The sequence below is a fragment of the Thiopseudomonas alkaliphila genome, from assembly GCF_001267175.1.
GTDB lineage: Bacteria > Pseudomonadota > Gammaproteobacteria > Pseudomonadales > Pseudomonadaceae > Oblitimonas > Oblitimonas alkaliphila.
Window position 1 is genome coordinate 1,820,001 of record NZ_CP012358.1, and the last position, 114,538, is coordinate 1,934,538.

A 114,538-nucleotide genomic window follows, 5' to 3' on the forward strand; every position below is an offset into this window, starting at 1 on the left:
ACAGCATGGCGTGCCCGTTGAATGCCCACTGCTCCAAAATAGACAGCCAACACATAAAACGTAGTTTCAGTACTACCTTGAATAGTGGCTGCCGCTAATGCAGCAAAACTATCCACTCCCTGAGCTTGCATCGTTTCAATCAGCATGGCTCTGGCGGCACTGCCAGAAAAAGGCTTCACTAAAGCAGTTGGTAGTGCGTCAACAAAGCGACTATCCCAATTAAACCATTCAACTAACCAACGAATACCTTCTAAACCAAACTCTAAAGCGCCTGATGCTCGCAGCACACCAACAGCACAGAGCATGGCTAATAAGTAAGGCAAAAGATTTTTAGCAACATCAAAACCCTCTTTCGCCCCTTCTATAAAAGCTTCGTAAACTGGCAGGCGTTTAATCGCCCCTAAAATTAAAAAACTGAGGATAATGCCAAATAGCGTGAGGTTTCCTAAGAGCGATGACAAGCTGGCCAAAGCTACCGCGCTCAATCCAGATAAGATGGCAATAAAGCCCCCTAACCCTAGTGCAGCAGGAATAAAGTAGGCAAGCACTACTGGATCCCAGACCCGCAAACGCTGCATAAAAGCAACTGATAATAAACCCACTAGTGAAGAGGCGCTGGTTGCTAACAAGATAGGCAGAAAAACTAGCGTTGGATCTGCAGCCCCCTGTTGCGCGCGATACATAAAAATTGAGACCGGCAACAAGGTCAAAGAGGAGGCATTTAGGACTAAAAATAAAATTTGTGCGTTACTGGCAGTGGTTTTTGAGGGGTTAAGCTCTTGCAAAGCACGCATCGCCTTTAAGCCAATCGGGGTTGCGGCATTATCTAAACCAAGACCATTGGCAGCAAAGTTTAACGTAATTAACCCAAGCGCGGGATGTCCTTTGGGAACCTCGGGCATCAAGCGGGCAAATAAAGGGCCTAATAACTTCGCCAGTAATTCAACTAAACCCGCTTTTTCGGCAATTTTAAGCAATCCAAGCCACAAGGTCAGGGTGCCAAACAATAAAATCATCACATCGACTGACAGTTTGGCCATACTAAATAAGCTTTCAACCATGGCGGCCCACACCTCGGGCTCACCACCTAGCCAACGTACTAAACCAGCTACCGCAGCAACCAGAAAAAAACTTAACCACAATCCATTTAACATGAGTTAGCCTTTATGCTGATTCAGTACATAAAGCAGTGCTGCCGTCTGCGCATCTGGCTGACCATCAAAGTTTTGTGGACGATATTTCATTTGAAACGCCGCAAGTACTTGATGTGTCTCTTGATCCCACTCACCATGCTGCTCAACCTGATAGCCTACTTTAGCTAGCTGCTGCTGAAACCAAAGTGCGCTGGGCTGTTGATAAAATCTAGGAATGAGCGCATTTACTTGCTGCGTATCTGGCCAGCTGATTAAACCCTCATCGGCTAAACGCTTCCAAGGAAATAAAGGACCGGGATCAAATTTACGTAAAGGCGCTATGTCGCTATGGGCAATGATGCTGTCTTTACCTAGCTGATGGCGCTGCATAATATCTTTGAGTAATACAATTAACTGATCAATTTGCTGATCATTCCAGGAATACCAGGTCTTGTTACCTGCAGCATCTTCAGTAAAGCCCTTATTCACCATCTCAATCCCAATTGAATTAGCATTTAAAAAGGTTTTACCTTGCCAAGCACTCACTCCGGCATGCCATGCCCGACGATTTTCATCAACTAACTGATAAATTTTAGCCGTCCGATCATCAATTAAATAATGACTACTCACTTGCTCTTGAGTTAGTAAATACAGTGAGCGATCAAAATCAGTCGCGGTATAGTGCAAAACGATGTACTGCACTCGACTATCCTGCCCTTTGGCCTGATAACTTCGATCAATGTTTAAGCCCGAACAGGCGCTTAACAATAAAAAACTAAAAATTATTAAGTATTTCTGCATTTTCGCCCTCTAATCCAGACTCAACTGACTTACGATTAAATTGTCCTAGGTAAAATATCAGACTTCTCGCTACAGATTCATACCTAGCAAATAAATAAGGTTAATTTTTATGACGTACGTACATCCTACCCATAGCCCTATTATTGGTTACGCCCTGTGGATTTTTGGCTTTCTAGGCGCCCACCGCTTTTATTACGGTAAACCCATTACTGGAACCCTATGGTTTTTCACCTTAGGTTTATTAGGGATTGGCTGGATTATTGACTTATTGTTAATACCCGCAATGAATCGTGAAGCCGAGTCGCGTTTTACCTCTGGACGCTTTGACTACAATGCCGCTTGGTTATTACTGACCTTTTTAGGGCTATTTGGCCTGCATCGCTTTTATCAGCATAAATGGATTACTGGGATTTTGTATCTGTGCACTGGCGGCTTATTTTTATTAGGTATTTTATATGACTTCTGGACCCTAAATACCCAGATCTCAGAAAAGAACCGCTTACGCTTTGATTAATAGCAGTAAATAACCCAGCCAGTGTTCAGTACTGACTGGGTTGTATTTGGCTACTTGTTCTTCGTTGGACGTGGCCAGTTTTCACGAATCCGCTGATCGGCACGCTCTACAATTAAAGCCCCTGCAGGAACATTTTTACTCACAGTAGAACCGGCGCCGGTAGTCGCCCCTGCGCCAATCTCTAAGGGAGCAACCAGTGAGCTATTGGAGCCAATAAAGACATCTTCACCCATCACCGTCTTAAACTTATTAGCACCATCGTAGTTACAAGTAATAGTTCCAGCGCCAATATTGGTCCGCGCCCCTACTTCGCTGTCACCTAAATAAGTAAGGTGTCCAGCTTTTGCACCTTCACCTAAATAGGTGTTTTTGAGCTCAACAAAGTTACCCACATGGGCTTTTGCTGCCAAAACAGCCCCTTGACGTAAACGGGCAAAGGGACCACAGTCAGCTTCGGCTCCCACCTCCGCTCCCTCAAGCACACTATTAGCTTTAATGATCGCACCGGCACGTAATACGCTGTCTTTAATCACACAGTTAGGGCCGATTTGTACGTTATCCTCGATCACTACCTGACCTTCTAGAATGACATTAATATCAATCAGCACATCACGCCCAACACGCACTTCACCGCGCAGATCAAAGCGCTGTGGGTCACGTAAAGTAACGCCCTGAGCCATTAGCTCACGCGCAGCGCGGTATTGATAATGACGCTCAAGTTCAGCTAACTGGATACGGTCATTCGCACCTTGTACCTCCAGTGGATCAGCTGCAATTTCTGTGGCTACTGTGACGCCATCTGCTACAGCCATAGCAATAATATCGGTCAAGTAATACTCACCTTGAGCATTGTCATTGGATAAATGCCCTAACCACTCAATTAACTGCGCGGTTGGTACTGCCAAAATACCGGTATTCCCCTCACAAATAGTTCGTTGCTGCTCAGTTGCATCTTTGTGCTCAACAATAGCCTGAACCTCACCTTGGCTATTGCGCACAATACGTCCATAACCCGTAGGATCATCAAGCTTAACGGTTAATAAACCTAGCTGCTCAGAACTCACTTTAGCTAACAAACGCTCTAAGGTTGCGGCAGTGATTAAAGGGACATCACCATACAAAATTAATGTGTTATCGGCCGTCAGTGCTGGAATAGCTTGGGCAACCGCGTGGCCTGTGCCTAACTGTTGAGCTTGCTGTACAAAGCTAAGATTTTCACCTTGGATTACTTCACGTACTTGTTCCGCACCATGCCCAATCACCACCTGAATACTGTTGGGCTTAAGTTGCTCGGCAGTATGGATAACATGTCCAAGCATGCTGCGCCCAGCAACCGGATGCAGCACCTTAGGTAAAGACGAACGCATACGAGTACCTTGTCCCGCAGCTAGCACCACAATATCAAGTGACATATAGAATTCCTTCGACACTACTCAAAAATAAACCCAATAAAAAAGGGTAGCCTAGGCTACCCTTTTTCATACTACAGATGAAGCTATACCCAATTAACGACCTACTTTTTTGCGTAGCTCGTGGATGGTACGTAATTGTGCAGCAGCTTCTGCTAAGCGTACCGCAGCAGCGGTGTAGTCAAAGTCAGCGCTTGCATTTGCAATCGCACGCTGTGCTTCTTCTTTGGCTGCTAAAGCAGCAGCTTCATCAAGGTCAGACGCACGAATCGCAGTATCTGCTAATACAGTTACCATGTTCGGCTGAACTTCGATAAAACCACCAGAGAGATAGAACATCTCTTGCTCGCCACCTTGTTTAATCACACGGACTGGGCCCGGTTTAATGGTGGAAAGCAGCGGCGTGTGGCCAGGTAAAACACCTAAATCACCCATGTGACCATGGGCAACGACCATTTCAACCAAACCAGAGAACAGCTCTTTTTCTGCGCTGACAATATTGCAGTGGACTGTCATGGCCATATCAATCGCCTCAGTTTGTGGATCAGGCAGATGCTAAACACATCTGCCTATCCTTTGCATTGCGCTAGGCGCGTGCAAGTTAGAGTTTGTTTGCTTTCTCAATGGCTTCGTCGATAGTACCTACCATGTAGAACGCTTGTTCTGGTAGATCATCATAGTCACCATTTAGAATGCCTTGGAAACCACGGATGGTTTCTTTCAGCGACACGTACTTACCTGGCGCACCGGTGAATACTTCAGCAACGAAGAATGGCTGAGACAGGAAGCGCTGGATTTTACGAGCACGAGATACTAACTGCTTATCTTCTTCAGATAGTTCGTCCATACCCAGAATCGCAATAATGTCTTTCAGCTCAGTATAGCGCTGCAGTACATATTGTACGCCGCGGGCACAGTCGTAGTGCTCTTGGCCGATAACCATTGGGTCTAGCTGGCGTGAAGAAGAATCCAGTGGGTCAATTGCTGGGTAAATACCTAAAGAAGCAATGTCACGGGACAGTACAACAGTCGCATCCAAGTGGGCGAAAGTAGTGGCTGGGGATGGGTCAGTTAAGTCATCCGCTGGCACGTAAACTGCTTGAATAGAGGTAATAGAACCAGTCTTGGTAGAAGTAATACGCTCTTGCAGTACACCCATCTCTTCCGCTAGCGTTGGCTGATAACCTACTGCTGAAGGCATACGGCCTAACAGTGCAGATACTTCAGTACCCGCTAGGGTATAACGATAGATGTTATCCACGAATAACAGTACGTCACGGCCTTCGTCACGGAATTTTTCCGCCATGGTCAAACCGGTTAACGCTACACGTAAACGGTTACCTGGTGGTTCGTTCATCTGACCGTAAACTAGTGCTACTTTGTCTAGAACGTTAGAGTCGTTCATCTCATGATAGAAGTCGTTACCTTCACGTGTACGCTCACCAACACCAGCGAATACGGAGTAACCACTGTGCTCGATCGCGATGTTACGGATCAGCTCCATCATGTTTACGGTTTTACCAACACCGGCACCACCGAACAGACCTACTTTACCACCCTTAGCAAACGGGCAAACAAGGTCAATTACCTTAATACCTGTTTCTAGGATTTCGTTACCGCCTGCTTGGTCAGCGTAAGAAGGTGCTTCGCGGTGAATCGCCCAGCGCTCTTCTTCACCGATTGGACCGGCTTCGTCAATTGGGTTGCCCAGTACGTCCATAATACGGCCCAGGGTTTTAACACCCACTGGTACAGTAATTGGAGCACCTGTGTTTACTACATCTAAACCACGCTTTAGACCTTCAGTCGAGCCCATCGCAATAGTACGTACGATACCATCGCCAAGTTGCTGCTGAACTTCTAAAGTCGTTTCAACGCCCTGAACGTTCAGTGCGTCATAAATGTTCGGTACCTGCTCGCGTGGGAATTCCACGTCGATAACGGCGCCGATGATTTGAACGATACGTCCGCTACTCATATCTGGTTCCTCTGAATATTTGAACCGTTCTTAAACCGCGGCAGCGCCGCCGACGATTTCTGAAATTTCTTGCGTAATGGCTGCTTGACGAGCTTTGTTGTAAACCAACTGAAGGTTATCAATAAGTTCGCCGGCGTTGTCGGTTGCGTTTTTCATCGCAATCATACGCGCAGCTTGTTCACAAGCACTGTTCTCAACCACTGCTTGGTACACCTGGGACTCAACATAACGCACAATCAAATCATCAAGTAATTGCTGTGCGTTAGGCTCATATAGATAATCCCATGAACCCAAGCGAGGTGTTTCTACGCCTTCGTCATCTGCCGCATTAACCGCCAGTGGCACTAATTGCTCAACGGCTGGTTTTTGCGTCATGGTGTTGACGAACTTGTTAGAAACTAAATACACGCGATCAAGACGACCTTCTGCAAAACCGTCCAGCATGATCTTAATACTACCGATTAAGTCACTTAATGCTGGAGCTTCACCTAAGTCACTCACGCTTGCAACAACGTTGCCGCCATAACTACGGAAGAAGCTAGCGCCTTTTTTCCCGATGACGCAGAACTCTGCTTCAACGTTGTCGGCTTGCCAGTCCTTCATGTTATTAATTAAGGCCTTGAACAGGTTAAAGTTCAGGCCACCGCAGAGACCACGATCAGTTGAAACGAGGATATATCCTACGCGCTTCACTGGACGGTCAACCATGAATGCATGCTTATACTCGCTATTTGCATCGGCTAAGTGGCCAATAACTGCGCGAATATGTTCTGCATAAGGACGGCCTGCTGCCATGCGCTGTTGTGCTTTGCGCATTTTACTGACCGCCACTTTCTCCATGGCGCTGGTGATCTTTTGCGTACTTTTGATGCTCGCAATCTTGCTGCGAATCTCTTTTGCGCCTGCCATTTGACACCCTTCAGGTTAGCAAGCGGGAACACAATGCTCCCGCTGCGGCTTACCAGCTCTGAGTGGCCTTGAACTTCTCGATACCTTCTTTAATCGCGGCATCGATATCGTTATTAAAGTCACCCTTCTCATTGATTTTCGCCATTAAATCAGCGTAATCACGTTTGAAGAAGGCTAACAAGGCTGCCTCAAAAGCACCCACTTTGTTAACTTCAACGTCAGTTAAGAAACCACGCTCTGCAGCGTAGAGAGATACTGACATTTCAGCGATAGACATTGGTGCGTATTGTTTTTGCTTCATCAGCTCAGTAACACGCTCACCATGCTCTAGCTGCTTACGGGTTGCTTCGTCTAAGTCTGAAGCAAACTGGGCGAAAGCGGCCAATTCACGGTATTGCGCCAGAGCGGTACGAATACCACCTGAAAGCTTTTTAATGATCTTAGTTTGAGCTGCACCACCTACCCGCGATACCGAAATACCCGCGTTAACCGCTGGACGAATACCGGCGTTAAACATAGATGACTCAAGGAAGATCTGACCATCAGTAATAGAAATTACGTTGGTCGGTACGAAAGCAGAAACGTCACCTGCCTGAGTTTCAATGATCGGTAACGCAGTTAAAGAACCGGTTTTACCTTTCACTTCACCCTTAGTGAACTGCTCAACGTATTCTTCAGATACACGTGCTGCACGCTCAAGTAAGCGGCTGTGTAAGTAGAATACGTCACCTGGGTAAGCTTCACGTCCTGGTGGACGACGGAGCAACAGGGAAATTTGACGGTAAGCAACCGCTTGCTTAGACAGGTCATCGTATACGATTAACGCATCTTCACCGCGGTCACGGAAGTATTCACCCATCGTACAACCAGCATAAGCTGATAAGTACTGCAGAGCGGCAGATTCAGAAGCACTCGCTGCTACCACGATGGTGTTAGCTAAGGCGCCTGTTTCTTCTAATTTACGTACAACGTTAGCAATGGTGGATTGCTTCTGACCAATAGCTACGTATACACACTTAATGCCGCTATCTTTCTGGTTGATGATAGCGTCAATTGCTAAAGCTGTTTTACCAATCTGACGGTCACCAATGATCAACTCACGCTGACCACGGCCGACTGGAATCATCGCGTCCACAGACTTATAACCAGTTTGTACTGGCTCATCTACGGATTTACGCCAAATAACACCAGGAGCAACTTTTTCAATTGCATCGGTTTCTTTAGCGTCGATTGGACCTTTACCGTCAATCGGGTTACCTAGAGCATCGACCACACGACCTAAAAGCTCAGGACCTACCGGAACTTCAAGAATGCGGCCAGTGCATTTCGCACTCATGCCTTCGGTTAAACCTAAGTAGCTACCTAAAATAACTGCACCAACGGAGTCACGCTCCAAGTTCAGTGCCATACCGTAGATACCACCAGGGAATTCAATCATTTCACCGTACATCACATCGGCTAAGCCGTGGATACGTACGATACCGTCAGACAAGCTGACGATGGTGCCCTCATTACGGGCTTGAGCGGAAACATCAAGCTTAGCAATACGCTGCTTGATAATTTCACTAATCTCAGAAGGATTCAGTTGCTGCATGTGCCATGTCCCTCAAATCAGGATTTCAACGCTTCGGCTAACTTTTCAAGTTTGCCGCGGACCGAGCCGTCAATAACCAAGTCACCGGCGCGAATGTATAAACCACCAATTAACTCTGGGTTTACAGTCGCCTTCGGGGTGACGGTACGATCAAGCCGCTTGGATAAGGCGGCAGCCAATGTTTGGAGTTGCTCTGCGCTTAACTCGAAAGCCGACTGCACTTCGACATTTAATGAACGATCAGCTTCAGCTTTAAGCTGAGCATAGTTTTCGTACACTGCTGGCAACAAAGCCAGACGGTCGTTTTCGCCAAGTACATGAAGGAAATTAACAAACTCACCGCTTGTATTGCCTTCACACAATTGTGCTAAGAGCTCAACTTTGCCATCACGCGTTAACTCAGGATTGCCAAGCTGCTGGATAACCGCTGGCTCTTCCACTGCCGTAGCAGTCAGTGCCAACATGGCAGCCCACTCATCAGCTTGACTTGCTGTGGAGGCATATTCATAAGCTGCTTTCGCGTAAGGCCGAGCAAGCGTATTGGTATTCAGCATCGCTTGCCTCTCTTAAAGTTGTGCGGCCAATTGTTCGACCAACTTGTTATGCGCCTTAGAATCAATGCTTGACTCCAGAATCTTCTCTGCACCCGTTACAGCTAGTGCTGAAACCTGGCTACGGAGTTCTTCTTTGACGCGACTAACTTCTAGTTCAATCTCAGTTTTAGCACTGGCAATCAAGCGCTCGCCTTCGGCGCGGGCTTGTTGTTTAGCTTCTTCTACGATTTCGTTAGCAGTCTTATTTGCTTTTTCTAGAATTTCTGCAGCGGTCTGCTTGCTCTCACGTAATGTCTGTGAGGCTTTTTCTTGAGCAAGTTTTAAATCCTGCTCTGCGCGGCCTGCAGCATCTAAACCTTCAGCAATTTTTTTCTGACGTGCATCCATGGCTCCAGTAATTGGTGGCCATACGAACTTCATGCAAAACCAGACAAAAATAGCGAAGGCAATCAACTGACCGACTAGCGTCATATTAATATTCACTGATCAACCTCATGCTATTTGATTATTCACAGGGGCAACGCCCAAACGGCAGGCTCGCCTGCCGTTTAGTGAAACCAGTTAGATCAGCCAGCCATACCTGGTGCAACAACGAAGATCAGGTACATTGCAATACCAACACCGATCATTGGAACCGCGTCAAGTAGACCCGCCATGATGAAGGTTTTGGTTTGTAGCTGAGGTGCCAATTCTGGCTGACGCGCTGTAGATTCGAGCAGTTTGCCACCTAACAGAGCAAAGCCGATACCTGTAGCTAGTGCGCCCAGACCAATGATAATGGCGGCAGCGATGATTACAATTTCCATAGTAACTCCTAGGTTTTTTTAAGGTTTAAGGTTTAAGTCAAAGGTTTATAGAATTAACGCTCGCTTTCGCGTCAATGGTCTTCGTGGGCTGCGCTCAAGTAAACGATCGTCAGCACCATGAAGATAAAGGCTTGTAGCGGAACGACCAGAATATGGAAGATCGCCCAAGGCCCATATAGCGCCCACTGAACGTAAAACGGCAGTAGCGCAATCAGGATAAACACTACTTCACCTGCGTACATGTTACCGAACAGACGCAAAGCGAGGCTTAATGGCTTAGTTAACAGACCTAGGATTTCTAGGAATAAGTTAAAGGGCACTAAAGACCAGTGTTTAAATGGAGTAAAGGACAGCTCTTTGGCAAAGCCACCCACGCCTTTAATCTTGATGCTGTAGAACAGAATTAAGAAGAAGACGCCAATTGAGATACCAAAGGTACCGTTTGGATCAGCCGTAGGTACGTATTTGAACTCAGGAATTCCCATCCACGCAGCTAGACCTGGGATCACATCCACAGGAATCCACTTCAAACTGTTCATCAGCAAAATCCATATAAAAATGGTTAATGCCAATGGAGCAATCAGCGCGCTACGACCGTGGAAGGTGTCGCGAACCATGCCTTGTACGAACTCAACTGCAACTTCTACGAAGTTTTGCAAACCAGTTGGAACACCAGCATTAGCTTTTTTCGCGACGCGACGGAAAAGATAAAGGAAGATACAGCCCATTAAAATGGACATAACCATGGTATCTACGTGAATTGCCCAAAAACCCATGGCTTGGGCTTCTTCAGCAGTTTGTGCAAACTGCCAAGTACCGTCCAATTTTCCATAGGTTAGGTTTTGTAAGTGGTGCTGGATATATTCAGCAGGGGTCTGTGCCATAAACGCCTCAAACGCTCAACGCTTTAGAAAGCTTTTAGTCAATAGAAGTACTGATGCGGAAGTTATCTGCACCAAAATATAACCCACGAATACCATTCCGATATTCAAAGGTTTTACTCCAATAAACAGCACTGCAAAGAGCACTGCCGTTAAAACCATTTTACCTGCCTCACCCGCCCAAAATGACTGGATGACAGCATTTACCGAACGCGCGCCAAAATAACGAAAGGCTTTATAGGTAAAGTACGCGTTAGGTATAACTGCAGCTAATCCGCCTAATAAGGCCGAATATGCTGCTTTAAAATCAATCACACCCCACAAAATGGCGCCTAGTATACAACAAGCGAGCACTTGAATTAAGAGCGCCCTCAGGAATACCTGTTTTCGGAAAGGTGTTGATTGATTTTGTCGCATATTTTCCCTTTCCTAGCTTGTTTCTGCAGTAGATTTTGTCCTACTACCGACTAAACGCGCGCAAAGTATAGGGTGCCCGCGCTAAGCATTCAACTAGAAACGCTTTTTTTTCAACGATTCCATCGCTATTTAGCAAAGTGCTGCAACACTCCTTGCAGCTCATCAACGGAACTATAACTAATTACTAACTGTCCTTTGCCCTTTTGTCCGTGCTTGATCTTGACGCCAGCTCCCAATTTTTCAGCTAACTTCTGCTCTAAGCGCTTAATATCTGGATCAGCTTTAGTCGGCACTGGTGCCGGCTTAGGTTGTTGTAACTGTTTTACCAAGGCTTCGGTTTGACGAACCGTCATCCCTTTAGCGACTACCTGCTGCGCAGCCTCTACCTGTTGCTCAAGGGGCAACCCTAATAACGCTCGCGCATGTCCCATCTCTAAATCGCCATGCCCGACAAAGGTTTTGATTTCTTCAGGTAAACTGACCAAACGCAGTAAATTAGCCACCATAGAGCGTGACTTACCAACTACCTCCGCCACTTCTTGCTGGGTTAACTCAAACTCCTTTTGTAAACGCTGTAACGCTAAAGCTTCTTCTATGGGATTAAGGTCTTCACGCTGAATATTTTCAATCAGCGCCACAGCAATCGCTGCCTCATCGGGCATTTCTCGAATAATCGCTGGAATTTCGACCAATCCAGCTTGCTGAGCGGCGCGCCAGCGTCTTTCACCAGCGACAATTTCATAGCGCTCTTGACCAATCGCTCGCACAATAATCGGCTGGACTACGCCTTGCTGCTTAATCGAAGCAGCCAACTCTTCTAGCGCGGCAGGATCCATATCCTGGCGGGGCTGGTATTTGCCGCGCTGAATTAACTCAACCGACAACTCACGCAAACCTAACTGACTAGCTGCAGCTACTTCTGTGACGGGCTCTTTGGCTTGCTCAAGGGATACTTTGGCATCTCCAAGTAAGGCGCCTAAACCACGTCCCAACCCACGTTTCTTCACTGCCATGTTTATTTACTCCGCCCCGCTGCACGTTTATTCGCCCGTTGACGCCGAGTTAGCTCAGTAGCCAAAGCTAAATACGCCTCAGCTCCTTTGGACGCTTTGTCATACACCAGCGCTGGCATACCGTGACTGGGAGCCTCAGCTAAACGAATGTTACGTGGAATAATGGTGTCATAGAGCTCATCTGGAAAGTGCTCTTTTAATTGTTCAGAGACATCATTCATCAGACTTAAACGGGCGTCATACATAGTGCGTAATACGCCTTCAATTTTCAGCTGAGGATTAATCACCGCAGCAATTTGCTGAATGCTGCCAATTAAGTCGGTCAGTCCTTCTAGTGCGTAGTACTCACACTGCATAGGAATAATCACACCATCAGCTGCAGCTAAGGCGTTAATCGTGAGCATATTTAGCGAAGGCGGACAGTCAATCAAAATAAAATCATAGTTATCTTTAACCGGCGCCAGCGCTTCCACTAAACGTTGCTCTTTATTAGGCAACTCCAACAAGGCTACCTCTGCCGCCGTAAGATCTCGGTTAGCTGGTAACAGCTGAAAACCGCCATGCTCAGAAAAATGAATCGCTTCAGCAAAATTACACTCACCCACCAGCACATCATAAATTGAATGCTCAAGATGATGTTTATCAACCCCACAACCGGTAGTGGCATTGCCTTGTGGATCTAAATCTATTAGCAAAACACGACGGCGGGTAGCCACCAGGGATGCGGCTAAGTTTACGCAGGTAGTGGTTTTACCCACACCACCTTTCTGGTTGGCAATGGCAAAAATTTTACCCATTGTGTTTCTCTACTCCACTTCGCTACGACGAAGAATAACTAGGTGCCGTTGACCTTGACAGCCAGGCACCGTTAAAACGTGACAGTGTTCCACCGCAAAATCTTGGGGCAACTGGGCAATTTCATCTTCTGGCTCAACCCCTTTCATCGCCAACCACTGAGTGCTTTGATTGCCGAGATGGCGGGTCCAGTTACTAAAGTCTTCTAAGGAGCTAAAAGCTCGCGAGACAATGCCAGTAAATGCCTGCTCCGGCTGCACTTGCTCGACTCGGCTATTGATAACCGTGAGGTTTTTTAGCCCTAACTCCAGCTGTACCTGTGTTAAAAAGCGGGTTTTTTTCCCTACCGAGTCAACCAAAGTGAAGTGTTTTTGCGGAAACAAAATCGCCAGTGGAATTCCAGGAATCCCACCACCGGTACCAATATCCGCTAAGTTATCCCCAGCTTGGGTCACGTAATGATGAATACTTAAACCATCCAACAGATGGCGAGACACCATTTCATCAATGTTACGCACCGCAGTTAAGTTATAGGCTTTATTCCATTTAGCCAATAAACCAAGATAAGCCAATAGCTGCTGCTGTTGCTCTGTGGATAACATAATCCCTAATTGTTTGGCTCCTTGCAGCAATTCATCAGCATGGGCTTGGGTCACCTTTGACATTAGGACTGACTCTCCACTTGTGCATGCGCCTCACGCTTTTTCAGATGAATCATTAACAAGGAAATTGCCGCCGGGGTTACTCCTGGAATACGCGAAGCTTGTCCTAGAGTTTCTGGACGATGCTGCTCAAGCTTAGATTGGATCTCTTTCGATAAACCCGAAATTTTCTGATAATCCAAGCCACTTGGTAATTTAGTTTCTTCACTGGCGCGCAATTTTTCAATTTCTTCCAGTTGTCGTGAAATATAACCAGCGTACTTGGTTTTAATTTCAATTTGCTCGGCCACCTGATCATTTTCAATTTCCGTGCCTGTGGCTTGCATTAAACCACGGTAGTCCACTTCCGGACGGGCTAACAAATTGAGCAAATTATATTCATGGGTCAAAGGCGTACCGAATTTTTCCATAATGGCTTTACCCGCTACGGTGTCTGGACGTACCCAAGTACTACGCAAACGCTGCTCTTCCTGAATAATGCCTTCACGCTTGGCTTCAAAGACAGCCCAGCGCGCATCGTCGACTAAACCAAGCTCACGACCTATTTCTGTTAAACGCAAGTCGGCGTTATCTTCACGCAAAATCAGTCGATACTCAGCGCGGGAAGTAAACATCCGATAAGGCTCTTGGGTACCCAAAGTAATTAGATCGTCAATTAATACCCCAAGATAAGCTTGGTCTCGACGTGGGTACCACGCCTCTTTACCTAGTGCGCGGCGGGCAGCATTGGTTCCGGCTAATAAACCTTGCACACCGGCTTCTTCATAGCCAGTGGTGCCGTTAATTTGCCCAGCAAAGAATAAACCATCAATCACCTTAGTTTCTAAGCTGTATTTCAAATCCCGCGGATCAAAGAAGTCATACTCAATTGCATAGCCTGGACGCAAGATGTGAGCATTTTCCATACCACGAATCGAGTGGACCAAGTCCAGCTGTACATCAAACGGCAATGAGGTAGAGATGCCATTGGGATACAGCTCGTGGGTGTTGAGTCCTTCAGGTTCTAAAAACACCTGATGACTTGGTTTATCGGAAAACCGATGAATTTTATCCTCAATCGATGGGCAGTAACGAGGGCCAATGCCTTCGATAGCACCCGCATCTGAATACATTGGTGAGCGATCAAGGTTATTAGCAATAATTTCGTGAGTCCGCTCATTGGTATGGGTAATCCAGCAACTCACTTGGGCTGGGTGATCGGTTTGACGGCCCATATAAGACATTACCGGCAACGGCGTATCGCCAGGTTGCTCAGTCATCACCGAGTATTCAACAGTACGTCCATCAATTCTAGGAGGAGTACCGGTTTTTAAGCGCGCTACGGTTAAAGGCAATTCACGTAAACGTTTAGCTAACGCATTGGCCGGTGGATCACCGGCTCGACCGCCCGAATAATTTTCTAGACCAATGTGGATCAAGCCACCTAGGAAAGTACCAGTAGTTAACACTACGTTGTCACACATAAAGCGTAGTCCCATTTGGGTAACAACGCCTTTTACTTGGTCTTGCTCAACAATCAGATCATCAGCCGCTTGTTGAAAAACCCATAAGTTAGGTTGGTTTTCAACAATTTCCCGAACGGCAGCTTTGTATAACACACGGTCAGCTTGTGCACGTGTGGCTCTGACTGCAGGCCCTTTACGGCTATTTAAAATACGAAATTGAATACCGCCTTTATCGGTTGCCATGGCCATGGCACCTCCAAGGGCATCAATTTCTTTAACCAAATGACTTTTACCAATACCACCAATCGCTGGGTTACAGCTCATTTGGCCAATGGTTTCAACATTGTGCGTTAACAACAGGGTTTTGACGCCTATACGAGCTGCAGCTAATGCAGCTTCAGTACCAGCATGGCCACCACCGATGACAATGACATCAAAACGGGAAGGATAATCCACCACGCACCTCAAGCTTGCTTGTTCGGGAATCTAATTAGAAGAAGGTGAATAGTATAGGAAATTTGTGTTTTTTTCAGAAGTAACTGCTTAAAGGCGATCAGGCTTTGTAGTTTTCCTAGCTCAGGTTTTGTAGTTTTGCTACATATCACATAGTAAACAATAATAGAATAGTTAATTCTTTTAAAAGATTATTATGGTTATTGTTATTAGTGTGCACTGTTTCTGTTACTAATCTAATAAATTCCTTTAAAAACATAGCTTTACAGTGTTTAAAAGTATGTGCTTATGCTTTTCAAATCAAGCGGATAGGCTCCTATTAAGCTGTGGGCAAACAGAGCACTTATCCACAACCCCTATCTGGCTACAGTTTATCGAACGATTATTGACCTAGCTTAGATCAGCTTATGCACAGGGTTTAAATTCAATAAACGAAAAAAAGCCAACCTCTAGGATTGGCTTTAAATGCTTGATTGAGCTATTTACCGATACAAAAACTAGAAAAAATTCTTCCCAATAAGTCGTCAGCACTAAATTCGCCGGTAATTTCCCCTAATGCTTGCTGTGCCTGTCGTAAATCCTCAGCTAATAACTCACCAGCACTAGCATGGATTAATTGCTGATAACCATGGGCTAAATGCTGCTGAGCTTGCTCTAATGCTGCTAAGTGACGCCGACGTGCACTAAAAGTGCTTTCTGCAGTCTGGCTATAACCCATGCAGGTTTTTAAGTGTTCACGCAGTAAATCAACGCCAGCGCCTGATTTGGCTGATAAGTTAATGCTGACATGGCCATCAGCGCTGCGTACTTCTTCAACGCAGCCTGCAGATAAGTCGATTTTATTTTGGATCAGTGTCACCTTATCCATAGCGGGCGCCTGCTCTAAAAACTCTGGCCACAAGGCAAAAGGATCGGCGGCCTCGGCGGCGGTAGAATCAACCACTAATAAAATCCGATCCGCTTGATCAATCGCTTGCAGGGCGCGTTTAACCCCAATTTGCTCTACCTGATCAGCAGTAGTACGTAAGCCCGCCGTATCCGTAATATGTAACGGCATGCCATCCAGATGAATATGCTCCTTCAACACATCCCGTGTAGTACCGGCTATATCTGTAACAATGGCTGCCTCATAACCTGCCAGGGCATTTAATAAGCTGGATTTACCGGCATTCGGGCGGCCAGCAATCACAACATTCATGCCATCGCGTAGCAAGGCACCTTGACCTGCTTCTTGTTGTACGGCGATTAGTTCAGCCTGCACTTTTTCTAATAACTGCTGAATATGGCCATCGGCTAAAAAGTCGATCTCCTCTTCAGGAAAATCAATCGCCGCTTCCACATGAATTCGCAGGGCAATTAATTGCTCGGTGAGCCCATGCACTCGTTTGGAAAACTCCCCTTGTAATGAACGCAAGGCATTACGCGCTGCCTGCTCAGAGCTTGCTTCAATTAGGTCAGCAATGGCTTCAGCCTGGGCAAGATCAAGCTTGTCATTTAAAAACGCCCGCTCACTAAACTCGCCTGGATTGGCTAACCGCGCGCCCAAGGCAATACACAATTTCAGCAGCATATCTAACACCACAGGCCCGCCGTGGCCTTGTAACTCCACCACATCTTCACCAGTAAAGGAGTGCGGATTGGGGAAGAATAAGCTCAGCCCTTGATCTAGCGGGTGCTGTTGCTGATCAAAAAATGGGCCGTAGTGGGCATAGCGCGGATTCAGCTGGCGCTGGGTGATTTGCTCACCAATCTGTCTGGCATTAGGACCGGATAAACGAATAATTCCAACGCCTCCACGGCCTTGGGCAGTAGCGATGGCGGCAATGGTGTCTTTATGATGACGCATAGGATACCTATAACAAAAGCGGCTTACGGCAAAATTATATGGGTTGCAATAAAAAAACGCTCCACAAGAGGAGCGTTTTTTATTATCCGTCCTGCTTAAGCACTAGCAGCAGCGGCTTTCTCAATTTTGCGCGTAATGTACCACTGCTGCGCAATTGAGAGAATGTTGTTAACTACCCAGTACAGTACCAGACCTGCAGGGAACCACAGGAAGAAGAAGGTAAAGATAATTGGCAGTAACTTCATCACTTTAGCCTGCATTGGGTCCGGCGGTGTTGGGTTCAGCATTTGCTGAATAAACATGCTGGCGCCCATAATGATTGGCAGAATAAAGTAGGGGTCTTTACTGGATAAGTCGGTTAGCCAGAACATCCAAGGCGCTTGGCGCATCTCTACGCTTTCGAGTAACACCCAATACAAGGCTAAGAAAACCGGCATCTGCAATAAAATAGGCAAGCATCCACCCAATGGGTTGATCTTTTCTTTTTTATACAGCTCCATCATGCCTTGGGATAACTTTTGACGGTCATCACCATACTTTTCTTTTAATGCTTGCATCTTTGGTGCAACTGCGCGCATCCGTGCCATTGAGCGATAGCTGGCGGCTGATAATGGGAAGAACGCCAGTTTAATTAGCACCGTCAACATAATAATTGACCAGCCCCAGTTCCCTAAAAGACTGTGGATTAAACTCAGTAACCAGAAAATCGGCTGAGCGATAAACCAAAGGAAACCATAGTCAACGGTTAACTCTAAACCTGGGGATAACTTTTTCAGATGCGACTGAATTTTAGGCCCCGCATACAAGGTAGCCGTTAAGCTTTGTTGCTGACCTGGCGCAATATTAACTGCATCGGCAGTATAGCCAACAATATAATTACCCTGACTATCTTTACGGGTTAAATAGTTATTGCTCTGATTTGAATCAGCTACCCAAGCAGTAACAAAGTAGTGCTGCAACCACGCAATCCAGCCACCTTGTACTTTTTCAGCAAAACGCTTGTCGTCCATTTTACCCATGGACATCTTTTTGTAAGGCTCATCTGGGGTCCACATAGCCGCACCAATATAGGTTGCGGTACTAGCAGCGCCTGCAGATGAAGGATCACCCGAGTCATCACGTTTTAATTGTGCAAAGAGATTACCTTGCCAAGTGCTTTGGCTTTGGTTATCCACAATGTAGGCCACATCAATTTGATACGCCTGCTGATTGACGCATTCTACGCGGCGTTGCTCAATTTGCGTAGCGGAACAACTTGCATCTAAACCACGATGAAAGGTAAAACGCTTGGTGTAATTAACCCCTTGTTCACTGAATAACAGATCAACCTGTAACTGTTCTTGTTGTTCTGTTAGACGGTAATCAGTCTGAGCTGCACGATAAAGTGGACGTCCTTCGGCGCGCGCATCAGGTCCATTGGCACCGGCTAAACCACTTTGCGCCACATACAGGTGCTGTTGGTTATCAGTGAATAACTGAAAAGGAACCTCAGGATTTTTAGTGCTGCGCGGATACTGTAAAAGCTTTAGCTCAACAATATCGCCACCGACAGGGTTAATTGCCAGCGACATCACATCCGTTTGGACACGAATCAATTGCTGAGAATTAGCTTCGGTGGTGCTAGGTAAATCGCTAGGAGCAACGGCAGAGTCTGCAGTTTGACCTTGTGCAATAACCGGTAAGTCTTCGTTATCCACAGCGGCAATGCTAGGCACATCAGCATGCTGCTGAGTGACTTGAGCAATGTCTGTGGGTAACTGTTCGTGTCCGTAGTCTTCGTTCCACTTTAATACCATCACATAAGACACAATGGCTAGTGCAACGAGTAATACCGTGCGTTGGATATCCATGATTACTTGGCCGTAGAAGATGAACTGGGTGGAGGAACTGGGTCATAACCGCCAGCGTTCCAAGGATGGCAACGTCCAAGACGACGTGCCGATAACCATCCACCGCGAATAATTCCATGTTGTTCTATTGCTTCAACAGCATAATGTGAACAACTAGGATAAAAGCGGCAATGGCTGGCCATCATAGGGCTAATGGCATATTGATAAAAACGAATAGGCAATAACACCAGTTTTTTCATGGTGATTGCTCAATACTGGCTTGTGTTCTACGCAGTAAGCGTTGCCAAAGCTTATCGAATTGCTTGTTCAACTCAATATTCTCTAAATCAGCAGCACCTTTTCTTGCAATCACCACTAAATCTAAGCCTGCAAGCTTAGCCTGATGATGACGGAAAGATTCACGTATCTGACGTTTTAAACGATTTCGTTCAACAGCTAGTTTTACGTTTTTTTTGCCTATAACCAACCCAAGTCGGGCATGACTGAGTTGGTTATAGCGCACAAGAATCAGAATAGTTTTATCTGAAACCTTGTTATCAGCCTTATCGAAAACTGCTTTGAATTGACTAGGCTTTAAAAGACGCTTGTCTTTTTCAAAACAGAAACTCACCGATAAATCCGATGAATAGGATTAAGCGCTTAAACGCTTACGGCCTTTAGCACGACGACGAGCAAGAATTGCACGACCGCTTTTAGTAGCCATACGAGCACGGAAACCGTGGTTACGAGCACGTTTAATAACACTTGGTTGGAATGTACGTTTCATAGTTTTGTTACCTGGTGACTTCTTTGGGCAAATGGGTCCCGAAGTGGTCCCCGATTTAAATAGACAGGCGATTCTATTGAAAGCAGCGGCTAAGGTCAATTCTCTAGTGATTAAAATTTGCCCAGCTCATAAGAATTAGTGGCATTTTGCCTGAAACCTTAACGAGCAAAAAATAATGAATTCACTGATTAACATAATAAAAATAGATAAATAAAGTTTTTAAAGATTATTTTTATTGTTGTTATTAGGTTCCGATAAAAAATGTATAAAGTAAATAATCTTTTAAAAATCAGTAATTTATTGGATTTTCAACTGTGCTGAAAACAGCTTCTCAACAGGTGCAAGTGGTGAGTGTAAGCTGTGGGTAAGATGTCAGCTTATGCACAGCTTAAAAAAACTAAAGGTTATGCACAGCCTGGTGCAAAATGTTTAGGCTCAGTTGTGCACAGGGTTTAGGGAATTGATATTTATCAGGCTAAGGTAATAAAAAAGGATGGATTTTTTATTTGCATGGTCAGAGGTGATTGGTAATAAATAGTTTGTTTCGGTATGTGATAAAGCTGTGTGTAACTTGGAGGTAAGTTAATGAAAGCCCACCTGAAATGGTCGCTAAAAAATCTACTAAAAGAAATTTGGGTACGGGCGACCTTGTACTCATTACTAGGTGTTGCAACGGCTTTGCTGGCGTTATGGCTAAACGATTATGTACCCGATTCATTGGCAGGTAAGTTTGGTAGTGAGTCTGTGGATAAGATTTTGAATATCTTATCTTCAAGCATGTTAGCTGTGACCACCTTTTCTTTAAGCACTATGATTGGTGCTTATAGTTCAGCCAGCGGTGGGGCTACACCTCGGGCTACTCAGCTATTAGTGCAGGATGCCACTACGCAAAATGTACTTTCTAGCTTTGTTGGCTCATTTTTATTCAGTGTGGTGGGGATTATTGCACTGAACATGGGCATTTATGGTGAACGCAGTAAGGTGGTGCTGTTTATTGCCACGCTCTGCGTCCTGTGTTTTGTGGTGTATAACTTATTACGCTGGATTAATCATCTCACCAAGTTTGGGCGCTTAGGAGAGACCACCAGTCGCGTTGAAAAAGTCACTGAAGCTGCTTTAGAGAAACACGCTAAAATGCCGTATTTAGGCGCTTTACCTCTTAGCCAAGCGCCAGTTATTTCGGCTACAGCCGAGCAGATTTACTCACCTAAAGCAGGCTATGTGCAGTACATCGATATGGACGCTTTAGGGGCAATTTGTAATCAACCGGATAAATATATCTATTGCTTAGTTTTGCCGGGCAATTTTTGCTTGCCTAGCACTGTACTTGCTAAAACAGTGGGCTTATCGGCAAAAGAGCAGCAGTTAGTGGCGAATGCATTTGCGTTAGATATTCAGCGCTCTTACGAGCAAGATCCACGTTTTGGTTTGTGTGCGTTATCTGAGGTTGCATCACGGGCTTTATCACCGGCGGTTAATGATCCTGGTACAGCGATTGATGTTATTAGCCGAGGTACACGTTTGCTCGCTAAATATGCTAACGAGCGCCAAGATAGACTCGACTTACCCGTACGTAAGAACTGCACACAAATTTATTGCGGGCAGGCTACGGTAGAAGATTTTTTTGATGATTTTTTTACTCCGATTGCGCGTGATGGAGCCGCTTTGATTGAAGTGGATATTACTCTGCAAAAATCATTGCGGCACTTAGCGGAAACCGCGCCAGCACTGTATCAAGCAGTTGCTTATGGTCACGCCAAAATGGTCGTAAAGCGCGCAAATGCGGTGTTATTGGTCGATGAAGATAAACAGCGGCTGCAGCGCCAGCTTGATCGGTTTGAGCAGTTGGTTGCAGATACTAAGCACAGTGATTAATTTGGCTTAAGCGCCAAGTTATTAATAATCGGGCATTCTGGGTGCTGATCCCCGTGGCATTGCTCAGTTAAGTTTAATAGTTTTTGGCGCATGCTTTGTAATTGTTCGATGGATTGCTCTAACTCCTCAATATATTGCTCGGCAATGGCCTTTACATCAGCACTGTGCCGCTGACTGTTTTGCCAGAGGCTCAGTAGTTGCTGGATACGGGGTAGAGAAAAGCCTAATTCTCGAGCCTGCTTAATAAAGCACAGTTGCTCAATTGCTGCCGCTGAGTAATAACGATAACCAGACTCGTTGCGTGAGGGCGCTGGCAGTAGGCCAATCTGTTCGTAGTAACGAATCATTTTACGGCTAATGCCCGATGCTTTAGCTGCGGCACCAATGGTTTTCATTTGGCTCTCCATTAATTAGCCCGCGAGTTTGGGCTGAAAACTGCGTAAACGCAGTGCATTAGTAATTACAAAAATACTCGAGAAGGCCATCGCCCCTGCGGCAAATATGGGGGATAACAAGGTGCCATTGATCGGGTAAAGCACACCCGCAGCCACAGGAATCAGGGCGGTGTTATAGGCAAATGCCCAAAATAAGTTTTGTTTAATATTACGCAGCGTAGCAGCTGAAATTTGTAGCGCATTAACGACCCCAGTTAACTGACCTGACATTAGCACCACATCGGCCGCCTCAATGGCAATATCCGTACCCGTGCCAATGGCAATCCCAACTTCCGCGGTGGCGAGGGCTGGCGCATCATTGATGCCATCACCGACATAAGCTACTGGGCCGTATTGTTGCTGGAGTTGTTGTACCGCTGCGACTTTTTCTGCCGGCATAACTTCAGCAATCACTTGATCAATCCCTAGCTGTTTGGCTATGGCCTGAGCCGTATGTTGGTTATCGCCAGTAATCATGGCTACTTTTAAGCCTTTTTGATGCAGGCTGTTGATAGCTACCGGGGTGCTAGATTTAATCGGGTCAGCTACGGCAAATAATCCAGCTAACTGATTATCAACCGCCACATACATAGGCGTTTTTCCTTGATTGGCGAGGGCTGTAGCTTGCTCAGAAAAAGAATCAAGGGAAATGTTTTGTTGCCGCATTAAGCGGTCAGCACCAATTACAATAGCGTGTTGCTCAATTGTGGCGCTAATACCCAAGCCGGTTAAGGACTGAAAATCTGTAATGGCTAGTAATTCTAGTTGTTGCGCCTGCGCCGCCTGCACAATGGCTTGCGCAACCGGATGTTCTGAGGACTGCTCAACTGAGGCCAGCCATTGCAATAGCTGATCTGCGCTAAAGCCTGGGCTGGGGATTAAGTCTGTTAAGGTCGGTTTACCTTCGGTTAGGGTACCGGTTTTATCCACCGCCACCACTTGAGTCTGTTGTAGGCTTTGCAACGCAATCCCTTGGCGAAATAAGACGCCGAGCTGCGCAGCGCGACCTGTGCCGACCATAATTGAAGTGGGGGTCGCCAATCCCATGGCGCAAGGACAGGCAATGATTAAGACCGCAACGGCATTAACTAAGGCTAAACTTAGGGCACTGGCTGGAGCAAAGATCAGCCAAGCGAAAAAGGTTAGCAAGGCTGCGAGCATAACTGCCGGTACAAACCACGCGGTAACTTTATTAACTAAGTCTTGAATGGGCAGTTTAGCCCCTTGAGCATGCTCGACCAGCCGAATAATTTGCGCCAGTACTGTATGTTCAGTGGTTTGCTGCACCTGCATAGTTAAATGCCCAGCCTGATTCACCGTGCCACTCATTAAGCTATCACCCTGAGCTTTAGCTACCGGAATGGGCTCGCCACTGAGCATTGATTCGTCAACAAAACTAGTACCAGTTAAGACTAGGCCATCTAAGGGAATCCGCTCGCCAGGGCGAATCGCTAGCTGATCACCCAGCTGTACTTGTTCAATAGGACACTGGCTTTGCTGGCCATCGGCTTGGATCAGCCAGGCGGTTTTAGGCTGCAGCTGAACTAAGCCTTGGATCGCTGCTGAAGTATTACTTTTGGCTTTAGCTTCTAAGAAGCGACCTAAGATAATCAGAGCAATAATGACTCCGACCGCTTCGTAATACACATTCACTGTACCGCCGGGTAACAGCTGTGGGAAAAACGTAGCCACTAGGGAATAGCCAAAGGCAGCACTAGTACCCAAGGCGACTAAGGAGTTCATATCCGGTGATAAGCGCCACAGGGCTTGCCAGCCTTGCTTAAGTAGCTGACGTCCAGGAAGCAAAAGGGCAGCCGCGGCTAATAATCCTTGAATAAGCCAGAGTGTCGATTGCCCTATATTTTGATCAAGCCACTTAGCAAAGGATGGTATGAGATGTCCGCCCATTTCCAGAATAAACAGCGGCACAGCAAAGGTCAGCGCCAACCATAATTGCTGTTTGAGGTGCTGTAGCTGAGTACTGGTTTGCAGCTGTTGTTGCTGGTGAGTTGCGGTGATTGAAGCATCAGCGGTGAGCACCTGTGCGCTAAAGCCTTTTTGCTCAATGGCTTGAATTAACTTATCCACAGCGACCTGTCCGGTACTGACCTGGGCTTGTTGGGTGGCTAAATTAACATTGGCGTGAATCACACCTGGTACTGCCAATAAGGCGTTTTCAATGCGGCGCACACAGGAGGCGCAACTCATTCCCTCAATCGCAAGTTCCAACTGTGCAGGTTTAGGTTCAAAGCCTAATTGCTTTAAGGTGTGGATAATTTGCTCGGCAGGCACCAGTGGCTTAGCCGTGACGGTGACTTCTTGGGTAACGAGATTGGCATTAACTGAGGTAACACCAGGCAGTGTGGATAACTTACGTTCGATGCGTCCCACGCAGGAGGCGCAACTCATGCCATTAACCAAAAGGGTAAAGGGAACAGATGCTGCGTTCATGGGAAACTCCTTAACTGATCATGGGGTTCAGGATAAAGCTTCCCATGAGGTGAAGGTCAAGTATTAAACGAGCCAAGGATAGATAAATGTTGCCGAGTGGCAGCTAATAGCTCGCTGGAAAGTTCTGCCTTAAAAAACACTAATGTTCCTGCCCGAGGTTGAATATCATGGCTGCGTTGTGCGGATAAGTGTAAGCGTAGCTCACCAGCAAACTCTGGTAACCAGCCATCATTGAGTAATAACACGCTATTGATAGCCGCTGTCGGTGCGCTAGGGAGTGAAAGGGCAGGTGCTGAGCTTGGTCTGCAGCAAAAATAGCTGTGGTAATGAGTCAGCGATAGTGCAAGGTGCTGACTAAAGGTCTGCTGCAGCTTGTGCATAATTGCTAGGTAGCGCGCTATAGCGGGACTCTGATTGCTTTGCAGTGAAAATTCAGCTGAGAAGTCAGCCGTTTGTGCAAAGCGTTGGCACTCTTTGGCCAGTTCAGTGGTCAGATCAACCGGCATAAATACATTTTGTTGCGACCAACCATGGCTGGCTAAGTCATCGGCAACTCGAATAAATAAAGGGTGGGGCGCAACAGTATTCATTGGGTTCTCTCGTAGGTATTTAATTAATGATGCAACCTTTTTCAACTTTACGCTTAACATCTAGCTGGACTCAGTCGTGGCGCGCACTGGTACTAACGCTAGGTGGTTTAATGAGCAGTTCAGCCTTGGCCGACACTGTGGAGCAACTCTATCAACAGGCGGGCTGGGCACAACAGCGCACGCATTTTACCCAAGCTTTACAGCATACGCAGCAAGGCTTTAAGGGCAGTTTACCCGAGGTGGTTTATCAGGCTTTGTTAGAAAATAGTAATCAGCGCTTTGCGCCTGATAAGTTACGCCAGCAAGCGCTTAATACACTGCGCAGTCAACTTACTCAGGCAGATCCGGCATTAGCATTTTTTAGTAGTCCGTTAGGGCGTAAAGTAGTGGCAGCTGAAACCACGGCGACATCACCGTCCACCTTACGTCAATATCAACAAGGAATTCCCAAGCAGCCATTAGAAGTTTCGCGTCAGCTAGTATTGCGCCAGCTAGGTGAGCATATTCCTTTTGCCGAGGCGGGAGCCGAAGTGGCGCTGGCGCTAAGTAGTGTAGCCGCTAGTAGCTTAACCCAGATGATTCCTGGGGTATTTAGCTCAGCCCAGACTAATGATTTACTGGGTTCACAGCGGCAACATCTAGTTCAGCAAATGAATCAAGATTTAGATAATACGTTAGCCTTGGTTTATCGAGACTTAAGTGACGAAGAGTTAGAGCAATACTTGGCTTTTGCTCAGTCAGCCAGTGGTCAAGCCTATTTTAGCGCGGCCTTAAAAGCGGTACAGGCAGCGCTGCATTAAGTTAACGCTGAAACAGCTTACCCCACAGCTTAGCCAGAGGATTAGCGCGCTCGGTGCTAAGCTGTGGATTGCCACATTTTGGGCACTTAGAAAACACGGTATGGCCTTCAATTACAGCATCTGATTACGGCTGTACGGTTTGCTGCCACTGACATTGGTGGCAGCGGTAAGTGAGGGCTGGGGGCGCAATAGGCATGGACGACTCCTACTAAGTGCTATGCGAGTTTACTTTTTGGCTGGGGCAAGGGCGCGCTGATTGCGTTTAAAGGTACGCCATAAATCAAAACTGTAAATCACTAAGGCTACCCAGATACAACCAAAGGCCAGCATTGAGGTAGTAGAAAATTGCTCGTTATAGATAAAGATGGCTTGGAGCAAAACTAAAGTTGGCGCAATGTACTGCAAAAATGCCAGCGATGCATAGGGAATAGTGCGGGCAGCCATGTTAAAACAGATCAATGGAATCAAGGTCACTGGCCCTGCGGCAATCAGCCAAAAGGTTTCTGCTTGGCTAAAAAAGCTTAGCCCTTGGTGGGTGCTATTCGGGTAAAACACCAACCAAGCCAAGGTAATAGGAATTAACAACCACGTCTCAATTGCCAGTCCTGGTAGCGCATCGACCGGTGCTTGCTTACGTAATAAGCCATAAAAGCCAAAGCTAAAGGCCAGCACTAACGATACCCAAGGCAAGGCGCCTAGTTGCCAGACTTGAATAGCCACACCGAGTGCTGCAAAGCCCATGGCAAACCACTCTGTTTTACGCAGACGCTCGCCTAAAAACAGCATGCCTAACAGCACGTTGACCAAGGGATTAATGTAATAACCGAGGCTGGCTTCAACCATACGATCATGGTTAACCGCCCATACATACAGCAACCAGTTACAGGCAATTAACAGCCCAGATAAAGCCAGCACACCAATCCGTTTAGGATGCTGGCGCAATTCTTGCCACCAGTGTGGATGTTTCCATATCAGTAACAGTAGCCCTGCACCAATTGCCGACCACAACACACGGTGAGCAATGACTTCAATGGCGGGTACTGCTTCGAGATTTTTGAAAAATAAGGGGAATAACCCCCATAACACATAAGCCAACAGACCTAATAAATAGCCTTGTTTGGTTGAGAGTGGCGCTTGCATAAGATTAGCCTGCTAATAAATAGTGCTAGCTTAACAAAGCGTCAGATTTTTGGGCGATTCAAGGCGAACTATTTTCCTGATGGGCTTCAGCAAGGTACTGATCTTTTAAGTTCACGTAGTTCTGCGCTGTGTACTGTAAAAAAGCGTATTCTTGCTCGGTAAGGGCGCGTACCGCTTGAGCTGTATTACCTTTATAAACAAAACCGCTGGCTAAGCGTTTATTCGGTGGCACTAGACTTCCGGCAGCTAAAATCAATTGATCTTCAAGGATCGCACCATCCATCACCGTTGCATTCATCCCAATTAGTACCTGATTGCCAATACGACAGCCATGGAGTAGGGCTTGATGGCCAATGGTCACGTAATCGCCAATGATTAACGGCTGTCCTGCACCGGTAAAAGGGCCCGCATGGGTGATATGCAATACACTGCCATCTTGAATACTGCAGCCTTTGCCTATACGTATACTGTGCATATCCCCTCGAATCACTGCCATGGGCCAGACCGAGCAATCGTCTCCTAAGTGAACATCGCCAATCACTACGGCACTGGGATCAATCATCACCCGCTGGCCTAAGCGAGGAGTACAATTTTGAAATGAACGCAAAGGCATATGGCTTCTCCTAACGGGGTACACTAGTTAACGATTAAACCTGTAACTGGGCGTAGCACAGCGTAAAACGATCCAGTACAGCATGAATTATTTTAAGGCAGAGATTATGACTACAGAGCTTAACCCATTACTTCAAGACTTTGATTTACCCCCATACTCACAGATTCGTCCAGAGCATGTGCAGCCAGCGATTGAGCAGATTTTAGCCGAGAGTCGTCAGGCCATTGCTAAGTTGTTGCCGCAGCAACAGCCTACTTGGGAATCGTTAATTCAGCCGATGGATGAGTTAGGGGCAAGGCTAAATCGGGCGTGGAGTCCGGTGAGCCATTTAAATGCGGTATGCAATAATCCTGAGTTGCGTGCCGCCTATGAAGCCTGCTTACCCTTGTTATCAGAGTTCTCGACGGAGCTTGGGCAAAATAAACAGCTTTTTGAGGCCTATCAAGCCCTAGCTAAGAGTCCAGCGGCGAGTGAGTTTGCCCAAGCGCAAAGCACTATTTTACAAAATGAACTACGTGACTTTCATTTGTCGGGAATTGATTTACCCACAGAGCAGCAACACCGTTATGGTGAGATACAAATGCAGCTCTCCGAGCTGACCAGCCAGTTCGCTAACCAGCTGCTGGATGCTACCCAAGCCTGGACCAAGCACATTACCGATGAAGCTGAGCTAGCCGGCATCACCGACTCAGCCAAAGCCCAGATGGCGGAAGCGGCGAAAGCTAAAAACTTAGACGGTTGGTTAATTACCCTAGAATTTCCTAGCTACTATGCGGTGATTACCTATGCCGATAATCGCCAGTTGCGTGAGGAAATTTATCGAGCCTACGCTACTCGTGCTTCTGATCAAGGGCCTAATGCCGGACAGTTTGATAACGGCCCAGTGATGGAGCAAATTCTGACGTTACGCGCAGAACTGGCCAAATTATTAGGTTTTGCCAATTACAGTGAGCTGTCGTTGGCGACCAAAATGGCGGAAACCAATCAGCAAGTGCTGGATTTTCTGCACGACTTAGCCAGCCGTAGTTTACCCTTTGCCAAGCAAGATCTAGCCGAGCTGAAAGCCTTTGCCCAAGAGCAAGGCTGCGCTGAATTTCAAGTATGGGATATGAGCTATTACAGCGAAAAACTGCGCCAGCAAAAGTACAGCATCAGCCAAGAAGAACTGCGCGCGTACTTTCCAATTGATACCGTGCTTAATGGCATGTTTGAGATTGTTCAGCGGTTGTTTGGAATTGAGATTCAAGAAGTCACGGACTTTGATCGCTGGCACCCAGAAGTTCGCTTGTTTGAGATTCAAGAAAATGGCCAGCGTTTAGGGCGTTTCTTTTTTGACTTGTATGCGCGGGCGAATAAGCGCGGTGGCGCCTGGATGGATGGCGCCCGTGATCAGTACCGCAATGCCCAAGGCGAGCTCATCACCCCAGTGGCCAATTTGGTGTGTAACTTTACGCCAGCGGTAGAAGGCCAACCGGCGCTGCTAACCCATGATGAAGTCACCACCTTGTTCCACGAGTTTGGTCATGGGCTGCACCATATGCTGACAGAGATTGAGTTCTCTGGCGTTTCTGGAATTAACGGCGTGGCGTGGGATGCGGTCGAGTTACCTAGCCAATTTATGGAAAACTGGTGCTGGGAGCCCGAGGGCTTAGCGCTGATTTCTGCCCATTACCAAACCGGCGAAGCTTTACCTAAAGCCTTACTGGATAAGATGCTGGCGGCGAAAAACTTCCACTCCGGTTTAATGATGGTGCGCCAGTTGGAGTTTTCGTTATTTGATTTTGAACTGCACGCAACCCACGGTGATGGCCGTAGTGTGCTAGAGGTGTTAAATCAAGTGCGCGAGCAGGTTGCCGTTAGTGTTCCGCCCGCTTGGAACCGTTTTGCTAATAGCTTTGCCCATATTTTTGCCGGCGGTTATGCGGCAGGTTATTACAGTTACAAATGGGCTGAGGTGTTATCAGCCGATGCTTTCTCACGTTTTGAAGAAGAAGGTATTTTAAACCCAGCCACTGGCCGAGCTTTCCGCCAAGCGATTTTAGCCCGTGGTGGCTCCTTAGCGCCGATGGATTTGTTTGTTGATTTCCGTGGTCGTAAACCTTCAATTGATGCATTATTGCGTCACAGTGGTTTAACTACCCAAGCCGCTTGATGAGAATTAACAACGGAACCAGCATGACAACTTCAGTAGTAAAGCGCTTTATTGCTGGCGCAGTATGCCCAGCCTGTGAAGTGCAAGATGGTGTAAGAATGTGGCAAGAGCAGGGCGTACAGCATCGTGACTGTGTGCACTGCGGCTACGGGGATACGCTGAATGCCCAAGGTAATGCGATACCGAAAGAGCTGCCAACCCGTGTGTCTAGTCAGGCCACGGTTAAGCCGGCGCCTAGTAGTCAGGCACTGCAGTTTTTTCCCAATCCTAAGTTAGCTAAGAAAACCGCAGAATAACCACAAATAATACACAGCTAAGCGCGGCGAAAGCCGCTTAGCTCTTCCTTTGTCGACGGTTATTTTTTAGACTAGGCGCCTTGTGTGCTTATACTTGAGCGCCGTTTGTATAATTTAAGAGGAACACTATGGCCCGCGTAACAGTTGAAGATTGCCTTGAAAATGTTGATAACCGTTTTGAACTGGTGATGTTAGCCAGTAAACGTGCACGTCAATTAGCTACAGGCGGCCAAGAGCCAAAGGTGCCTTTAGAAAATGATAAGCCGACAGTATTAGCTTTACGTGAAATTGCCGAAGGCTTAGTGGATAAAGAGATTGTGGCTGCAGAAGAGGCCATGATGGACGAACAGCCTATTTTTGCTGCCTTTGACACTGAACGTTAATTTATGGGCAGTAAGGTTGCGAGTCAGTTAATCGTAAGGGGGGTGTTATGCCTGCCGTAGAACGTCTTGCACAGCAACTTGCAACCTATTTAAATCCCGACCAAGTTAACTTGGTGCGTCGTGCTTACTACTACGCCGAGCAAGCCCATGACGGGCAGCTACGCAGTAGTGGTGAGCACTACATCACCCATCCTTTGGCAGTGGCGCGGGTGTTAGCTGATATGCACATGGATCATCAAAGCCTGATGGCAGCGATGTTACATGATGTGATTGAAGATACTGGCATTCCTAAAGAAGCAATTACTGCACAGTTTGGCGAAAACGTAGCAGAACTGGTGGATGGCGTTACTAAACTGACGCAAATGAACTTTGGCACTAAAGCTGAAGCTCAAGCAGAAAATTTTCAGAAGATGGCGATGGCCATGGCCCGTGATATTCGGGTGATCTTGGTTAAGCTGGCGGACCGTTTGCATAATATGCGCACTTTAGGCGCGCTAAATGCTGAAAAGCGCCGCCGTATCGCTAAAGAAACCCTTGAGATTTATGCGCCAATTGCCAATCGCTTAGGCATGAATCGAATTTATGCTGAGTTTGAAGACTTAGGCTTCAAAGCCATGCATCCAATGCGTGCCGAACGGATTCAAGTGGCGGTGCGTAAGGCTCGGGGGAATCGTAAAGAGCTTGTCAATCAAATTCAGCAATCGATCACCGACTGCCTCGCTCGCGAAGAGATTGCCGGTGAAGTCAGTGGTCGCGAAAAGCACCTCTATAGCATTTATCGCAAGATGCGCGGCAAGCGCAAAGCCTTTAACGACATCATGGATGTCTACGCATTTCGCATTGTGGTAGATAAGGTGGATACCTGCTATCGCGTATTGGGCGCGGTGCATAATTTGTATAAGCCGATTCCTGGCCGCTTTAAAGACTATATCGCGATTCCTAAGGCTAACGGTTACCAGTCACTGCACACCACCTTGTTTGGTTTGCATGGGGTGCCGATTGAAATTCAAATTCGTACCAATGAAATGGAAGAGCTAGCCAATAATGGGATTGCGGCGCACTGGCTGTATAAATCTAGTGAAGAGGATATGCCCCGCAATAACCATGCACGGGCTCGGCGCTGGGTCAAAGGCTTGCTAGAGCTACAGCAAAGTGCCGGTGACTCGTTAGAATTTATTGAAAACGTCAAAATCGATTTATTCCCCGATGAGGTGTATGTCTTTACCCCTAAAGGACGAATTATGGAGCTACCTAAAGGCTCCACCGCGGTCGACTTTGCTTACGCAGTGCATACTGATATTGGTAATACCTGTGTCGCGTGCCGGATTAATCGCCGCTTAGCGCCCTTATCCCAAGCTTTAGAAAGTGGCGCAACGGTTGAAATTATTACCGCTGCTAATACGCGGCCTAGCCCTTCGTGGCTAAACTTTGTGGTGACTGGTAAAGCCCGTACCCATATTCGTCATGCCTTAAAGCATCAACGCCGTTCAGAATCGGTGAGCCTAGGTAAGCGTTTGCTAAATAAGGCCTTAGATAACTTATCGGCCACCTTTGAGCAAATTTCCAGCACCCGTATCGACACCTTATTGGCTGAATATCAGCAAGCGGAATTAGACGATTTGCTGGAAGATATTGGTTTAGGTAATCGCACTGCACACGTAGTGGCTTTACGTTTGTTGGCCGAGGAAGGCAGTGATCAACATCCATTGGCTGCAGAAGGGCCCTTGGCTATTCGTGGCACTGAAGGCTTGGTTCTCAGTTACGCCCGTTGTTGTACGCCGATTCCAGGTGATCCGATTGTTGGTCACTTATCTGCAGGTAAAGGCATGGTGGTACACCGTGAAACCTGTAAAAATATTGCCGAATTTAGACAAAACCCTGAAAAATGTATTCCCTTAACTTGGGCTAAAGATATTGAGGGTGAGTTTAATGTGGAGCTGCGCATTGAGCTGGCGCATCAGCGCGGATTGATAGCCTTACTTGCAGGTTCTATCAGTGAAGCGGATGCCAATATTGAGAAAATCAGTGTTGATGAGCGCGATGGCCGGATGAGTGTGGTGCAGTTAGGAGTTAGTGTGCGCGATCGTGTTCATTTAGCTCAGGTTATCCGTAAATTACGTACGCTAAATGGGGTGAGCAGAATTACTCGCGCGCGAACCTAAGGTTCTAGTAAAGGCAAGCTTGGCTTGCCTTTTTCTTTTTATAACAACAGCAGATCGAGGCATCCATGAGCAAAGAAATTATTAGTAGCCCACAAGCACCGGCCGCCATTGGTACTTACTCACAAGCGGTGAAAGTAGGAAATACGGTGTATATGTCGGGGCAGATTCCGCTTGATCCGCAAACTATGGAATTAGTTTCTAGTGAGTTTGAACCGCAAGCTGTGCAAGTCTTTGAAAATTTAGCAGCGGTGGCGAAAGCTGCTGGCGGCTCTTTAGCTGATGCAGTTAAGCTGAATATCTCGCTGACCGATTTGGCAAATTTTGCCACTTTAAATGAAGTGATGGCGCGCTACTTTACAGCCCCTTATCCTGCGCGTGCAGCCGTAGGTGTGGCGGCTCTACCTAAGGGGTCACTGGTAGAAATTGAAGCGATTTTAGTGCTTGCGTAAGCATTGATAAAAACGCCTGATGCAATGAATAATCAGCATCAGGCGTATCTAGCTAAGCTTATTTGTGGCTTAAGACCCACTCGGCTAAGGTGTTGGCTTCGTCTTCGGTAACGTTATTTGGCGGCATAGGAATCGGGCCGTAGCTGCCTTGGCTACCATTTTTAATGCTTGCGGCTAAAGTGGCTGCATCTTTTCCGCTAGCTGCTACTTCTTTCAATGCTGGCCCCACCAGTTTAGTTTCAACTGTATGGCAAGCAACGCAGGCTTTGGTTTTAAATAACTCTTCAGCATCAGCTGCCAGTGCAATTTGAGCACTGAACGCTCCCCCAATTAAAACGGCAGAAAGTAAGATTTTTTTCATTTTTAGTTTTCCTAGTTATCGCTCATCAAAAGCGCAGTAGTACAACGGCTTTATAAGTATCAGGGTCAGCCGTTTTGCTCATGCAGCCAGCGGTCTAAACCCAGACTGCGGTTAATCAATCAAATGCGGCAATGACTCAACTAGTCCTGAGATATTCAGCGGAGCACGGATCACTCCTAGCTGTTCTCCTTGAGGATTAATTAAGGCTAGGTTGCCACTGTGATCCACGGTGTAATGGGGTTTACTGGTATCGCCTGGGATAAACGGAATGCTAGTGGCATTACTTAATAATTGAATATCCTCAATCGCGCCGGTGAGTCCTAAAAACGATGGATCAAAGTAGTGTAGATATGCCTTTAATTGCTCTGGTGTATCCCGATCTGGATCAACACTTATCATTAAAATTTGGATTTGAGCTTGGATTTCTTGAGGTAATTGGCTTTTTATCCGTTTCAGCTCAGCCAAGGTAGTTGGGCAAATGTCAGGACAGAAGGTATAACCAAAAAAAACTAGGTGCCACTTACCTTTAAACTGATCGGCTTGGTAGGTTTGGCCATCACTGCCTTGCAGGCTGATAGCAGGCAGTTGCCGCGCCTTGGGAAACTGAATGATGCCAGCTTGTTGAAATTTGACCGCAGGAGCAGTGGGGCTAGGTAAGAGTTTAGCGATGACTAAGCCTAAAACCGCAGCTAGCACAATGGCGATTAGACTAACGCTAAGCGCTCGACCTTTAATAATGTAGGGCATGACAAACCTTATCCTCAGGAATGTGAGGCGCTATCATCTTATTTATTCACTAGCAGCGCAAACCCCTGCGGCAATTGACCGCCTAAAGCACGGTGCTGAGGCTAAGTTCAGGTACACTGCAAAAAAAGGAGCCGCTATGTCTAGTCATCCATTTGCTGCATTAACCCCTGAGGTAGTTCTAGCTGCTGTTGAGCAGTTAGGCTTTTACAGTGATGCCCGTATTTATCCACTAAACAGTTATGAAAACCGTGTTTATCAGGTGGGGCTTGAAGAGGCCGCACCGCTGATTGCTAAGTTTTATCGGCCCAATCGCTGGACGCGCCAGCAGCTTTTGGAGGAGCATCAGTTTACCCAAGACTTAGCGGCGCATGACATTCCAGTAGTGCAGCCGTTAACAGTACAGGGGCAGAGTTTATTTGAATACGCTGGTTTTTATTTTGCGCTCTTTCCTCGGCAAGGAGGTTATGCTCCTGAGCCGGGTAACTTAGATCAGCTGTACCGTTTAGGTCAATTAGTGGGACGCTTACATGCGCTTGGCAGTAGCCAAACCTTTCGCTATCGCCGTGAGCTGACAGTCGCGCATTATGGCCTCGAGGCCGCCCAGCAAATTTTGCAAAGTGGTTTTTTGCCAACCAATTTAGCTAAGGATTGGAACCTACTTTGCCAGCAGTTACTGGAAAAAGTCGGGCAGATTTTTCAGCAGTATCCCTATCAGGCGATCCGAATTCATGGTGACTGTCATCCGGGAAACTTGTTATATCGTGATTCAGGCTTTTTTGTGGTGGATTTTGACGACTGCAAAATGGGGCCAGCAGTGCAGGATTTGTGGATGATGCTAGCAGGTGATAGGCAAGAACAAACTCTGCAAATTAATGAGTTAATTGAAGGCTACCAAGAGTTTCAGCGCTTTCCGACTACGCAGTTGCATTTGATTGAAAGTTTACGCACCTTGAGAATGCTCAACTACAGTGCCTGGCTAGCCCAGCGTTGGCAAGACCCTGCTTTTCCTCATAGTTTTCCTTGGTTTGCTCAAGAGCAGTATTGGTACGAGCAATTACAGAGTCTCACCTTGCAACTTGAGCAGTTAGGGCAACCGGCTTTAACTTTTTATAACTAGGGGACGCTAGAGCTCTTCAGGGATTCGGTTAATGTTGGAGAGTTGTTCCTGCAGGCGTTGCCATACGTTAGCGGCTAGATTTTGGGAGGGTTTAGGTTTAAGCCGATTTAAATAATGACTGCCGCCCAGTTGACGAATTTGCTGTTGAATCCAGCGTGCTGAATTTAACATTTGCACCGTTGGTTGATCCGGCCGACGAGTTAAAGGGCTGGGTAGGCTAGCGGCTAATAACGCCGACTGTTGAGGATTAAGATAGGGTGCTGGGTGTTGAAAATAATACTGAGCGGCCGCTTCTGCGCCAAACACGCCAGGTCCCCATTCAGCAATATTGAGATACACCGTTAAAATACGTTCTTTATTCCAAAATAGCTCGATCCATAGGGTGAACCAAGCTTCTAACGCTTTTCTTAACCAGCTGCGCGATGACCACAGAAATAAGTTTTTTGCTACTTGCTGGGTTAGGGTGCTAGCGCCGCGGACTGTAGCTGCGGTTTTATTATGGCGATAAGCTGCTTTAATGGCAGTTAGATCAAAACCACGATGTTGAGCAAAGCGTTGATCTTCAGCGGCAATGATCGAGAGTTTGAGATGATCAGGAAAGCTGTCAAAATCACGCCACTGATAATTTAATGCATAACTTTGGCCTTGGGTAATGGCGCTCAGCTTGCGTTCGAGCATCAACATACTGAAAGGTGGATTCATCCAGCGCACGCTAAGTACGCTTAAAATACTTAAACCCATCACTGCAAGGCTAGCTAAGAATAGCCAGCGGCTGATTTTTTTGAACATGTTTTTGTTACCTTACCTCTGGCCTACGGCTGCCGATGGCGACCCAAGGTATTATGTTAGCTGAACTAGGAGCACCGAACGATGTACCCATTAATACTATTAATAGCCAGTGTACTGGGATTAACCGGCGTTGGCTTGGGCGCTTTTGCAGCCCATGGCTTGCGTTCAGAGTTAACAGCCAGTGCGTTAGCCGTTTTTCAAACCGGTGTGCAGTATCAGCTATTGCATGCGCTGGTATTAGTCGCAATTGGCTTGGCCGCAATATCACAGCGCAATGCTTGGTTAAGCGCTGCGGCCTGTTTTATTGTGCTCGGGGTTGTGCTGTTTTCTGGCAGCTTATATTTGTTGGTTTTAACTCCGTTAAAATTAGGCTTAGTCACGCCTTTAGGTGGGTTATTGCTCATGTTGGGCTGGCTCTGTTTAGGCGTAAGTAGTGTGCGGCTAATGGGTAAAAAAACCGTTGGCTAACAATGGTAAACTAGTTTTTTTTTGCGTTGATAAGCTTGGTGCTTACAGCCTAATCTCGTTAAAATGTTCAGCTTGCAAAGGAGCGTGACGATTAATGGTTATTCAGCTAAATGGTGAGCCTTACACTGTATCTGAGGGCACGAGCATTGCGGACTTATTGATAGCTCTTGAGTTAACTGAGCGCCGAGTCGCCGTTGAGGTGAATCTTGAGATTGTGCCCCGTAGCCAGCATGCCACTACGGTGCTGCAAGCCAATGATCAGGTCGAGGTAGTACAAGCTATTGGTGGCGGTTAGTCGTGCGCTGCACTTTGTCGATTAAATTCTCTTACTCCTTATTAGGATGCCTATATGACGCACTCTCGCCTTGATACACCGCTGACTTTAGCGGGTAAAACCTATAACTCACGTTTATTGGTCGGTACAGGTAAGTATAAGGATTTAGAGGAAACCCGAGCCGCGATTGAGGCCTCTGGTGCAGAAATTGTGACGGTTGCAGTGCGCCGCACAAATATTGGTCAGTCAGCCAATGAGCCCAACTTGCTGGATGTGATTTCTCCCGATCGTTACACCATTTTGCCTAATACGGCAGGCTGCTATAACGCCGAAGAAGCGATTCGTACGTGCCGTTTAGCGCGGGAGCTTTTAGGCGATCATCGTTTGGTTAAGCTAGAAATTTTAGCCGATGATAAAACCTTATTTCCCAACGTAGTAGAAACCTTAAAAGCGGCTAAAACCTTGGTTGATGAAGGTTTTGAGGTGATGGTGTACACCAGTGATGACCCGATTATTGCCCGTGAATTAGAAGCTATTGGCTGCATTGCAGTTATGCCGTTAGCAGGCTTAATTGGCACTGGGTTAGGGATTTGTAACCCCTATAATCTGCGAATTATTTTAGAAGAAGCGAAGGTTCCAGTCTTAGTTGATGCAGGGGTGGGTACCGCTTCGGATGCCGTCATTGCGATGGAGATGGGCTGCTCCGCCGTGTTAATGAATAGTGCCATTGCTTTGGCTGAGCAACCGGTCTTAATGGCTGAGGCAATGAAGTATGGAATTGAGGCCGGGCGCTTGGCTTATTTGGCTGGCAGAATGCCCAAAAAACTCTATGCCAGTGCTTCTTCACCCTTGGAAGGCTTAATTAACTAAGCGATGGGTGAGCGGTTGATTTATTAGTTGCCGAGGCAGGTGCCTCGGCCTTTTTATACATAGGTTGAACATGACTGATGCAGCTGCGCCTTCTGTGCGCCGTGAAATTAAGAGTTTTGTGATGCGTGCAGGGCGCATGACTCCGGGCCAGCAACGGGGGCTGGATGAAGGATTACCCAAGTTTGGACTAAAAATCAGTGACGGAGCGATTAATCCAGCACAGGTGTTTGAGCGCCAAGCGCCCTGTACCTTAGAAATTGGTTTTGGTATGGGACATTCGCTGGTTGAAATGGCTGCTGCTGCACCTGAGCAAGATTTTATTGGGATTGAAGTGCACCGCCCAGGAGTTGGCTCGTTACTCAGCGGTTTATTGAGCCAGAATTTATCGAATGTGCGGGTGTATCAGGAAGATGCAATTGAAGTGTTAAAACAGTGTATTCCTGATGCTAGCTTGGATCGTTTATTACTATTTTTCCCCGACCCTTGGCATAAAGCACGACATCATAAGCGTCGCATTGTGCAGCCTGAGTTTGCTCAACTGGTGCGCAGCAAGCTAAAAGTAGGAGGTGTGTTTCATATGGCCACCGACTGGGAGCCGTATGCTGAATATATGCTTGAGGTAATGCAGGTGGCAGCTGGCTATCAAAACTTATCGAGTAGCGGTAATTGGGTCGAGCGCCCAGCTGAACGCCCAGTGACTAAGTTTGAACGCCGTGGGCACAAGCTAGGCCACGGGGTGTGGGATTTAAAGTTTCAACGTACTGAATAGCGGGTTACAGACCTGTGCTGCAAGCTGTTAGCCTGCAGCACAGGCTACGGATTATCCGTCGTGGCGTAGTAAGTCTTTAAATAATGCCATGTGCCGTGCAGTTTGTGGCGCTTGAGTCAGATGATTGGCGCGTAAAATCGCTTTTAAATCTTCTAACGCAGTGGCAAAGTCATCGTTAACGATAACGTAGTCATACTCTACGTAATGACTCATTTCGCTAGTCGCTTCATCCATTCGCCGTTGAATAATAGACTCATCATCTTGTCCGCGATTACGTAACCGCTGCAGTAATGCTTGGCGGGTCGGAGGCAAAATAAAAATAGATTTTGCTTGGGGCATTAACCGCCTAACTTGCTGAGCGCCTTGCCAGTCAATTTCGAGAATTAAATCTTGGCCAGCGGCTAAAGTTTGCTCTACCCAGATTTGGGAGGTGCCATACCAGTTGCCAAATACTTCGGCGTGCTCTAAAAATTCGCCACGCTTTAGCATCGCAGTAAACTCAGCCACTGAAGTAAAGTGATAGTTTACCCCATCCTGCTCGCCAGGGCGCATGGCACGGGTAGTGTGTGATACTGAAACGCTCACTTCGGCAGTGCTATCTAATAGCGCTTTAACTAAACTGGTTTTTCCTGCACCGGAGGGGGCTGAAACAATATATAACGTGCCAGAGTGGGCCATGTTCTACCTGTAAAACAATTAAAAATATTTGCGCGCTAGTGTAACTAAAAAACAGCCTAACGTGGATGGAATTATCCAGAACGGGGCCTAGTCTATAACACAGTAAGCGCATGGTTGATAAATTAAGGAGAAACAGCATGACTCAGAACAACACCACCATGGTGGAACGTTTCTTAGCGATGATCGAAAAAGATCAGGATAATGCAATGGTAAGGCTGTCGTTAGGCAATGCTTATCTTGCAGAAAAGCTTTACCCCGAGGCGATTACTCACCTTAAAACAGCCATTGAGCATGATCAAAGCTATTCAGCCGCTTGGTTAAATTTGGCCAAAGCCTATGAGCTGGCAGGCGATTATGCCAAGGCCATTGATACCTACCAAAAAACCGCAGAGATTGCTGAAGAAAAGGGCGACTTACAGATTGTGCGGCAAGCAGAAGTATTAATGAAAAAAACGCAGAAAAAACTACACAATGTTGAAGCAATTACCACGGCAGAGGCGAAACACTCAGCCGACTAAGGTGAGCTGTCTTTACCTTGCAACAGGCGTAGAATAGCGGCAATTTACTTCTATTGAGCGCCGTTGCGGGGTGATGTGCCAGCCAATGAGCAGTTTTTTTTCACGGGTAGTTAAAACACTTAATCCAGACCCAGATCCTGAGATCAGCGCCGCCTTTACCTACGCCGAGCAGCACTTGCCAACCTTGTGGTTATTGGGCAAAACCGGTGCGGGTAAATCCACGCTGATTAAAACTTTAACTGGTGATAGTCAGATTGAAATTGGCCGTGGTTTTAAGCCCTGTACCCAAACCGCAGCACAGTATAATTTTCCCCACGCTAAGCCACTGCTGAGTTTTTTAGATACTAAGGGGCTAGCTGAAGCTGACTATGATGCAGAAGAAGATATTGCTTGGTGTGCAGCCCGTAGTCACGCTTTATTGCTGGTGGTGAAAATTGATGAGACTGATCAAAGCCAATTATTAAATGCCCTAAAAAGCATTCAGCAGTCGGCCAAAATAACTCAGGCTAGTTTATTAATTACTGGTATTGATCAGGTCACTGATGCGCAAGAGCAGGCGCGATTAATTAGTTATCAGCAACAGCAGTTTGCTCCATATTGGAAAGAATTAAACTGCTTAGCTGTCGACTTTGTTTCTGTGCGCAAAGAGCAATCAGTTGCCGCGTTAGTGGAACATTTAAGCCAGCAATTACCGGTCCTGCGCGAAGTCTTTGTCGAGCAAGCGGCCAGCGATCAAGAGCAGCAAAACTTTTTACGCTTAAAAACCGAGGTTTTATGGTACGCCGCAGCGGCCGCTGCAACGGATGCTTTGCCAGCGCTGGGATTAGTGGCAGTACCTAGTATTCAAACTAAGTTGCTGCATAGTTTAGCCAATCACTATGGTTTGCCTTGGAGTAAAAAACATCTGGCCAGTTTATTAGGCGCTATGGGCAGTAGTTTTGTGCTGAAATACTTGTCGCAGTTTGGTATCCGACAGCTGGTTAAATTAATTCCGGCCTATGGCCAGCTAGTTGGCGGCGCCACCGCTGCCGCTGCGAGTTATGCCAGCACCTATGCATTAGGGCGTGTGGCCTGTTTGTATTTTTACCGGCAATTACAGCAGGAGCCGGTTTCTCGTGAAGAGTTACAAAGCCTATTTAAGCAGGCTTTGCTTGAGGTTGTGCCCTTAACTAAAAAAGAGCCAGACCATGCTGAGTAAAATTAAGCGTTGGTATTTATTCTCGCGCCGTGGCAGCTATTTTATGCTGTTAATGGTGTGTTTGCCGGTGTTGTTGCTGGCAGGCTTTGGTGGCTTTGCCATTATTAAGCATGGCTATGGGTTGATATTTATTGGCAGCTTGTTGCTCAGTACGCTGCTAGGTCTTTTGCCTTTGTGGTGGCGCCGACGCCCGTTAACGCCAGTGCCTAACCAGCCGATAGCATTAGATTTACAGCAGGCGGTTACTACGCCTGAGTATTGGAGTGAATTTGATCAAGGGATACAGCAGCAGTTGTTGCCAGTTATCAGTGGCTTAGTTCAAGCACCGATAGCTTGGTCACAGCTGCATATAGTGGGGCTTAAGGTATTACGCAGTACAGCAGAGCAATACCAACAGAATAATCAGCACGCTGAATGGGCCTTTACTGCGCCTGAGCTATTAACGGCAGTCGAGCAAGCCAGCCAGCGTTTGCAGCAATTACTGGATGAACATGTGCCAGGGGTGGATCAAGTGAAGCTCTCAGCGTTGCTTTGGGCTAATACCCAACGTCAGCGCTTACAACCCTTGTCACGCCTTTATCAGATATATCGTAAGGTGCGCATGGTGACCCCCGAGGGCATCATCGCCGAGTTACGTAGCCAATTTTTTGATCGCGCCTTTGCCGGCTTAAACGATGAATTGCAGAGCAAGCTTCAGCAGCTAATTTTATTAGAAGTATTGCAGCTGGCAATTGATTTATATGGCGGTCATTTACGTCACCTGAATCGCCCGCTGGCGCTGTCTAAGGCTGCAGCGCAAGATGCACAGCGCTTGGCGCTAGAGCCAGAACCAATCCGCGTGGCTTTTGTCGGCCAAGAAAATGCCGGTAAATCCAGTTTAATTAATAGTCTATTGGCGCAGTTTAAAGCTGAAACCGATGGTTTACCTGCCACCGATCAGGTGCAAGCCTATCCTTTTGGCAGTGAAACAGCACAGCCTATGCTGCTGTTAGATTTACCAGGACTACACGGGGCGCGTTCTCAGCAGCAGCTTAAAGAGTATCTTGAACTATTGGCAGATTGCGAGGTGATAGTGTGGGTACTTAAAGCCAATCAGAGCGCAAGACAGCTGGATGTAGCTTTAAGGCAGGCGCTAGACGCTTGGCTGCAACAACGGCTTCAGCGTCAGCAGAAACTGCCGCTTATCGTGGGTGTGCTAACCCATGCTGATCGACTCGCTGATCAGCCTACCTTGCTCGAAGCGCAGCAATATAATCAGCAGCTGCTGGCGCTGCCAACGCTATTAGTGCCCAGTGCTACTACCTTAGCTGAGGCACAGCAATCACTAGCCGAGCAATTGAGTGAGTATTTATTCGTTAACTATGATGCAGCGCTGAATGTGCAATTGCAGCGGCGGCGTATAGAAGGTGCTGCATTTTCGTTTAAAAAAGAATTCCAACGATTCTCCAAAGGAGGCAAGCACATGCTCAAGACCCTTTTAAACTCTCAGTCACCACCTTCGTGAGCGTAAAGCGTTGATTTCCTTTAGTGTCTTACCTTATTAACTGGACTGACTTATGACCTTTATTTTAATCACTATTGCGGTGCTGGGATTTTTATCCATTATTTTAGAAGATGTGATCCATGTGGATAAAGCACGCTCGACCTTGTTTTTCGGTACCTTAGCTTGGGTGCTGTACTTTATTAATCCGCCAGGGCACTTATCAACAGAGCAGTTGATGCATGCTCTGAATGAAAACTTGTTAGAAATTGCCACCCTGTGGTTATTTCTAATGGCAGCAATGACCTTTGTGGCCTATGTTTCTAGCAAAGGCGTGATTGATGCATTGGTTAACAAAGTGCTGCCAAGCCGTATGTCGGAACGTAAATTGATGTATGTGGTGGGCCTGTTTGCCTTTGTTTTCTCATCAATGGCCGATAACATCACCGCCACCTTGGTTTGCATTACGGTATTACTTAGCCTCAATTTAAGCACCGAAAAACTACTGCGTTATCTGGTATTGGTGGTGTTCGCGGTTAACTCTGGAGGTGCGGCGTTAATCACAGGTGACGTTACCACCTTAATGATTTTCTTGGCTGATAAAGTAAAAATAGGTGACTTAATTTTACTCAGCTTACCAGCGCTGGCTTCGGTCATTTTCCTTGCTTTTATCTTGTCTATTTCGTTAAAAGGCGAAGTGGTGTTGGTGAAGCAAAAGATGAGCATTGCCGGCAGTGATGCCTTTATTGCAGGACTATTTTTAGCCACCATTCTTGGCACCATTGGTGCTAACGTCGCTTTTGGTATTCCGCCGGTTTTATCATTTTTGTTTGGTTTGGGAGTGATGTTTATGGCGGTGCATTTCCTGAACAAAGACGAGGCCGTACTAGAGTACATCCGTAAAATCGAGTTCGATACGCTGCTATTTTTCTTAGGTGTGTTGTTACTGGTGGGGATCTTAAAAGAAATGGGGGTACTGGCGCATTTCCCACAACTGTATGAGCATTTGCCAACGCTGGCTGCTAACTACACTGTGGGCTTAATTTCCGCCCTATTTGATAACGTGCCGTTGACCGCTGCTTTATTAAAGTCAGGCATTGATATGACTGAAGCTCAGTGGTTAACCCTGACTTATTCAGTGGGGGTAGGTGGTTCGTTACTGGCGATTGGTTCGGCTGCAGGAGTGGTAGCAATGAGTAAAATTGAAGCGTTGACTTTTATTACTTATTTACGCTTTTCCGGCTACCTATTGGCTGCCTATAGCTTAGGCTTTTTAGGCGTGTATTTAGTCAGCTTTGCTATTTAAAAACAAGTAAAACAAATCTTAATTCTAAATAGAGTAATATTATTTAAATATTAAACGCTCAATGAGCTGTATTGGGCGTTTTTTTGATAGCTGTAATTTATTAACTTATAAGGCTAGCAAATGCATCTCTTAAGTTGAGATTAGGTTGACTAGAAAATATAAATCTACACAAAAATTTAATGTGAAATAAACTTTATGCAGTAGGTACTAATTCTATCTTAGCTAATTTTACTCGAGCAAAAGTGTCGTCTGAGTCAAAGTCCCAGCCTTCAGGCATACGATGCTTTAAGTTAAGGTGTTGTTTGCTATCTAAGATATAAGCTTGATCTTTAGTGATAAGTATAACTTTCCAGTGTTTGCTTAAAAGTTTTGCTATTTCATGATTGCTTCGGCCTTGCTTAATAAGTCTATAGGTTTCATCTCGTAATACAGCACAAGGGACTACATGCTTTTTGTGCTTAGGTAAACCATTAGCGACTTCTTTAGATTGACCTGCACAAATAAATTCTGTTTCTGGATGTAAAAGTACTTCAAAAATTCTACTGTGTAAGGTGTCATAACCTAATTCAATTCTTGACCTGTAGAACTTAACGAAATGTAAAGAGGTTTTATAGAGTAAATCATTAGTCATAAAATTAGCATACATTAAAATTATTTAACTAATGTGTTTGCATCCAACAAGCAACTATATAGGCTTTCGCGGCGCGTAAGCGAACACATCAGACAGCATTTGCTCAGGACGCATACCAGCTGCAACTAACGCATCTTGGGTGGCATAAACCATAGCGGGTGAGCCACTGACGACCACTTGATACTGTTCCAGCTGAGGAATATCTTCGCAAATGGCTTCAAATAATAAGCCTTTACGACCTAGCCAGTTTTGATCATGGCTGACAATTTTATGGTAGTGCAGGTTAGGTAAGCTTAACCAGGTATCCATATTGGGGACGTGATAAAAATCAGCTTCTTGGCGAGCGCCCCAATACAGGTGAATTGGCTGCTGAGCACTGAGCGCACGGTAGTGCTCTAAAATACTGTGCATTTGCGCCATGCCCGTACCGGCAGCAATCAATAATAAGGGTTTATCTTCTACTAAGTGCTGACTATGCACATTGCCGTGGGGCAGCGAAAGGGTGGCTCCTTGCTGGGCACTAATATAAGCCAACAGTGCTTGCGGAGCATTATCACGGGCTAAAATATGCAGCTCTAAATAGCGTGCTTGATGCGGTGCCGAGGCAATAGAAAAAGCAGCCACCTCGCCATCTTCGCGCTCAACCAATGCATATTGCCCAGCGAAGTAACGTACGGGTTTTCCCGCGGGCGGTAATAATTGGACGCGAAACACATCGCCATCAAGGGCTTGAATATCCGTGAGCTGACAAAATACCCGGCTGACGGGGAGTTCATTTGGTGCCAAAACAGAGTCCCAATTTAAAATAATATCTTCTACAGCAATTGCCCGACAGGTGTTAATAGTTTGTCGAGCACCGTAGGTTTGCGCTACATACTGGGCACGGCCCTGAATAATAGTGGCCGTGCACAGATTACAGTTACCATTTCGGCAGCTGTAGGGTACTTGATACCCTAAGCGGATAAAGCCATCTAGAATCCGTTCATTTGGGCGTAGCTGAACGACATAGCCGGCAGGCTTAACGGTCACTTCCATGCTGCACTTATCCTCTGCTAAATGGCGGTTAATCGATCCCTAGTTGCTGCCAAATCTCATCAACTCTAGCTTTAACTGTTGGATCTTGCTCAATCACTCGGCCCCATTCGCGGTCCGTCTCACCGGGCCATTTGTGGGTGGCATCTAAGCCCATTTTACTGCCTAAACCAGAAATAGGAGAGGCAAAATCTAGGTAGTCGATTGGAGTGTTATCAATCATTACCGTATCCCGCTTAGGATCCATACGGGTGGTTATGGCCCAGATTACATCGTTCCAGTCACGAGCATTAATATCATCGTCAGTAACGATGACAAACTTGGTGTACATAAATTGTCGCAAGAAGCTCCACACGCCAAGCATTACCCGTTTGGCATGCCCTGGATACTGCTTCTTAATGGTGACCACCGCCATGCGGTATGAGCACCCTTCAGGGGGTAAGTAAAAATCAGTAATCTCAGGAAATTGCTTTTGCAGAATAGGGACAAACACTTCATTCAGCGCTACCCCTAAAATAGCCGGTTCATCAGGTGGACGGCCGGTATAGGTGCTGTGATAAATAGCGTCTTGGCGCTTAGTTATGCGTTCGACGGTGAATACTGGAAACTGATCTACTTCATTGTAGTAACCGGTATGGTCACCGTAGGGCCCTTCATCGGCCATTTCGTTGGGATAAATAAAGCCTTCGAGAATAATTTCAGCGCTGGCCGGTACTTGCAGATCACTGCCGATAGCTTTTACCAGTTCGGTACGTGAACCGCGGAGTAAGCCAGCAAAGGCATACTCTGACAACGTATCTGGAACCGGAGTGACGGCTCCTAAGATCGTCGCAGGGTCTGCGCCTAAAGCCACTGCCACTGGATACGGCTGATCAGGGTATCTCTCACACCAGTCGCGATAATCTAAGGCGCCACCACGATGACTCAGCCAGCGCATAATAACTTTATTACGGCCAATGACCTGCTGGCGATAAATGCCTAAGTTTTGACGCTCCTTATTGGGACCTTTGGTAATGGTCAGGCCCCAGGTAATTAAAGGCGCAGCATCACCTGGCCAACAGGTTTGAATGGGTAATTCAGCTAAGTCGACTTGCTCACCTTCAATCACTACGGCTTGGCAGGGCGCATCTTTGCGTACTTTGGGCGCCATGGCGATGACTTTTTTAAATAACGGCAGTTTATTCCAAGCGTCCTTTAGACCTTTAGGCGGCTCGGGTTCTTTAAGCTGAGCCAAGAGGCTGCCGATTTCACGCAATGCGCTGATACTGTCTGCGCCCATGCCAAGCGCGACGCGCTCTGGGGTGCCAAATAGATTACCTAGCACTGGCATGTCGTAGCCAATCGGGTTTTCAAACAACAGCGCCGGCCCACCTTTACGTAAGGTGCGGTCGCAAATTTCCGTCATTTCCAGAACAGGAGAAACAGGGTGGGACACACGTTTCAATTCGCCCCGTTGTTCAAGGGCTTGGATAAAATCGCGTAAGTCTGTGTATTGCATGGAAGCTCCCGCTTAAAGCAGGCGGGAGGTTAATTCTGACTTGAGGAAGCAGGATTAACCACCACCTAAGGTCTGCGCTGTAGATTACTTACTGCGCTTCATCGACATAAAGAATTCATCGTTGGTTTTGGTGTCTTTGAGCTTATCCAATAAGAATTCAATCGCTGCAATTTCATCCATTGGGTGCAGCAGTTTGCGCAGAATCCACATACGTTGTAGCTCTTCTTCCGAGGTGAGCAGTTCTTCACGACGGGTGCCCGAACGGTTAATGTTTATCGCAGGGAACACACGCTTTTCTGCCACTCGGCGATCTAGCTGCAACTCCATGTTACCGGTGCCTTTAAACTCTTCGTAGATCACTTCGTCCATTTTCGAACCGGTTTCTACTAGGGCAGTGGCGATAATCGACAACGAGCCACCTTCTTCAATATTACGTGCCGCACCAAAGAAGCGCTTAGGCTTTTCTAAGGCATGGGCATCAACCCCACCCGTTAGTACTTTGCCAGAGCTAGGAACCACGGTGTTATAGGCACGGGCTAGACGGGTAATGGAGTCTAAAAGAATCACCACATCTTTTTTGTGCTCGACCAAGCGCTTAGCTTTTTCGATCACCATTTCGGCCACCTGTACGTGACGAATAGGTGGCTCATCAAAGGTTGAGGCGACCACTTCACCGCGCACAGTGCGCTGCATTTCGGTCACTTCCTCAGGGCGCTCATCAATCAGTAACACGATCAGATGGCATTCTGGGTTATTGCGGGTAATGTTGGCTGCGATGTTTTGCAGCATGATGGTTTTACCCGCTTTTGGCGGAGCGACGATCAGTCCGCGTTGGCCTTTACCAATGGGTGCACACAGGTCAATCACACGGCCGGTTAAATCTTCAGTCGAACCATTACCGGCTTCCATCAACAGACGCTGATTAGGGAAGAGAGGAGTGAGGTTCTCAAATAGAATTTTATTTTTGGCGTTTTCTGGGCGATCAAAGTTAATCGAATCAACCTTGAGTAAAGCAAAATAACGCTCGCCATCTTTAGGTGGGCGAATTTTACCAATAATGGTGTCTCCGGTGCGCAGGTTAAAGCGACGAATTTGACTCGGAGAAACATAAATATCGTCAGGACCGGCTAAGTAAGACGAGTCAGCTGAGCGTAAAAAACCAAAGCCATCTTGTAAAATTTCTAGTACGCCATCACCTGAAATTTCTTCTCCACTGCGCGCATGACGCTTCAGAATAGAGAAAATGATGTCTTGTTTACGTGAGCGAGCCATATTATCAAGGCCCATTTGCTCTGCCATGTGCAGAAGCTCTGCCACTGGCTTTTTCTTTAATTCGGTCAGATTCATAGGGAATGACGATGACATGATATTTTTAGATTTGATAAGTAATAGTAGAACAAGCGATAGGCTTGAAGAGGTGCATCACGTAGAGAAAATAACTCAAGGGTTACTTTAAAGTCTGATAGGGGTATCAGTAACGCTATGCAAAATACGATGATGGCTTGGGCATCACATGAGGGAATCTATCACTTAGTAAGGCTAGCGTCCAGCGTTACAGGTAATTTACCGATCGCTGAACGCAGGCATAAGACTAAAGCCTAGGTTGGGCTTAGAGGTGGCTATCTAAGAATGCCGCCAGCTGGGTTTTAGTTAAGGCACCCACTTTTTGGCCTTCTTCATTACCATTTTTGAACAACATTAAAGTAGGAATACCGCGTACGCCGTACTTGTTAGGGGTTTCTTGGTTGTCATCAATGTTTAACTTACAGATACTGACTTTACCCGCATAATCAGCCGCGATTTCTTCCAGTACTGGAGCAATCATTTTGCATGGGCCACACCACTCTGCCCAATAATCAACCAATACAAAACCTTCTGCTTGTAAAACATCTTGCTCAAAGCTGCTGTCACTAATGTCTTTAATTAACTCGCTCACGAAATTCTCCTCAGTCTGCGGTTTGACGCATTTTAAGATAGGTGCCAGTCATAATAGCTTGACTGGCAATAGAGCGAAAGTCGTAAAGCGGCTTTTGGCGGTAACTATTTTTTTCTGCTGGCAGCAGTAATTTTTATGGCGACTGCGGTATGAGCATGGCAGGATATGCTTATTGTTAGTATGGAATAATCGGAATGCCTAATTCGGTTGCGAAAAACTTTCCCATGATTGCTGCGATTGATCTTGGATCTAATAGCTTTCATATGGTGCTGGCTAAAACTGAACAGCAAGAAATTAGAATTCTTGAGCGAATCGGTGAAAAAGTACAGCTAGCTGCGGGTATTACGGAAGACTTAAAGTTACAAGAGGATGCGATTAAGCGTGGCTTAGATTGTCTGCGACGATTTGCTCAGTTGATTCATGGCTTGCCAGATGGTGCGGTGCGGATTGTTGGCACAAGCTCGCTCCGAGTGGCTCATAATCGGGAAAACTTTATTAGTCGGGCTGAGGCAATCTTAGGGCACCCAGTTGAAGTGGTGTCGGGCCATGAAGAGGCACGTTTAATTTATTTAGGGGTATCCCATACCCTGGCCAATACCCCAGGTAAACGTTTAGTGGTGGATATTGGGGGCGGTAGTACTGAGTGTATTATTGGGCAGTTTTTTGAGTCTCAACTGCGCGGCAGCGTGCAAATGGGCTGTGTGGCCTACACTCGGCGCTTTTTTAACGAAGGCAAAATTACCCAAAGTCACTATAAAAAAGCCTATACCGCGGCCCGTTTAGAACTTATGGAGTTAGAGCACGCTTTAACCCGTTTGGGTTGGCAAGACTGTGTGGGATCTTCAGGGACGATTCGCTCTATTGGCCATGCCTTAGCCGCTGCCGAGATCACCAATGGAGAGGTTACGCCGCAGGGGATTGCCTGGCTGAAAGCTAAGGTGCTGAAATTTAAGCATGTGGATGACATTGATATTGCTGGGGTAAAACCGGAGCGCAGTGCTATTTTGCCTGCCGGTTTGGCCATTTTAGAAGCCATTTTTGATGCCTTAGCCATTCAGTCTATGAGCTTATCTGAAGGTGCTCTACGAGAAGGCGTACTCTATGATTTGCTTGGGCGCTATTCCCAAGAAGATGTGCGAGAGCGCTCAATCAAAGGCTTGATGGAGCGTAGCCATGTGGATGTGGATCAGGCGCTACGGGTTGAGCAGCAAGCCTTAAATTTATTAGCTCAAGTAAAAACTGACTGGCAGCTTGAGGATGAGTGGCTAGAAGAGATGTTGAGCTGGGCCGCACGGGTGCATGAAGTGGGGCTTGATATTGCCCATTATCACTACCACAAGCATGGTGCGTACTTGGTGGAGCACTCTGACTTAGCTGGCTTTTCACGCCAAGATCAGCAAATGATGGCCTTGTTAGTGCGCGGTCATCGGCGCAATATCCCAATTGAGCGTTTTAAAGAGCTGGGCGAAGACGGAGAGCAGCTATTAAAGCTGTGTGTGTTATTACGTTTGGCTATTTTATTGCGCCATATTCGTGGTCCTGTTGAGTTACCTACGCCTAAGGTAAAGGTGAAAGGGCGCAATATTAGTGTCAGTTTCCCCAATAAATGGCTAAAAGAGCACTCACTGACAGCTGCTGACTTTAAGAAAGAAGCCGAATGGTTGCAGCGGATAGATTTTATCTTAACTGCGCAGTAGAAAATGTTCTGAACTACGGTGACTAGCTAGCCAGTTAGTCACCGTTTTTTTTATTAGAAGTCGTTGTGTTATGGGTTCGCCATTGGGCTAATTCGACTACTTTAGATTGTGTGTAATCCTGTGAGTAAGTTGGTGGTGAGTTTGGGGTAGATTGTGGATAAGGGTGTGGAGCCAGTTTGCAAGAAGCAGGGCGAGAACCATACATAAAGACCAATCCTTGCAGTCTTTCTTGGGCCGTCACCGTGAACTCAAAGCGGTATTTTCTAGCCAAGCGCCAGCGTCCGTTGGCATCACGCTGGCGCTGCCAGCCGGCAAAGGCAACGTTCTGGTCAAGTAGCTGAACCCCTTGCTCAGTGCAGGTTTTTAGCGCATAAGCTAAGGCTTTTTCCCGAACGCCATGGGCGCGCCAGAGCCAAGCAAAGGCAAATACCAGTAACAACCAAAAGGTGAGTTTAGCTAAGGTCATAGGGTGCTTCCTAACATCAAGTGCTGGTTGATGGAATAAGTCATAAGGTGCGGCATTTAGGCTGTGAATAAAGTTAAGTGTTCAGTGGATAACTATGTTGAAAGTTACTATAATACGCGACTTATTTTGCATTATTAACTGGTTGAGGGAACTCTGTGTCTGTCGAACTTTGGCTACAGTGCGTAGATTTTTTATGCGATGAACTGCCCTCGCAGCAATTCAATACGTGGATTCGTCCCTTACAGGTAGAAGCGCACCCCGGTGGATTAAATATTTATGCCCCCAATCGCTTTGTTTTAGATTGGGTGAACGAAAAGTATATTACCCGTTTATTAGAGCTGATGGCGGAGCGCAATAATGGGATTGCCCCGCAGTTGACCTTATTAATCGGCAGTCGGCATAAAAAATCCGCAATACCGGCCGCAGCGCCAGTGGGTAAGTTGCAAATTCCGGCGCCGATTGTGATTCATACGCCACAAATGCCCGAGGTTGAGCCAATTTATCAGGCTGCGCCTGAGCCAGTAGCCGCACCGACGCCAGCCTCAGCTCCCACAGTAAAACGCACGACCAGTAGCAGTAGCCAAAAAAGCAGTGCCGAGCGTCCAGGTTTTGAACCCTTGCTTGAAGCCAATAGCGCACCAACGCCGGTTTCTACCCCCGAGCGTAAAGAGCAAGTAGAAGGGGCACTGAAACATGTTAGTGCGCTGAACCGAGCGTTCACTTTTGATAGCTTTGTTGAGGGTAAATCGAACCAGCTAGCCCGTGCAGCTGCTTGGCAAGTAGCTGATAATCCTAAGCATGGTTATAACCCACTCTTTTTATATGGCGGAGTAGGGCTTGGTAAAACTCACTTGATGCATGCGGTGGGTAACCATTTAATGCAAAAGAATCCCAATGCTAAGGTCATTTATTTGCACTCAGAACGCTTTGTCGCCGACATGGTAAAAGCCTTGCAGATGAATGCCTTTAATGAGTTTAAAAATTACTACCGCTCGGTGGACGCTTTACTGATTGATGATATTCAATTCTTTGCCAATAAAGAGCGTTCCCAAGAAGAGTTCTTCCATACGTTTAATGCATTACTGGAAGGTAATCAGCAGGTTATTTTAACCAGTGATCGCTACCCTAAAGAAATTGATGGCTTAGAAGAACGGTTAAAATCCCGTTTTGGTTGGGGCTTAACTGTTGCGGTTGAGCCGCCAGAGCTGGAAACGCGGGTTGCGATCTTGATGAAAAAAGCGGAAGAGAGCAAGGTCAGCTTGCCCCATGATGCAGCGTTCTTTATTGCTCAGCGTATCCGTTCCAACGTGCGTGAACTAGAGGGGGCGTTAAAAAGGGTCATTGCCCACTCGCACTTCACTAATGAGCCAATTACCATTGAGCTGATTCGTGAATCACTCAAAGACTTATTAGCACTGCAAGAAAAGCTGATTAGTATTGATAATATTCAGCGTACTGTGGCTGAGTATTACAAAATCAAAATGTCCGACATGATGTCGAAACGACGTTCACGTTCTATCGCACGGCCTAGACAAATGGCCATGGCACTGGCAAAACAGTTAACCAACCACAGCTTGCCAGAAATTGGTGATGCTTTTGGCGGCCGAGACCATACTACGGTGTTGCATGCTTGCCGAAAAATTGCTGAGCTACGCGAAACGGATGCTGGCATCAGCGAAGACTTCCACAACCTTTACCGCACCTTATCAAGCTAATTTATAGGATTTGTTATGCACTTTACTATTTCACGCGAGGCGCTGCTGCCTGCTTTACAACTAGTAGCAGGAGTGGTTGAGCGTCGCCAAACCATGGCAGTGCTGTCAAACATCTTGTTAGTGTTGCAAGGCCAAGAATTAAGTTTGACCGGTACTGACACTGAAGTTGAGTTAGTCGGGCGAGTCACTTTAGATCAGCCTGGGGAATCAGGTGAAATTACAGTACCTGCGCGTAAACTAATGGATATTTGTAAAAGCCTACCTACCGATGCGCAGTTAAACATAGAGCTAGATGACCATCGTTTAGTGATTAAGTCGGGCCGTAGTCAGTTTACCCTGACCACGTTACCGGCGGCTGACTTCCCATCAGTTGAAGAGAGTGCAGGCTCCTTAATGCTCAATATTGAGCAGAAAAAACTACGCCACCTAATTGAGCGCACTAGCTTTGCCATGGCCCAGCAAGATGTGCGTTATTACCTTAATGGTTTGTTACTGGAGGTGCGCTCTGGACAATTGCGTGCAGTAGCAACCGATGGTCACCGTCTGGCAATGTGTGAGGTGGATACTGGGGTTGATCGCAATGATGAGCACCAAATAATTGTGCCGCGTAAGGGAGTGCTTGAGCTGGCTCGCTTAATGAGTTCAGATAGCGAGCACGTTAATTTAGTGTTTGGCAGTAACCATATTCGCGCCACTACACCTAATTTTACCTTCACCTCTAAATTGGTTGACGGCAAGTTTCCAGATTACGAACGAGTACTGCCACAAAACAGCAGTAAATTAGTAACGGCTAATCGCTTAGGCTTAAAAGATGCTTTAACCCGAGCTTCAATTTTATCTAATGAAAAGTATCGTGGAATTCGCTTAGATCTAGAAAATAATTTACTGCGCATCGAAGCCAATAACCCTGAGCAAGAGCAGGCTAAAGAAGAAGTGGCAGTGGAGTACTTGGGCGAGCCATTAAATATTGGATTTAACGTCAGCTACCTATTAGATGTGCTTAATGTCATGACTGAAGAGCAGGTGGTGCTGCGTATGGCCGATGCTAATAGCAGTACCTTGTTGCAAGAAGCCAGTAATGCCAACTCGTCATACGTTGTTATGCCAATGCGCATTTAGGGCTAAGCCGCAATCTTTATGGGCATTCGCCAATTACAGATTAACGGGGTGCGCAATCTACACCCCGTAACTCTTAATCTTTCCCCGCAAATTAATGTCTTTTATGGCGAGAATGGCAGTGGTAAAACCAGTGTCTTAGAAGCCATTCATTTGTTAGCACTCACGCGCTCTTTCCGTAGTAATCGAATTCAGCCGGTGATTCAGCAGCAGCAAGAGCAATGTCTAGTATTTGCTGAGTTACACGATGTAAGTTTAGATACAGTCCATCGACTAGGTATGAGTCGTAATCGTCAGGCTGAGTTACAGTTACGTTTAGATGGGCAGGCAATAAAAAGCGCTGCTGAATTAGCTGCAGTGTTGCCGGTGCAGGTGATTAATCCCGATAGTTTTAGTTTGTTAGAAGGGGCGCCTAAGGTCCGTCGGCAGTTTTTAGATTGGGGAGTGTTCCACGTGGAACATTCTTTTATGCCCGCTTGGCAAAGGCTACAGCATTCGCTGCGGCAAAGAAATTCATTGCTGCGTCATGCTACAATAGACCCCATTTCTCAGCAGAGCTGGGACCGTGAGCTAAGCTTAGCAAGCGCGCAGATTGATCAGTTACGCCAAGCCTATATTCAGCAGTTAAAACCTGTGTTTGAAGAAGTACTGGGCAAACTTATTACCCTTGAAGGGCTCAGCCTAAGTTATTACCGCGGCTGGGATCGAGAGCGCGAACTAAGCGAAGTGTTACTAAGTAATTATGAGCGTGATCGGCAGCTGGGATATACCCAAGCCGGACCACAGCGGGCAGATTTACGGATAAGAATTGGCACCACTAACTCGGTTGATGTGTTGTCCCGAGGCCAGCAGAAGCTGGTAGTCTGTGCCCTAAGAATTGCCCAGGGTTATCTGTTATCACGTTTGCGTCAACACAACTGTATTTACCTTGTGGATGATCTGCCATCAGAGCTTGATCAGCAGCATCGTAAGGCGTTATGTCAGTTGTTAGAAAATTTAAATTGTCAGGTTTTTATCACCAGTATTGATAAAGACCTAATGATCCATGATTGGAGTGAAGCCACTTCGGTCAAAATGTTCCACGTGGAACATGGACAAATCACACCTTCGGAGTGAATGCATGAGCGAAAATAAATCTTACGACTCCAGTAGTATTAAGGTTCTGAAAGGCCTAGATGCGGTTCGTAAACGTCCTGGCATGTACATTGGGGATACTGATGACGGCACAGGATTACACCACATGGTATTTGAAGTGGTGGATAACTCGATTGATGAAGCTCTGGCAGGTTACTGCGATGAAATTAGCATCACCATTCATACTGACGAATCTATTACTGTACAAGATAACGGTCGTGGTATTCCGGTCGATATTCACGAAGAAGAAGGCGTTTCTGCTGCTGAAGTGATTATGACCGTTCTACACGCTGGCGGTAAGTTTGACGATAACAGCTATAAGGTTTCTGGCGGATTGCACGGTGTAGGGGTGTCGGTGGTTAACGCGCTGTCTAAGCAGTTAATTATGACCATTCGCCGTCAAGGTAAAGTCTGGGAACAGACCTATGTGCATGGTGTACCGCAGGGGCCGATGTCACCGATTGGTGATACTGATGCGAGCGGTACTCGCATCCACTTTAAGCCTTCAGAAGAAACCTTCCGTAATATTCAATTTAGCTGGGATGTGTTGGCTAAACGCTTACGCGAATTATCCTTCCTCAATTCTGGGGTAGGGATTCTGCTTAAAGACGAGCGTAGCGGCAAAGAAGAATTGTTTAAGTATGAAGGTGGTCTGAAGGCGTTTGTTGAGTACTTAAACACCAATAAAACCTGCGTCAATGATGTGTTTCACTTTACGGTACAACGTGAAGAGGATGGGGTTGGCGTTGAAGTGGCGATGCAGTGGAATGATGGTTTTAATGAGAGCATTTTATGCTTTACCAACAATATTCCACAGCGTGATGGCGGCACCCATATGGCGGGCTTTCGTTCGGCACTGACTCGTAGTCTGAATAACTACATTGAGGCTGAAGGTTTAGGTAAGCGTGAGAAAGTAAGCACCACAGGTGACGATGCCCGTGAAGGTCTGACTGCGATTATTTCGGTCAAGGTGCCTGATCCTAAGTTTAGCTCGCAAACCAAAGACAAGTTGGTGTCGTCTGAGGTGAAAACTGCAGTTGAGCAGGAGATGGGTAAGTTCTTCGCCGACTTTTTATTAGAAAGTCCAAACGAAGCCAAGGCCATTGTTGGCAAAATGATTGATGCGGCCCGCGCCCGTGAAGCCGCTCGTAAAGCCCGAGAAATGACCCGTCGCAAAGGTGCCCTCGATATTGCTGGGCTGCCGGGTAAGCTGGCCGATTGCCAAGAGAAAGATCCGGCGTTATCAGAGTTATACATTGTGGAAGGGGACTCTGCTGGCGGATCTGCCAAGCAGGGACGAGACCGTAAAACCCAAGCTATTTTGCCGCTGAAAGGTAAAATTTTAAACGTTGAGAAAGCACGCTTTGATCGGATGATTTCGTCCCAAGAAGTGGGTACTTTGATTACAGCGTTAGGCTGTGGAATTGGTCGTGAAGACTACAATATTGACAAGTTGCGCTATCACAACATTATCATCATGACCGATGCTGACGTGGATGGTTCGCACATCCGTACCTTATTGCTCACCTTTTTCTTCCGTCAATTACCCGAGTTAGTTGAGCGTGGCTATATCTATATTGCTCAGCCGCCGCTGTATAAAGTTAAGCGCGGTAAGCATGAGCAATATATCAAAGATGATGAGGCCATGGATGAATACATGACCCAAGCGGCATTGGAAGAAGCCAGCTTGCATGTTAATGAAAACGCGCCAGGCTTATCCGGTGCTGCGCTTGAAAGCTTAGTTAATGAATACCGTGGAGTGATGAAAACCTTAGATCGTTTATCACGCCTGTATCCAAAAGAAATGACCGAGCATTTTGTCTACCTGCCACGCTTAGAAGCTACCGAGCTTACTAGCCAATCAGCTGTTGCTGCTTGGGTTGAGTTACTGCAAGCAGAGTTAGATGCAGTAGAAAAATCAGGTGAGACCTATACGGTCTCGGTCCGTGAAGATAAAGAGCGAGGTTTATGGTTGCCTGAAGTTAAAATTAAGGCCCATGGTTTAGCTAATTATGTCACCTTTAACCATGATTTCTTCGGTAGTAATGATTACCGGAGCATGACTGAGCTTGGTGCTAAGCTGAATCAGTTACTGGAAGAAGGCGCTTACGTTAAGCGTGGTGAGCGCACTAAAGCGGTCAGCTCGTTTAAAGAAGCACTTGATTGGCTACTCACTGAAAGCATGCGTCGCCACAGTGTACAACGCTATAAAGGATTAGGTGAGATGAACCCAGAGCAATTGTGGGAAACCACCATGGATCCCAATACCCGCCGGATGCTGCAAGTCACTATTGAAGATGCAGTGGCCGCGGATCAGATCTTTAATACCCTCATGGGCGATCATGTAGAACCCCGCCGCGAGTTCATTGAAACCAACGCTTTAGCTGCCTCTAACTTAGATTTTTAGTTAAGGTTATACGCTTAAGAAAAGGCGAGCTCAAGATGAGCTCGCTTTTTTTGTACCGCTAATTAAGAATCCACAGTGGTTAAAATAGGCAGATATAAGCGCGCAATTAAGCCTTGGGGCTGGTTGCTGCTGAGGGAGAGTTGTCCTTGATAGCGATCGGTAATGGCCTGCACGATGGCCAGTCCAAGGCCAGAACCTTGCTGATTACTGGCGCGCCAGAAGCGTTGATGCATCTGTGCCAGTTGCTGCTGATCGAGGCTAAGCCCTTGATCCTTCACCTCAAAAATTAGATCTTGCTCGATTTGGCTGAGGGTGAGGGTAATCGGTTGCTGGTGGCTATAGCGCAGGGCATTTTCTAATAAATTGCGCAGAGCAATCACCGCTAAGGATTCAGGTAGTGCTAAGCGCACCGGTTGTTGCAGCTGGTTATCGAGTTGAATCCATTGTGGTTGTAAGTTGGTAAGTTCTGACAGGCTAACGCGTACTACCTGATCGGCCAGTACCCCTTGTTCATCTTCAAATAGCTCAGTGGCTTCAACCCGCGCCAATAACAGTAATTGCTCTAGGGTGCGCTGTAGACGTTCAACGCCATGCTCGGCTTTAGTCAGCGCGACTTGCGACTGCTCACCGTTGGTCATCTGGGCCAGTTGTAGATGGGTTTTTATTGCAGTAAGCGGGGTGCGTAGCTCATGGGCGGCATCTCCGGTGAAGCGCCGTTCTCGAGCTAATAAATCCTCAATTCGGGCAAATAGCTGATTTAACGTATCAACCAAGGGCGCTAGCTCGTGGGGTAAAGGCTTGAGCGGTAAGGGGGCTAAATCATTGGCTGAACGTTGAGCTAGGCTATGGCGCAACTGTTTAAGCGGTGCTAAACCTTGGCCAATTCCAAGCCAGATCAGCACCAAACTTCCCAGCAAAGCTAAGAGTACCGGTAACGCAGCAGCGATTAAGATCGAGCGCTCCAAGGCTTCACGTTCTTCCATGCGATCAGCGGTGGTAACCATTAATTGATTACGGGTCAGGGTAAAGGTGCGCCAGCGATCGGCATCAACGCTGGTTTCGCTAAAGCCGCCGGCATGGCTCGCTAAAGCCTGACTGGGGCTGCTGGGGGTATGCACCAAGACTTCGCCCCGCAGCGAGTTAACTTGGCAGACTAAGCCATCAGGAATCCCCAGCTGATCAGTGGCTAATGGATTACTAGGAATCAGTAGCGGTGGCGGCAGTTGCTCTAATAAGCCAGCGACCATACGCGCTGAAGAGGCTAAGCGCTCATCTAGGGCGTAGGAGACCTCTTTACGCAAATCACCCAGCAACCAGATAGCTGCTAAGGACCAGAGCAAAATAAAGGTACCACTGAGGGTCAGCAGGAGGCGGCGGCGAATACTCATGGTGCCGGGCCTAAACGAAAGCCTAAACCGCGGACAGTTTCCACAATCTGGCTGCCCAGCTTACGGCGCAAATTATGGATATGCACATTCAGCGCATTGCTTTCTACACCCTCACTAAAACCATAGAGACTGTCTTGTAGTTGCTCGCTGCTGAGAATGCGCCCAGGGCTATGCAGTAACGCCATCAATAACGCATGCTCTTTGGCTGAGAGTAAGACCGGTTGCTGATTGAGAGTGACCGACTTCCCAGAAGGATCGTAAGTGAGTGCTCCATACTCAATTAAATTACTGCTTCGGCCGCTGCTGCGGCGTAATAAGCTGTGCAACCGAGCAGCTAGTTCCCGTAAGTCAAAGGGCTTGAGCAAATAATCATCGGCCCCCGCCTGTAGGCCAGCTACGCGCTGGGTGACGGCATCGCGGGCGCTTAAAATCAGCACCGGTAAATCGATTCCTTGCTTACGTTGCCGCTCTAAAAAAACTAAGCCGTCTTCATCGGGCAGGCCTAAATCTAAAATTAAAGCATCAAAACTGGCCAGTTTTAAAGCTTGTTCAGCAGCGGCAGCAGTGGCCATATGGTCTACGGTAAAGCCTTGTACGGTTAATCCAGCCACTACGCCTTCGGCAATTAAGTGGTCATCTTCAACTAAAAGTACATGCATCGAGCCTGATCCTTACGCCATTAAGTGACGCACTAGCAAAACGTAAGCCTGTATCATACAGCGGATTTCTTAATCCTAGATTAATCGCCATCGGTAGAATACTAACGCAAACTATTCTTAAAGGGTGTGTCATGCCTCGTTTACTCTCATGGTTGCTGTTGTTCTGGTTAATTCCAGCCCAGGCATTTATTACCAATCAAGATGATTTTTTACCGGTGGAACAGGCGTTTCAGTTTGAATTGATTCAGCCTGATCAAGGTCAGCCAATTTTGGCTTGGAAGATCGCCGATGGTTATTATCTTTACCAACATAAGCTTGGCTTAATTGATGACAGTGGAACGGCGGTTGAGTTGGAGTTGCCGCCGGGAATTCCCCATTCTGATGAGTATTTTGGTGATTCTGAAATTTACCGTAATCAACTCTCAATTAATTTGCCTGAAGCTGTCGAGCCACCTTACGAGGTGCGCTGGCAAGGTTGTGCGGATGCAGGTTTATGTTATGCACCTCAAGAGTTAGTTATTGGTGGCGAGTTAAGCCAAACGGGAGCGCCTGCGTTAGCTGAGGATCAAAGCATTGCTGCCACCTTGGCCGATGCTGGGTTGTTGTGGAATTTAGTGGCCTTTTTTGGCATGGGCTTACTGTTAGCCTTTACTCCGTGCATGCTGCCAATGCTGCCGATTCTAACCAGTGTAGTGGGTGGCGCTCAGCGTGGTGGCTGGAGCGGCGCGCGGCTGGGACTGGCCTTTGTGCTGCCGATGGCATTGGTGTATGCACTCTTGGGGGTATTGGCGGCTAAGCTTGGGGGCAACTTACAGGCCGCGCTACAGCAGCCGTGGCTCCTGATTCCCTTTGCTGGAATTTTTATTGCTTTAGCCTTAGCTCAGTTTGGGGTGTATACCCTGCAATTACCGGCAGTGATTCGTGATCGCTTACAAACGGTAGATCGCAAACAAAAAGGCGGCAACATGCTGGGCGTGGCGATTATGGGAGCGTTGTCGGCATTGCTGGTGGGCCCCTGCATGACCGCACCGTTAGCCGGAGCGCTGCTGTATATCGCCCAAAGTGGTGATGGCGCAACCGGTGGACTGGCATTATTTGCCCTTGGCTTAGGGAGCGGAACGCCACTGCTGTTAGCGATTAGCTTTGGTATGCGCTGGATGCCAAAACCTGGGGTATGGATGGAAAACGTCAATAAAACCTTTGGCTTTGCCTTAATTGCAGCCGCTATTTTAATCACTCAACCGCTGTATAGCGATACCTTGGCCTTGGGTTTATGGGGCGCTTGGTTATTGAGTGTAGCGGTATTTTTTAGCCAGGTGCAGGCTACGAGTAAGCTGTATTTTATCGGTCGTTATTTAGCTTTTTTATTAGGGATTTGGAGTGCGGCCATGATTTTTGGAGCGGCCGCTGGAGGTTATGATCCTTTGCGTCCACTTTCAGGCTTAACAGCCGGTGCATCGGTAGCCAGTGCTCATCAGCAGCAGTTTTTGCGTACGCCATCGGTTGATGAGCTAAAGCAACAGCTGGCCCAAGCACAGCAACAAGAGCAATGGGCATTAGTGGATTTTTACGCCGACTGGTGTGTTTCTTGTAAGGTGATGGAACGTGAAGTATTTGCTAAGCCAGAGGTACAACAGGCATTAGCTGGCATGCGTTTACTGCAAATTGATGTGACTGATAACACCAAAGCACAGCAGGCCTATATGCAAGAAATTAGTATCATGGGGCCCCCGACGATTTTATTTATCTCCCCTGATGGTAGCGAGATTCGAGCCCAGCGTATTACTGGAGAGGTCAATGCTGAGCAATTTTTGGCTTACTTAGCCCGCGCTAAAGGAGAGGCTTAATGTTAAGTGTTAACTTGGGACCTTTAGCTATTCCAGCAAACTTAGCGTTATTGTATTTAGGCTTTTTTATCGCCTGGATGACCGGCTGGATTATTGGCCGTAAGCGTGGAGTTAATCCAGAATCAGCACTTTTTAATATGCTGTTAGGCGGTGCCTTAGTTGCTCGAATCGCCTTTGTGGTGAGTTATTTTGAGCAATATAAAGCCCAGCCGTTAGGCATGCTGGATATTCGTGATGGCGGTTTTTTACTCATCCCAGGATTGATTGCCGCGATTGTGATTGGCGTGTTATATGCTATTTGGCAGCGATCATTACGTACACCGCTGAGTATTGGCGTGGTGGTTGGTGCTATGATTTGGGGGGCTGGAATTTCACTGTTGAGTGCCTTTGAAAGCAGTCAAAGTATCCCTGAGTTGGCCTTGCGTGACTTGCAGGGAAATCCTGTGGCTTTGCATGAGTTAGACGATAAACCCTTAGTGGTGAATTTGTGGGCGACTTGGTGTCCACCTTGTCGTCGCGAAATGCCGGTATTAGAAGCGGCACAAAAAGCCAATCCAGATGTCCGTTTTGTGTACGTCAATCAAGGTGAAGGGCAAGAATTAGTGGCTGATTTTTTATTGCAGCAACAATTAGAGCTATCCGGTGTATTACTTGACAGTGGCGCGCGGGCGGGACAAGCCGTCGGTTCGCGCTCCTTGCCTACCACCTTATTTTATAACAGTGGCGGTCAGTTGCAGCACAGTCATTTGGGTGAGCTGTCCAATGCCAGTTTAGATCATTCGTTGAAGCACATTAAAGCTTCAGCTAAGTAATAGAGAACAAGGAAATTTTTAATGAAACCATTTGCAATTGCATCACTCGCTGCACTTTTAGCCGCGCCTGCTGTGGCGCTAGACGCAGACTATCCTGCGCCGATTAAAGCCATGCAAGAGCGTGGCATTGAAGTGTTAGAGAAGGTCGACGCGCCGGCCAATCTAACCGCTTACACTGCACTGTATCAGGGCCGCCCTTTAGTGTTGTATGTAACCGCAGACAATAAGCATGCGTTAATCGGTAGCTTACTAGATGAGCAAGGGACAGACTTAACTAGTTCGGTAATTGAGGAAAAAATTGCCCGTCCCCAAGGGGAAAAAATGTGGGCAGAAATGGAGAAAATGGATTGGATTAAAGATGGTTCAGATAAAGCGAAGCAGGTCGCCTATGTTTTTACTGATCCCAATTGCCCTTACTGTAAAAAATTCTGGGCCGATGCGCGTCCTTGGGTAGATGCAGGAGAGGTTCAGCTGCGCCACTTTGTGGTAGGTATGTTAAGTGAGGGCAGTGCGAAAAAAGCAGCGTCTATCTTAACGGCTAAAGATCAAACCAAAGCATTAAATGATAACGAGAGTGGTAAAAAAGCAGCAAAAGAAATTACCGTGTCCGCGGCAGTGAAAAAGCAGTTAGACACTAATATGCAGATGATGCAAGGATTAGGTGCAAGCGGTACACCAGCGATTTTCTATAAAGATGAAACGGGTTTACTGCAACTGCAGCCCGGTGCAGCCAGTGCTGAAAAACTGGTGGAAATGTTTGGTGCTAAACCGAAGAAATAATCTTGGGTTAAGCAAAAAAGGCGCTATCACAGCGCCTTTTTCATTTTTAATTTTAGCTTCAGTCGTTAGCGAGCACTGCGAATGCCTTGGCTTAGCTCGCGGCACAGTGCCAGCACCTCATCCACAGCTTGCTGATCATTCTCAGCTTGCTCGATTTTATTGACTAAAGCTGAACCGACCACCACGCCATCAGCACGCTTGGCAACTTCTGCCGCATGTTCAGGGGTGCGAATTCCAAAGCCAATACATACCGGTAAATCTGAGTGGCGACGAATTCTCGCGACGGCTTCTTCCACTTGATCCATGGTAGCTGAACCAGCTCCTGTGACTCCGGCAACGGAAACATAATAGACAAAACCAGCGCTTCCGGCTAAGACCGTAGGTAACCGTTGATCGTCAGTGGTGGGAGTGGTTAAGCGAATAAAATCTAATCCAGAGGCTTGGGCGGGCGTACAAAAATCAGCGTTATGTTCGGGGGGTAAATCCACCACAATCATGCCATCGACGCCAGCGGCTGTGGCATCGGCAATAAATTGCTCAACACCGTAGTGATAAATAGGGTTGAAGTAACCCATTAATACCACTGGAGTTTCTTGGTTAGTTTGACGAAACTCACTGACCATTTGTAACGTTTTACGTAGATTTTGACCGTTGGCCAATGAGCGTAAGTTAGCCTTTTGAATCGCAGGACCATCGGCCATTGGATCGGTAAAGGGCATCCCTAGCTCGATAATATCGGCCCCAGCGGCTGGTAAACCCTTAAAAATTTGCAGCGCCGCTGAATAGTTAGGATCCCCTGCAGTGACAAAGGTAACTAGTGCGGCACGATTTTCTTGTTTTAGCTTGGCAAAGCAATCTGTAAAGCGGCTCATGCTGGTTGCTCCTCTAGGTTTAAATAGTGCATGACCGATTGCATGTCTTTATCACCACGGCCAGAGAGATTCACTACCATTAGGTGATCAGTTGGCAGTTTGGGTGCTCGTTTAAACATTTCAGCCAGCGCGTGGGAGGATTCCAGTGCCGGAATAATTCCCTCTAAACGGCAGCACTCTTGGAAGGCGGCTAAGGCTTCATCATCTGTAATTGCGGTATATTCCACCCGACCGATATCATTTAACCAAGAGTGTTCAGGGCCAATACCTGGGTAATCTAAGCCTGCAGAGATTGAGTGAGCATCTACAATTTGGCCATCTGCATCTTGCAGTAAGTAGGTTTTATTACCGTGTAATACTCCCGGTTTGCCACCTTTTAAGCTGGCCGCATGCAAGCCAGTTTCTACCCCTTTACCGGCGGCTTCTACGCCAATAATGTGGACGCTGCTGTCATCTAAAAACTCATGGAATAGTCCCATGGCATTTGAGCCACCGCCAATGCAGGCGATTAAGCTATCGGGTAGACGGCCTTCTTGTTCCTGTAGTTGCTGGCGGGTTTCCTTGCCAATGACCGCTTGGAAATCGCGCACCATGGCCGGATAAGGGTGAGGGCCTGCCACCGTACCAATTAAATAAAAGGTGCTATCGACATTGGTTACCCAGTCGCGCAGCGCTTCGTTCATGGCATCTTTTAATGTGCCGGTACCAGCGGTTACCGGAATCACCTCAGCCCCTAATAACTTCATCCGAAATACGTTAGCTTGTTGGCGCTCAATATCGGTTGAGCCCATATAAATAACGCACTGCAAACCAAAGCGAGCAGCTACTGTGGCGGTGGCAACACCATGCATACCAGCACCAGTTTCAGCAATAATGCGCTTTTTACCCATGCGTCGGGCCAGTAAAATTTGGCCAATACAGTTATTAATCTTATGCGCACCGGTATGGTTGAGTTCTTCACGCTTGAGATAAATTTTAGCTCCGCCACAAAACTCAGTAAGGCGCTCGGCAAAATACAAAGGGCTTGGGCGACCTACATAATCACGCTGAAAGTAAGCTAGCTCTTGGGCAAAGGCTGGGTCCTGTTTCGCTGCTTCGTATTCTTTGCCTAGTTCTAAAATGAGTGGCATCAGCGTTTCAGCGACGTACTGTCCACCAAACTGGCCAAACAGTCCTTTGGCATCGGGTGCTTGAGAAAACTGGCTCATGATAAGTCCTGTTAAAAATAATTAATGGCGTCAAGTTAAAGGATTGATTGGCGCAATAAAAGCGATATTATTGAGTGAATAGGTTAGGAAAACTCACATATGGAATCGGTAGAACTCCCTCCGCTTAATGCACTTCGGGCGTTTGAAGCAGCGGCTAAACATCAAAGTATCAGTCTTGCTGCAGATGAGTTGTGTGTGACCCATAGCGCAGTGAGCCGACAAATTAAACAATTAGAAGAATACTTAGCAGTAACGCTATTTAGTAAACAGGGGCGCGGCGTAAAACTCACAGAAGCCGGTGAGCGCTTATATCAGGCAAGCCATCAGGCGTTTAATCTGTTGCGACAAGTGACTTGGCAGCTTCAGCAGCAACAACAGGAAGCACCTTTTGTGCTGAGTTGTCCTGGTAGTTTGTTGGCGCGTTGGTTAATCCCTAGACTCGATCAACTGAAGCACGATCTGCCCCAGTTACAGTTACAAGTAGTGACCCATGAAGGCGATGATGCAGTCGATATTCATAATCCCTATGTTAATGCTTACCTAAGCTTTAGCCAGCCGCCTTGGCCACAGCAGATGCACGTGATTGAATTGGCCGATGAGCGAATAGGGCCAGTGGTTAGTGGCTATTCAGCATTAGCAGAACAATTACAGCAGGCAAGTCCTGAGCAGTTAACTCAGGTGCCATTGCTATATACACAGTCAAGGCCACAAGCATGGCCCAACTGGTTGGCCGCCCATGGCTTAACTGTCGAACAATTATCCTTTGAGCAAGGTTTTTCCCATCTTTATTATTTGTTAGAAGCTGCTGTTGCAGGTTTAGGAGTAGCCATTGCCCCCGAGCTTTTGGTGCAAGATGATATGGCCAAGCAGCGTTTAATTGCCCCTTGGGGCTTTCATAACACCTCAGGCAAGCTGGTTTTACTGCTGCCTAAGCAGAAACTAAACCCGCAGGCGCAACTGTTTGCCCGTTGGTTACAACAGCAAATTGCATCAGGTGAAGAGGGGGGAAAATCAGTTCAGAACTAAAGTCGTAGGCGAGTTTCGAAGCACTTGACAAGTGCGGGGTCTGAACGTAACTTTTCAAACGACTGTTTGAGAGTGGCAAAAACGATGATTCCCACTCTTTTTTTAGAATCTTGTTGTGGATTTACGCAAGGTCATTACACCTAGAGGTGATTCAACTATGGCTAACTATAAAGCTCCTTTACGCGATATTCGCTTTGTTCGTGATGAATTATTAGGTTACGAAGCGCACTACCAAAATTTAAACTGTGAAGACGCAACACCGGATATGGTTGATGCGATTCTTGAAGAAGGGGCTAAATTCTGTGAAGAAGTTTTAGCACCATTAAATCGCGTAGGTGACCAAGAAGGCTGTACTTGGAGTGCTGAAGGTGTGACCACGCCGACCGGTTTTAAAGAAGCCTATCAGCAGTTTGTTGAAGGTGGCTGGCCAAGCCTAGCTCACGACGTTGAGCACGGTGGTCAGGGCTTACCTGAGTCACTGGGGATTGCTATCAGTGAAATGGTGGGTCAGTCGAACTGGTCATGGGGTATGTACCCAGGTCTGTCCCACGGTGCAATGAATACACTGCACGCTCACGGTACAGAAGAGCAACAAGCCACTTACTTAACTAAATTAGTCTCCGGTGAGTGGACCGGTACCATGTGCTTAACCGAGCCACACTGTGGTACTGACTTAGGTATGCTGCGTACTAAAGCTGAACCTAATGCCGATGGTAGCTACAGCATTACAGGTACTAAGATCTTTATTTCAGCCGGTGAACACGACATGGCTGATAACATCGTGCACATTGTATTAGCCCGCCTGCCTGATGCGCCGCAGGGTACCAAGGGTATCTCGTTATTTATCGTGCCTAAGTTCTTACCGAACGCTGAAGGCGGTGTGGGTGAGCGTAACGGCGTGACCTGTGGTTCTATTGAACACAAAATGGGTATCCACGGTAACTCAACTTGCGTGATGAACTTTGACGCGGCGACCGGTTTCTTGATTGGTCCACCAAACAAAGGTCTAAACTGCATGTTCACCTTTATGAACACTGCTCGTTTAGGTACTGCACTACAGGGCTTAGCCCACGCTGAAGTTGCGTTCCAAGGCGGTATTGAATACGCCCGTGAGCGGATCCAGATGCGTTCTTTAACCGGACCTAAAGCACCAGAAATGGCTGCTGACCCAATCATCGTACACCCTGATGTGCGCCGTATGTTACTGACCACTAAAGCCTTTGCTGAAGGTAATCGTGCGATGTTGTACTACGCAGCACAACAGGTTGATATTCTGCAGCGCAGTAAAGATGAAGAAGAGCGCAAAGCAGCGGATATGATGCTGGGCTTCTTAACCCCAATCGCTAAAGCCTTTATGACCGAAACTGGTTTTGAAGCGGCTAACCACGGTGTACAGATTTTTGGTGGCCACGGTTACATCTCTGAGCACGGTATGGAGCAGAACGTACGTGATAGCCGTATTTCTATGCTGTATGAAGGTACCACTGGGATTCAAGCGCTTGACTTATTAGGCCGTAAAGTTCTGATGACTCAAGGCGAAAGCTTAAAAGGCTTTACCAAGGTAGTACACAAATTCGTTAAAGCTAACGAAGAAAACGATGCGGTTAAAGAGTTCGTGGCGCCGCTTGCAGAGCTCAACAAAGAGTGGGGCGACATCACTATGAAAGTAGGGATGGCAGCGATGAAAAACCGTGAGGAAGTCGGTGCAGCTTCTGTGGATTACCTGATGTACTCAGGTTATGCTTGCCTTGCTTACTTCTGGGCTGATATGGCGCGTTTAGCTGCCGAGAAAATTGCTGCAGGCACCACTGAAGAAGCGTTCTACAAAGCGAAAATTCAGACTGCACGTTTCTACTTTGCTCGTATTCTGCCGCGTACTCGCGCGCACGTAGCTGCAATGTTATCTGGTGCAGATAACTTAATGGATATGGCTGACGAAGACTTTGCATTAAGTTACTAAGACTTAGGTCTTGGAACGACAAAAAGGCCCATGCAAATGGGCCTTTTTGTGTTATAAGTATATGCATTCTTATATCTTTTAAAGTCATCACGCTTTGTAAGCTTTCTCTTACAAAGCGTGATGACTTTTTCGTATTCCATACTTTTTATTGCGCACTATAATGGCACCCAAGGAATGAGGCAGGGCGCCTCCTACTAGAAGTGAATCTAGCGGCAACCATGAGGGTTGAGCTTACAAGGATGTCAGGAGAAAACCACACACGACGAAAGCTGTGGTAAAAGGACAACGACAGGAGTCGTTCATCAGGAGTGGAATCTGATGATAGTAAGGATCCTTGATTGACAGGGATGTAAGGAAACAGTCTGCAAAACCCCGCTTAGGCGGGGTTTTATTTTTCTGCTAAATAATTAGCTCAGTGCGCAACCTGTACCCCGTAGACCACAGTAACCATTGGGATTCTTGGCTAAATACTGTTGGTGTTCCGTTTCTGCATAATAAAACCGAGGAGCCATGGCTATTTCGGTAGTGATCATCCCTTTGCCATAGCGATTCAATTGCTTTTGAAATTGAGCCTTTGAAATCTCGGCTAATTCCAGTTGTTCCGCCAGTGAGCAGTAAATGACCGAGCGATACTGACTGCCAATATCATTGCCTTGGCGCATGCCTTGGGTTGGGTCATGGGACTCCCAAAAAACCGTTAATAAATCCCAGTAAGCTACTTGCTTAGGGTTATAAACCACCTTGACTACTTCAGCATGCTGAGTCTGGCCCGTACATACTTCAAGATAACTAGGGTTGTCGATTACTCCTCCAGAATAACCCACTGCGGTTAAGTAAACCCCTGGCTGCTGCCAAAAGCGGCGCTCTGCGCCCCAAAAACATCCCATACCAAAATAAGCCACTGCTAATCCCGTAGGTGTCGGTTGAGTAAGGGGACGCTGAAAAATAGGGTGAATGGTTTGCATAGCCTAAAGCCTATTAATTAAGAAGAGTGAAAGCAGGGCGGTAAGCCTAGAAACTTTCTGACAACTTTGAAAGCGAAGGGTTGATGTCCTGTAACTGCTTAAGTTCAGGTATGATAGGCAAACATTTTAAGAAAAAGCAGTGAAATAATAAAAACAGAGCGATAGTTTCCAGGAAATATTGAAATATCCTGACTTATCGAGACTTTTGACCAAAATTCACCGCACAAACTTCTACTTAATTATGGACTCCTGCTATGACTACTCTGAAAAATGATCGTTTTCTTCGCGCCCTGCTGAAACAGCCGGTAGATGTCACCCCGGTCTGGATGATGCGTCAAGCAGGACGCTATTTACCTGAGTATCGAGCAAGCCGTGCTAAAGCGGGAGACTTTATGAGTCTCTGCATGAATCCCGAGTTTGCTTGTGAGGTTACGTTACAGCCCCTAGAGCGTTACCCATTAGATGCGGCGATCTTGTTTTCAGATATTCTAACCATTCCAGATGCGATGGGTTTAGGCCTGTATTTTGAAACCGGTGAAGGTCCGCGTTTTCGCAATGTAGTGGATACACCCGAAGCGATTGAAGCGTTACCGATTCCAGATGCCAATGATGATCTGGGTTATGTAATGGATGCGGTGCGCACTATCCGCCGTGAACTCAATGGCCGTGTGCCGCTCATTGGTTTTGCCGGTAGCCCTTGGACTTTAGCTACTTACATGGTTGAAGGTGGTTCTTCTAAGGACTTTCGCAAGTGTAAGGCGCTGATGTACAACAATCCGCAAGCCATGCATATGCTCCTAGATAAGCTAGCGCAATCAGTGACGAGCTACCTGAATGCACAAATTCTCGCCGGTGCTCAAGCCGTACAGATCTTTGATAGCTGGGGCGGTAGTTTATCCGATGTGGCTTATCAAACATTCTCGTTAGCTTATATGCAAAAAATTGTTGATGGCTTAATCCGCGAACATGAAGGTCGCCGCGTACCAGTGATTTTGTTCACTAAAGGTGGTGGTTTGTGGTTAGAGTCAATGGCCGATACTGGCGTTGAAGCTTTGGGGCTTGATTGGACTTGCGACATTGGCAGCGCGCGTCAGCGCGTGGGCGATAAGGTAGCTCTACAGGGCAACATGGATCCTTCGGTACTGTACGCTAGCCCTGATTCGATTCGCGATGAAGTGGCCCGTATTTTAGCCAGCTACGGTACTGGTACCGGTCATGTATTTAACCTTGGCCACGGCATTACACCGCAGGTTGATCCTGAGCATGCAGGCGCCTTTATTAATGCAGTGCATGAGTTATCAGCTAAATACCACGAGCAAAACTAAGCACTCTAGTTTTCGCTAGACCGCTGTATTAGCGATATCCACCAGCCCTGCTAGCCTTAGGTTATGCAGGGCTGCTTGGTTTTATGCCAGTGCTTGCTGCAATTGCTCGGTTAAAAAATCAATCATTACTCGCACCTTCAACGGTAAATAGCGCTGCTTAGGATAAAACGCATAAATTCCCTCTTGCGGCATCACCGGTTGATCCAAGGTTAAGTTGACTAAACGCCCATCGGCGAGAGCATCACGCACTAAAAAGTCGGGTTTATAGATAATGCCTTGGCCGCCAATGGCTGCTATGACTAAGGCATCACCATTATTAGCGGTAAGATTACCGCTAACCTCAACCACAGTTTGTTGATGCGTACCAAATGCCCAGCGATTGGGCTCGCTCAGGCTGTACTGTAAACAGTTATGCTGGGCTAAATCGGCCACAGTTTGCGGTGTGCCGTGTTGCGCTAAATAAGCCGGTGCTGCACACACATGCAGTTGGCAGTCGGCAAGTTTACGCGCTTGTAAGCTGGGGCTATTGGCTAAGCTGCCGATCCGAATCCCCATATCCCAGTGGCCAGCCAATAAATCGATCGCTTGATCTGTTAAACCCAATTCCACTTGCACCTGGGGGTAAGTTTGGCTAAATAACGGCATTAATGGCGCTAGGTATTTAATCCCAAAGCTTAGGGGAACATTCATCCGCAATATCCCTTGGGCTTGGTGCTGCTGGGCGGAGACCATGCGATTGGCCTCACTGATATCAGCCAAAATTCGTTCGCAGGCGGGTAGGTAGTTAACCCCAGGCTCAGTAATGGATAGGCGTCGGGTAGAGCGATGAAACAGCTTAACTCCCAAATATTCTTCTAGCTGTGTTAAATAGCGTCCGGCCATAGTAGGCGAAAGTTCTAGCCGCTCGGCAGCTGCAGAAATACTGCCTTGCTGTGCAGCCAAGACAAACACGCGCATCCCCGTTAATTGATCGAACATTATCTACTCCTAGTACAAAGATTTTGTACATAAAGGGTGATTATCTTTGTTTAGTATACCTATAAGCTAATTGATAGTGATTCTTATCTAGTTTGTGGGGTGTCTTATGTTTCAAACAGCAGCTACAGCATCGGTGCCGAGCCCGATGCCCAGACACTATATTCCCCATGGAGCAGGCCCGTGTTTTTTTATGGACTGGCAGCCAGCCGATGAGTGGGATGCATTAAAAGACTATTTAGCTAGCGTTCAGCAGCGGTTACCGCGTGAGCCAAAAGCTATCGTAGTGATTTCGGCGCATTGGTTAGAGGCAGAATTTACTGTGCTCACTCAAGCCCAACCGCAACTGTTGTTTGATTATTACGGCTTTCCAGAGTCGACCTATCAGCTTACTTACCCTGCAGCCAATGACTTACAGCTAACCGATACTATCGTGCAGCGTATTCAAGGGGCAGGGCTTAGGGTTAATACTGACGCCGAGCGTAACTATGATCATGGTGTGTTTATTCCGTTATTACTGATGTTTCCTGAGGCTCAGATTCCGGTGGTGCAGATTTCCTTACGCCAAGATTTAGATCCAGCGGCCCATATTCAATTAGGCCAAGCTCTTGCGTCTTTAGCCGAAGAAGACGTATTTATTTTGGGCAGTGGCATGAGCTTTCACAATATGCGGGGGTACGGTGATCCTCACTATACTGCTGCGTCCCAGCAGTTTGATCAGTGGTTGACGGATACTTTGTGCCTACCGGTAGCCGAGCGTAATGCCGCTTTAGCTAATTGGCAGCAGGCGCCTGCGGCACGTCTTTGTCATCCTGTAGGTGCCGAAGAACACTTATTGCCGTTAATGGTGGTGGCGGGTGCGAGTGGGCAGCCGGCACAGAAAGCCTTTAGTCAATTACAGCTTAAAACACAAATTTCAGCCTTTGAGTTTGGCTGATTATTTTACTTATCAGAGGTGTCTTGCATGCAACAGTTAATAGGGCAGGTAACAACAGAAAATCCACAGCGCTTAGCCAAGCGTTTAGCCAAACATTGGGCGCACAAATTTCCGGTGACCGAAGATGAGCAGCAGATCAGCATTGAGCTGACAGATTTTGGTCGTTGTGTGATGTGCTATCAAGCCAATGGCTTACAGTTGCAGTTAAGTGCGAGTGCGGAGCAGTTAGCTCAACTTAAGCAGGTGGTGGTTGATCATTTGTTGCGAATGGCTAGTAAAGAAACGCTAGCCTTTAGCTGGCAAACGGCTGAATAAGGGAAAAATCAATGGGGAGTAACACGATGTGGCAGGACAGCAAGCAGCGTTATGGCACTTTCAGCAAGCTATTGCACTGGGGGATGGCCATCTTATTTTTGCAGCAATTCTTTAAATTTGCTGGACGGATCAATGACAATCAGCACTGGCTGGGCAACACCTTTGGTCCTTGGCATGGTTCAGTAGGTAGTTTGTTATTGCTGCTGGTGATTGTGCGGCTAGTTTGGGCCTTTAGCCAGCGTCGGCAGCGGCCATCGACAGCAGGTAGCTTAGGTCTGTTAGCCAAATTAGGACACGGTGTACTCTATGCTTGTATGCTGGCGATGCCCTTAACCGGTATCGCTTTTATGCTAGGTAATGGCTATGGGCTAACAACTTTTGGTATGCAGTGGGTGGCTAAAAGCCCTGACACTATTCCTTGGTTAGCGACGCTTGGTAATTTGCACTCGCCATTGGCTTGGTTATTTGTGTTGTTGGTGCTTGGTCATATTGCTGCGGCTTTGGGCCATCACTGGCTATTAAAAGATAACACCTTAAAACGCATGCTTTAATTCACTTGTCCGTGTCCTAAAATGACGGACAAGTGAAGTGTAAAATCTGCTTAGCTGGTGCTAGGCAGATTTTTTTGTTTTCAGTAGTGGTTTACTAATGCTGGCAGCGAGGCTGCGCAAGGAGGCCAGCTGCTGGCTGATCAGCAAGAGCTGAGTTTGTAATAGCCGCAGGGTGTCGTCCTCTTCGCTGTCGAGATGGCGTAAGCGTACAGTTTGTTGCTGTTCGGTTTCATTGATCAGCTCGATGGTTTGCCGTTGTTTCAGTTGTTCTGCTAAGGCCTCTAAACTGTTAACCAGTAACTGCGCCTCAGCGGATAAATTGCTATAGGTCGGGGCATCTGCCAGTAGTTGACGATGGGCACCTAGCGCCGAAATATAGCCTAGCAAGGTGTGCGACAGCAGTAAAAAGCGAAAACCAACATCGGTTTCTTTACGAAAATGTCCCGGTTCTTTGAGCATATTGGCTAAGGTAACAGAGAGCGCAGCATCGGCATTATGGGCATCGCGGCGTGCTACCCGATAACTCATATCGTTGGTTTTACCGGTTTGATACTCCTGCATAATTTGCTGTAGGTAATGGCTATTAGCGGTTAGGGTGTTAGCCACTACCAGGTTTAAGCGCCGGCCTTGCCAGTCAGGAAGAATTAATAACACTGCTAAACCTGCAATCGCCGCACCAATTAAGGTATCGGTTAAGCGCGGTAAAAACAGATGATAACCGTCACCAATTTGGTTAAAACAAAACAGCACCATCAAGGTAATAAAGGCGGTCGACAACATATAGTGGGTGGTGCGGGTGGCAAAAAAAGCCACCCCAGCGGCCACCGCAAATAGCGCTTGTACCCATAAATAAGGAAACAGGGTAAACAACACCCAGCTGGCACCCAAGCCGGCAATAGTGCCAATAATCCGCTCTACTAATTTAACTCGAGTAGCACCATAGTTCGGCCGGCAGACAAATAGCGCAGTCAGTAAAATCCAAAAGCCTTGATGGGGATGCAGCCATTGCATCACACTAAAACTCACTGCTACTACTAAGGATAAACGCAGCGCATGGCGAAACAGTAAAGAGTTAGGTGTAAGTTGCTGTACGATCCGCTCCCAAGCCTCACGTAAGGTTTTAGGATCACGGTCTAATATCATAGTGTCTTGGCTCAGCGCCAGTGCATCAGGATTAGCGGCATCACTTAGTAAACTATCGAGGGTACTGAGGTTGTTAGCCAGCGCGCGCAATGAGCGCAGTAAATCTCGCCATTCGGAATTGTTTTGTTGGCGTAAATATAAAATTGCTGCTTGTAAATCCTCTAACGCTGCGGTGTGCCCCGCACCGTAATCGAACGGCTGCTTAAACTGAATCGCCTTGGCCAGCGCCTTGCAGGCATCACCTTGCTGGCGCAATAAACGTAAACAGCGAAACAGCACATCGCTGTGGAAGAAAGCTTCAGCTAGTTCTTGGTAAGGGTAATGCGAAGAGCTGGCGCGCTCGTGAATATCTTGGGCTAAAAAATATAACTTCAGGTAGCGACTAACTTTAGGGCTCGGGCGACCGCCACCTACACGGTGTAGGATGATATTTTTGGTGTCATTGAGGGCCGCTACTACTCGGCTATTTTGCTGGGCTAAGGCTAAACGATGACTCTCCACATCCATATTACGTAGCGGTTCAAATAGGGTGGACTTAATTTTTAAGTACTCACATTGACGACGAAATAATCGCGCTAAGCTTTGCTGCAGAGGCTGTTGGGCAAACAGTCCATGCCAAATGACCGAGATCACCCCATAAATAGCCGCCCCGCTAAGCAATACTAAAGAATCATCAAATAAGATAATGGGCTGATCACCTTTTTGTTCTAAACCGATCATGGTGTAAATCGACAGTACTAAGGTGGCAAAGGCAATGGTGCCGTAGCGCTCACTCACTGCACCAAACATAATCAAGGCAAAGGTTGCCACACTGAGGCTAATACCAAACAGCAAAGGGTGAGGGTAGAGCAGCTCGACCGCGGTGGCAGTGATTAAAAAGCAGCCTAAGGTAACTAACAACGTGACTAGACGACCTTGCCAAGTGTCATCTGATTCAGCCAGTGCACTGGCAATCACTCCTAAGAACAGAGGAATTAGCTGCTGCATATTATGCTGCGACCAGCTCCAAGCCATGCAAATAGTCAGCGCGATAAAAAAGCGCACACTGGGGCCAAACTTATCAATCGCCCACACTCGGCGTAAGGGTAAGCGTAGGGTGAACACAGCCATAATGATTTTCTCCTAAAACTCTCGCGCTGAATTGCGAGCTTAATCAGTGCTCAAGTTACTACAACTGGGTGACAATTGGGTGAGAAACAACAGGGCGTTGGTAAAATGTTCCACGTGGAACATTGTGTGCCACGAGGAATAAAACACGCCTAAGATAAAGCAAAAACACTGGTTAAAAGCCCGTATACTTTGGCGTAATTTTACTTTACCAAGAGTGCAGCAATGTTGACTGAACAAACCTTTATTGCCGGCAAAGACGCGGCTTTAGAAACTACCATTGAGCGTTTTCAGCAGCAGCTGCAAAACATAGGCTTTAATATCGAGCAGGCTTCATGGCTTAACCCGGTGCCCAATGTCTGGTCGGTGCATATTCATGACCGTGATTGCCCGCAGTGCTTTACTAACGGTAAAGGCACCACTAAAAAAGCGGCATTGGCTTCGGCTTTAGGTGAGTTTCTTGAGCGCTTATCTTGCAACTATTTTTTTGCCGATTTTTATTTGGGTGAGCAAATCGCCAACAGTGAGTTTGTGCATTATCCCAATGAGCGTTGGTTTGAATTAACCGATAACCAACAATTACCCGCAGGGCTGCTGGATCAGCGTTTATTAGATTTTTATCAAGCCGAGCAGCCGTTACAAGCCAATGCTTTGATTGATTTACAGTCTGATAACTTTGAGCGCGGCATTTGTGCGCTGCCCTTTGTGCGTCAGGCCGATCAGCAAAAAGTATATATTCCGATGAATATTATCGGCAACTTGTATGTATCTAATGGTATGTCGGCGGGTAATAGTCGTGATGAGGCGCGGGTGCAAGCGCTATCGGAGATTTTGGAGCGCTATGTAAAAAACCGAGTATTAATTGATGCCATTAGCCTGCCAGAAATTCCAGCCGCAGTGTTAGCGCGCTATCCGCTAGTAGTAGAGGCGATGCAAGCGATTGAGGCGCAGGGTTTTCCGCTGTATGCCTTTGATGCTTCGCTAGGTGGCGAGTTTCCGGTTATTAGTGTGGTGTTATTTAACCCAAGCAACGGCACTTGTTTTGCCTCCTTTGGCGCACACCCTGATTTTTCCGTAGCCTTAGAGCGCACCGTAACCGAGTTATTGCAAGGCCGTAGCCTAAAGCAGCTGGATGTGTTTTTACCACCGACCTTTGATAACGACCAAGTAGCCGATTACACCAACCTAGAAACTCACTTTACCGATTCAAGTGGTTTAGTTTCTTGGGATTTATTTAGTCAGCAGGCTGATTATGAGTTTGTCGACTGGAGCTTTAAAGGCAGTAGTACTGCTGAAGAGTTTGCCAACTTATTAGCAATTGTGCAGCAGCAAGGAACTGATGCTTATATTGCCGATTATCAGCACCTAGGGATTGACGCTTGCCGCATTATTGTGCCGGGACTGTCTGAAATTTATGAAGTGGAAGACTTAGAGTTAGCCAATAACAACATGGGGCAAGACTTACGTGAACTGGTGCTGAATCTTGCAGACAGTGATTGGCAAGAAGAAGAGTATTTAGAGTTAATTGATGCCTTAACCGAAGAGGGTTTTGATGACTTTATGCCAATTGCCGAGCTAATCGGTGTAGTGCCTACCGCAGGCTCGGTACTGGCTGGGCTGCGTATTGGCGAATTAAAAGCAATGTTGGCGCTGGCTGGTGGTGACTTTGCAGCCGCCATGGAATGGACCGAGTGGACACTGGCCTTTAATAGCAGCGTGTTTTCAGCAGAGCGGCAAAACTATTACCGTTGCCTACATGCATTCCTTAGTTTTGAGTTAGACGGCACCGAGCGCGAATTTGCGGACTACTTGCCTGCATTTAATCGTATGTACGGCGCCGCGGTCGTTCAGCAAGTACAACAGGTAGTAAACGGCGAGTTGCGTTTTGCTGGCTTAGAAACAGTAGACAACAACTTAACCCAGCTTCCTGCCCACCAACGTTTACTCGAGGCTTATCAAAAGTTGCAGCGAGCAAAAAGATCAGCATAAAAGAGAATTGGGTACCTTATCTAAGGTGCCCAGCGTTTGTTTCGGGCTCTGCTGTGTTCAACTGAGTTTACTGGCGGCTGAATTAAGTTTGAATGTCAAAAAACGCCTTAGGCGTAGCTGAAAAAAGTTGTTTAAACGCAGCAATAAATGCCGATACCGATTCGTAACCGCAGCTAAAGGCTACTTCAGTAACCGGTTGTTGCTGTTCGAGTAGGGAAAGTGCGCTGAGCAATCTTAGGCGTTGACGCCATTCACGAAAGGTCAGTCCTGTTTCCTTAATAAATAAGCGACTTAAGGTTTTGCTCGAAACAGTCAGTTGCTCAGCCCACTGCTCCAGCGTGGTGGGGTTTTCTGGGTGCTGGCTTAATTGCTCGGTAATGCGTTTTAGCCGCGAGTCTTCAGGTAGCGGCAGCATTAAATCGTGCTTGGGAGCAGCGGCTAGTTGATCCAGTAATACGCTGGCTAAACGCCCAGCAGCAGAGTCTTCATCGTACTCAATCGGCAGCTGGCTAAAGGCACGGATTAACTCCCTGAGTAATAAATTGACTTCCAGCACCCTGCAGTCAGTACTGCCCCAGGGGGCTGCTGCCGAATCAATATATAAGCTGCGCACCACAGTTTGCGGTTGGCTAGTCACCCGGTGTTCGATGCCTTGGGGAATCCAAATACCCCGTTGTGGCGGCGCTATGTAACGGCCGCTTGCGGTTTTTACCTCCAGCACCCCTTGTAACGCATAGGAAAACTGCACCCACGGGTGGCTATGCCAAAAATCCAAGACATGATTGGGCAGTGATTCAGCTTGTCCGTAAATAGGTCGTGGTAGCTGTGTTAATTGATTGAGATCCAGTAAGGCAGGGCTCATTTTTATGTCCGTTTAGCATTACTCTTAGACTGTTTGTCGTTAGCAGGAAGGTTAGCAACTGCGTATGCTGTGCCGCAATCTTTATTCAGTTGTTGTAAGGAAAGTTAGCCATGTTGGCCAAGTTACGTATTTTATTTGATAACTTTACTCTGATTTTAATCGCTGTCATTGTTACGGCTTCGCTGTTGCCGGCCCATGGTCAAGGCGCGTTGGTGTTTGAGTGGATCACAGCCTTTGCCATTGCACTGTTGTTCTTTTTACATGGCTCTAAATTATCGCGCAGTGCGATTATTGCCGGTGCTATGCATTGGCGACTGCACTTGTTGGTGTTTGCCTGCACCTTTATTTTATTTCCTATTTTAATGCTTGGTTTGCAGCCGGTGCTGCGTCCGCTACTGGGTGATGAGTTATGGGTGGGGATGCTGTATTTATCGGCTTTGCCAGGCACCGTGCAATCGGCGATTGCTTTTACGTCCATGGCGCGGGGCAATATACCGGCCGCGGTGTGTAATGCTTCGGCGTCGAGCTTGGTGGGGATTTTAGTCACCCCGCTGTTGGTCAAAATCTTGTTAGATGCCGATGCGGGAACCACTGGAATGTTAGAGGCGGTGCTAAAAATCAGTGTGCAATTATTACTGCCGTTTATTGCCGGGCACCTTATGCGTCGTTGGATTGGCGACTGGATTGATCGCAACCGTAACTGGTTAAAAAATGTCGATCAAGGCTCTATTTTATTAGTGGTCTACACCGCCTTTAGTGCGGCAGTGGTTGGTGGCTTATGGAGCGCTGTGCCGCCGTTATCGCTGTTGTTACTCACGGTGGTTTGTAGCGTAATTTTAGCCATAGTGCTATGGATGACCACCACGCTGGCGCGCCGGTTACACTTTAATAAAGAAGATGAAATCACCATTGTGTTTTGTGGCTCGAAAAAAAGTATGGCCACCGGTGTTCCTATGGCCCAGGTGTTATTTGCCGGTGGTGCAGTAGGTCCTGCGATCTTGCCGCTGATGATTTTCCACCAAATCCAATTGATGGTGTGTGCCGTGATGGCACAGCATTACGCTAAGCGTGAAAATCTACCCGAAGATTGATCCGTCTTAAGCTTTACAGTAACACCCAAGCGAGCCTGCATCAGCGGCTCGCTTTTTACGTTACACTCAAGCGTAAATGAACTGAATAATGGAGTAAGCGCTAAATGATTGCGGTGCATTACTTTGCGCGGTATCGCGAACAGCTTGGCTTAAGCCAAGAAACCATTGAATGGCAGCCAGAACTTTCTACCTTAGCGGCGTTGCGTGATTACTTGCTCACCCGTGGCGAAGCGTGGCAAGTGCTAGCAGACACTGGGCTAATGTGCGCCCGCAACCAAGAACTGTGTGATTTAAACGAGCCATTACGCGCTGGCGATGAGGTGGCATTTTTCCCCACGGTAACCGGAGGCTAAATGCAAATTTCTGTACAAACCGATGCCTTTGATGCGGGGCAGTTACTGAATCAAATGCAGGCTAAACAGCTAGGCATAGGCGCAGTAGCGAGTTTTGTGGGCTATGTGCGTGACTACAATCAGGACGCTGCCGTGAGCGAGTTATTGCTTGAGCACTACCCAGGCATGACGGAAAAAGCGCTAGAGAAAATCGTTGAACAAGCCGAACAACGTTGGCCGCTGCTGCGAGTTAAGGTGGTGCATCGCGTGGGTTTGTTAGGATTAGGCGAGCCGATTGTTTTTGTTGCGGTAGCTAGCGCACATCGACAGGCTGCATTTGCAGCCTGCGAGTTTATTATGGATTACTTAAAAACCCGCGCACCCTTTTGGAAAAAAGAGCATACCGAGCAGGGCGCACGTTGGGTGGATGGGCGCGATTCGGATCAACAAGCTGCCGCGCGCTGGACGGAGAAATCATCATGTTAGCTGTTTGTGATCGCGATTCATTACGTAGTGTCGAGCAAGCCATTGCTGCGCTGCAAGCACGTATTACGCAGTTGCCGCGTAGTGAAATTATCTCGCTAAAACATGCCGCTGGCCGGGTGCTGCGCGAACCGATTACCGCTTCACTGAATATGCCGGCGTGGGATAACAGCGCGATGGATGGTTACGCGTTTAATTTTGCCCAAGCGCAAGCGGCGGGCTTTAGCTTGCCGGTGAGCGGGCGAATTATTGCTGGCGATACCGAAGCTCATGAGTTGCTGGCGCATACCGCTGTGCGTATTTTTACCGGTGCGCCCTTACCGGCAGGCGCAGATACGGTGGCTGCCCAAGAAGACTGCCAACTAGATGAACAGCAGCGAGTAACACTGCCTGAGCAAAAACAAGGCCAGCATGTACGTTATCAGGCCGAAGAGCTAAAGATAGGGCAGCCCGTGTTGGCACAAGGCACGATGCTGCGCGCACAAGAAATTGGTTTGCTAGCCAGTTTGGGTTACAGCGAGGTACAAGTTTATCGCCCGTTACGTGTGGGCTTAATCAGTAGCGGCAATGAGCTGCGTGAACTGGGTGAAAGTTTAGAACCTGGGCAAATTTACGATGTAAACCGTTACAGCATTGGTAGTTTGCTAGAAGGCTGGGGCTTTGATCTGCAGTGCTACGGCATCATGCCTGATCATGTGCAGGCTTCAGCGCACATATTGGCAGAGGCAGCCGCAGAAAATGACGTACTAATCAGCACCGCTGGTGTATCTGTAGGTGAGGAAGATCATCTTAAAGCAGCCATTGAGCAGTTAGGCGAGTTGCATTTATGGCGAGTGGCTATTCAACCGGGTAAACCGCTGGCGTTTGGTGAAGTAAGGGATACCCCCTGGGTTGGCTTGCCGGGTAATCCTGCTGCAGCATTTGTGACCGCCTTGATAATTGCACGGCCATTTTTGCGTCAAGCCCAAGGTGTCACCACAGAAGAGGTATTAGGTATGCAATTGCCGGCAGATTTTAGCTCCACTAAGCAGCGCCCAAGACGCCAGTATTTGCGGGCTAAACTTCAGCTAAAACAAAATGCCAGCTGGGTCAGCGTGCATCCAAACCAAGGTTCAGCCATGTTAACCGCAGCTAGTTGGGCTGATGGGTTAGCGCTGGTAGAAGCTAACAGTCAAGTGCATGAGCGCGATCTAGTCACCTTTATTCCCTTTAGCCAGCTCGTAGCCTTATAAAGTTAAGTAACTAAATCAGTAGCTAACGCAATTGGCTGTCTTTACTGCCGCGGCGGTTGTAGCCGCTAAACGCCGCTTCTTGTTGATCGATTTTAGTTTGGCAAGGCACACATAAACGCACACCCGGTAGAGCTTGGCGGCGCGCCTCAGGAATCGGCGCGTCGCATTCTTCACAATGACTTAAGCTTTCACCTTGGGGTAATTGGCGACGTGCTCGTTGCACGGCATCGTCAATGCTGTCGTCAATTTGTTCTTGTACTGCGCCTTCTTTAGCCCATCCCGTTGCCATAAAAGACTCCTCACAAATTTAATCTTAGAGTGGCACGCCCACAATCACGCTAGAGGCTTTAAATAACGCCGTAACCGAACTGCCTTTTTTAAGCTGCAAGTTTTTAGCGCTTTCATTGGTGACAATCGCTGCAACGCTGCCACTATCGGACAGGTTAACCACCACTTCAGTGTTTACCGCACCGGTTTGAATACGCTCTACAACGCCGGTTAACTGGTTACGTGCAGAAAACTTAACGTCATCGGCTTCGGTTACCAAAATAATTGATGAGGCCTTAATTAGTGCAAAGGCTTCTGCACCTTGGGTTAAGCCAAGTTCTTTAACGCTAGCGCTGGTGACGGTAGCTGTAATGAGGTGCCCGCCTGGAATTTCCAGTTGCACTTCATCATTGACTGCGCCTTTAGCGACGGTTTTTACGGTGCCAAAAAATTGGTTACGGGCGCTGGTTTTCATGCCTAATCTCCGAATGACTAATAAATCATCTGCCATGCTGTTCGCATGCAGACTCAGTTGCTGTAAAAAGCGTTGGTGCATATCTTCTAGCTGTTTAAAGTTTTCAATCAATTGCATGCCGCGCTCGGTAAGTACTGTTGAGCCGCCGCCTTTACCACCCGTGGTGCGATGCACCAACGGCTGCCCGGCAAGGTTGTTCATGTGATCCACAGCATCCCACGCCGCTTTGTAGCTCATCTTCATAGATTTAGCTGCCTGCGAAATAGAACCAAGCTCGGCAATGCGCGACAGTAAATCCATACGGCCATGCCCACCGATACTGCGCTCGCCAGCGGTCAGCCAAATTTGCCCTTGTAAGCCTAAGGCCATCGTTTTTTTACTCATAGCAACCTCTTATTCATCCTCGTGGCAGTATAAGCGTTGGCGCTTGAGCCGGTTGCGCGCTATATCAACAGTAGTGCGCTAGGTTTTGGCCATTGTGGTACTAGCCAAGAGAAGAATCAGGCGGGGATAGCTGCACCTGAAAACAACTGCCGATCGGAGTAGGGAGTACCTCAATCTGCCAGCCTTGCTGTTGGCAAATGCGCCGCACTAAGGATAAGCCTAATCCTAAGCCTTCACCACGGGCATTGCTGCCACGAATAAACGGCTGAAATAAATCTTCTTGTAGCTCAGGTGCAATTCCTACACCGGTATCCGTTACGCTAAAGCCTTGTTGGTTCAGACTCAGTTGTACCTGACCTTGTTCCGTATAGTGCAGGGCATTGCGCAGTAAATTAGCTATGACTGTACGTAATAAGGTGTGGTTATAGCGGATGGCGCTAGGCTGGCTTTGAACTTGATAGTCAAAGGTCAGCCCTTTTTGCGCAAAGGCGGGTTGCCATTGGGCGTATTGCTGCTGGGCGACCTCAATCAAGGTGGCACTATCGGTTAAGGTCGGAGCGCTACTACGGCCACGGGCGAGCATTAAAAAGGTTTGCACTAAATCTTGCATTTCATTGCTGGCGCGCTGAATGCGTTGTAATTGTTCACGCTGTTTGGGCGTTAGCTCAGCGGCCTCTAGTAACTCACAAGAGCCGGCAATAATCATTAGCGGCGTGCGTAGTTCATGGCTCACATCGCTGGTAAAGAGTTTTTCCCGAGCGAGAGTATCGCGCAGAGCGCCAAGGGTTTGATCAAAGGCAGCGGCAAGATGCCCAATTTCATCGGCCGCATATTCTGCGGCTAAGGGCGGTGCGCCGGCCAGAAGTTGATCCCGTTGTTGCACTTGTTCGGCCAAGCGGCTGACCGGTTGCATAATGGTGCGCGCCATAGCTTTACCTAGTAACCAGGCAGCGATCACACTGATAATAAAGCCCGCCAGCACCACTCTAAATAGTGCATTTTCCCGAGCTTCAAATTCGTGCTGCTCTTGGACTAATAAATAGCGAGTGCCGTCTATATCTTGGCGATAGACATAGAATGCCTCGTCGCCATCAACCATTTCGGCAAAGCCCAGTTTGGCTTTAGCAAATTGCGGTGGGATTGGGTAATCGGTTGAACCTTGGGCATAAAAATGCGTGCTGGGATCAAGTCTAGGTGGGCGCTGATTGGCTAAATCTTCGTGCACCACAATATTTAATTCACGGTGCAGCTCTTGGGAGACCAGATGCTCCTCAATAAAGTGCACAATCGCCACAATACTTAAGGAAAAGATGCCACTGACCAGTAAGGTCATCAGGGTAAAGGCAATAATAATGCGCCGGGCGAGGGGTTGTTTGGCTGACATAGGGCACCTAAGACTTATAGTAAAACAGCACGATTATTGCGTCGCTAGCCGAAAACCTATGCCATGTACCGTGTGTAGCAGGGGGCTGGCAAAAGGCTTATCAATCACTTGGCGTAATTGATGGATATGGCTGCGTAGGCTATCACTGTCAGGCATATCTTCACCCCAGAGCGCTTCTTCTAAGGTTTCTCGCCGAACCACCGCGGGGCTGCGCTGCATTAACAGGGTAAGCAGTTTTAAGCCCAAGGGGTTGAGTTTTAGTGCTTGCTGTTGGCGGCTAACCTGTAAGGTATCTTGATCAAGGGTTAAATCAGCCACTTGCAACAGGCGTTTCACGCTGCCACTGCTGCGGCGCAGTACCGCCTGTATCCGTGCCACCAATTCCGACAGGGCAAAGGGTTTAACTAAGTAATCATCGGCACCGGCATTTAAACCTTGCAGCCGATCATCTAAGGCATCGCGGGCGGTGAGCATAATAATCGGCGTATGATTCTGAGCATCTTGGCGCAGCCGTTGGCAAACCTGATAGCCATCAATTCCTGGCAGCATAATATCCAGCACAATTAAATCGTAGCTGTTACTGACCGCTAGATGTAGACCACTTAGGCCGTCTTGGGCACAGTCTACGGTAAAGCCCTTAAGCTGCAGATAATCCAAAATATTCGACAAAATATCCCGATTATCTTCAATTACTAAAATACGCATGATCGATCCTATTCACGTTTTTTTCACACCCGCTTGACGCTTAGCTCACAGCCAGCGTTGCAGACTGCACTCATCTTGAATGATGCTGAGCAGGAACTGCACCTATGTTACGACCTTATATTTCTCGATGGCGATATTTTTCTCTGTGGCTCGGAAGTTGGCTACTGATCTTTTTCCTGACTCGTCTTGGGCTTTGGCTCAGTCATTGGCCTGAAACCGCCGCCAGTGTTGGTCAAGGGCTGCAACTGTTGCTTACTGGTGGCGCTTATGATTTAGGTTTTTTAGCCTTTGCTGGTGTGCCTTTAGCCTGTTATGTGGCGCTATGCCCTAATGCCCTATGGCAACAGCGCTGGCATCAGCATGGCCTACAGTTAGTGCTTGGCTTGTTGCTGTTGGTGATGGGGTTTGTCGCCGTGGCCGAGTGGTTATTCTGGGATGAGTTTGGCGTGCGCTTTAATTTTATTGCCGTGGACTACTTGGTGTACTCCAAGGAAGTGATCGACAACATTTTGCAGTCGTATCCTGTGTTTGAGTTATTAGCGGTGCTCGCCTTAGCGGCAGCCAGTGTCACCTTTTGCTTGAGCCAAACAGCGTGGCAACCCGTGCCCGTAGACTCTATAGCACCGACCCCGATAGCAGCACGTTATTTAGGCTTAGCTGCTTGGGGGGTATTGGCGCTTAGTGTGGCCGGCTTAATGGATCAAACTTTTCCCCGTAGCCAAGCTGGTAATAGCTATCAGCGTGAACTAGCGGCCAACGGCCCTTACCAGTTTTTTGCGGCCTTTCGCAATAACGAACTGGATTATTTAAGCTTTTACGCCAGCTTAGCCGATCAGCCAACCGCGCAGTTATTACGCAGCGAAGTAACCGAAAGCCATGCTCAGTTTTTAGCTACACCAGCGAACAGTATTCGCCGCCAAATAACCCAGTCGGGGCCAGCTAAACCACTGAATGTGGTGTTAGTCACTATTGAAAGCTTATCGGCTAAATACTTGGGTAGTTTTGGCGATAACCGCGGCCTTACCCCTAACTTAGATCAGTTACGTCAGCACAGCTTAAGCTTTAGTCAGATGTATGCCACCGGTACCCGTACCGACCGTGGGCTAGAAGCCATCACCCTGTCGATTCCGCCAACGCCTGGGCGTTCGATTGTGAAACGCCTTGGCCGTGAGACCGGCTATGCCAGTCTTGGCCAGCAATTAGCTAATCAGGGCTATGACGCAGTGTTTGTCTATGGCGGACGCGGTTATTTCGACAATATGAATGCGTTTTTTAGTGGTAATGGCTATCGCATTGTTGATCAGTCCAGCGTGCCGGATGCTGAGCTTAGCTTTACCAATGCCTGGGGCATGGCCGATGAGGACTTGTATCGTCAAGCAGTGAAACTGGCCGATGCCGACTTTGCCAAGCAACAACCCTTTTTCTTGCAGTTAATGACGACCTCTAATCATCGGCCCTATACCTTTCCCCAGGGGCGCATTGATCTAGCCTCTGGCAGTGGTCGCGAAGCAGCGGTGAAGTACACCGATTACGCCATTGGTCAATTTTTAGCCGTCGCTAAAACCAAACCTTGGTTTGACGATACTATCTTTGTGTTTGTCGCCGATCACACGGCAGGCAGTGCCGGTAAAGAAGACTTACCGATTGCCAACTACCATATTCCGCTCTTTATCTACAGTCCCCAGCATATTCCAGCGCAAGCAATCGAGTTAGTCACCAGTCAGATTGATTTAGCCCCGACCTTATTGGGCTTGCTTAATGTGTCCTATGAGTCGACCTTTTTTGGCCGTGATGTATTGCGAGCCGAAGCTCAGCACAAAGGCCGCGCACTGATTGCTAACTATCAACACTTAGGTTTATTTGATGGGCAAGACGTAGCGATTTTAAGTCCGCGCAAACAAATGCGCCGTCATGATCATGCGCTACAAGATAGTCAAGAGCGTAGCGCCACCCGTGAAGATAGCTTGATTCAACGTGCGATTAGTTATTACCAAGGGGCCAGTGCGCATTTTCAGCAGGGCTGGTTAGGCTGGAAAGCAGCGCAAGGAGTACAGCCATGATGCGCTACTCCTCACCACTGCATAAAGGATGGCTAGTGGGTTTGCCCTTGCTATTAATGTTAGGGCTGGCGATTTTTGAGCCAGACACTTTAGACCTAGCATTAGCACGCCTGATGTATCAGCCAGAGACAGGCTTTATTGGGCGGCACAGCCATTTTTTAGAAGATGTTTTGCATGATAAAGCCAAGCAATTAGTGATTATTATTGGTTTTATTGCGTTGTTCTTGGCGATTGGCGCATGGCTAACTAAGCCCTTAGCTAAGTACCGCGCAGGGCTTAGCTATTTGGTGTTAAGTCTGGCGTTGTCTACCAGTTTAGTTACCCCGTTAAAAGCCTTAACTCAGGTGCATTGTCCTTGGAGCTTAGCGGAGTTTGGCGGTAGCCAAGCGTATTCCAGCGTATTTTCAGCGCGTCCTGCCACAGATAAGCCGGGACGCTGTTGGCCCGGTGGGCATGCGTCGGCTGGTTTTTCGTTGTTGGCCTTGTTCTTTTTTTGGCGTGATCGGCGTCCGCGCGTGGCAAAAGCCGCACTGCTATTTTCCCTAACATTGGGCTGTGTTTTTTCTCTGGGGCGTATGCTGCAAGGGGCGCACTTTTTTTCCCATAATCTATGGACGCTACTCATCGACTGGGAGATCAGCGCCACCCTGTATCTGTTACTGCTGTACCGTCCTCGCCCCGGTACAGATAACGCAGCAGCCAAGGAGGGCGCGCTATGCCAGCCTTAACCCCTGCTCGAGTCAGTCTTAGCATTATTTTAGCTGCGGTCTTGGCTCTGGGTACGCTGAATCTAGCGAAGCAGCCCTTAGCCCAAGCCAAGCGGGAGCCTATGCCTGTGACTCAGCTTGAGCGTCCAACGAATTGGGCGCAGCCGATAGTAGCCACACAGTCTGCCCCCTTCTTGCTGCATCAAATGCAACCTCAGTTGTATCGCAGTGCGCTACCCAGTGCCGAAGCGGTGCCGCAGTTACAAGCGCTGGGCATTACCACGGTGATTAACTTTTATCAAAAGCCCGATACACAGTGGTTGAGTGATCCAGCGATTGAACAAATACATCTGCCATTACGCACTAACCGTATTGATGATCAAGATGTACTGCAAGTGCTGCAGGCGATTGAGCAAGCCGAGCAGCAAGGCAAGGTATTGATTCACTGCAAGCATGGACAAAATCGCACGGGACTAATCGCAGCGATGTATCGCATGGTGTATCAAGGCTGGAGTAAAGCTCAAGCGCTAGCTGAGATGCAGCAAGGATTTGGCGGTGAAGCCCGCATGGAAGACGCTACCCGCTATATTCAACAGGTAGATGTGGCAGCGATTCGTTATGCCTTAGCCAATGGCCATTGCAGCACGCAAAAGTGGCATTTTTGCCAGATATCCCAATGGTGGCGTGATTATTAATTTAATTGGAGGTGCAAGTTGATTAAATATGAGATTTAGCTATTTAACGAATGTTAACGTGTATTTATTATTTATTATTTATTATTTATTATTTATTATTTATTATTTATTAAAGATTAAAGATTAAAGATTAAAGATTAAAGATTAAAGATTAAAGATTAAAGTTAAAAGTTAAAAGTTAAAAGTTAAAAGTTAAAAGTTAAAAGTTAAAAGTTAAAAGTTAAAAGTTAAAAGTTAAAAGTTAAAAGTTAAAAGTTAAAAGTTAAAAGTTAAAATAGGTTGCGCCAGTTGTTGTATGTAATAACTGGCGCTTGGTTTAGTGGTTTATTTAGGAGTTAATTTAAGTGACGAAGCCGTTTGTTGTTTAATTAACTCAGGAGATAAATACTGTTTTTGATAAATACCTAATGTATGGTCTTGGGCTTGGTCTGCATAATGTTTATCAAAAAATACGCCACTTTGCCCAGTGGGAATAATGCCTAATGAATAATCGGTATTAGCAAAGTCAATAATCCGTCGCGTAGAAGGACCATAACTAACGGGCCAAGGCGCAATACTGCGGGCAGCAGAAAAGTTATTGGGCAGCTCGTGTCCACCTGGCGCGGCAAACTCGCCAATATTAAGCAAAAAATCCAAAGGGGCGACCTGACCTAAGGGGTGTTTGTGGGTAATACGGTGGGCTTGTCCCCAATGCCAGTCTTGCCACTGCTCGCCATACAGTTCGCTTAAGTGCGCCCAACTGGCTTGCCATGCGGCTGCGACTGCAGCTTGCCGCCCTTGGGCATCACGCCACCAAAGTGATTGCTGGCGCTGGGCCAGTTCAGGTAAGGCATAATCGATAATTCGCGTGTGCACCAAGGCGTGATACAGCTCCTCACCAATGTTAGGCTGCACCACGTTTTGCATCAGCTGCATGCTAAATTCACTAAACAGAGTAGGTAGCGCACTGTCTAGCGGATAGTCGCCGTGCCAGTTCAGTAACGCTGCCACTGCCTGCTGTTGCGCATCGGTTTGCGCGGCCTGTTGTAACTCAGCAGCTAAGGCCTGCAGCACCTTAGGCGCATAATCTGATTGGGCATCTAGCTGCAGCGCTTGCATATCGCTGGCTTGCCAAGGGCTAATGTTTGCCTGTAGCAAGTCCCAGAGCCGTTGGCCACGCTCGGGCGGGTTGTAATAGCCAGGAATACTAATGCCTTTAGGCGAAGCAGTGCGGTAGTTGGCGGACAAAATTTTGCCGTTTACCGGATTTTCTAGCTGCGGATTGTAGCTAAAGTCATAAAAGCCTAACTTTTGTGCCTGCCCTTGGTTGGCCTGCAATACTAAGTTAGGGTTCACTCCCTCTGGCCTAATCGGCAACTTAGCTGCGGCCCACCAAGCAATATCACCTTCGGCGTTGGCCCAGACAATATTTAATCCTGGTGCATGAATTTTTTGCACCGCCTCCCGCGCCGCTTCTAGATGATCCGCGCGATTGAGCAGATAAAACGCATCCAGTAAGGGGTTTTCAGTTTCTAAAAATGCCCACCATAGCGCGATTGGCTGGCTCACTGGTCCTTCCACAATATCGGTAATAATCGGGCCATTGGGCGAGCGCGAAAGGGTTAACGCCACCGGCTCAGCGCCTTTAACTTTAATGAGCTCGGTGTGCTGTTCTAGCTCGACCCATTGCTGCTTATGCCAAACTTGCTGCGGATTGTCCGGATTGAGCTGCTCGGCAATTAAATCCACATCATCATTTTGGAACATCGTAATGCTCCAAGCGAAGTTTTGATTATGCCCTAGCAACGCAAAGGGATTGAGCGCCATAAAATGTCCATACAGTTCAAAATCTGGGCTATTTAGGTGTGCCTCATACCAAACTGCTGGGGTCGAAAAAGTAATGTGTGGATCACCCGCCAAAATAGGTAGGCCGCTTGCAGTATGGGCACCAGAAACGGCCCACGCATTACTGCCTTCAAATTGCGGAAGACCAGCATCTAATAAAGCACTATGGGATAAGCGGGCAACCTGTTGTAGCGCTTGCAAGGAGTCTTGTGGCAGTTGGCTTACTGCGCCAGTGCTTGGGCTATCGAGGGGAAAAATATCCAAATAATCATTGCCCAGCTCTTGCTGAATAAAGCTTAGCACCGGCTCGGTGCGAAAAGCTGCGGCAAAGCTGTAGGCCAAATAGCCGGCAATCGCCACCGTGTCTTCTGGGGTAAAAGGACGCGGCTGAATGCCCAGTAAATCGTACTCAACTGGTGCAGGACCTGTTGCTTGGTAGTGGTTGACGCCAGCTAAATAGGCTTGCATTGCGGCTAATGCGGGGCTATCGGCAGGGATATTCGCGATATACTGCCGTGCGTGTTCGGCCAGCCGTAGGGTACGAAACAGCTTATCAATGTTAACTAAATCTTCACCCAGCACTTCGGCTAGCTCGCCGTTTGCTAGGCGGCGCATAATTTCCATTTGAAATAACCGATCTTGGGCATGCACAAATCCAAGTGCACGGTACATATCGGTTTGGTTCTCGGCATAAATATGCGGCACCCCGCGCTCATCATAATGCACCTGAACTTCAGCACTTAGCCCAGACAAAGCAAGACTGCCGCTGCGCTTGGGCAGTTTGTAATACAAATAGCCCGCGCCTAAGGCTACCAGTAACAAAGGCACCGCTAACATCACCGCCAATAACCGTCTCATCTGCACGACCTTCCCAGCAAAGATTCTAAAGTGACCAAAGCATGGCAATTCGTTCTGTATGAGGCAAGGGTTCTAGATAGAAAGGATGAGGCGTACCAGCTGCTATATTTGCTGTTACAGTCGCTAAACGAGTGAATTAGATGCAGGCTAAAGCAAGCATTGATTTTCATAAGCCAGTTCTAAATGACGATGATCAAGAATAATGGTTTGCATGATTAGATACCCTAGCGTGCATTATTTAATCTAAGTTACTTATAACATCCGCTGAATAGATAAAAACTAAGCTTATGTTGAAGCAACGATAGAACACTTACTAATTATTAAGAGTTGGATTTAGCACCATGTCAGGCACTAAAGATACGCTGTTACGGCAATTAACTTTGTTGCGTTTAATTCCGGAGGCGCCGCGTTTTACTAGCACTGCAGTGTTGCAAGAAAAGCTACAAGAGCGGGGCTTTGAGGTAACGCTGCGTAGTGTGCAGCGTGATTTAGTGCGATTGTCTGGGCCTTTTCAGTTAACCACCGAAAAGCGTAATGGGCGTAATGCGTGGAGCTTTATTGCCGGTGGCACGGTGGATTTGCGTGATATAGAGTCGCCAACGGCCTTGGCTTTGGCGCTGGCTGAAGAACACTTGCAAAACTTATTGCCGCAAAGTGTGCTGGACTTAATGGCGCCGCAGTTTAGTCGGGCGTGGTCGTACATTAATAGCATGAGTAAAAACCACCTATCGCATTGGTCGCGTTCAGTGCGGGCGATACCGAACGGTAAATGTTTGCTGCCAGCAGAAGTCAGTGCTGAGGTGTGGGCGGCGGTATCGAATGCGTTGCTGGAGCGTAAGCAAATACAGGTTAGTTACTTAGGGCGTAATAAAACCCAGCCCAGTCAGTTTGTCTTGCATCCTGCGGGGGTTGTCTCAAGGCATGCTATCAGCTACTTAATTGCCAGCGTTAATGAGTACACTGATCTACGCCAATTTGCCTTGCATCGAATTCAGGCCGCTACTGTATTGGAGCAGCCTGCCAAAGAGCATCCAGAGTTTAATATTGATCACTACATTCGTGATGAGCTGAACAGCGCTGCGCCTATTCAGCAGGTAACACTGGAGGCGATTGTTTCGGCTGATATGGCCTGGGTGTTAAAAAAAACCCCGCTGGCTGAGCAACAACAGCTGACGCCTATGGCCCATAGTGAGGATTATCGTTTAGTTGCTACTGTGCCCGATGACAGTGAAACCCTATGGTGGGTATTTGGCTTGGGCGAGCATATTCAGGTGCAAGCCCCCACGCATTGGCGTAAGGCCATCACCGAGCGCTTACAAGCTATGCAGCGGCTTTATCCTGAGTCAGCGCAATAAAATAATGGAATATTTTGCCGTGTATGCGGTCTGATGCTGCATCTAGTTGGGAGGACATCTTAATGAACACACTTACTCAGTCATTGAAATACTTAGGTTTTGCAACACTGGCGCTAGCGGCTGTGGGCTGTAGCAGTATGGAAAACTCATTTAAAAAGTCAGGCGATACCCTAGAGCGGGTTACCACCGCAGTAGTTGGCAAAATGAGCAGCTACCAGTGCAGCGATAAAAAAACCTATTCGGTGCGCTACTACGATTCAGGTGAATCGAATTTGGCGGAAATTCGTCTACCTAACGGCAAAATTTATACCCTGGCGCAGGTTATCTCTGGCAGTGGTACTAAATATGTTGGCGACATTTATGAATGGTGGAGCAAGGGCGATACCGCTTACTTTACCGACCTAATGGCCAACCCTGATCAGTCCCTTGAGTGCAAGATCAAAAGCTAAGTCTGTTAGTGGACTAAACTTAAGCCGATTTCAGTCAACTGAGATCGGCTTTTTTATTGCGCCGCTGTTAGCTGAAAAAGCTGGTGAAAGTTTTGGCTAGAATGCTTGGCCAGTTGCTCAGGGGATACCTGTAAGATTTGGGCTACCTGCTGGCAGATTTGCAGCAGGTTTTCTGGGCTGTTGCGCTGATTAGCTGTAAAACTTGGCGCCATATCGGGGCTGTCGGTTTCCAGCAGCAGGCTGTCTAGCGGCAGTTGCTGCAAGGTACGCTGTAAGCGGGTGGCATTTGGCCAGGTATAAGCGCCGCCAATGCCTAGGTAAAACCCCAGCTTAATGTATTCTTTGGCCTGTTCTGGGCTGCCATTAAAAGCATGAATTATTCCACCGCGCGGCAGTTTAAAGCGTTTTAGGGTAGCGATGGTTGGGTCGTGAGCTTTGCGCACATGAATAATGGCTGGCAAATTAAACTCATGAGCTAGCGCTAGTTGTTGCTCAAAAAAGTAGTGTTGTTGGCTTCGATCAAGTTCTGGCAACTGAAAATCTAAGCCGATTTCACCCACTGCAACCAGTTGTGGGTTATTGGCCTGGCTGCTGAGTTGTTCGGCTAGCTGTTGAAGGTGCAGGGCCTGGTGCTCGGCTAAAAAATACGGGTGTAAACCCAGCGCGCCGTAGAGATTAGGAAACTCTTTAAGAGTAGCAAGCAGGCGCTGCCAGGTCGCCTGAGTAGTGCCTGCCAGCAGCATGTGACTCACACCCAGAGCTTGACTACGCTGAATCACTTGGGCGCGATCATGATCAAACTCAGGGAAGTCAAGGTGGCAATGGGAGTCAATCAGCTGCATGGTGGCTCCTTAGTGTACTCAGCTAAGCGTTGCGCCTAGCTGAGTCAGCGAGCTGGCGGCCGCGAAAGTTAGTGGTGCTCGCGAGTGGCTAAGAATTTAATATCGGGCCAACGCTCTTCCATTAAACTCAGGTTAACTCGGGTAGGGGCAAGGTAGGTGAGGTGACCGCCGCCATCAATTGATAAATTGTCGTAGGCTTTATCTTTAAACTCATCCAGCTTTTTCGCGTTATCACATTCAATCCAACGCGCCGACCAAACGTTAACTGATTCGTAAATACAGTCGACTTTGTATTCTTCTTTTAAGCGGCTAGCCACCACATCAAATTGCAGCACGCCGATGGCACCCAAAATAATATCGTTATTGTGCTGGGGGAAGAATACCTGGGTGGCGCCTTCTTCAGCTAACTCCTGCAAACCTTGGCGTAACTGTTTGGACTTGAGCGGATCTTTTAGGCGCACACGGCGGAATAATTCTGGCGCAAAGTGCGGGATGCCCATAAAGGTCATACTTTCACCGGCGGTAAAGGTATCGCCAATTTGAATTGTACCGTGGTTGTGTAGGCCAATAATATCGCCGGCATAAGCTTCTTCTAGACGCTCACGATCACTTGAGAAAAAGGTAAGCGCATCGGCAATTTTAATGTCTTTGTTAATCCGTACGTGGCGCATTTTCATGCCTTGCTCGTACTTACCTGAACATACCCGCATAAAGGCAATCCGGTCGCGGTGGCGTGGATCCATATTGGCCTGAATTTTAAACACGAAACCACTAAAAGTTTCTTCGCTAGGCTGCACCGCACGCACTTCAGTGTCGCGCGATTGGGGTTGTGGCGCCCAATTAACAAAGGCATCTAGCACATGATCAACCCCAAAGTTGCCAAGTGCGGTACCAAAGAACACTGGGGTCATTTTACCGGCTAAGAACAGTTCATGATCAAACTCATGGCAGGCGCCCTGTACCAGCTCTAATTCTTCGATGAAATCATCGTACAGGTCACCAATTAGCGCCCTGGCTTCGGGGCTATCGAGGCCTTGAATCACTTTGGCTTCGGTACGCTCATGGCCATGTCCTGGACTATATACATAGATACAGTCATCAGTTAGATGATACACCCCTTTAAATTCACGATAAGAACCAATCGGCCAGGTAATGGGCGCGGCTTGAATATTGAGCACTTCTTCGATTTCATCCAGTAGCTCAATGGGATCACGAATATCACGGTCGAGTTTGTTCACAAAACTAATGATCGGCGTATCGCGTAGGCGACAGACGTTCATTAAGGCGATAGTACGAGGCTCTACCCCTTTACCGCCGTCAATCATCATCAGGGCGCTATCGACCGCGGTTAGGGTGCGGTAAGTATCTTCCGAGAAGTCTTCGTGACCTGGGGTATCGAGCAGGTTAATCATGTGCTCGCGGTAAGGAAACTGCATCACCGAGGTGGTAATTGAAATACCCCGTTGCTTTTCCATTTCCATCCAGTCTGAGGTGGCATGGCGATCGGACTTACGGGATTTAACCGTGCCCGCTACCGAAATGGCTTGCCCCATTAACAGTAGGCGCTCGGTAATGGTGGTTTTACCCGCATCCGGGTGCGAGATAATAGCGAAAGTACGGCGTTTTGCGACTTCGGCAGCTTGCTTGCTCATGCTTAATAGCGCCTCAATGAAAGAATTAAAATGGGTGCAAGTATAACAAAAAAAGCGCTCGATATTTGAGCGCTTCGTGGTTAAACGCTTTGCTTAGGGATTAGTCAGCTGGCTAAGTATGTTGTAGTTGTGCAGTGAGATAAACTCGAAAATCAAACTCTACCTGATGGTAATTGGGCATCATAAACTCACAGAGCTGGTAGAAGCTTTTGTTGTGTGCACTTTCTCGTAAGTGAGCAAGCTCGTGTACCACAATCATGTTTAAAAATGCGCTATCGGCCTGTTTGAATAGATGAGAAACTCGAATTTCTTTTTTTACTTTAAGCTTATTACCTTGCACCCTAGCATATGAGGTATGGAGCCCTAAGGCGTGGTGAATCACATCGAGTTTGCTGTCATAGAGTGCTTTTGCAATGGGCGGCGCTGATTTTAAGTGGGTGTTTTTCAGGTGCTGGATGTAATGATAAAGCGCTTTATCATTAGTGTGATTGTGTGGGGTTTGATACCTAGCCTGTAAATACGCATTGAGCTTTTGCTGATTCCAGAGTTGCTCTACTTGCTGTTGCAGTGCCAGTGGGTAATGTTGAATATAACGATTAGAAAAAGCAGAAACATTCATAACGCCATTAGCCGATATTTGAGGATGTGATGCGCATTATAGGCAACAAAGCAATTAGCAGTAGACGTTTTAGCTGGCATGACTGTCAGGCTGCTGACGGATTAGCAACCTGACAGTTAAGGCGTGATTTACTTAAGACATTACTTGATAGTAAGTTTGCGGCTATTTTCAGCGGGTTTACGTTTTGGTAAGACTAAGTGTAATACCCCATCGTTATATTCTGCCTGCGCCTGTTCTAGGTCAATTTCAGTCGGTAATTCAAAGCGCCGTGACACGCTACCGTAATAGCGCTCGCTGCGTAAGCGTCGACTGTCTTCGCCGGTAGCATTTTTTTGCATGATTTCTGCTTTAATGCTGACTACCGCGCCATCAATATCTACGTGGATATCTTCTTTTTTTACGCCAGGTAGTTCGGCCTGAATATGATAAGTATCGTTAATTTCTTCAATATCAACTTTAATGCTTTGGGGTAAAGCTTCGCCATGTAAGGGCTTAATATAATAACCGCCTAAGTTATCTAGCAGTTCATCAAATAGACGGTTACGTGTAGGAAACATACTCATCGTTTACCTCCTATGGTTTGCTTATACCTTATATATTGGGATGGCATCGATTTAATTCAAGGGTTGTAATAAATCAGCCCCTGCATGACAAATTTAGCCGATAAAAAAAGCCACCGCGAAGCAGTGGCTAAATTGACTGTAGAGCTATTTAAGAAACAAAGAAGCTGAAAAGGGTAACTATTAAAGGGTAACTTTAACTCCTACGGTTAGATTACGACCGGGTAATTGCACGCGGTCTTTGATGAATGACGTATGTTCGCGGGCTTTAACATTAAGCAAGTTATCACCGCGTAAATACAGCTGATAGTCGCTTTGTGCATTGAGTGCTCCTTGATAGCTAATACCGGCACCTAATAAGTTATAGCCCGAGGTTTTGCTTTCAAAATCGGCTAAGCGGTTTTGTTGCTGTACGCGAAATAGCTCTGCAGAGGCTTGAATGTTATCGGCAAATTGTTGCTCAACCTTGATCCCGAAGCGATCGGCTGGAATCCGTGCGAGATTACCTTGTTTATTACGCAGCTTGCCGCGCACATGATCACCTTGGACCGAGACCGCTAAGCCACGGGCTAATTGATAACGAGCTTGACCTTCTAAACCACGAAAGACAGCATCTTGTTGACGATACTCGAGGACGCGATAGCCAGATCCTGGACGCTCGCCAGTATCGGCACCATGGATATAGTCGTTAATGCGATTTTGATAGGCGGTTAAATTGAAAGTTAGCGGGCCGTTAATTTTTTTCACGGAAAGCTCGATATTATGTGAAGTTTCTTTGTTCAGTTTAGGGTTGCCAATTTCGACGGTACGGCTAGCGGCGTGAGGGCCAAAGGCATAGAGTTCTTCAGCCACTGGTAAGCGCTGTGAGCGTGACCAAGAAATAGCGGCATTGTAGTCAGGGTGAAACTGCCAAACGCTGCCTAAAGAGAACGAAGTGCCTTGATGGCTGCGATCAGGTTGCTGACTTTTGGCATCAATCGATTGCCATTCATGGCGCAGGCCTAGCTCGTAGCGCCAGTTTTGCCATTGGTACTCTTCGAGTAAAAACAGGGCGTGGTTCTTGGTTAATGTTTTGGGTACATAAGCCTCTTCGCCGCTGGCTTTAAAGTTACGCCGGCTTAACTGTCCACCAAATACCCCTTTCCAACCCCACAGTGGTTCGTGCGTGAGTTCTAAGCGGCTATCCCAGGCACGGCTATCGAAGGCTGTACTGACTTCGTGGCCTTCAATTTCATCATGTTGATAATCGCTATGGCTAGCGCGAAAGCGTAATTGTTCAATCCCAGCAAAGGGCTGTTCGTAGTCTGAACGTAAATCCCAGCGTTTTTGCACCATATCAATATAAGGCACGCCGTGCTCATCATGTTCGTCGTGTCCGTGTCCGTGTCCGTGTCCGTGTCCGTGAGAGCCACAGTGCCAGTGCAAACTGCTGCCTTGGCCATGGGTATGGCAATGCCCGTGCTCATGTGCCAGTAAACCGTAGGTGTTGGCTTGGCGACTGTAGGCGATGCCGGTGTAGCCTGTATCGGTGATCCAGCTTAAGCCAAGGCTGGCGCTGTCGGTATCGTTGTAAGAGCCGGTTTGTTTTTTAGCGCGGCTGCCATCTTCATGACCGGCTAGGCGATAAGCATTGGCATTGCGCTTTAACCCTTCGACACGTAGCGCAAAAGGCCCCATGCCTAAGGTGGCACCAGCCGCGGCGGTATTACTTTTGGCTACGTTGTTGGCTTGCCACTCCAGATCAACGGCGTGACCATTTTCTGGTAAATACTCAGGAATTTTACTGTCGAGCACGTTGACTACGCCGCCAATAGCACCACCGCCATAAAGTAAGGTGGCTGGTCCTTTGAGTACTTCAATCTGTTGGCTGAGCATAGGCTCTAAAGTGACTGCATGATCAGGGCTTAACGTTGAAGCATCGAGACTGCTCACACCGTTGGATAAGACTTTTACCCGGGCGCCATCCATACCACGAATCACCGGGCGACTAGCGCCTGCACCAAAGGAACTGCCGCGAACTCCTGGCAGTTGCTCAATGGTTTCACCTAAGGTGGCTTTACGTTGCAGTAATAAATCTTCTGTGGTTAAGACTTCAGCAGCGCTGGTCATAGCATTAGGTGAGCTGGCTAGGGGACTGGCGCTAACTACGGTGGTGGGCAATTGCAGCACAGGATCAGCCGCTAGCGCGTGAGTTGATAAGCTAATACTCACCGCTAACAGGGTTAAAGAAGTAGGAGAAGGGCGTTGCATGGTGACTAACCTCGGATCAGAGAATTATCAAAAACGCAGCCATTTTAGTGTTATAACGTAACAAATCAACAAAAAGTTATAATATTGCATTTTGTGCTGGGGTAACGTGCAACAGATTGAGGGCCTGAGGGTGATGCAGAGGGTGGTACAGGTGGGAATTAACAAGCGGGCTCGCGACTAATTCATAGAGTTAACCGCGAGCGCAGGATTGGCCGTGTTATTGCAGCATGCCTGCAGCCACGGTTTGATTAGAAGAAGGATCAATCAAAATAAAAGCACCAATGGCTTTTTGTTGTTGATAAGGCACATGAATGAGGGGATCGCGGGCGAGTAAGCTAATGCGGGCAATGTCATTCATCTCCAGAGTGGCTTTGTCTTGATTAGGTTCTAGGGTTGCGATATCTCGCACATGGTGAATTTGTGTCAGTTTAGTTTGGGTTAGGCGGGTACCTTGTTTTAGCCAATAGGTGCGAGCGAGATTCACTGGGGTCGTATCAAGCCAGCAAATATCTGCCTCTAGCTTGCGCTCTAACGGCACCTGAACTTCAGCCTGGGTAATTAAATCACCCCGCGAAATATCAATATTTTCTTGCAGCTCTAAAGTAATCGCATCGCCAGCCTGCACCTCGCTCACAGCTTGGCCTGAGCGATACAGTTGTTTAATGGTGGCTTGCACTTGGCTAGGCCAGACGCTAATGCTGTCGCCTACTTTAAGCTGGCCTTCTAATAATTGGCCGGCATAACCACGGAAGGCATCTTGGGCTTGGCCATTATGCCGAATCACCCACTGCACGTAGAGCTTAGCATTGGCCGCAAGCGGTTGCGTATTGGTAGGTAAGGTTTCTAATAGATGCAACAAAGTCGGACCGTTATACCATGGGGTGTGGGCGCTGGCAGTGCTAATGTTATCGCCAGTTAAGGCTGCGACCGGAATGATATGAAACTGCTCAATGCCCACTTGCTGCGCCAGTTCCTGATAGGCCTGTTGAATTTGCACAAACACCTGTTGATCCCAGTTAACTAAATCCATTTTATTGACTGCGACGATAATGTGCTCGATACCCAGCAACTGTGCAATCACTGAGTGACGGCGGGTTTGGGTAAGCAATTGGCCATGTTTGATCTTACTGGCATCAATTAAAATAATCGCTGCTTGCGCAGTCGAGGCACCGGTGATCATATTGCGGGTGTACTGCTCATGGCCTGGGGCATCAGCAACAATAAATTTGCGTTTGGGGGTGGCAAAGTAGCGATAGGCCACATCAATGGTAATGCCTTGCTCCCGCTCTGCTTCTAAGCCATCGGTTAATAGGGCTAGGTCGGGTTGATCCTGCTCGGTGCGCTTATATTTGGAGCGATTAATCGCCGCCAGTTGATCAATAAAAACACCTTTGGTATCAAACAATAGGCGACCAATCAGGGTAGATTTGCCATCATCCACTGAGCCTGCAGTAATAAAGCGCAGTACATCGGTTTGTTGGCTGTTGAGCCAGTTTAAATCCTGTGTAGTCATTAGAAATACCCCTGACGTTTACGGTGTTCCATGGAGGCTTCCGAGCTTTGATCATCCATCCGTGTGGCGCCTCGCTCGGTTAAGGTGGCAATGGCGGTTTCTTGAATAATTTCCAGAGGATTACTGGCTAACGACTCAACAGGGCAGGTGCAGGAAATATCGCCCACGGTGCGAAAACGCACATCCACTACTTCGATTATTTCGCCTTCTTTAGGCGGGGTGAGCGCGGTATTGGGCACCAATAAGCCGTCGCGGCGCACCACCTCACGTTTGTGGCTGTAATAAATCGGTGGCAGAGCAATTTGCTCACGTTCGATGTATTGCCAGACATCCATTTCAGTCCAGTTAGAAATCGGGAACGCCCGCAGGTTTTCGCCTGGATGGATTCGGGTATTAAACAGGTGCCAGAGCTCGGGACGCTGATTTTTAGGATCCCACTGGCCAAAGGCATCACGAAACGAGACAAAGCGCTCTTTGGCCCTTGCTTTTTCTTCATCACGGCGGGCGCCACCAATGCAGGCGTCAAAGCCAAATTCCTCGATGGCCTCCAGCAAAGTCACCGCTTGCGCGCCGTTGCGCGAAGCATTGGCGTGGTGCAGGGTGACGGTTCCCCGCGCGATCGAGTCTTCAACTGAACGGACAATTAATTGTTCACCGAGCTGGGCGACGTATTGATCACGAAACTCGATGACCTCAGGATAGTTATGGCCGGTATCAATATGCATCAAAGGAAAAGGAAATTTACCTGGACGAAAAGCTTTTTCGGCCAGTTTAAGCAGTACGGCTGAATCCTTGCCACCAGAGAATAATAAAACGGGGCGTTGGCATTCTGCCGCAATTTCACGCAACACATAGATGGCTTCTGCTTCTAGCCAATCTAGATGGGAGTTTGCAACTGTGCTCATGGTGATTCCTATCAATAAAAATTAAGCATTGGCAGCGGGCAAGGCCATTAATGCTGAGAGTGTTCTAAATTGGTGGCGTGTAAACCACACTCAACGGTATCGCGCTGCTCCCACCACCAGCGGCCAGCGCGCAGGTCTTCATCGGGTTTAATGGCGCGGGTACAGGGTTCGCAGCCAATCGATGGGTAACCCTGATCATGCAGAGGGTTGTAGGGGATTTGCTGGTGGCGAATCGCAGTCCAGATATCGGCAAACGACCAATCACGTAGCGGATTAAATTTAATTAAGCCAAACACCTCATCCTGCTCTTGAAAATCCAAGTGAGCGCGGGTTACGGCTTGGTCTTTACGCTGCCCAGTAATCCAGGCCGAAAACTGCGGTAAAAATGCTTGTAAGGGCGCAACCTTGCGAATCGTGCAGCAGGCTTTACGCAGCGCTAAACTCTCATAGAAAGCAAAAGCGCCATGGGTTTTTACATGTGCTTCAACCTGCTCGGGATCAGGATGTAAAACCATCAGTGAGGTGCCGTAGCGTTGCTCAATGGTGTCAATTAACTGCAAAGTAGCACTATGTAAACGACCCGTATCGATCACAAAGCTGGTAATGCTGAGCTCAGGATTAGTTTGTTTAAGCATGCTTAAGGCATGCTGTAACACCATATCTTCAGCGCCTAAAGAATTAGCAAAAGCAGTAGTCGGCGAGTGCTGCGCAATCTGGTGTAAGTCATCTAGCAGCTGCGCCCAACGGGCGGGATAGCTATCAGTCGACTGAGTAGGAATTATCTGCGTCATCATCTGCCCTCCAAATAATGAATTTGCTAAAAAAGCCTGAAATCAATGATTAATTAAGGCCACTGGTTATGGCTTATTAAAAATTAGCAAACAACCCATGGGCTTAGCTAAGACCATAAATTTATATGGTTAGAGAGGCATATCGATATAGCTAAACGCTGGTTGTTGCCGTGGCTGGCGCTTTATAAAGTAGCGATCTAACAGGTAGGCCATTAATAACCCAAACACTGGTTACCTTTCACTTGCTAGCTGAAGAATGATCATGACTGACACTGCGTTATTTCCTTTATTTGCCAACTTAGCTAAGCGTCCAGTACTGGTCGTGGGGGCGGGTGAAATTGCCGAGCGTAAAATCCACTTATTACTTAAAAGTCAGGCGTTGATTACAGTGGTGGCCCATCACGCCAGTGAGCAAGTGCAGCGCTGGCATGCGGCTCAGCAAATCACTTGGTTGCAACGCGATTATAAAGCGAGAGACTTAGATCAAGTGTATTTAGCTGTGGCGGCGACCAATAACCGCAGTCTTAACGCACAAATTGCCGATGATGCAGAGGCGCGTTTTCGCTTAGTTAATGTGGTGGATGATGCTGAATTATCCAGTTATCAGGTTCCTGCGATTGTTGATCGGGCGCCCTTAACGATTGCCATTTCTTCCGCTGGGGCTGCGCCGATGATGGCGCGTTATGTGCGCGCTAAGTTGGAAACATTATTGGATGAGTCTTTGGCTGACATTACTCAGTTACTGCAGCAGTATCGCCAGGCAATTCAGCAACAGTTTCCAGAGCTAGAAGCACGCCGTGCTTTTTATGATTGGGTGATTGACGGACCAGTGGCGCAAGCAGTGCAGGCCGCGCAGTGGAACACCGCTTGCCAGCGTTTAGAGGCGGCTTTGCAGCAGCCACGACTGCCTAGTACAGGGCAGGTGATTTTAGTCGGGGCAGGTTCAGGTGATCCTGGTTTATTGACCTTGCATGGATTGCGCGCACTGAATCAGGCGGATGTGATTTTGTATGATCGCTTGGTGAGTGATGAAATTTTAGAGCTAGCTCGGCGTGATGCTACCCAAGTTTATGTCGGAAAAAAGGTAGGTGAAGATCACCACGCGACCCAAGCCCGAATACATCAGTTGATGCTGGATTATGTGGCCCAAGGTTTAACCGTGGTGCGGCTGAAAGGGGGCGATGCCTTTGTTTTTGGTCGTGGCGGCGAAGAGCTGAGCGTACTAAGAGCGCATCAGGTGCCGTATCGGGTAGTCCCTGGAATTACCGCTGCCTTGGCCTGCGGTGCTTACAGTGGGATTCCTTTAACCCACCGTGAATATGCCCAAGGCGTGCAGTTAATTACTGGGCATCAACAGGCAAATAGTCAGCCAGTGAGTTTGGTCAGCAGTTCTGAGGATCAAACGCTGGTGGTATACATGGGATTACAGCAGATTGTAGCTTTTAGCCAACGTTTGCTAGCCGAAGGTCGTGCCGCCGAGACAAGCTGTGCCTTGATTGAAAATGGTTCGCGGCCAAATCAACGGGTGTTATTGGGAGAGTTAGCGCAGATCCCCCAGCTGGCTACAGAACATGCCTTTAAAGCGCCTTCATTATTGGTGGTCGGCGACGTTGCGGCATTGGCGGCAGAATTGCATTGGTTTGGAGAGCTAATAGTTGTTGATTCAGTATGCTAGCCACCGTTCTACAGGATTTTGAGTATCAGCTATATTTCTGCAGAATGGACAATATCTGCAAATATTGTTTTAAGGGCTTGAACAGCAAGGTATATTTCGTTTGTGGTGTAGGCGGCGAAGCCGAGTAGGAAGCCGGATTTTTGATCGTGATTGAGGTAAAGCGAGGAGAGTTTGGTGAGTTCGATGCGTTGTTGTTTAGCTAAGGCAATCACTTGATCTTCGTCGATTGGCAAGCGTAATTCACAAAAGATTTGCATACCACCGAGTGGATTGGATGGAATCAGATATTCGCTTAATTCGCTGGCTAAACATTGTTGTAAATAGGCTAAACGCTTAGCGTAGACTAAGCGCATTTGCCGAATATAAGCACCAAAATGTCCATTTTCGATAAAGCGTGCCAAGGTTAGTTGGCTGATGGTGGCGTTGTGTCCGTCTTGCAGGGTACGTGCGGTGGTCATTGGTAATACTAAGCTTGGTGGCAAAATCATGTAACCAATGCGTAGCCCTGGAAACAGCGATTTAGTGAAGGTACCGATATAAATGGTACGCTGATAGCTATCTAATCCCTGTACGCAAGCTGTTGGCTTGCTGGCATAGTGAAATTCGCTGTCGTAATCGTCCTCTATAATCCACGCCTGCTGTTGCTGCGCCCATTCGATCAGCGCTAAACGACGTTCCAAGGATAAAGTAACACCTGTTGGATATTGGTGTGAGGGCGTCAGAAATACCGCTTTCGCGCCTTTGCCTTGGTTGGCAAATAACTCGGCTTGAATTCCTTGCTGATCGACACTGATCGGGCAGATAGTGACCCCAGCGCTGTTAAACGCACTGCGCGCGCCTTGGTACATGGGGTTTTCCATAATAATTTTATCGCCTGCATCTAGCAATAGTTGTGCACACAAACTAATCGCTTGTTGTGAACTGGTCAGAATCAGCACGCGTTCAGCGCTGGCGTGCGCGCCGCGTTCTAGATTGACGTAATCAGCAATCACTTGGCGCAAGGCTAATATGCCTTGCGAATCGCAGCGCTGTAATGCTTGAAAACTATGTTCCTTGATCACCTGACGCTCTAAGCGTGCCCACAATGACAGTGGAAATAAGCGAGTTTCTGGAACACCAGGGGCAAAGGGTTTGGGCACCAATACTTCACGCAATCCTCGATCGGCAATCATCAGTTGTCCGCGTTGGCTGAGCTTGGAGGGATTGGGAGTTTGATTAGTCAGGCTGCGGCTTTTTTGGGGTTTATTCAGTGCTGGAACAGGCGCGACAAAACTGCCGCTGCCCATGCGTCGTTCTATATAGCCTTCGGCATGCAGCAAACTGTAGGCATTTTCTACTGTATCGCGAGATACCGATAAGGATTTTGCCAGGGCTCGAGTGGCAGGTAAGGCTTTATTGGCGGCAAGGCTGCCATCGACGATTAGCTGTCTTAATGCCCGTTGAATGCGTAAATATAAGGGATATTTGGCGTAATCGGGATGATTGAGCCAAGTTTTAACTGTTTCTAGCTGGGCGTGCTTAATCAAAAGTGGTCTGCCTTATTGTTGCTAAATGGCTGGTCTAATCACTCCAATGTAGAGGTATAAATTCGCTTCTGTCAATGCCGCTGGGTATTGCTCTGTGTTTGTATGGAGTAGTGGAAATGTTAACAACTAATCGCCCATTTAATTTTTCAGCTGGCCCCGGAACCATGCCGCAAGCGGTATTGGATCAGATTGCCGCGGATTTGCCGTGCTGGCAAGGACAGGGTTTGAGCGTAATGGAAATAAGTCACCGCAGTGACCATTTTATGGCGATACAGCAGCAAGCAGAACAGCGCTTACGTACTTTGCTGCAGATTCCGCAGAATTTTAAGGTGTTGTTTTTACAGGGCGGCGGCAGTGGTGCGAATGCAGCGGTAGTGCTCAATTTAGCTAAAAACTTACCCGTTACCATTGCCGTCACCGGACATTGGAGCGAGCGCTCGATACAGGAAGCGGAAAAGTACACTCAAGTGCGTACAGCATTTCAGCCATTAACAGATGGCTACCTAAGTATTCCTGAGTTTGATCAGTGGCAGTTAGATAACTCAAGCGCTTATTTGCATCTATGCAGCAATGAAACAGTAGATGGCGTGGAGTTTTCTGAGTTGCCTGATTTAGCGGCGCTCGGCTTAGATATTCCACTAGTGGTGGATTGCTCATCAGATATTGCGTCACGTGCGATTGATTGGTCACGAGTGGGGGTGGCATTTGCTGGCGCACAAAAGAACCTTGGACCTGCCGGCTTAACCATCTTTATCGTGTGTGAAGATTTATTAGGGCAAGCATTGCCTATCTGCCCAAGCGTTCTGGATTTTACCCTGCAAGCACAGCATGACTCGATGTACAACACACCGCCGACGTGGGCAATTTATGTTGCGGGATTGATGTTTGAGTGGTTGCTGCAGCAACGCGAAGGACAATTACAGGGTGTGGCGGCGATGCAGCAACGTAATCAGCGTAAGGCGCAGCGACTTTATCAAACCCTTGATCAGAGCGGTTTTTATCGCAACTCGGTAGCACCCGCGGTACGTTCGCGCATGAACGTGCCATTTTTCATTCACGATTCAAAGCTTGAACCAATTTTTATTCAGCAAGCGGCTGAACATGGTTTTTTGCAGCTAGCAGGGCATAAATCGTTGGGTGGAATGCGCGCCAGTTTATATAACGCGATGCCCGAACAGGGCGTGATTGAACTTTGCAACTTTATGCAGAATTTTGAGCAACATTATGGCTAGTACCTCTACGTAGGTCTTGCCAAAACAGCGATAAGCACAAGAGGAGAACTCATTATGCCTAATTCAGCGGATACCAGCCACTCGTTACATGGCACCTACGCTAAAGCCAATAGCATCGAGGACTTTGTTAGCAACTTTCGACGAGTTGAACAGCGCATTGTCGAAGCTTGCTTGCGTGTTGGGCGTGATCCTCAAAGCGTGCGCTTATTACCCGTTAGCAAGACCTTTGCTGAAGAAGATTTAAGACTAGCATACGCTGCAGGTTGCCGCGATTTTGGTGAAAACAAAGTACAGGAAGCCCAGCGCAAAGCAGAAAATATGCAAGACCTAGAAGATATTCGTTGGTCGGTGATTGGGCACTTGCAGACTAATAAAGCTAAATATGTGGCGCGCTTTGCTAGCGAGTTTCAGGCGCTAGATAACTTAAAAGTAGCAGCTACCTTAGATAAATGCCTTGCACAGCAAGGGCGCTGTTTAGACGTGTTTGTGCAGGTTAACACCTCAAATGAAGCCAGTAAATACGGCATATCTCCCGAGGAGCTAATTCCTTTTGTGGAGCAGTTACAAGCCTTCAAGCAGCTACGTATCACAGGATTAATGACTTTGGCAATTTTTTCTACCGATGTACAACAAGTACGTGCGTGTTTTCAGCGTTTGCGCGAATTACGTAGTTTGCTCCATCAGCAACTGGCTTCGAGTAGTCAGATTGATCAACTTTCGATGGGCATGTCAGGCGATTTTGAGATTGCTATTGAAGAAGGCGCAACCGTGGTGCGAGTAGGGCAAGCGATCTTTGGCGCGCGTGCAACACCGGATGCTTATTACTGGCCAACTCAAGAGAATAATTAATCATGCAACAGGATTATTTAATGCCCAGTTACCAGCGTCAGCCTGTGAGTTTTGTGCGCGGGCAGGGTATGCAGTTATGGGATCAGCAAGGCAATGTGTATCTGGATGCGATTGCTGGGGTAGCGGTAACTAACTTAGGACATGCACACCCAGAAATCGCCGAAGTAATTAGTCAACAAGCGCGCTGTCTGTTACACACCTCCAACTTATTTGGCATTCAGTGGCAGCAGCAACTCGCGGAAAAGCTGTGTCAGTTGGCACAAATGGATGGGGCTTTTTTTGCCAACTCAGGCGCAGAGGCTAATGAAGCCGCATTAAAAATTGCTCGATTGCATGGTAAACAACTGGGGATTAGCGCCAGTAAAGTGGTAGTGATGGAAAACAGTTTTCACGGGCGCACATTTGCGACCTTGGCAGCCACTGGTAACCCAGCAATTAAGCAAGACTTTACACCGCTTCCAGATGACTTTATTCGGGTGCCTTACAACGATATTGATGCGGTGAAAGTGTTAACTACTCGCACGGATATTGCAGCAGTATTATTGGAACCAGTGCAAGGTGAAGGTGGCGTCAATCCCGTCGAGGCAACCTACCTACAGCAGTTGCGCACAGTGTGTGATCAACAACAGTGGTTGTTGATGCTCGATGAAGTGCAAACCGGACTTGGGCGCACAGGGCAATGGTTTGCTTATCAGCACAGTGACATTGTACCCGATGTTATGACCTTAGCTAAAGCGCTGGGCAATGGCTTGCCAATTGGTGCGTGTTTAGCAAAAGGCGCTGCTGCGCAATTGTTACAAGCGGGTACTCACGCCTCAACGTTTGGCGGTAATCCGCTGGTTTGCCGCACTGCTTGTCAGGTACTGGACATTATCCAGCGTGATCAACTCGTGATTAATGCTCAGCAACGTGGACAGCAATTATTACAACGTCTGCAAGAGCAGCTGGCTGGGCATCCGAACGTAATATCCATCCGTGGAGTTGGGCTAATGCTAGCAATTGAGCTTAATCAAGACGCTAGTCATTTAGTCAGCCAAGCTTTGCAGCAACAACAGCTACTAATCAGCGTGACGCGGCAGAAAAATATTCGCTTATTACCCGCACTAATTTGTGGCGCCGAGCAGATTGAAGAAATTGTTCAGCGCCTAGTCGCTTTATTAAATTAACTTTATGAGGAATATTCCTATGCACTCAACCACGCTTTCTTTAGCCGAGTTTGACCCTTTATTATATGCAGCCGAGCAAGCAGAAAAGCAGCGCCAATTGGAGCACGCTGAGCTAATCGCTTCAGAAAATTATGTTAGCCCACGGGTGATGGCCATCCAGAGCTCGATATTTACGAATAAATATGCCGAAGGTTACCCCGATCGCCGTTATTACAGCGGTTGTGAGCATGTTGATGTAGCAGAAAAACTAGCGATTGCACGAGCTAAAACCTTATTTAATTGCGATTACGTTAACGTACAGCCGCACTCAGGCGCGCAAGCAAATGCGGCAATTTTTCTGGCTTTGGTTCAGCCGGGCGATGTGGTGATGGGCATGAACTTAGCTCAAGGCGGGCATTTAACTCATGGTAATCCTGCTAACTTCTCGGGTCGCCAGTACCAAATTGTTGCCTATGGCGTAGATCCTGAAACTGGTTTAATTGATTATCAACAGATGCGTAACATTGCTTTAGAAACGCGCCCTAAGTTGTTAATTGGCGGATTTTCTGCCTATTCGCGGCATGTGGATTGGGCAAAGATGCGCGAAATTGCCGATGAGGTCGGTGCTTACTTTTGGGCAGATATGGCGCATGTTGCCGGTTTAGTCGCCGCGGGTGTTTATCCTTCGCCACTGCCGCATGCCCACGTAGTTACCAGCACCACCCATAAAACCTTGCGTGGCCCACGTGGTGGTTTGATTCTATCGCAAGGGCAGTCAGCAGAGTTCTATAAAAAACTGGATAGTGCAGTGTTTCCAGGGATTCAGGGCGGACCATTAATGCATGTGATTGCTGCTAAAGCGGTGGCGCTTAAAGAAGCGTTGCAGCCAAGTTTTGTCGGTTATCAGCAACAGGTGGTAAAAAATGCGCAAAGCATGGCAGAAGTATTGCTACGCCGAGGCTTTAAGGTGGTTTCTGGCGGTACCGATAATCACATGCTACTACTAGACTTATCGGCTAAACCTTACACCGGACAAGCGGCTGATTTAGCGTTAAGCCAAGCGGGTATTGTTACCAACAAAAACTCAGTACCGAATGACCCACGTTCGCCGTTTGTAACTTCGGGAGTGCGTTTAGGAACACCAGCGGTAACTACCCGAGGATTTACGCAGACCGAGTGTCAGCAACTAGCGCATTGGATTGCTGATGTGTTGGATGCCTTAGAGCAGCAAACTCTGGGACAGGTTGCACCCTTGGTGGCTCAGCAAGTGACGCAGCTTTGCAGCAACTTTCCACTCTATGCTGATGCCAATTAATTAGGTTGTCTTCTACCTGAGGTAGTGGTGAACGCTTCTAATAAAGCATTACTTGCTCATGTGTCAACTGGGCACGCTGCTGATCCAGCATGCCCAAGGCCGGGATGATTTAAGTGATACCAAGCTGCTTTGTGAAGCCTCGGTGTTCCAGCTGGCTAGAATCAATCTCCGACATAAACGCCAGTTTTTTTACTGGGCTCACTGCGAGGTCAGATTAGTTGGCCTGTGCTAGAAAAAACAGTAAATGAGCCGAAATTTGGCTGATTTTTTCCATAAACTGCGAGTAAACTGTGTTTTTTAGTGCTCATAAATGAGGCGAGATAAGTGATTCTCCAGAAGGTGTGGAGAGCCAAAAACAGCCGCCAAGGGGTCAGCGATATAGATTGCGACGGTGGTCAGTCCGAGCTAAACGAGACCAGTTAAGACATCCGTGTGTCGGTTGATATCGAGGGGGCTAAGGCACGCTGAGAGGTCAGCACCAAGCTGGGTAAACCCTGTTGGGTCATCAACAAAGCATCTTCTCCATAGCGTACCCTGCCAGCCGGCTTTTTCAGCCAAGTAAAATGTGGAGTTTCAGTGCGCACACGGTGCAGAAAGCCTATCATGATGCGGGCGGTTTCCTCAGCTCCTTCGCCGATGGCAACGTCGATTCCCGCCTCAGCCAACTGTCGGAAGCCGCCTCCGTTTACCCGTGGATTGGGGCTTTGTTGCGAAGCGACTACACGGGTGATACTGACCATGATAATAGCGTCTGCGCATGGCGAGGTATGGCCCCAATGACAACACGACTCCAGGGTAACGTACAGGGTAGCTCCCCAGGCGGCTTCGCCGGCGATGTTCAGCGCAACCCGTTCGGCATGAGGCCGGCCGCTGGGCTGAGTGGCCCCTTCGCCAATGCAGATACCGTTCTTTATGATGACGCAGCCGACAGGTGGATTGGCCAGACATGACCGCGCATCGCCTGCGCTAGATCAAGTACTCGCCGCATCCAGCGGGCATCGTCAGAGCTGTGTAGGGTTGGGGGCATCGCCGTAGACCTGTTTCGGGTCAAACGTCTTGTCCGATTCGGTAAAGATCAGTGTGTCGCCCTGTCCGCGCTCATTGCTGACCGGGACGCGGCGGTAGAAGCAGGACCGATAGCCTACATGACAGCTCGCGCCTGAGCCCGCGACGCGCACGCGCAGCCACACGGCGTCCTGATCGTCGTCAATCCGCAATTCCTCTACGGCCTGAACCAGACCACTGATCGCGCCCTTGTGCCATAAGGCCTGGCGTGACCGACTCCAGTAGTGGGCCTCGCGAGTCTCGATGGTTTTTTCTAGGGCATCCTGGTTCATATAGCCCAGCATGAGCACTTCGCCATTGGCGGCATCGGTGGTCACGCAGACGATTAGACCGTCGCGGTCGAACTTCGGCGCCAGTTCATGGCCTTCTTCAACCTGCTCGATGGATTTCCTGGGGCTGAAAGTCGGGGCCGATTTTGGCGTTCCTACCGGCAGAGTTGCTTCTAGTGTTTTACTCATCATTGATTCCTTGTGTGGGTGAATTGTGCCGGGCCTCCAGAAAACCGAGGGGCCTTCCCTGGGGCTGTCCGACTAATGTCTCGTCATGTACCACCACCTGGGCGCGCAAAACGGTATGGATAGGCCACCCCGTGACTGTCACACCGTCATAGGGGGTCCAGCCGCTAACGCTGGCGATCCAGTCATTGCGGATGGTGCGGCGTGCTTGCAGATCGACGATGCTGAAATCGGCATCGAAACCCAGGGCGATGCGACCCTTGCCTTCAATCCCGAAGATGCGTGCTGGGCCACCGCTGGTGAGGTCGACCAAGCGTTGCAGACTCAGGCGACCAGCATGTACATGGTCAAGCATCAGTGGCAGCAGAGTTTGTACGCCGGGCATGCCGCTGGGTGACCGCGGGTAAGGCTTGGCTTTTTCGTTAAGCGTATGCGGGGCGTGATCGCTTCCGATGACGTCCACCACACCATCGCGTATGCCTTGCCATAGTGTGTCTTGGTGGCGCTGTTCACGTACCGGCGGATTCATTTGTGCCAAGCTGCCCAGACGTTCGTAGCAGTCTGGCGCGTGCATCGTCAGGTGGTGTGGCGTGACTTCCACCGTAACGCGGCGCTTGTGCTTGGTCAGGTACTCCATTTCAGCCGCACTGCTGACGTGCAGCACGTGGATGCGCCGGCCAGTTTCTGCCGCCAGCTGCACGATGCGCTGGGTGGCCATCAGGGCACTGGTCTCGACGATAGCTTTGCGTTCGCGCAGCCGGGCTTCGTCCTCGGCGTGCACGGCTATGCGGCGGCGACCGTGGCGCAGGATGTGGCGCAGCACTTCGGTATCGTCGGCTAGCAGGTCGCCGAAGGAGCTGCCCATGAAGACCTTGACGCCGGCGCAGCCAGGCAGGTTTTCCAACTCCAACAGCTGCTCGGGATTGACCGCCGAGCCGCCGATATAGAAGGCATGATCGCACCAGGCGCGGCCACTCGCCGCATCTAGTTTGGCCTGCAGGTCGGAGGGGGTGAGCGTCAGCGGGCTGGTGTTGGGCATCTCGAAGATGGCCGTGACGCCGCCCAGCACTGCGCCGCGAGTGCCCGCCTCAAGGTTTTCCTTATGAGTCAGGCCAGGCTCGCGAAAATGCACCTGACTATCGACCACGCCGGGCAGTACATGCAAACCGCAGGCGTCGAGCCGTGTATCCGCATTCCAGGTCTGCTGCAGATCGCCCAGTGCCACGACGCGGCCATCCACGCAGGCCACGTCGATGCGCTCGGCCCCGTTGGGGGTGATGACCGTGCCGCCCTGAACCAGCAGATCGGCATGACGGTGGGGGAGGCGTTGATCGTTCATGCGCTGGCCTCTTGCGGCGCTTTTGCCTCGGCAGTATTGCCATAGGTCGCCAAGCGGGCACGTAAGTCGCTTAGCGCCGCCTGGCGTGTCGACAGATCCGGGGTCTGCGCCTGGGCCAGCAAGTGCGCCACGGCTTGATCCAGGGGCAGCGTGCCGAGATCCTCGCCCTCACGGCTACGGATGGCGATGGTACCGTTATCGCGCTCCCGGGCGCCGGCCACCAGCAGGAAAGGGATACGCTGCAGCGTTTGCTCACGGATCTTGTAGCCGATCTTCTCGTTGCGCACGTCGGCCTCGGCGCGTAGACCAGCACTGCGCAGCAGCTGAGCCACATCTTGCACATAGGCAGTGTGATCTTCGGTGATCGACAGCACCACAGCCTGTACGGGCGCGAGCCAGGCGGGCAGCTTGCCAGCGTGGTGCTCGATCAGGATGCCGGTGAAGCGTTCCAGTGAACCGAACAGGGCACGGTGCAGCATGACCGGAGGTTTGCGCTGGCCGTCTTCGTCCACGTATTCGATACCGAAGCGCTTGGGCAGATTCATATCCACCTGCAGGGTGCCGCACTGCCAGTCCCGGCCGATAGCATCGCGTAGCACGAATTCTAGCTTCGGACCGTAGAAGGCGTGTAGTGGTCTAATGAAACCAGACATCTACTTAGGCGATAATGTTCGCCATAAAGAGGTGCTCTATGATAAACAAACAACGTACTTTTACTCCAGAATTCAAACAAGAAGCCGCTAGCTTGGTGCTTGATCAAGGCTACAGTCTTGCCCAAGCCTGCACATCATTAGGTGTGAGTAAGTCGGCCTTGCACCGATGGGTTAAACAGCTCTCAGAAGAGCGTCAAGGTATCACTCCAAAAGGTAAAGCAATAACCCAAGAACAACAGCGCATTCAAGAGCTTGAAGAGCGCTGCAGACGGCTTGAGATGGAGAAATCCATATTAAAAAAGGCTACAGCTCTCTTAATGTCGGACGATTGGAAACATACACGCTAATTGAGAAGTTAAGAGAGTATGCCCCTGTTGAAATCGTGTGTGCGACCTTTGAGGTTAATCGCTCTTGTTACTATGAGTATCGAAAAAGATCGCGACGAGTAGATGTCGAGCACATCAAGCTAAGAGCGCTGGTAAGTCAATTATTTAACAAGAGTCGCTACTCAGCGGGCAGTCGCACTTTGCAATGTATGCTGAGTAAACAAGGTGTCACTATAGGTCGTTTTAAGGTGCGTAAGATGATGAACGAACTCGGTCTATCATGTAAGCAGCCAGGCTCGCACGTGTACAAACAAGCCACGCTTGAACGACTTGATATACCGAACCGTTTAGACAGGAAGTTTGCTGTAACACGACCTAATCAAGTTTGGTGCGGGGATATTACTTACATCTGGACAGGTCAGCGCTGGAGTTACCTAGCAGTTGTTTTGGATCTTTATGCTCGACGGGTAGTTGGTTGGTCTATGTCTGAAACAGCTGATGCCAGCTTAATCGTAAAATCGTTAGAGCATGCATGGGAGCAGCGCGGTCGTCCGCAAGGTGTGTTATTTCACTCAGATCAAGGCTCACAGTACGCTAGCTATCAGTTTCGTCAGCGTCTATGGCAATATCGCATGGTTCAAAGTATGAGTCGCCGAGGTAACTGCTGGGATAATGCACCGGTGGAGCGACTATTTCGTAGCTTAAAAACAGAGTGGGTACCAATGTTTGGGTATAACAGTTTTATGGCTGCTCAAAAAGATATCAGTGGTTACCTGATGAAATATTATAATCAGCAACGACCACATACATTTAATCGTGGCTTGACTCCGCTAGCAGCGGAAGAAATTCTTAACAAAGTGTCTGGAATTATTTGACCACTACATAGTGCCTGGCGATCAGTTCGTGCATCCGCGCCTCAATGGCGACCATGTCCTCGGGGGTGAAGGGACGCTCGTAGGCGATGTCGTAGTAGAAACCTTCCTCAATTACCGGACCGATAACCATCTTGGAGGAAGGAAAGAGCTGCTTGACGGCGTGGCCGACCAAGTGCGCACACGAGTGCCGGATGATTTCCAGTCCTTCTTCGTCCCTGGGGGTGATGATCAGCAGCGCGGTGTCGTGGTCAATCAGGTCGTAAGCATCGACCAAGCGATCGTCAAGCTTGCCCGCCACAGTGTTTTTGGCCAGTCCGGGGCTGATAGATTGAGCAACTTCGAGCACCGTCACAGGGAGACCGAACTCACGCTTCGATCCATCTGGCAAGGTGATTACGAGAGTCTGATTGGAAACAATTGAGGTCATTTACTGTGGCGCCTGTGGATGAAACGGCAACGACGACTGATGAAGGACAATTCTGACTCTGCCGTTATCGCAAATCTTGAAGACGAAACTTTTGTTGACGAAAATGTGGCTATCATCACCTCCG

The 114,538-nt window shown here is 47.8% G+C and carries 108 protein-coding genes and 3 pseudogenes (2 of these 111 only partly in view); 47 read left to right on the plus strand and 64 right to left on the minus strand.

The annotated features are described in order from the left end of the window. Both AKN87_RS08760 and AKN87_RS08765 read right to left on the minus strand, forming a co-directional pair. Window positions 1-1,154, minus strand: partial view of a nucleoside recognition domain-containing protein gene (locus tag AKN87_RS08760; RefSeq protein WP_053100758.1) — the 5' portion only. Its footprint begins 73 nt before the window's first position; only the first 1,154 of its 1,227 coding nucleotides appear in the window; its start codon is at window positions 1,152-1,154; its stop codon lies beyond the left edge, outside the window. A 3-nt stretch (window positions 1,155-1,157) separates the two neighbouring features. Further along, window positions 1,158-1,934 carry an N-acetylmuramoyl-L-alanine amidase gene (locus tag AKN87_RS08765; RefSeq protein ID WP_053100759.1) on the minus strand — a complete coding sequence of 259 codons (777 nt, stop codon included), beginning with the start codon at window positions 1,932-1,934 and terminating at the stop codon, window positions 1,158-1,160. A 109-nt stretch (window positions 1,935-2,043) separates the two neighbouring features. Between AKN87_RS08765 and AKN87_RS08770 the strand changes: the two genes are divergently transcribed. Continuing rightward, window positions 2,044-2,448, plus strand: a complete 405-nt coding sequence (locus tag AKN87_RS08770) for an NINE protein (protein WP_053103185.1) — start codon at window positions 2,044-2,046, stop codon at window positions 2,446-2,448. A gap of 50 nt (window positions 2,449-2,498) precedes the next feature. Here the strand turns inward: AKN87_RS08770 and glmU are convergent, their stop codons facing one another. The 19 genes from glmU to rpmH all read right to left on the minus strand — a co-directional run bounded on the left by glmU (window position 2,499) and on the right by rpmH (window position 19,826). Beyond that, window positions 2,499-3,860 carry a bifunctional UDP-N-acetylglucosamine diphosphorylase/glucosamine-1-phosphate N-acetyltransferase GlmU gene (glmU, locus tag AKN87_RS08775; protein WP_053103186.1) on the minus strand — a complete coding sequence of 454 codons (1,362 nt, stop codon included), beginning with the start codon at window positions 3,858-3,860 and terminating at the stop codon, window positions 2,499-2,501. A 93-nt stretch (window positions 3,861-3,953) separates the two neighbouring features. Next, entirely contained in the window at window positions 3,954-4,379 is a 426-nt protein-coding gene (locus AKN87_RS08780) for a F0F1 ATP synthase subunit epsilon (RefSeq protein ID WP_053100762.1), read from the minus strand. Window positions 4,380-4,458: 79 nt separating this feature from the next. Then, window positions 4,459-5,835, minus strand: a complete 1,377-nt coding sequence (gene atpD, locus AKN87_RS08785; protein WP_053100763.1) for a F0F1 ATP synthase subunit beta — start codon at window positions 5,833-5,835, stop codon at window positions 4,459-4,461. Between the two features lie 30 nt (window positions 5,836-5,865). Continuing rightward, entirely contained in the window at window positions 5,866-6,744 is an 879-nt protein-coding gene (gene atpG / locus AKN87_RS08790) for a F0F1 ATP synthase subunit gamma (RefSeq protein ID WP_053103187.1), read from the minus strand. 49 nt (window positions 6,745-6,793) lie between these two features. After that, the gene (gene atpA, locus AKN87_RS08795; RefSeq protein ID WP_053103188.1) at window positions 6,794-8,338 is read right to left on the minus strand and encodes a F0F1 ATP synthase subunit alpha; all 1,545 of its coding nucleotides are present in this window, start codon (window positions 8,336-8,338) and stop codon (window positions 6,794-6,796) included. A 17-nt stretch (window positions 8,339-8,355) separates the two neighbouring features. After that, on the minus strand, window positions 8,356-8,892 hold the full coding sequence (locus tag AKN87_RS08800; protein ID WP_053100766.1) for a F0F1 ATP synthase subunit delta: 537 nt from the start codon (window positions 8,890-8,892) through the stop codon (window positions 8,356-8,358). A gap of 12 nt (window positions 8,893-8,904) precedes the next feature. Continuing rightward, window positions 8,905-9,375 carry a F0F1 ATP synthase subunit B gene (locus AKN87_RS08805; protein WP_053100767.1) on the minus strand — a complete coding sequence of 157 codons (471 nt, stop codon included), beginning with the start codon at window positions 9,373-9,375 and terminating at the stop codon, window positions 8,905-8,907. A gap of 83 nt (window positions 9,376-9,458) precedes the next feature. Beyond that, on the minus strand, window positions 9,459-9,698 hold the full coding sequence (atpE, locus tag AKN87_RS08810; RefSeq protein ID WP_053100768.1) for a F0F1 ATP synthase subunit C: 240 nt from the start codon (window positions 9,696-9,698) through the stop codon (window positions 9,459-9,461). 71 nt (window positions 9,699-9,769) lie between these two features. Then, on the minus strand, window positions 9,770-10,582 hold the full coding sequence (gene atpB / locus AKN87_RS08815) for a F0F1 ATP synthase subunit A (protein ID WP_053103189.1): 813 nt from the start codon (window positions 10,580-10,582) through the stop codon (window positions 9,770-9,772). A 15-nt stretch (window positions 10,583-10,597) separates the two neighbouring features. Next, entirely contained in the window at window positions 10,598-10,996 is a 399-nt protein-coding gene (locus tag AKN87_RS08820; RefSeq protein ID WP_080995546.1) for a F0F1 ATP synthase subunit I, read from the minus strand. A gap of 125 nt (window positions 10,997-11,121) precedes the next feature. Beyond that, window positions 11,122-12,009: a ParB/RepB/Spo0J family partition protein gene (locus AKN87_RS08825; protein ID WP_053103190.1), complete on the minus strand. Its 888-nt coding sequence runs from the start codon at window positions 12,007-12,009 to the stop codon at window positions 11,122-11,124. Between the two features lie 2 nt (window positions 12,010-12,011). Beyond that, entirely contained in the window at window positions 12,012-12,806 is a 795-nt protein-coding gene (locus AKN87_RS08830) for a ParA family protein (protein ID WP_053100771.1), read from the minus strand. A 9-nt stretch (window positions 12,807-12,815) separates the two neighbouring features. Further along, a complete protein-coding gene (gene rsmG, locus AKN87_RS08835; RefSeq protein ID WP_053100772.1) occupies window positions 12,816-13,469 on the minus strand; it encodes a 16S rRNA (guanine(527)-N(7))-methyltransferase RsmG in 654 nt (217 codons plus the stop codon). Then, a complete protein-coding gene (gene mnmG / locus AKN87_RS08840) occupies window positions 13,469-15,367 on the minus strand; it encodes a tRNA uridine-5-carboxymethylaminomethyl(34) synthesis enzyme MnmG (RefSeq protein WP_053103191.1) in 1,899 nt (632 codons plus the stop codon). The genes rsmG and mnmG overlap by 1 nt, the downstream gene beginning before the upstream one ends. A gap of 475 nt (window positions 15,368-15,842) precedes the next feature. Continuing rightward, window positions 15,843-17,210, minus strand: a complete 1,368-nt coding sequence (mnmE, locus tag AKN87_RS08845) for a tRNA uridine-5-carboxymethylaminomethyl(34) synthesis GTPase MnmE (protein ID WP_053100774.1) — start codon at window positions 17,208-17,210, stop codon at window positions 15,843-15,845. Between the two features lie 95 nt (window positions 17,211-17,305). After that, on the minus strand, window positions 17,306-19,060 hold the full coding sequence (yidC, locus tag AKN87_RS08850; protein WP_053103192.1) for a membrane protein insertase YidC: 1,755 nt from the start codon (window positions 19,058-19,060) through the stop codon (window positions 17,306-17,308). 2 nt (window positions 19,061-19,062) lie between these two features. Next, complete coding sequence (gene yidD, locus AKN87_RS08855; RefSeq protein ID WP_053100776.1) at window positions 19,063-19,299, minus strand: membrane protein insertion efficiency factor YidD; 237 nt, start codon at window positions 19,297-19,299, stop codon at window positions 19,063-19,065. Further along, window positions 19,296-19,670 carry a ribonuclease P protein component gene (rnpA, locus tag AKN87_RS08860; protein ID WP_053100777.1) on the minus strand — a complete coding sequence of 125 codons (375 nt, stop codon included), beginning with the start codon at window positions 19,668-19,670 and terminating at the stop codon, window positions 19,296-19,298. The genes yidD and rnpA overlap by 4 nt, the downstream gene beginning before the upstream one ends. A gap of 21 nt (window positions 19,671-19,691) precedes the next feature. After that, window positions 19,692-19,826: a 50S ribosomal protein L34 gene (gene rpmH, locus AKN87_RS08865; protein WP_053100778.1), complete on the minus strand. Its 135-nt coding sequence runs from the start codon at window positions 19,824-19,826 to the stop codon at window positions 19,692-19,694. Between the two features lie 585 nt (window positions 19,827-20,411). Here rpmH and AKN87_RS08870 point away from each other — a divergent pair. Next, a complete protein-coding gene (locus tag AKN87_RS08870) occupies window positions 20,412-21,701 on the plus strand; it encodes a DUF2254 domain-containing protein (protein ID WP_053103193.1) in 1,290 nt (429 codons plus the stop codon). On the opposite strand, the gene cueR is transcribed toward AKN87_RS08870, so the two are convergent. The 3 genes from cueR to AKN87_RS08885 are packed head-to-tail and all read right to left on the minus strand — an operon-like array spanning window position 21,698 to window position 25,176. After that, window positions 21,698-22,096 (minus strand): Cu(I)-responsive transcriptional regulator, encoded by a 399-nt coding sequence (cueR, locus tag AKN87_RS08875; protein ID WP_053103194.1) that lies wholly within the window; start codon window positions 22,094-22,096, stop codon window positions 21,698-21,700. The two genes, AKN87_RS08870 and cueR, sit on opposite strands and share 4 nt — an antisense overlap. A gap of 15 nt (window positions 22,097-22,111) precedes the next feature. Then, complete coding sequence (locus AKN87_RS08880; protein WP_053103195.1) at window positions 22,112-24,586, minus strand: heavy metal translocating P-type ATPase; 2,475 nt, start codon at window positions 24,584-24,586, stop codon at window positions 22,112-22,114. Between the two features lie 56 nt (window positions 24,587-24,642). Beyond that, window positions 24,643-25,176: a 2OG-Fe(II) oxygenase gene (locus AKN87_RS08885; protein ID WP_053103196.1), complete on the minus strand. Its 534-nt coding sequence runs from the start codon at window positions 25,174-25,176 to the stop codon at window positions 24,643-24,645. A gap of 26 nt (window positions 25,177-25,202) precedes the next feature. On the opposite strand from AKN87_RS08885, the gene AKN87_RS08890 reads away from it, so the two are divergent. Beyond that, window positions 25,203-25,976: a DUF2059 domain-containing protein gene (locus tag AKN87_RS08890; RefSeq protein WP_331454190.1), complete on the plus strand. Its 774-nt coding sequence runs from the start codon at window positions 25,203-25,205 to the stop codon at window positions 25,974-25,976. Between the two features lie 225 nt (window positions 25,977-26,201). Here the strand turns inward: AKN87_RS08890 and rarD are convergent, their stop codons facing one another. Continuing rightward, a complete protein-coding gene (rarD, locus tag AKN87_RS08895) occupies window positions 26,202-27,116 on the minus strand; it encodes an EamA family transporter RarD (protein WP_053100804.1) in 915 nt (304 codons plus the stop codon). 58 nt (window positions 27,117-27,174) lie between these two features. After that, window positions 27,175-27,729 (minus strand): gamma carbonic anhydrase family protein, encoded by a 555-nt coding sequence (locus AKN87_RS08900; RefSeq protein ID WP_053103197.1) that lies wholly within the window; start codon window positions 27,727-27,729, stop codon window positions 27,175-27,177. Between the two features lie 106 nt (window positions 27,730-27,835). Here AKN87_RS08900 and prlC point away from each other — a divergent pair, with 106 nt between their 5' ends. From prlC to AKN87_RS08925, 5 genes are all read left to right on the plus strand, one after another. Beyond that, window positions 27,836-29,881 carry an oligopeptidase A gene (prlC, locus tag AKN87_RS08905; RefSeq protein ID WP_053103198.1) on the plus strand — a complete coding sequence of 682 codons (2,046 nt, stop codon included), beginning with the start codon at window positions 27,836-27,838 and terminating at the stop codon, window positions 29,879-29,881. 23 nt (window positions 29,882-29,904) lie between these two features. Next, on the plus strand, window positions 29,905-30,177 hold the full coding sequence (locus AKN87_RS08910; protein ID WP_053101951.1) for a YheV family putative zinc ribbon protein: 273 nt from the start codon (window positions 29,905-29,907) through the stop codon (window positions 30,175-30,177). A 128-nt stretch (window positions 30,178-30,305) separates the two neighbouring features. After that, window positions 30,306-30,560, plus strand: a complete 255-nt coding sequence (gene rpoZ, locus AKN87_RS08915) for a DNA-directed RNA polymerase subunit omega (protein ID WP_053103199.1) — start codon at window positions 30,306-30,308, stop codon at window positions 30,558-30,560. A 47-nt stretch (window positions 30,561-30,607) separates the two neighbouring features. Next, entirely contained in the window at window positions 30,608-32,722 is a 2,115-nt protein-coding gene (gene spoT / locus AKN87_RS08920) for a bifunctional GTP diphosphokinase/guanosine-3',5'-bis pyrophosphate 3'-pyrophosphohydrolase (RefSeq protein WP_053103200.1), read from the plus strand. 65 nt (window positions 32,723-32,787) lie between these two features. Continuing rightward, window positions 32,788-33,171, plus strand: coding sequence for a RidA family protein (locus AKN87_RS08925; protein WP_053100809.1), 384 nt, complete (start codon window positions 32,788-32,790; stop codon window positions 33,169-33,171). A 58-nt stretch (window positions 33,172-33,229) separates the two neighbouring features. Here the strand turns inward: AKN87_RS08925 and AKN87_RS08930 are convergent, their stop codons facing one another. Both AKN87_RS08930 and AKN87_RS08935 read right to left on the minus strand, forming a co-directional pair. Beyond that, on the minus strand, window positions 33,230-33,532 hold the full coding sequence (locus AKN87_RS08930) for a c-type cytochrome (protein ID WP_053100810.1): 303 nt from the start codon (window positions 33,530-33,532) through the stop codon (window positions 33,230-33,232). Window positions 33,533-33,643: 111 nt separating this feature from the next. After that, window positions 33,644-34,279, minus strand: coding sequence for an SCO family protein (locus AKN87_RS08935; protein ID WP_053103201.1), 636 nt, complete (start codon window positions 34,277-34,279; stop codon window positions 33,644-33,646). A 136-nt stretch (window positions 34,280-34,415) separates the two neighbouring features. Here AKN87_RS08935 and AKN87_RS08940 point away from each other — a divergent pair, with 136 nt between their 5' ends. Next, on the plus strand, window positions 34,416-35,396 hold the full coding sequence (locus AKN87_RS08940; RefSeq protein ID WP_053103202.1) for a serine/threonine protein kinase: 981 nt from the start codon (window positions 34,416-34,418) through the stop codon (window positions 35,394-35,396). A 6-nt stretch (window positions 35,397-35,402) separates the two neighbouring features. Here AKN87_RS08940 and mtgA read toward each other — a convergent pair whose 3' ends face one another. Beyond that, the gene (gene mtgA, locus AKN87_RS08945; protein ID WP_064496077.1) at window positions 35,403-36,185 is read right to left on the minus strand and encodes a monofunctional biosynthetic peptidoglycan transglycosylase; all 783 of its coding nucleotides are present in this window, start codon (window positions 36,183-36,185) and stop codon (window positions 35,403-35,405) included. Window positions 36,186-36,266: 81 nt separating this feature from the next. On the opposite strand from mtgA, the gene AKN87_RS08950 reads away from it, so the two are divergent. From AKN87_RS08950 to trmB, 4 genes are all read left to right on the plus strand, one after another. Beyond that, a complete protein-coding gene (locus AKN87_RS08950) occupies window positions 36,267-36,653 on the plus strand; it encodes a DUF423 domain-containing protein (protein ID WP_053103203.1) in 387 nt (128 codons plus the stop codon). 94 nt (window positions 36,654-36,747) lie between these two features. Continuing rightward, complete coding sequence (gene thiS, locus AKN87_RS08955) at window positions 36,748-36,948, plus strand: sulfur carrier protein ThiS (protein ID WP_053100814.1); 201 nt, start codon at window positions 36,748-36,750, stop codon at window positions 36,946-36,948. 54 nt (window positions 36,949-37,002) lie between these two features. After that, complete coding sequence (locus AKN87_RS08960) at window positions 37,003-37,797, plus strand: thiazole synthase (RefSeq protein WP_053100815.1); 795 nt, start codon at window positions 37,003-37,005, stop codon at window positions 37,795-37,797. 70 nt (window positions 37,798-37,867) lie between these two features. Further along, on the plus strand, window positions 37,868-38,566 hold the full coding sequence (trmB, locus tag AKN87_RS08965) for a tRNA (guanosine(46)-N7)-methyltransferase TrmB (protein WP_053100816.1): 699 nt from the start codon (window positions 37,868-37,870) through the stop codon (window positions 38,564-38,566). Between the two features lie 51 nt (window positions 38,567-38,617). On the opposite strand, the gene gmk is transcribed toward trmB, so the two are convergent. After that, window positions 38,618-39,244, minus strand: a complete 627-nt coding sequence (gmk, locus tag AKN87_RS08970; RefSeq protein ID WP_053103204.1) for a guanylate kinase — start codon at window positions 39,242-39,244, stop codon at window positions 38,618-38,620. 137 nt (window positions 39,245-39,381) lie between these two features. Between gmk and AKN87_RS08975 the strand changes: the two genes are divergently transcribed. From AKN87_RS08975 to nhaD, 4 genes are all read left to right on the plus strand, one after another. Beyond that, window positions 39,382-39,762 (plus strand): tetratricopeptide repeat protein, encoded by a 381-nt coding sequence (locus tag AKN87_RS08975; RefSeq protein ID WP_053100818.1) that lies wholly within the window; start codon window positions 39,382-39,384, stop codon window positions 39,760-39,762. Window positions 39,763-39,847: 85 nt separating this feature from the next. After that, window positions 39,848-40,960, plus strand: a complete 1,113-nt coding sequence (locus AKN87_RS08980) for a YcjF family protein (protein ID WP_053100819.1) — start codon at window positions 39,848-39,850, stop codon at window positions 40,958-40,960. Continuing rightward, window positions 40,950-42,464 (plus strand): GTPase family protein, encoded by a 1,515-nt coding sequence (locus tag AKN87_RS08985; RefSeq protein ID WP_053103205.1) that lies wholly within the window; start codon window positions 40,950-40,952, stop codon window positions 42,462-42,464. Before AKN87_RS08980 ends, AKN87_RS08985 begins: the two co-directional genes overlap by 11 nt. 52 nt (window positions 42,465-42,516) lie before the next feature. Beyond that, window positions 42,517-43,746 carry a sodium:proton antiporter NhaD gene (gene nhaD, locus AKN87_RS08990; RefSeq protein WP_053103206.1) on the plus strand — a complete coding sequence of 410 codons (1,230 nt, stop codon included), beginning with the start codon at window positions 42,517-42,519 and terminating at the stop codon, window positions 43,744-43,746. Between the two features lie 193 nt (window positions 43,747-43,939). Here nhaD and AKN87_RS08995 read toward each other — a convergent pair whose 3' ends face one another. The 5 genes from AKN87_RS08995 to trxA all read right to left on the minus strand — a co-directional run bounded on the left by AKN87_RS08995 (window position 43,940) and on the right by trxA (window position 48,843). Continuing rightward, window positions 43,940-44,377, minus strand: coding sequence for a hypothetical protein (locus AKN87_RS08995; RefSeq protein WP_148561498.1), 438 nt, complete (start codon window positions 44,375-44,377; stop codon window positions 43,940-43,942). 54 nt (window positions 44,378-44,431) lie between these two features. Beyond that, a complete protein-coding gene (locus AKN87_RS09000; protein ID WP_053103208.1) occupies window positions 44,432-45,412 on the minus strand; it encodes a 2Fe-2S iron-sulfur cluster-binding protein in 981 nt (326 codons plus the stop codon). Window positions 45,413-45,440: 28 nt separating this feature from the next. Next, window positions 45,441-46,907, minus strand: coding sequence for a 4-hydroxy-3-polyprenylbenzoate decarboxylase (ubiD, locus tag AKN87_RS09005; protein WP_053103209.1), 1,467 nt, complete (start codon window positions 46,905-46,907; stop codon window positions 45,441-45,443). Window positions 46,908-46,991: 84 nt separating this feature from the next. Continuing rightward, window positions 46,992-48,254, minus strand: a complete 1,263-nt coding sequence (gene rho, locus AKN87_RS09010; RefSeq protein ID WP_053100824.1) for a transcription termination factor Rho — start codon at window positions 48,252-48,254, stop codon at window positions 46,992-46,994. 262 nt (window positions 48,255-48,516) lie between these two features. Then, a complete protein-coding gene (gene trxA / locus AKN87_RS09015; RefSeq protein ID WP_053100825.1) occupies window positions 48,517-48,843 on the minus strand; it encodes a thioredoxin TrxA in 327 nt (108 codons plus the stop codon). Between the two features lie 194 nt (window positions 48,844-49,037). Here trxA and ppx point away from each other — a divergent pair, with 194 nt between their 5' ends. Next, entirely contained in the window at window positions 49,038-50,540 is a 1,503-nt protein-coding gene (gene ppx, locus AKN87_RS09020) for an exopolyphosphatase (protein ID WP_053100826.1), read from the plus strand. Window positions 50,541-50,574: 34 nt separating this feature from the next. On the opposite strand, the gene AKN87_RS09025 is transcribed toward ppx, so the two are convergent. Further along, on the minus strand, window positions 50,575-51,006 hold the full coding sequence (locus AKN87_RS09025) for a DUF3301 domain-containing protein (protein ID WP_053103210.1): 432 nt from the start codon (window positions 51,004-51,006) through the stop codon (window positions 50,575-50,577). Window positions 51,007-51,161: 155 nt separating this feature from the next. Here AKN87_RS09025 and dnaA point away from each other — a divergent pair, with 155 nt between their 5' ends. From dnaA to gyrB, 4 genes are read left to right on the plus strand one after another with little or no spacing between them, the layout of a single operon-like run. Further along, window positions 51,162-52,721, plus strand: a complete 1,560-nt coding sequence (dnaA, locus tag AKN87_RS09030; protein WP_053103211.1) for a chromosomal replication initiator protein DnaA — start codon at window positions 51,162-51,164, stop codon at window positions 52,719-52,721. 15 nt (window positions 52,722-52,736) lie between these two features. Then, complete coding sequence (gene dnaN, locus AKN87_RS09035; protein ID WP_053100829.1) at window positions 52,737-53,840, plus strand: DNA polymerase III subunit beta; 1,104 nt, start codon at window positions 52,737-52,739, stop codon at window positions 53,838-53,840. An 18-nt stretch (window positions 53,841-53,858) separates the two neighbouring features. Further along, window positions 53,859-54,953 (plus strand): DNA replication/repair protein RecF, encoded by a 1,095-nt coding sequence (recF, locus tag AKN87_RS09040; protein ID WP_053100830.1) that lies wholly within the window; start codon window positions 53,859-53,861, stop codon window positions 54,951-54,953. Between the two features lie 4 nt (window positions 54,954-54,957). Further along, entirely contained in the window at window positions 54,958-57,378 is a 2,421-nt protein-coding gene (gene gyrB / locus AKN87_RS09045) for a DNA topoisomerase (ATP-hydrolyzing) subunit B (RefSeq protein WP_053100831.1), read from the plus strand. A 62-nt stretch (window positions 57,379-57,440) separates the two neighbouring features. On the opposite strand, the gene AKN87_RS09050 is transcribed toward gyrB, so the two are convergent. Next, window positions 57,441-58,766, minus strand: a complete 1,326-nt coding sequence (locus tag AKN87_RS09050) for an ATP-binding protein (protein WP_053103212.1) — start codon at window positions 58,764-58,766, stop codon at window positions 57,441-57,443. Continuing rightward, window positions 58,763-59,425 (minus strand): response regulator, encoded by a 663-nt coding sequence (locus tag AKN87_RS09055; RefSeq protein WP_053100833.1) that lies wholly within the window; start codon window positions 59,423-59,425, stop codon window positions 58,763-58,765. The genes AKN87_RS09050 and AKN87_RS09055 overlap by 4 nt, the downstream gene beginning before the upstream one ends. Window positions 59,426-59,556: 131 nt before the next feature. On the opposite strand from AKN87_RS09055, the gene dsbD reads away from it, so the two are divergent. The 3 genes from dsbD to dsbG are packed head-to-tail and all read left to right on the plus strand — an operon-like array spanning window position 59,557 to window position 62,864. Beyond that, window positions 59,557-61,272: a protein-disulfide reductase DsbD gene (gene dsbD / locus AKN87_RS09060; protein WP_080995548.1), complete on the plus strand. Its 1,716-nt coding sequence runs from the start codon at window positions 59,557-59,559 to the stop codon at window positions 61,270-61,272. After that, the gene (locus AKN87_RS09065) at window positions 61,272-62,084 is read left to right on the plus strand and encodes a TlpA disulfide reductase family protein (RefSeq protein ID WP_053103213.1); all 813 of its coding nucleotides are present in this window, start codon (window positions 61,272-61,274) and stop codon (window positions 62,082-62,084) included. Before dsbD ends, AKN87_RS09065 begins: the two co-directional genes overlap by 1 nt. Window positions 62,085-62,105: 21 nt before the next feature. After that, entirely contained in the window at window positions 62,106-62,864 is a 759-nt protein-coding gene (gene dsbG, locus AKN87_RS09070; RefSeq protein WP_053103214.1) for a thiol:disulfide interchange protein DsbG, read from the plus strand. Between the two features lie 65 nt (window positions 62,865-62,929). Here the strand turns inward: dsbG and trpA are convergent, their stop codons facing one another. Further along, on the minus strand, window positions 62,930-63,736 hold the full coding sequence (gene trpA / locus AKN87_RS09075) for a tryptophan synthase subunit alpha (RefSeq protein WP_053103215.1): 807 nt from the start codon (window positions 63,734-63,736) through the stop codon (window positions 62,930-62,932). Next, complete coding sequence (trpB, locus tag AKN87_RS09080) at window positions 63,733-64,944, minus strand: tryptophan synthase subunit beta (protein ID WP_053103216.1); 1,212 nt, start codon at window positions 64,942-64,944, stop codon at window positions 63,733-63,735. The genes trpA and trpB overlap by 4 nt, the downstream gene beginning before the upstream one ends. 99 nt (window positions 64,945-65,043) lie before the next feature. Here trpB and AKN87_RS09085 point away from each other — a divergent pair, with 99 nt between their 5' ends. Further along, window positions 65,044-65,970 carry a LysR family transcriptional regulator gene (locus AKN87_RS09085; protein WP_053103217.1) on the plus strand — a complete coding sequence of 309 codons (927 nt, stop codon included), beginning with the start codon at window positions 65,044-65,046 and terminating at the stop codon, window positions 65,968-65,970. 157 nt (window positions 65,971-66,127) lie between these two features. Next, window positions 66,128-67,930 carry a phenylacyl-CoA dehydrogenase gene (locus AKN87_RS09090; RefSeq protein ID WP_053103218.1) on the plus strand — a complete coding sequence of 601 codons (1,803 nt, stop codon included), beginning with the start codon at window positions 66,128-66,130 and terminating at the stop codon, window positions 67,928-67,930. A gap of 407 nt (window positions 67,931-68,337) precedes the next feature. Here the strand turns inward: AKN87_RS09090 and msrA are convergent. Beyond that, window positions 68,338-68,883: pseudogene (gene msrA / locus AKN87_RS09095) on the minus strand (peptide-methionine (S)-S-oxide reductase MsrA); the annotation flags it as partial. Window positions 68,884-69,149: 266 nt separating this feature from the next. Here msrA and hemE point away from each other — a divergent pair. Next, the gene (hemE, locus tag AKN87_RS09100) at window positions 69,150-70,220 is read left to right on the plus strand and encodes a uroporphyrinogen decarboxylase (protein ID WP_053100841.1); all 1,071 of its coding nucleotides are present in this window, start codon (window positions 69,150-69,152) and stop codon (window positions 70,218-70,220) included. 81 nt (window positions 70,221-70,301) lie between these two features. Here the strand turns inward: hemE and AKN87_RS09105 are convergent, their stop codons facing one another. After that, the gene (locus AKN87_RS09105; RefSeq protein WP_053103220.1) at window positions 70,302-71,198 is read right to left on the minus strand and encodes a LysR family transcriptional regulator; all 897 of its coding nucleotides are present in this window, start codon (window positions 71,196-71,198) and stop codon (window positions 70,302-70,304) included. Window positions 71,199-71,304: 106 nt separating this feature from the next. Here AKN87_RS09105 and AKN87_RS09110 point away from each other — a divergent pair, with 106 nt between their 5' ends. Genes AKN87_RS09110 through AKN87_RS09120 form a run of 3 tightly spaced genes read left to right on the plus strand, consistent with a single transcriptional unit; the run spans window position 71,305 to window position 72,998 of the window. After that, window positions 71,305-72,132, plus strand: coding sequence for a DODA-type extradiol aromatic ring-opening family dioxygenase (locus AKN87_RS09110; protein ID WP_053103221.1), 828 nt, complete (start codon window positions 71,305-71,307; stop codon window positions 72,130-72,132). 27 nt (window positions 72,133-72,159) lie between these two features. Beyond that, window positions 72,160-72,447 (plus strand): DUF2218 domain-containing protein, encoded by a 288-nt coding sequence (locus AKN87_RS09115; protein WP_053103222.1) that lies wholly within the window; start codon window positions 72,160-72,162, stop codon window positions 72,445-72,447. Window positions 72,448-72,458: 11 nt separating this feature from the next. Continuing rightward, window positions 72,459-72,998: a cytochrome b gene (locus tag AKN87_RS09120; protein ID WP_231692599.1), complete on the plus strand. Its 540-nt coding sequence runs from the start codon at window positions 72,459-72,461 to the stop codon at window positions 72,996-72,998. Between the two features lie 60 nt (window positions 72,999-73,058). On the opposite strand, the gene yccS is transcribed toward AKN87_RS09120, so the two are convergent. Then, entirely contained in the window at window positions 73,059-75,251 is a 2,193-nt protein-coding gene (gene yccS, locus AKN87_RS09125; RefSeq protein ID WP_053103224.1) for a YccS family putative transporter, read from the minus strand. Window positions 75,252-75,473: 222 nt separating this feature from the next. Between yccS and ycaO the strand changes: the two genes are divergently transcribed. Beyond that, window positions 75,474-77,237 carry a 30S ribosomal protein S12 methylthiotransferase accessory factor YcaO gene (gene ycaO / locus AKN87_RS09130; protein ID WP_053103225.1) on the plus strand — a complete coding sequence of 588 codons (1,764 nt, stop codon included), beginning with the start codon at window positions 75,474-75,476 and terminating at the stop codon, window positions 77,235-77,237. Between the two features lie 82 nt (window positions 77,238-77,319). On the opposite strand, the gene AKN87_RS09135 is transcribed toward ycaO, so the two are convergent. Next, on the minus strand, window positions 77,320-78,099 hold the full coding sequence (locus AKN87_RS09135; RefSeq protein ID WP_053103226.1) for an AraC family transcriptional regulator: 780 nt from the start codon (window positions 78,097-78,099) through the stop codon (window positions 77,320-77,322). Between the two features lie 113 nt (window positions 78,100-78,212). On the opposite strand from AKN87_RS09135, the gene AKN87_RS09140 reads away from it, so the two are divergent. From AKN87_RS09140 to AKN87_RS09155, 4 genes are all read left to right on the plus strand, one after another. Continuing rightward, on the plus strand, window positions 78,213-79,190 hold the full coding sequence (locus AKN87_RS09140; RefSeq protein ID WP_096334918.1) for a bile acid:sodium symporter family protein: 978 nt from the start codon (window positions 78,213-78,215) through the stop codon (window positions 79,188-79,190). A gap of 104 nt (window positions 79,191-79,294) precedes the next feature. After that, window positions 79,295-79,543, plus strand: a complete 249-nt coding sequence (moaD, locus tag AKN87_RS09145) for a molybdopterin converting factor subunit 1 (RefSeq protein WP_053103227.1) — start codon at window positions 79,295-79,297, stop codon at window positions 79,541-79,543. Further along, complete coding sequence (gene moaE, locus AKN87_RS09150; RefSeq protein WP_053103228.1) at window positions 79,544-80,008, plus strand: molybdopterin synthase catalytic subunit MoaE; 465 nt, start codon at window positions 79,544-79,546, stop codon at window positions 80,006-80,008. Next, window positions 80,002-81,237 (plus strand): molybdopterin molybdotransferase MoeA, encoded by a 1,236-nt coding sequence (locus AKN87_RS09155; protein WP_053103229.1) that lies wholly within the window; start codon window positions 80,002-80,004, stop codon window positions 81,235-81,237. Before moaE ends, AKN87_RS09155 begins: the two co-directional genes overlap by 7 nt. 22 nt (window positions 81,238-81,259) lie before the next feature. Here AKN87_RS09155 and AKN87_RS09160 read toward each other — a convergent pair whose 3' ends face one another. The 4 genes from AKN87_RS09160 to AKN87_RS09175 all read right to left on the minus strand — a co-directional run bounded on the left by AKN87_RS09160 (window position 81,260) and on the right by AKN87_RS09175 (window position 84,452). Continuing rightward, entirely contained in the window at window positions 81,260-81,526 is a 267-nt protein-coding gene (locus AKN87_RS09160; protein ID WP_053103230.1) for a DksA/TraR family C4-type zinc finger protein, read from the minus strand. Between the two features lie 24 nt (window positions 81,527-81,550). Continuing rightward, entirely contained in the window at window positions 81,551-82,363 is an 813-nt protein-coding gene (locus AKN87_RS09165) for a TOBE domain-containing protein (RefSeq protein ID WP_053103231.1), read from the minus strand. 100 nt (window positions 82,364-82,463) lie between these two features. Next, window positions 82,464-83,747 carry a sensor histidine kinase gene (locus AKN87_RS09170; RefSeq protein WP_053103232.1) on the minus strand — a complete coding sequence of 428 codons (1,284 nt, stop codon included), beginning with the start codon at window positions 83,745-83,747 and terminating at the stop codon, window positions 82,464-82,466. 33 nt (window positions 83,748-83,780) lie between these two features. Further along, window positions 83,781-84,452, minus strand: coding sequence for a response regulator transcription factor (locus tag AKN87_RS09175; protein WP_053103233.1), 672 nt, complete (start codon window positions 84,450-84,452; stop codon window positions 83,781-83,783). 104 nt (window positions 84,453-84,556) lie between these two features. Between AKN87_RS09175 and AKN87_RS09180 the strand changes: the two genes are divergently transcribed. The 3 genes from AKN87_RS09180 to AKN87_RS09190 are packed head-to-tail and all read left to right on the plus strand — an operon-like array spanning window position 84,557 to window position 87,914. Continuing rightward, complete coding sequence (locus AKN87_RS09180) at window positions 84,557-86,512, plus strand: LTA synthase family protein (protein ID WP_053103234.1); 1,956 nt, start codon at window positions 84,557-84,559, stop codon at window positions 86,510-86,512. After that, window positions 86,512-87,240, plus strand: a complete 729-nt coding sequence (locus tag AKN87_RS09185) for a phosphatase PAP2 family protein (RefSeq protein ID WP_053103667.1) — start codon at window positions 86,512-86,514, stop codon at window positions 87,238-87,240. The genes AKN87_RS09180 and AKN87_RS09185 overlap by 1 nt, the downstream gene beginning before the upstream one ends. Then, on the plus strand, window positions 87,228-87,914 hold the full coding sequence (locus AKN87_RS09190) for a dual specificity protein phosphatase family protein (RefSeq protein WP_053103235.1): 687 nt from the start codon (window positions 87,228-87,230) through the stop codon (window positions 87,912-87,914). The genes AKN87_RS09185 and AKN87_RS09190 overlap by 13 nt, the downstream gene beginning before the upstream one ends. 324 nt (window positions 87,915-88,238) lie before the next feature. Here AKN87_RS09190 and AKN87_RS09195 read toward each other — a convergent pair whose 3' ends face one another. Next, complete coding sequence (locus AKN87_RS09195; protein ID WP_053103236.1) at window positions 88,239-90,596, minus strand: penicillin acylase family protein; 2,358 nt, start codon at window positions 90,594-90,596, stop codon at window positions 88,239-88,241. A 341-nt stretch (window positions 90,597-90,937) separates the two neighbouring features. Between AKN87_RS09195 and AKN87_RS09200 the strand changes: the two genes are divergently transcribed. Both AKN87_RS09200 and AKN87_RS09205 read left to right on the plus strand, forming a co-directional pair. After that, window positions 90,938-91,951 (plus strand): helix-turn-helix transcriptional regulator, encoded by a 1,014-nt coding sequence (locus tag AKN87_RS09200; protein WP_053103237.1) that lies wholly within the window; start codon window positions 90,938-90,940, stop codon window positions 91,949-91,951. A gap of 62 nt (window positions 91,952-92,013) precedes the next feature. Then, entirely contained in the window at window positions 92,014-92,400 is a 387-nt protein-coding gene (locus AKN87_RS09205) for an MliC family protein (protein WP_053103238.1), read from the plus strand. Between the two features lie 53 nt (window positions 92,401-92,453). On the opposite strand, the gene AKN87_RS09210 is transcribed toward AKN87_RS09205, so the two are convergent. The 8 genes from AKN87_RS09210 to AKN87_RS09245 form a co-directional block, all read right to left on the minus strand. After that, window positions 92,454-93,242, minus strand: coding sequence for a TatD family hydrolase (locus tag AKN87_RS09210; RefSeq protein WP_053103239.1), 789 nt, complete (start codon window positions 93,240-93,242; stop codon window positions 92,454-92,456). Window positions 93,243-93,310: 68 nt separating this feature from the next. Then, entirely contained in the window at window positions 93,311-94,894 is a 1,584-nt protein-coding gene (locus AKN87_RS09215; protein WP_053100856.1) for a peptide chain release factor 3, read from the minus strand. Window positions 94,895-95,006: 112 nt separating this feature from the next. Then, a complete protein-coding gene (locus AKN87_RS09220; RefSeq protein WP_053103240.1) occupies window positions 95,007-95,513 on the minus strand; it encodes a YgjP-like metallopeptidase domain-containing protein in 507 nt (168 codons plus the stop codon). Window positions 95,514-95,653: 140 nt separating this feature from the next. Beyond that, a complete protein-coding gene (locus tag AKN87_RS09225) occupies window positions 95,654-96,076 on the minus strand; it encodes an Hsp20/alpha crystallin family protein (RefSeq protein ID WP_053103241.1) in 423 nt (140 codons plus the stop codon). 180 nt (window positions 96,077-96,256) lie between these two features. Further along, on the minus strand, window positions 96,257-98,323 hold the full coding sequence (locus AKN87_RS09230; RefSeq protein WP_053103242.1) for a TonB-dependent receptor: 2,067 nt from the start codon (window positions 98,321-98,323) through the stop codon (window positions 96,257-96,259). A 217-nt stretch (window positions 98,324-98,540) separates the two neighbouring features. Then, a complete protein-coding gene (locus tag AKN87_RS09235) occupies window positions 98,541-99,836 on the minus strand; it encodes a sulfate adenylyltransferase subunit 1 (protein ID WP_053100860.1) in 1,296 nt (431 codons plus the stop codon). After that, window positions 99,836-100,741 carry a sulfate adenylyltransferase subunit CysD gene (gene cysD / locus AKN87_RS09240; protein ID WP_053100861.1) on the minus strand — a complete coding sequence of 302 codons (906 nt, stop codon included), beginning with the start codon at window positions 100,739-100,741 and terminating at the stop codon, window positions 99,836-99,838. The genes AKN87_RS09235 and cysD overlap by 1 nt, the downstream gene beginning before the upstream one ends. Before the next feature lie 47 nt (window positions 100,742-100,788). Next, window positions 100,789-101,535, minus strand: coding sequence for a phosphoadenylyl-sulfate reductase (locus tag AKN87_RS09245; RefSeq protein WP_231692600.1), 747 nt, complete (start codon window positions 101,533-101,535; stop codon window positions 100,789-100,791). Between the two features lie 259 nt (window positions 101,536-101,794). On the opposite strand from AKN87_RS09245, the gene cysG reads away from it, so the two are divergent. Continuing rightward, the gene (gene cysG / locus AKN87_RS09250) at window positions 101,795-103,207 is read left to right on the plus strand and encodes a siroheme synthase CysG (RefSeq protein ID WP_053103243.1); all 1,413 of its coding nucleotides are present in this window, start codon (window positions 101,795-101,797) and stop codon (window positions 103,205-103,207) included. A gap of 29 nt (window positions 103,208-103,236) precedes the next feature. Here cysG and pdxR read toward each other — a convergent pair whose 3' ends face one another. Then, window positions 103,237-104,733 carry a MocR-like pyridoxine biosynthesis transcription factor PdxR gene (pdxR, locus tag AKN87_RS09255; protein WP_053103244.1) on the minus strand — a complete coding sequence of 499 codons (1,497 nt, stop codon included), beginning with the start codon at window positions 104,731-104,733 and terminating at the stop codon, window positions 103,237-103,239. Window positions 104,734-104,849: 116 nt separating this feature from the next. Here pdxR and serC point away from each other — a divergent pair, with 116 nt between their 5' ends. From serC to glyA, 4 genes are read left to right on the plus strand one after another with little or no spacing between them, the layout of a single operon-like run. Then, window positions 104,850-105,965 carry a 3-phosphoserine/phosphohydroxythreonine transaminase gene (gene serC / locus AKN87_RS09260; protein WP_053103245.1) on the plus strand — a complete coding sequence of 372 codons (1,116 nt, stop codon included), beginning with the start codon at window positions 104,850-104,852 and terminating at the stop codon, window positions 105,963-105,965. Between the two features lie 54 nt (window positions 105,966-106,019). Then, a complete protein-coding gene (locus AKN87_RS09265) occupies window positions 106,020-106,814 on the plus strand; it encodes a YggS family pyridoxal phosphate-dependent enzyme (protein WP_053103246.1) in 795 nt (264 codons plus the stop codon). Window positions 106,815-106,816: 2 nt separating this feature from the next. Beyond that, a complete protein-coding gene (locus AKN87_RS09270) occupies window positions 106,817-107,980 on the plus strand; it encodes an aspartate aminotransferase family protein (protein ID WP_053103247.1) in 1,164 nt (387 codons plus the stop codon). 19 nt (window positions 107,981-107,999) lie between these two features. Next, complete coding sequence (gene glyA, locus AKN87_RS09275) at window positions 108,000-109,274, plus strand: serine hydroxymethyltransferase (RefSeq protein ID WP_053103248.1); 1,275 nt, start codon at window positions 108,000-108,002, stop codon at window positions 109,272-109,274. A gap of 419 nt (window positions 109,275-109,693) precedes the next feature. Here the strand turns inward: glyA and AKN87_RS12520 are convergent, their stop codons facing one another. The 4 genes and pseudogenes from AKN87_RS12520 to AKN87_RS09300 form a co-directional block, all read right to left on the minus strand. Then, on the minus strand, window positions 109,694-110,218 hold the full coding sequence (locus AKN87_RS12520; RefSeq protein WP_080995550.1) for a bifunctional diaminohydroxyphosphoribosylaminopyrimidine deaminase/5-amino-6-(5-phosphoribosylamino)uracil reductase RibD: 525 nt from the start codon (window positions 110,216-110,218) through the stop codon (window positions 109,694-109,696). 57 nt (window positions 110,219-110,275) lie between these two features. Next, a complete protein-coding gene (hisI, locus tag AKN87_RS09290) occupies window positions 110,276-110,797 on the minus strand; it encodes a phosphoribosyl-AMP cyclohydrolase (protein WP_096335120.1) in 522 nt (173 codons plus the stop codon). Continuing rightward, a complete protein-coding gene (locus AKN87_RS09295; protein ID WP_053103252.1) occupies window positions 110,790-112,133 on the minus strand; it encodes a dihydroorotase in 1,344 nt (447 codons plus the stop codon). The genes hisI and AKN87_RS09295 overlap by 8 nt, the downstream gene beginning before the upstream one ends. After that, window positions 112,130-112,759, minus strand: a pseudogene (locus AKN87_RS09300) (His/Gly/Thr/Pro-type tRNA ligase C-terminal domain-containing protein); the annotation flags it as partial. The gene AKN87_RS09295 and the pseudogene AKN87_RS09300, both read right to left, overlap by 4 nt. A gap of 65 nt (window positions 112,760-112,824) precedes the next feature. On the opposite strand from AKN87_RS09300, the gene AKN87_RS09310 reads away from it, so the two are divergent. Next, window positions 112,825-113,987 (plus strand): IS3 family transposase gene (locus AKN87_RS09310; RefSeq protein WP_096334862.1). Its coding sequence is split into 2 segments (ribosomal slippage): window positions 112,825-113,080 and window positions 113,080-113,987, totalling 1,164 coding nucleotides; the frame shifts between segments, so codons are not numbered across the junction. Here AKN87_RS09310 and AKN87_RS09315 read toward each other — a convergent pair. Continuing rightward, window positions 113,983-114,414: pseudogene (locus AKN87_RS09315) on the minus strand (TGS domain-containing protein); the annotation flags it as partial. The gene AKN87_RS09310 and the pseudogene AKN87_RS09315 overlap by 5 nt on opposite strands. After that, window positions 114,415-114,538: the final stretch of a hypothetical protein gene (locus AKN87_RS09320; RefSeq protein ID WP_053103255.1), read on the minus strand. 368 nt of this gene lie beyond the right edge of the window; the window shows 124 of its 492 coding nt (coding positions 369-492); the start codon falls outside the window, past its right edge; the stop codon is at window positions 114,415-114,417.

Excerpts from the sequence above, each read along its gene's own strand:
- AKN87_RS08765 (WP_053100759.1), bottom strand. The coding sequence starts at position 1,934 with ATGCAGAAATACTTAATAATTTTTAGTTTTTTATTGTTAAGCGCCTGT.
- AKN87_RS08770 (WP_053103185.1), top strand. The coding sequence starts at position 2,044 with ATGACGTACGTACATCCTACCCATAGCCCTATTATTGGTTACGCCCTG.
- glmU (WP_053103186.1), bottom strand. The coding sequence starts at position 3,860 with ATGTCACTTGATATTGTGGTGCTAGCTGCGGGACAAGGTACTCGTATG.
- AKN87_RS08780 (WP_053100762.1), bottom strand. The coding sequence starts at position 4,379 with ATGGCCATGACAGTCCACTGCAATATTGTCAGCGCAGAAAAAGAGCTG.
- atpD (WP_053100763.1), bottom strand. The coding sequence starts at position 5,835 with ATGAGTAGCGGACGTATCGTTCAAATCATCGGCGCCGTTATCGACGTG.
- atpG (WP_053103187.1), bottom strand. The coding sequence starts at position 6,744 with ATGGCAGGCGCAAAAGAGATTCGCAGCAAGATTGCGAGCATCAAAAGT.
- atpA (WP_053103188.1), bottom strand. The coding sequence starts at position 8,338 with ATGCAGCAACTGAATCCTTCTGAGATTAGTGAAATTATCAAGCAGCGT.
- AKN87_RS08800 (WP_053100766.1), bottom strand. The coding sequence starts at position 8,892 with ATGCTGAATACCAATACGCTTGCTCGGCCTTACGCGAAAGCAGCTTAT.
- atpE (WP_053100768.1), bottom strand. The coding sequence starts at position 9,698 with ATGGAAATTGTAATCATCGCTGCCGCCATTATCATTGGTCTGGGCGCA.
- atpB (WP_053103189.1), bottom strand. The coding sequence starts at position 10,582 with ATGGCACAGACCCCTGCTGAATATATCCAGCACCACTTACAAAACCTA.
- AKN87_RS08820 (WP_080995546.1), bottom strand. The coding sequence starts at position 10,996 with ATGCGACAAAATCAATCAACACCTTTCCGAAAACAGGTATTCCTGAGG.
- AKN87_RS08825 (WP_053103190.1), bottom strand. The coding sequence starts at position 12,009 with ATGGCAGTGAAGAAACGTGGGTTGGGACGTGGTTTAGGCGCCTTACTT.
- AKN87_RS08830 (WP_053100771.1), bottom strand. The coding sequence starts at position 12,806 with ATGGGTAAAATTTTTGCCATTGCCAACCAGAAAGGTGGTGTGGGTAAA.
- rsmG (WP_053100772.1), bottom strand. The coding sequence starts at position 13,469 with ATGTCAAAGGTGACCCAAGCCCATGCTGATGAATTGCTGCAAGGAGCC.
- mnmE (WP_053100774.1), bottom strand. The coding sequence starts at position 17,210 with ATGCGTCATCATAAAGACACCATTGCCGCCATCGCTACTGCCCAAGGC.
- yidC (WP_053103192.1), bottom strand. The coding sequence starts at position 19,060 with ATGGATATCCAACGCACGGTATTACTCGTTGCACTAGCCATTGTGTCT.
- yidD (WP_053100776.1), bottom strand. The coding sequence starts at position 19,299 with ATGAAAAAACTGGTGTTATTGCCTATTCGTTTTTATCAATATGCCATT.
- rpmH (WP_053100778.1), bottom strand. The coding sequence starts at position 19,826 with ATGAAACGTACATTCCAACCAAGTGTTATTAAACGTGCTCGTAACCAC.
- AKN87_RS08870 (WP_053103193.1), top strand. The coding sequence starts at position 20,412 with ATGAAAGCCCACCTGAAATGGTCGCTAAAAAATCTACTAAAAGAAATT.
- cueR (WP_053103194.1), bottom strand. The coding sequence starts at position 22,096 with ATGAAAACCATTGGTGCCGCAGCTAAAGCATCGGGCATTAGCCGTAAA.
- AKN87_RS08880 (WP_053103195.1), bottom strand. The coding sequence starts at position 24,586 with ATGAACGCAGCATCTGTTCCCTTTACCCTTTTGGTTAATGGCATGAGT.
- AKN87_RS08885 (WP_053103196.1), bottom strand. The coding sequence starts at position 25,176 with ATGAATACTGTTGCGCCCCACCCTTTATTTATTCGAGTTGCCGATGAC.
- AKN87_RS08890 (WP_331454190.1), top strand. The coding sequence starts at position 25,203 with ATGATGCAACCTTTTTCAACTTTACGCTTAACATCTAGCTGGACTCAG.
- rarD (WP_053100804.1), bottom strand. The coding sequence starts at position 27,116 with ATGCAAGCGCCACTCTCAACCAAACAAGGCTATTTATTAGGTCTGTTG.
- AKN87_RS08900 (WP_053103197.1), bottom strand. The coding sequence starts at position 27,729 with ATGCCTTTGCGTTCATTTCAAAATTGTACTCCTCGCTTAGGCCAGCGG.
- prlC (WP_053103198.1), top strand. The coding sequence starts at position 27,836 with ATGACTACAGAGCTTAACCCATTACTTCAAGACTTTGATTTACCCCCA.
- AKN87_RS08910 (WP_053101951.1), top strand. The coding sequence starts at position 29,905 with ATGACAACTTCAGTAGTAAAGCGCTTTATTGCTGGCGCAGTATGCCCA.
- rpoZ (WP_053103199.1), top strand. The coding sequence starts at position 30,306 with ATGGCCCGCGTAACAGTTGAAGATTGCCTTGAAAATGTTGATAACCGT.
- spoT (WP_053103200.1), top strand. The coding sequence starts at position 30,608 with ATGCCTGCCGTAGAACGTCTTGCACAGCAACTTGCAACCTATTTAAAT.
- AKN87_RS08925 (WP_053100809.1), top strand. The coding sequence starts at position 32,788 with ATGAGCAAAGAAATTATTAGTAGCCCACAAGCACCGGCCGCCATTGGT.
- AKN87_RS08930 (WP_053100810.1), bottom strand. The coding sequence starts at position 33,532 with ATGAAAAAAATCTTACTTTCTGCCGTTTTAATTGGGGGAGCGTTCAGT.
- AKN87_RS08935 (WP_053103201.1), bottom strand. The coding sequence starts at position 34,279 with ATGCCCTACATTATTAAAGGTCGAGCGCTTAGCGTTAGTCTAATCGCC.
- AKN87_RS08940 (WP_053103202.1), top strand. The coding sequence starts at position 34,416 with ATGTCTAGTCATCCATTTGCTGCATTAACCCCTGAGGTAGTTCTAGCT.
- mtgA (WP_064496077.1), bottom strand. The coding sequence starts at position 36,185 with ATGTTCAAAAAAATCAGCCGCTGGCTATTCTTAGCTAGCCTTGCAGTG.
- AKN87_RS08950 (WP_053103203.1), top strand. The coding sequence starts at position 36,267 with ATGTACCCATTAATACTATTAATAGCCAGTGTACTGGGATTAACCGGC.
- thiS (WP_053100814.1), top strand. The coding sequence starts at position 36,748 with ATGGTTATTCAGCTAAATGGTGAGCCTTACACTGTATCTGAGGGCACG.
- AKN87_RS08960 (WP_053100815.1), top strand. The coding sequence starts at position 37,003 with ATGACGCACTCTCGCCTTGATACACCGCTGACTTTAGCGGGTAAAACC.
- trmB (WP_053100816.1), top strand. The coding sequence starts at position 37,868 with ATGACTGATGCAGCTGCGCCTTCTGTGCGCCGTGAAATTAAGAGTTTT.
- gmk (WP_053103204.1), bottom strand. The coding sequence starts at position 39,244 with ATGGCCCACTCTGGCACGTTATATATTGTTTCAGCCCCCTCCGGTGCA.
- AKN87_RS08975 (WP_053100818.1), top strand. The coding sequence starts at position 39,382 with ATGACTCAGAACAACACCACCATGGTGGAACGTTTCTTAGCGATGATC.
- AKN87_RS08980 (WP_053100819.1), top strand. The coding sequence starts at position 39,848 with ATGAGCAGTTTTTTTTCACGGGTAGTTAAAACACTTAATCCAGACCCA.
- AKN87_RS08985 (WP_053103205.1), top strand. The coding sequence starts at position 40,950 with ATGCTGAGTAAAATTAAGCGTTGGTATTTATTCTCGCGCCGTGGCAGC.
- nhaD (WP_053103206.1), top strand. The coding sequence starts at position 42,517 with ATGACCTTTATTTTAATCACTATTGCGGTGCTGGGATTTTTATCCATT.
- AKN87_RS08995 (WP_148561498.1), bottom strand. The coding sequence starts at position 44,377 with ATGACTAATGATTTACTCTATAAAACCTCTTTACATTTCGTTAAGTTC.
- AKN87_RS09000 (WP_053103208.1), bottom strand. The coding sequence starts at position 45,412 with ATGGAAGTGACCGTTAAGCCTGCCGGCTATGTCGTTCAGCTACGCCCA.
- ubiD (WP_053103209.1), bottom strand. The coding sequence starts at position 46,907 with ATGCAATACACAGACTTACGCGATTTTATCCAAGCCCTTGAACAACGG.
- rho (WP_053100824.1), bottom strand. The coding sequence starts at position 48,254 with ATGAATCTGACCGAATTAAAGAAAAAGCCAGTGGCAGAGCTTCTGCAC.
- ppx (WP_053100826.1), top strand. The coding sequence starts at position 49,038 with ATGCCTAATTCGGTTGCGAAAAACTTTCCCATGATTGCTGCGATTGAT.
- AKN87_RS09025 (WP_053103210.1), bottom strand. The coding sequence starts at position 51,006 with ATGACCTTAGCTAAACTCACCTTTTGGTTGTTACTGGTATTTGCCTTT.
- dnaN (WP_053100829.1), top strand. The coding sequence starts at position 52,737 with ATGCACTTTACTATTTCACGCGAGGCGCTGCTGCCTGCTTTACAACTA.
- recF (WP_053100830.1), top strand. The coding sequence starts at position 53,859 with ATGGGCATTCGCCAATTACAGATTAACGGGGTGCGCAATCTACACCCC.
- gyrB (WP_053100831.1), top strand. The coding sequence starts at position 54,958 with ATGAGCGAAAATAAATCTTACGACTCCAGTAGTATTAAGGTTCTGAAA.
- AKN87_RS09050 (WP_053103212.1), bottom strand. The coding sequence starts at position 58,766 with ATGAGTATTCGCCGCCGCCTCCTGCTGACCCTCAGTGGTACCTTTATT.
- AKN87_RS09055 (WP_053100833.1), bottom strand. The coding sequence starts at position 59,425 with ATGCATGTACTTTTAGTTGAAGATGACCACTTAATTGCCGAAGGCGTA.
- dsbD (WP_080995548.1), top strand. The coding sequence starts at position 59,557 with ATGCCTCGTTTACTCTCATGGTTGCTGTTGTTCTGGTTAATTCCAGCC.
- AKN87_RS09065 (WP_053103213.1), top strand. The coding sequence starts at position 61,272 with ATGTTAAGTGTTAACTTGGGACCTTTAGCTATTCCAGCAAACTTAGCG.
- dsbG (WP_053103214.1), top strand. The coding sequence starts at position 62,106 with ATGAAACCATTTGCAATTGCATCACTCGCTGCACTTTTAGCCGCGCCT.
- trpA (WP_053103215.1), bottom strand. The coding sequence starts at position 63,736 with ATGAGCCGCTTTACAGATTGCTTTGCCAAGCTAAAACAAGAAAATCGT.
- trpB (WP_053103216.1), bottom strand. The coding sequence starts at position 64,944 with ATGAGCCAGTTTTCTCAAGCACCCGATGCCAAAGGACTGTTTGGCCAG.
- AKN87_RS09085 (WP_053103217.1), top strand. The coding sequence starts at position 65,044 with ATGGAATCGGTAGAACTCCCTCCGCTTAATGCACTTCGGGCGTTTGAA.
- AKN87_RS09090 (WP_053103218.1), top strand. The coding sequence starts at position 66,128 with ATGGCTAACTATAAAGCTCCTTTACGCGATATTCGCTTTGTTCGTGAT.
- hemE (WP_053100841.1), top strand. The coding sequence starts at position 69,150 with ATGACTACTCTGAAAAATGATCGTTTTCTTCGCGCCCTGCTGAAACAG.
- AKN87_RS09105 (WP_053103220.1), bottom strand. The coding sequence starts at position 71,198 with ATGTTCGATCAATTAACGGGGATGCGCGTGTTTGTCTTGGCTGCACAG.
- AKN87_RS09110 (WP_053103221.1), top strand. The coding sequence starts at position 71,305 with ATGTTTCAAACAGCAGCTACAGCATCGGTGCCGAGCCCGATGCCCAGA.
- AKN87_RS09115 (WP_053103222.1), top strand. The coding sequence starts at position 72,160 with ATGCAACAGTTAATAGGGCAGGTAACAACAGAAAATCCACAGCGCTTA.
- AKN87_RS09120 (WP_231692599.1), top strand. The coding sequence starts at position 72,459 with ATGGGGAGTAACACGATGTGGCAGGACAGCAAGCAGCGTTATGGCACT.
- yccS (WP_053103224.1), bottom strand. The coding sequence starts at position 75,251 with ATGGCTGTGTTCACCCTACGCTTACCCTTACGCCGAGTGTGGGCGATT.
- ycaO (WP_053103225.1), top strand. The coding sequence starts at position 75,474 with ATGTTGACTGAACAAACCTTTATTGCCGGCAAAGACGCGGCTTTAGAA.
- AKN87_RS09135 (WP_053103226.1), bottom strand. The coding sequence starts at position 78,099 with ATGAGCCCTGCCTTACTGGATCTCAATCAATTAACACAGCTACCACGA.
- moaD (WP_053103227.1), top strand. The coding sequence starts at position 79,295 with ATGATTGCGGTGCATTACTTTGCGCGGTATCGCGAACAGCTTGGCTTA.
- moaE (WP_053103228.1), top strand. The coding sequence starts at position 79,544 with ATGCAAATTTCTGTACAAACCGATGCCTTTGATGCGGGGCAGTTACTG.
- AKN87_RS09155 (WP_053103229.1), top strand. The coding sequence starts at position 80,002 with ATGTTAGCTGTTTGTGATCGCGATTCATTACGTAGTGTCGAGCAAGCC.
- AKN87_RS09160 (WP_053103230.1), bottom strand. The coding sequence starts at position 81,526 with ATGGCAACGGGATGGGCTAAAGAAGGCGCAGTACAAGAACAAATTGAC.
- AKN87_RS09165 (WP_053103231.1), bottom strand. The coding sequence starts at position 82,363 with ATGAGTAAAAAAACGATGGCCTTAGGCTTACAAGGGCAAATTTGGCTG.
- AKN87_RS09170 (WP_053103232.1), bottom strand. The coding sequence starts at position 83,747 with ATGTCAGCCAAACAACCCCTCGCCCGGCGCATTATTATTGCCTTTACC.
- AKN87_RS09175 (WP_053103233.1), bottom strand. The coding sequence starts at position 84,452 with ATGCGTATTTTAGTAATTGAAGATAATCGGGATATTTTGTCGAATATT.
- AKN87_RS09180 (WP_053103234.1), top strand. The coding sequence starts at position 84,557 with ATGTTACGACCTTATATTTCTCGATGGCGATATTTTTCTCTGTGGCTC.
- AKN87_RS09185 (WP_053103667.1), top strand. The coding sequence starts at position 86,512 with ATGCGCTACTCCTCACCACTGCATAAAGGATGGCTAGTGGGTTTGCCC.
- AKN87_RS09190 (WP_053103235.1), top strand. The coding sequence starts at position 87,228 with ATGCCAGCCTTAACCCCTGCTCGAGTCAGTCTTAGCATTATTTTAGCT.
- AKN87_RS09195 (WP_053103236.1), bottom strand. The coding sequence starts at position 90,596 with ATGAGACGGTTATTGGCGGTGATGTTAGCGGTGCCTTTGTTACTGGTA.
- AKN87_RS09200 (WP_053103237.1), top strand. The coding sequence starts at position 90,938 with ATGTCAGGCACTAAAGATACGCTGTTACGGCAATTAACTTTGTTGCGT.
- AKN87_RS09205 (WP_053103238.1), top strand. The coding sequence starts at position 92,014 with ATGAACACACTTACTCAGTCATTGAAATACTTAGGTTTTGCAACACTG.
- AKN87_RS09210 (WP_053103239.1), bottom strand. The coding sequence starts at position 93,242 with ATGCAGCTGATTGACTCCCATTGCCACCTTGACTTCCCTGAGTTTGAT.
- AKN87_RS09215 (WP_053100856.1), bottom strand. The coding sequence starts at position 94,894 with ATGAGCAAGCAAGCTGCCGAAGTCGCAAAACGCCGTACTTTCGCTATT.
- AKN87_RS09220 (WP_053103240.1), bottom strand. The coding sequence starts at position 95,513 with ATGAATGTTTCTGCTTTTTCTAATCGTTATATTCAACATTACCCACTG.
- AKN87_RS09225 (WP_053103241.1), bottom strand. The coding sequence starts at position 96,076 with ATGAGTATGTTTCCTACACGTAACCGTCTATTTGATGAACTGCTAGAT.
- AKN87_RS09230 (WP_053103242.1), bottom strand. The coding sequence starts at position 98,323 with ATGCAACGCCCTTCTCCTACTTCTTTAACCCTGTTAGCGGTGAGTATT.
- AKN87_RS09235 (WP_053100860.1), bottom strand. The coding sequence starts at position 99,836 with ATGACTACACAGGATTTAAACTGGCTCAACAGCCAACAAACCGATGTA.
- cysD (WP_053100861.1), bottom strand. The coding sequence starts at position 100,741 with ATGAGCACAGTTGCAAACTCCCATCTAGATTGGCTAGAAGCAGAAGCC.
- AKN87_RS09245 (WP_231692600.1), bottom strand. The coding sequence starts at position 101,535 with ATGATGACGCAGATAATTCCTACTCAGTCGACTGATAGCTATCCCGCC.
- cysG (WP_053103243.1), top strand. The coding sequence starts at position 101,795 with ATGACTGACACTGCGTTATTTCCTTTATTTGCCAACTTAGCTAAGCGT.
- serC (WP_053103245.1), top strand. The coding sequence starts at position 104,850 with ATGTTAACAACTAATCGCCCATTTAATTTTTCAGCTGGCCCCGGAACC.
- AKN87_RS09265 (WP_053103246.1), top strand. The coding sequence starts at position 106,020 with ATGCCTAATTCAGCGGATACCAGCCACTCGTTACATGGCACCTACGCT.
- AKN87_RS09270 (WP_053103247.1), top strand. The coding sequence starts at position 106,817 with ATGCAACAGGATTATTTAATGCCCAGTTACCAGCGTCAGCCTGTGAGT.
- glyA (WP_053103248.1), top strand. The coding sequence starts at position 108,000 with ATGCACTCAACCACGCTTTCTTTAGCCGAGTTTGACCCTTTATTATAT.
- hisI (WP_096335120.1), bottom strand. The coding sequence starts at position 110,797 with ATGAGTAAAACACTAGAAGCAACTCTGCCGGTAGGAACGCCAAAATCG.
- AKN87_RS09295 (WP_053103252.1), bottom strand. The coding sequence starts at position 112,133 with ATGAACGATCAACGCCTCCCCCACCGTCATGCCGATCTGCTGGTTCAG.